This is a genomic window from Acinetobacter guerrae, assembly GCF_009372255.1.
Lineage (GTDB): Bacteria > Pseudomonadota > Gammaproteobacteria > Pseudomonadales > Moraxellaceae > Acinetobacter > Acinetobacter guerrae.
On sequence record NZ_LXGN01000034.1, the window covers coordinates 179,401 to 294,743 of the forward strand.

The 115,343-nt window shown below is 39.0% G+C and carries 111 protein-coding genes and 2 pseudogenes (1 of these 113 running past the window's edge); 46 read left to right on the plus strand and 67 right to left on the minus strand.

Annotated features, from left to right (window positions below; genetic code table 11):
- The 8 genes from A7A69_RS16620 to A7A69_RS10610 all read left to right on the plus strand — a co-directional run.
- Positions 1-253 (plus strand): hypothetical protein (locus A7A69_RS16620; protein ID WP_206669009.1); only part of this gene is annotated, 253 nt, incomplete at its 5' end.
- Positions 253-576 carry a hypothetical protein gene (locus A7A69_RS10580; protein WP_151675584.1) on the plus strand — a complete coding sequence of 108 codons (324 nt, stop codon included), beginning with the start codon at positions 253-255 and terminating at the stop codon, positions 574-576. The genes A7A69_RS16620 and A7A69_RS10580, both read left to right, overlap by 1 nt.
- A gap of 36 nt (positions 577-612) precedes the next feature.
- A complete protein-coding gene (locus A7A69_RS10585) occupies positions 613-1,293 on the plus strand; it encodes an ATP-binding protein (protein ID WP_151675585.1) in 681 nt (226 codons plus the stop codon).
- A 28-nt stretch (positions 1,294-1,321) separates the two neighbouring features.
- Positions 1,322-2,029 (plus strand): hypothetical protein, encoded by a 708-nt coding sequence (locus tag A7A69_RS10590; protein ID WP_151675586.1) that lies wholly within the window; start codon positions 1,322-1,324, stop codon positions 2,027-2,029.
- A gap of 10 nt (positions 2,030-2,039) precedes the next feature.
- A complete protein-coding gene (locus tag A7A69_RS10595; protein ID WP_151788590.1) occupies positions 2,040-2,723 on the plus strand; it encodes a putative quorum-sensing-regulated virulence factor in 684 nt (227 codons plus the stop codon).
- Positions 2,724-2,934: 211 nt separating this feature from the next.
- The gene (locus tag A7A69_RS10600; protein ID WP_152877454.1) at positions 2,935-3,201 is read left to right on the plus strand and encodes a hypothetical protein; all 267 of its coding nucleotides are present in this window, start codon (positions 2,935-2,937) and stop codon (positions 3,199-3,201) included.
- Positions 3,194-3,574, plus strand: a complete 381-nt coding sequence (locus tag A7A69_RS10605) for a DUF551 domain-containing protein (protein WP_228268136.1) — start codon at positions 3,194-3,196, stop codon at positions 3,572-3,574. Before A7A69_RS10600 ends, A7A69_RS10605 begins: the two co-directional genes overlap by 8 nt.
- 2 nt (positions 3,575-3,576) lie before the next feature.
- Positions 3,577-3,789, plus strand: a complete 213-nt coding sequence (locus A7A69_RS10610; protein WP_048763524.1) for a hypothetical protein — start codon at positions 3,577-3,579, stop codon at positions 3,787-3,789.
- Between the two features lie 118 nt (positions 3,790-3,907).
- Here the strand turns inward: A7A69_RS10610 and A7A69_RS10615 are convergent.
- From A7A69_RS10615 to A7A69_RS10630, 4 genes and pseudogenes are all read right to left on the minus strand, one after another.
- Positions 3,908-4,360, minus strand: a pseudogene (locus A7A69_RS10615) (SOS response-associated peptidase family protein); the annotation flags it as partial.
- Positions 4,361-4,460: 100 nt separating this feature from the next.
- Positions 4,461-6,626: a malate synthase G gene (locus A7A69_RS10620; RefSeq protein ID WP_152877456.1), complete on the minus strand. Its 2,166-nt coding sequence runs from the start codon at positions 6,624-6,626 to the stop codon at positions 4,461-4,463.
- 364 nt (positions 6,627-6,990) lie between these two features.
- Positions 6,991-8,136, minus strand: a complete 1,146-nt coding sequence (zapE, locus tag A7A69_RS10625) for a cell division protein ZapE (protein WP_120368982.1) — start codon at positions 8,134-8,136, stop codon at positions 6,991-6,993.
- Positions 8,137-8,222: 86 nt separating this feature from the next.
- Entirely contained in the window at positions 8,223-9,233 is a 1,011-nt protein-coding gene (locus tag A7A69_RS10630; protein WP_120368981.1) for a helix-turn-helix domain-containing protein, read from the minus strand.
- Positions 9,234-9,388: 155 nt separating this feature from the next.
- On the opposite strand from A7A69_RS10630, the gene A7A69_RS10635 reads away from it, so the two are divergent.
- A complete protein-coding gene (locus A7A69_RS10635) occupies positions 9,389-10,909 on the plus strand; it encodes a flavin-containing monooxygenase (protein ID WP_152877458.1) in 1,521 nt (506 codons plus the stop codon).
- Between the two features lie 46 nt (positions 10,910-10,955).
- Positions 10,956-11,864, plus strand: a complete 909-nt coding sequence (locus tag A7A69_RS10640) for a LysO family transporter (protein WP_152877459.1) — start codon at positions 10,956-10,958, stop codon at positions 11,862-11,864.
- Here the strand turns inward: A7A69_RS10640 and pyrF are convergent.
- The 28 genes from pyrF to A7A69_RS10780 form a co-directional block, all read right to left on the minus strand.
- Positions 11,861-12,544: an orotidine-5'-phosphate decarboxylase gene (gene pyrF, locus A7A69_RS10645; RefSeq protein WP_120368978.1), complete on the minus strand. Its 684-nt coding sequence runs from the start codon at positions 12,542-12,544 to the stop codon at positions 11,861-11,863. The genes A7A69_RS10640 and pyrF overlap by 4 nt on opposite strands.
- A gap of 32 nt (positions 12,545-12,576) precedes the next feature.
- On the minus strand, positions 12,577-12,942 hold the full coding sequence (locus A7A69_RS10650) for a lipopolysaccharide assembly protein LapA domain-containing protein (protein WP_120368977.1): 366 nt from the start codon (positions 12,940-12,942) through the stop codon (positions 12,577-12,579).
- Positions 12,943-12,972: 30 nt separating this feature from the next.
- Positions 12,973-13,278, minus strand: a complete 306-nt coding sequence (locus A7A69_RS10655; RefSeq protein WP_120368976.1) for an integration host factor subunit beta — start codon at positions 13,276-13,278, stop codon at positions 12,973-12,975.
- Positions 13,279-13,435: 157 nt separating this feature from the next.
- A complete protein-coding gene (gene rpsA, locus A7A69_RS10660; RefSeq protein WP_120368975.1) occupies positions 13,436-15,109 on the minus strand; it encodes a 30S ribosomal protein S1 in 1,674 nt (557 codons plus the stop codon).
- A gap of 113 nt (positions 15,110-15,222) precedes the next feature.
- Positions 15,223-15,906 (minus strand): (d)CMP kinase, encoded by a 684-nt coding sequence (gene cmk / locus A7A69_RS10665; RefSeq protein ID WP_152877461.1) that lies wholly within the window; start codon positions 15,904-15,906, stop codon positions 15,223-15,225.
- 10 nt (positions 15,907-15,916) lie between these two features.
- Entirely contained in the window at positions 15,917-16,354 is a 438-nt protein-coding gene (locus A7A69_RS10670) for an SRPBCC family protein (protein ID WP_171406704.1), read from the minus strand.
- Between the two features lie 113 nt (positions 16,355-16,467).
- Positions 16,468-16,989, minus strand: coding sequence for a tRNA adenosine(34) deaminase TadA (gene tadA / locus A7A69_RS10675; protein WP_120368972.1), 522 nt, complete (start codon positions 16,987-16,989; stop codon positions 16,468-16,470).
- 4 nt (positions 16,990-16,993) lie between these two features.
- Positions 16,994-18,118, minus strand: a complete 1,125-nt coding sequence (locus A7A69_RS10680; protein WP_120368971.1) for an enoyl-CoA hydratase/isomerase family protein — start codon at positions 18,116-18,118, stop codon at positions 16,994-16,996.
- Positions 18,115-18,828 (minus strand): uracil-DNA glycosylase, encoded by a 714-nt coding sequence (gene ung / locus A7A69_RS10685; protein ID WP_152877463.1) that lies wholly within the window; start codon positions 18,826-18,828, stop codon positions 18,115-18,117. The genes A7A69_RS10680 and ung overlap by 4 nt, the downstream gene beginning before the upstream one ends.
- Positions 18,829-18,874: 46 nt before the next feature.
- On the minus strand, positions 18,875-19,471 hold the full coding sequence (locus A7A69_RS10690) for a 6-pyruvoyl trahydropterin synthase family protein (protein ID WP_152877465.1): 597 nt from the start codon (positions 19,469-19,471) through the stop codon (positions 18,875-18,877).
- A 152-nt stretch (positions 19,472-19,623) separates the two neighbouring features.
- Positions 19,624-20,589, minus strand: coding sequence for a type II secretion system minor pseudopilin GspK (gene gspK / locus A7A69_RS10695; protein ID WP_152877467.1), 966 nt, complete (start codon positions 20,587-20,589; stop codon positions 19,624-19,626).
- Between the two features lie 5 nt (positions 20,590-20,594).
- Positions 20,595-21,485 (minus strand): GspJ family type II secretion system protein, encoded by an 891-nt coding sequence (locus tag A7A69_RS10700; RefSeq protein WP_171500809.1) that lies wholly within the window; start codon positions 21,483-21,485, stop codon positions 20,595-20,597.
- On the minus strand, positions 21,482-22,093 hold the full coding sequence (gene gspI, locus A7A69_RS16625) for a type II secretion system minor pseudopilin GspI (RefSeq protein WP_241675246.1): 612 nt from the start codon (positions 22,091-22,093) through the stop codon (positions 21,482-21,484). Before gspI ends, A7A69_RS10700 begins: the two co-directional genes overlap by 4 nt.
- Positions 22,083-22,655, minus strand: coding sequence for a type II secretion system protein (locus tag A7A69_RS10710; protein ID WP_421721591.1), 573 nt, complete (start codon positions 22,653-22,655; stop codon positions 22,083-22,085). The genes gspI and A7A69_RS10710 overlap by 11 nt, the downstream gene beginning before the upstream one ends.
- A 121-nt stretch (positions 22,656-22,776) precedes the next feature.
- Positions 22,777-23,385 (minus strand): TetR/AcrR family transcriptional regulator, encoded by a 609-nt coding sequence (locus A7A69_RS10715; RefSeq protein WP_152877695.1) that lies wholly within the window; start codon positions 23,383-23,385, stop codon positions 22,777-22,779.
- A 43-nt stretch (positions 23,386-23,428) separates the two neighbouring features.
- Positions 23,429-24,202, minus strand: coding sequence for a TatD family hydrolase (locus A7A69_RS10720; protein WP_120368965.1), 774 nt, complete (start codon positions 24,200-24,202; stop codon positions 23,429-23,431).
- Positions 24,203-24,217: 15 nt separating this feature from the next.
- Complete coding sequence (locus A7A69_RS10725; protein ID WP_152877471.1) at positions 24,218-24,559, minus strand: PilZ domain-containing protein; 342 nt, start codon at positions 24,557-24,559, stop codon at positions 24,218-24,220.
- A 12-nt stretch (positions 24,560-24,571) separates the two neighbouring features.
- Positions 24,572-25,540, minus strand: a complete 969-nt coding sequence (locus A7A69_RS10730) for a DNA polymerase III subunit delta' (protein ID WP_152877473.1) — start codon at positions 25,538-25,540, stop codon at positions 24,572-24,574.
- Between the two features lie 14 nt (positions 25,541-25,554).
- The gene (gene kdsB / locus A7A69_RS10735) at positions 25,555-26,316 is read right to left on the minus strand and encodes a 3-deoxy-manno-octulosonate cytidylyltransferase (protein WP_152877475.1); all 762 of its coding nucleotides are present in this window, start codon (positions 26,314-26,316) and stop codon (positions 25,555-25,557) included.
- Positions 26,317-27,336: a tetraacyldisaccharide 4'-kinase gene (gene lpxK, locus A7A69_RS10740; RefSeq protein ID WP_152877477.1), complete on the minus strand. Its 1,020-nt coding sequence runs from the start codon at positions 27,334-27,336 to the stop codon at positions 26,317-26,319. It abuts the gene before it with no gap.
- 5 nt (positions 27,337-27,341) lie between these two features.
- The gene (gene msbA, locus A7A69_RS10745) at positions 27,342-29,069 is read right to left on the minus strand and encodes a lipid A export permease/ATP-binding protein MsbA (protein WP_151980268.1); all 1,728 of its coding nucleotides are present in this window, start codon (positions 29,067-29,069) and stop codon (positions 27,342-27,344) included.
- Positions 29,066-29,494 (minus strand): ExbD/TolR family protein, encoded by a 429-nt coding sequence (locus A7A69_RS10750; RefSeq protein WP_120368959.1) that lies wholly within the window; start codon positions 29,492-29,494, stop codon positions 29,066-29,068. Before A7A69_RS10750 ends, msbA begins: the two co-directional genes overlap by 4 nt.
- An 11-nt stretch (positions 29,495-29,505) precedes the next feature.
- Complete coding sequence (locus A7A69_RS10755) at positions 29,506-30,144, minus strand: MotA/TolQ/ExbB proton channel family protein (protein WP_120368958.1); 639 nt, start codon at positions 30,142-30,144, stop codon at positions 29,506-29,508.
- A 46-nt stretch (positions 30,145-30,190) separates the two neighbouring features.
- Positions 30,191-31,078, minus strand: coding sequence for a ParB/RepB/Spo0J family partition protein (locus A7A69_RS10760; protein ID WP_152877479.1), 888 nt, complete (start codon positions 31,076-31,078; stop codon positions 30,191-30,193).
- Entirely contained in the window at positions 31,075-31,857 is a 783-nt protein-coding gene (locus tag A7A69_RS10765) for a ParA family protein (protein ID WP_120368956.1), read from the minus strand. Before A7A69_RS10765 ends, A7A69_RS10760 begins: the two co-directional genes overlap by 4 nt.
- A gap of 12 nt (positions 31,858-31,869) precedes the next feature.
- Positions 31,870-32,508 carry a 16S rRNA (guanine(527)-N(7))-methyltransferase RsmG gene (rsmG, locus tag A7A69_RS10770; protein WP_152877481.1) on the minus strand — a complete coding sequence of 213 codons (639 nt, stop codon included), beginning with the start codon at positions 32,506-32,508 and terminating at the stop codon, positions 31,870-31,872.
- Between the two features lie 91 nt (positions 32,509-32,599).
- The gene (gene murU / locus A7A69_RS10775) at positions 32,600-33,283 is read right to left on the minus strand and encodes an N-acetylmuramate alpha-1-phosphate uridylyltransferase MurU (RefSeq protein ID WP_152877482.1); all 684 of its coding nucleotides are present in this window, start codon (positions 33,281-33,283) and stop codon (positions 32,600-32,602) included.
- Positions 33,283-34,296 (minus strand): aminoglycoside phosphotransferase family protein, encoded by a 1,014-nt coding sequence (locus tag A7A69_RS10780; protein WP_120368953.1) that lies wholly within the window; start codon positions 34,294-34,296, stop codon positions 33,283-33,285. The genes murU and A7A69_RS10780 overlap by 1 nt, the downstream gene beginning before the upstream one ends.
- Before the next feature lie 119 nt (positions 34,297-34,415).
- On the opposite strand from A7A69_RS10780, the gene A7A69_RS10785 reads away from it, so the two are divergent.
- Both A7A69_RS10785 and A7A69_RS10790 read left to right on the plus strand, forming a co-directional pair.
- A complete protein-coding gene (locus A7A69_RS10785; protein WP_152877484.1) occupies positions 34,416-36,875 on the plus strand; it encodes an LPS-assembly protein LptD in 2,460 nt (819 codons plus the stop codon).
- Positions 36,875-38,215, plus strand: coding sequence for a peptidylprolyl isomerase (locus A7A69_RS10790; protein WP_120368951.1), 1,341 nt, complete (start codon positions 36,875-36,877; stop codon positions 38,213-38,215). The genes A7A69_RS10785 and A7A69_RS10790 overlap by 1 nt, the downstream gene beginning before the upstream one ends.
- Before the next feature lie 128 nt (positions 38,216-38,343).
- Here the strand turns inward: A7A69_RS10790 and hfq are convergent, their stop codons facing one another.
- The 4 genes from hfq to tsaE form a co-directional block, all read right to left on the minus strand.
- The gene (hfq, locus tag A7A69_RS10795) at positions 38,344-38,874 is read right to left on the minus strand and encodes an RNA chaperone Hfq (RefSeq protein ID WP_120368950.1); all 531 of its coding nucleotides are present in this window, start codon (positions 38,872-38,874) and stop codon (positions 38,344-38,346) included.
- A gap of 93 nt (positions 38,875-38,967) precedes the next feature.
- The gene (gene miaA / locus A7A69_RS10800) at positions 38,968-39,912 is read right to left on the minus strand and encodes a tRNA (adenosine(37)-N6)-dimethylallyltransferase MiaA (RefSeq protein WP_152877486.1); all 945 of its coding nucleotides are present in this window, start codon (positions 39,910-39,912) and stop codon (positions 38,968-38,970) included.
- A gap of 6 nt (positions 39,913-39,918) precedes the next feature.
- On the minus strand, positions 39,919-41,859 hold the full coding sequence (mutL, locus tag A7A69_RS10805) for a DNA mismatch repair endonuclease MutL (protein ID WP_152877488.1): 1,941 nt from the start codon (positions 41,857-41,859) through the stop codon (positions 39,919-39,921).
- A complete protein-coding gene (tsaE, locus tag A7A69_RS10810) occupies positions 41,856-42,329 on the minus strand; it encodes a tRNA (adenosine(37)-N6)-threonylcarbamoyltransferase complex ATPase subunit type 1 TsaE (protein WP_152877497.1) in 474 nt (157 codons plus the stop codon). Before tsaE ends, mutL begins: the two co-directional genes overlap by 4 nt.
- Positions 42,330-42,455: 126 nt before the next feature.
- On the opposite strand from tsaE, the gene A7A69_RS10815 reads away from it, so the two are divergent.
- The 3 genes from A7A69_RS10815 to A7A69_RS10825 all read left to right on the plus strand — a co-directional run bounded on the left by A7A69_RS10815 (position 42,456) and on the right by A7A69_RS10825 (position 44,337).
- Positions 42,456-43,388 carry an RluA family pseudouridine synthase gene (locus A7A69_RS10815; RefSeq protein ID WP_206669010.1) on the plus strand — a complete coding sequence of 311 codons (933 nt, stop codon included), beginning with the start codon at positions 42,456-42,458 and terminating at the stop codon, positions 43,386-43,388.
- A gap of 88 nt (positions 43,389-43,476) precedes the next feature.
- Positions 43,477-43,785 carry a type II toxin-antitoxin system RelB/DinJ family antitoxin gene (locus A7A69_RS10820; protein ID WP_152877499.1) on the plus strand — a complete coding sequence of 103 codons (309 nt, stop codon included), beginning with the start codon at positions 43,477-43,479 and terminating at the stop codon, positions 43,783-43,785.
- A gap of 108 nt (positions 43,786-43,893) precedes the next feature.
- Positions 43,894-44,337: a GNAT family N-acetyltransferase gene (locus A7A69_RS10825; RefSeq protein ID WP_120368945.1), complete on the plus strand. Its 444-nt coding sequence runs from the start codon at positions 43,894-43,896 to the stop codon at positions 44,335-44,337.
- Positions 44,338-44,339: 2 nt separating this feature from the next.
- On the opposite strand, the gene A7A69_RS10830 is transcribed toward A7A69_RS10825, so the two are convergent.
- The 3 genes from A7A69_RS10830 to A7A69_RS10840 all read right to left on the minus strand — a co-directional run bounded on the left by A7A69_RS10830 (position 44,340) and on the right by A7A69_RS10840 (position 47,134).
- Positions 44,340-45,050 (minus strand): pseudouridine synthase, encoded by a 711-nt coding sequence (locus A7A69_RS10830; RefSeq protein ID WP_152877501.1) that lies wholly within the window; start codon positions 45,048-45,050, stop codon positions 44,340-44,342.
- 452 nt (positions 45,051-45,502) lie between these two features.
- Positions 45,503-46,276, minus strand: coding sequence for a hypothetical protein (locus tag A7A69_RS10835; RefSeq protein ID WP_151980257.1), 774 nt, complete (start codon positions 46,274-46,276; stop codon positions 45,503-45,505).
- Positions 46,277-46,300: 24 nt separating this feature from the next.
- Positions 46,301-47,134, minus strand: a complete 834-nt coding sequence (locus A7A69_RS10840; RefSeq protein ID WP_152877503.1) for a hypothetical protein — start codon at positions 47,132-47,134, stop codon at positions 46,301-46,303.
- A gap of 209 nt (positions 47,135-47,343) precedes the next feature.
- Here A7A69_RS10840 and A7A69_RS10845 point away from each other — a divergent pair.
- Together A7A69_RS10845 and A7A69_RS10850 are read left to right on the plus strand one after the other, a co-directional pair.
- A pseudogene (locus tag A7A69_RS10845) lies at positions 47,344-47,442 on the plus strand (5'/3'-nucleotidase SurE); the annotation flags it as partial.
- 282 nt (positions 47,443-47,724) lie between these two features.
- Positions 47,725-48,180 (plus strand): DUF441 domain-containing protein, encoded by a 456-nt coding sequence (locus A7A69_RS10850; protein WP_171406702.1) that lies wholly within the window; start codon positions 47,725-47,727, stop codon positions 48,178-48,180.
- A 25-nt stretch (positions 48,181-48,205) separates the two neighbouring features.
- Here A7A69_RS10850 and A7A69_RS10855 read toward each other — a convergent pair whose 3' ends face one another.
- The 3 genes from A7A69_RS10855 to A7A69_RS10865 form a co-directional block, all read right to left on the minus strand.
- On the minus strand, positions 48,206-49,201 hold the full coding sequence (locus A7A69_RS10855) for a sensor domain-containing diguanylate cyclase (protein WP_152877505.1): 996 nt from the start codon (positions 49,199-49,201) through the stop codon (positions 48,206-48,208).
- Positions 49,202-49,407: 206 nt separating this feature from the next.
- A complete protein-coding gene (locus tag A7A69_RS10860; protein WP_152877507.1) occupies positions 49,408-50,328 on the minus strand; it encodes a LysR family transcriptional regulator in 921 nt (306 codons plus the stop codon).
- Between the two features lie 316 nt (positions 50,329-50,644).
- Positions 50,645-51,082, minus strand: a complete 438-nt coding sequence (locus A7A69_RS10865; protein WP_171499492.1) for a hypothetical protein — start codon at positions 51,080-51,082, stop codon at positions 50,645-50,647.
- 210 nt (positions 51,083-51,292) lie between these two features.
- On the opposite strand from A7A69_RS10865, the gene A7A69_RS10870 reads away from it, so the two are divergent.
- Complete coding sequence (locus A7A69_RS10870; protein WP_120368940.1) at positions 51,293-52,495, plus strand: MFS transporter; 1,203 nt, start codon at positions 51,293-51,295, stop codon at positions 52,493-52,495.
- A gap of 33 nt (positions 52,496-52,528) precedes the next feature.
- Here A7A69_RS10870 and A7A69_RS10875 read toward each other — a convergent pair whose 3' ends face one another.
- Entirely contained in the window at positions 52,529-53,518 is a 990-nt protein-coding gene (locus A7A69_RS10875; protein WP_152877509.1) for an ion transporter, read from the minus strand.
- Between the two features lie 239 nt (positions 53,519-53,757).
- On the opposite strand from A7A69_RS10875, the gene A7A69_RS10880 reads away from it, so the two are divergent.
- Entirely contained in the window at positions 53,758-55,215 is a 1,458-nt protein-coding gene (locus A7A69_RS10880; RefSeq protein ID WP_152877517.1) for a DASS family sodium-coupled anion symporter, read from the plus strand.
- An 87-nt stretch (positions 55,216-55,302) separates the two neighbouring features.
- Here A7A69_RS10880 and A7A69_RS10885 read toward each other — a convergent pair whose 3' ends face one another.
- Together A7A69_RS10885 and A7A69_RS10890 are read right to left on the minus strand one after the other, a co-directional pair.
- The gene (locus A7A69_RS10885) at positions 55,303-56,673 is read right to left on the minus strand and encodes an NAD-dependent succinate-semialdehyde dehydrogenase (protein ID WP_152877520.1); all 1,371 of its coding nucleotides are present in this window, start codon (positions 56,671-56,673) and stop codon (positions 55,303-55,305) included.
- Positions 56,674-57,019: 346 nt separating this feature from the next.
- Positions 57,020-57,784 carry a glutathione S-transferase family protein gene (locus A7A69_RS10890; protein ID WP_152877522.1) on the minus strand — a complete coding sequence of 255 codons (765 nt, stop codon included), beginning with the start codon at positions 57,782-57,784 and terminating at the stop codon, positions 57,020-57,022.
- Positions 57,785-58,185: 401 nt separating this feature from the next.
- Here A7A69_RS10890 and A7A69_RS10895 point away from each other — a divergent pair, with 401 nt between their 5' ends.
- From A7A69_RS10895 to A7A69_RS17020, 9 genes are all read left to right on the plus strand, one after another.
- On the plus strand, positions 58,186-59,397 hold the full coding sequence (locus A7A69_RS10895; RefSeq protein ID WP_421721588.1) for an SfnB family sulfur acquisition oxidoreductase: 1,212 nt from the start codon (positions 58,186-58,188) through the stop codon (positions 59,395-59,397).
- A gap of 39 nt (positions 59,398-59,436) precedes the next feature.
- A complete protein-coding gene (locus A7A69_RS10900; protein ID WP_152877526.1) occupies positions 59,437-60,684 on the plus strand; it encodes an SfnB family sulfur acquisition oxidoreductase in 1,248 nt (415 codons plus the stop codon).
- Entirely contained in the window at positions 60,684-62,096 is a 1,413-nt protein-coding gene (locus A7A69_RS10905) for an LLM class flavin-dependent oxidoreductase (RefSeq protein WP_152877528.1), read from the plus strand. Before A7A69_RS10900 ends, A7A69_RS10905 begins: the two co-directional genes overlap by 1 nt.
- A gap of 15 nt (positions 62,097-62,111) precedes the next feature.
- A complete protein-coding gene (locus A7A69_RS10910; protein WP_120368932.1) occupies positions 62,112-62,960 on the plus strand; it encodes a MetQ/NlpA family ABC transporter substrate-binding protein in 849 nt (282 codons plus the stop codon).
- 11 nt (positions 62,961-62,971) lie between these two features.
- Positions 62,972-64,042 carry a methionine ABC transporter ATP-binding protein gene (locus A7A69_RS10915; protein ID WP_152877530.1) on the plus strand — a complete coding sequence of 357 codons (1,071 nt, stop codon included), beginning with the start codon at positions 62,972-62,974 and terminating at the stop codon, positions 64,040-64,042.
- The gene (locus A7A69_RS10920; protein WP_120368930.1) at positions 64,023-64,682 is read left to right on the plus strand and encodes a methionine ABC transporter permease; all 660 of its coding nucleotides are present in this window, start codon (positions 64,023-64,025) and stop codon (positions 64,680-64,682) included. Before A7A69_RS10915 ends, A7A69_RS10920 begins: the two co-directional genes overlap by 20 nt.
- Positions 64,683-64,780: 98 nt before the next feature.
- Positions 64,781-65,872 carry a redox-regulated ATPase YchF gene (gene ychF, locus A7A69_RS10925; protein WP_120368929.1) on the plus strand — a complete coding sequence of 364 codons (1,092 nt, stop codon included), beginning with the start codon at positions 64,781-64,783 and terminating at the stop codon, positions 65,870-65,872.
- Positions 65,873-66,046: 174 nt separating this feature from the next.
- A complete protein-coding gene (locus A7A69_RS10930) occupies positions 66,047-66,655 on the plus strand; it encodes a superoxide dismutase (protein WP_152877532.1) in 609 nt (202 codons plus the stop codon).
- Positions 66,656-67,042: 387 nt separating this feature from the next.
- A complete protein-coding gene (locus A7A69_RS17020) occupies positions 67,043-67,327 on the plus strand; it encodes a hypothetical protein (RefSeq protein WP_187349218.1) in 285 nt (94 codons plus the stop codon).
- 53 nt (positions 67,328-67,380) lie between these two features.
- Here A7A69_RS17020 and A7A69_RS10940 read toward each other — a convergent pair whose 3' ends face one another.
- A complete protein-coding gene (locus A7A69_RS10940) occupies positions 67,381-67,854 on the minus strand; it encodes a hypothetical protein (protein WP_152877536.1) in 474 nt (157 codons plus the stop codon).
- A gap of 144 nt (positions 67,855-67,998) precedes the next feature.
- On the opposite strand from A7A69_RS10940, the gene A7A69_RS10945 reads away from it, so the two are divergent.
- The 4 genes from A7A69_RS10945 (at position 67,999) to dapC (ending at position 73,627) form a co-directional block, all read left to right on the plus strand.
- Positions 67,999-68,388, plus strand: a complete 390-nt coding sequence (locus A7A69_RS10945; protein ID WP_152877538.1) for a tautomerase family protein — start codon at positions 67,999-68,001, stop codon at positions 68,386-68,388.
- A gap of 127 nt (positions 68,389-68,515) precedes the next feature.
- Positions 68,516-69,733 carry a formate-dependent phosphoribosylglycinamide formyltransferase gene (gene purT / locus A7A69_RS10950; protein ID WP_152877540.1) on the plus strand — a complete coding sequence of 406 codons (1,218 nt, stop codon included), beginning with the start codon at positions 68,516-68,518 and terminating at the stop codon, positions 69,731-69,733.
- A gap of 22 nt (positions 69,734-69,755) precedes the next feature.
- Positions 69,756-72,428, plus strand: a complete 2,673-nt coding sequence (gene glnD / locus A7A69_RS10955; protein WP_152877542.1) for a [protein-PII] uridylyltransferase — start codon at positions 69,756-69,758, stop codon at positions 72,426-72,428.
- Between the two features lie 29 nt (positions 72,429-72,457).
- Complete coding sequence (dapC, locus tag A7A69_RS10960; RefSeq protein WP_152877544.1) at positions 72,458-73,627, plus strand: succinyldiaminopimelate transaminase; 1,170 nt, start codon at positions 72,458-72,460, stop codon at positions 73,625-73,627.
- A 64-nt stretch (positions 73,628-73,691) separates the two neighbouring features.
- On the opposite strand, the gene A7A69_RS10965 is transcribed toward dapC, so the two are convergent.
- The 5 genes from A7A69_RS10965 to msrB all read right to left on the minus strand — a co-directional run bounded on the left by A7A69_RS10965 (position 73,692) and on the right by msrB (position 78,305).
- Positions 73,692-75,764 (minus strand): TonB-dependent siderophore receptor, encoded by a 2,073-nt coding sequence (locus tag A7A69_RS10965; RefSeq protein ID WP_241675247.1) that lies wholly within the window; start codon positions 75,762-75,764, stop codon positions 73,692-73,694.
- 106 nt (positions 75,765-75,870) lie between these two features.
- Positions 75,871-76,485 carry a LysE family translocator gene (locus A7A69_RS10970; protein WP_120368919.1) on the minus strand — a complete coding sequence of 205 codons (615 nt, stop codon included), beginning with the start codon at positions 76,483-76,485 and terminating at the stop codon, positions 75,871-75,873.
- Between the two features lie 72 nt (positions 76,486-76,557).
- Positions 76,558-77,382, minus strand: a complete 825-nt coding sequence (locus A7A69_RS10975; protein ID WP_171500810.1) for an AraC family transcriptional regulator — start codon at positions 77,380-77,382, stop codon at positions 76,558-76,560.
- Positions 77,383-77,400: 18 nt separating this feature from the next.
- Positions 77,401-77,889, minus strand: a complete 489-nt coding sequence (locus A7A69_RS10980) for a glutathione peroxidase (protein WP_120368917.1) — start codon at positions 77,887-77,889, stop codon at positions 77,401-77,403.
- Positions 77,886-78,305 (minus strand): peptide-methionine (R)-S-oxide reductase MsrB, encoded by a 420-nt coding sequence (gene msrB / locus A7A69_RS10985; RefSeq protein ID WP_004989584.1) that lies wholly within the window; start codon positions 78,303-78,305, stop codon positions 77,886-77,888. Before msrB ends, A7A69_RS10980 begins: the two co-directional genes overlap by 4 nt.
- A 227-nt stretch (positions 78,306-78,532) precedes the next feature.
- Between msrB and A7A69_RS10990 the strand changes: the two genes are divergently transcribed.
- The 7 genes from A7A69_RS10990 to A7A69_RS11020 all read left to right on the plus strand — a co-directional run bounded on the left by A7A69_RS10990 (position 78,533) and on the right by A7A69_RS11020 (position 89,756).
- Positions 78,533-79,963: a pyridoxal phosphate-dependent aminotransferase gene (locus tag A7A69_RS10990; RefSeq protein ID WP_152877548.1), complete on the plus strand. Its 1,431-nt coding sequence runs from the start codon at positions 78,533-78,535 to the stop codon at positions 79,961-79,963.
- Positions 79,964-80,080: 117 nt separating this feature from the next.
- Complete coding sequence (locus A7A69_RS10995) at positions 80,081-81,148, plus strand: type II asparaginase (RefSeq protein WP_152877550.1); 1,068 nt, start codon at positions 80,081-80,083, stop codon at positions 81,146-81,148.
- 185 nt (positions 81,149-81,333) lie between these two features.
- Positions 81,334-84,897 (plus strand): DNA polymerase III subunit alpha, encoded by a 3,564-nt coding sequence (dnaE, locus tag A7A69_RS11000; protein WP_152877552.1) that lies wholly within the window; start codon positions 81,334-81,336, stop codon positions 84,895-84,897.
- A 22-nt stretch (positions 84,898-84,919) separates the two neighbouring features.
- Positions 84,920-85,780: an RNA methyltransferase gene (locus tag A7A69_RS11005; protein WP_152877554.1), complete on the plus strand. Its 861-nt coding sequence runs from the start codon at positions 84,920-84,922 to the stop codon at positions 85,778-85,780.
- On the plus strand, positions 85,773-86,585 hold the full coding sequence (gene cysE, locus A7A69_RS11010) for a serine O-acetyltransferase (protein ID WP_120368912.1): 813 nt from the start codon (positions 85,773-85,775) through the stop codon (positions 86,583-86,585). Before A7A69_RS11005 ends, cysE begins: the two co-directional genes overlap by 8 nt.
- Before the next feature lie 111 nt (positions 86,586-86,696).
- Complete coding sequence (locus tag A7A69_RS11015; protein ID WP_120368911.1) at positions 86,697-87,626, plus strand: ABUW_2363 family tetratricopeptide repeat lipoprotein; 930 nt, start codon at positions 86,697-86,699, stop codon at positions 87,624-87,626.
- Between the two features lie 129 nt (positions 87,627-87,755).
- Complete coding sequence (locus tag A7A69_RS11020) at positions 87,756-89,756, plus strand: esterase/lipase family protein (protein ID WP_421721589.1); 2,001 nt, start codon at positions 87,756-87,758, stop codon at positions 89,754-89,756.
- Positions 89,757-89,816: 60 nt separating this feature from the next.
- Here the strand turns inward: A7A69_RS11020 and A7A69_RS11025 are convergent, their stop codons facing one another.
- Positions 89,817-90,554, minus strand: a complete 738-nt coding sequence (locus A7A69_RS11025; RefSeq protein ID WP_152877558.1) for an iron-containing redox enzyme family protein — start codon at positions 90,552-90,554, stop codon at positions 89,817-89,819.
- A gap of 668 nt (positions 90,555-91,222) precedes the next feature.
- Here A7A69_RS11025 and A7A69_RS11030 point away from each other — a divergent pair.
- Together A7A69_RS11030 and A7A69_RS11035 are read left to right on the plus strand one after the other, a co-directional pair.
- On the plus strand, positions 91,223-92,449 hold the full coding sequence (locus tag A7A69_RS11030) for a GGDEF domain-containing protein (protein WP_120368908.1): 1,227 nt from the start codon (positions 91,223-91,225) through the stop codon (positions 92,447-92,449).
- A 139-nt stretch (positions 92,450-92,588) separates the two neighbouring features.
- Complete coding sequence (locus tag A7A69_RS11035) at positions 92,589-93,389, plus strand: DUF4198 domain-containing protein (RefSeq protein ID WP_152877560.1); 801 nt, start codon at positions 92,589-92,591, stop codon at positions 93,387-93,389.
- A 94-nt stretch (positions 93,390-93,483) separates the two neighbouring features.
- On the opposite strand, the gene A7A69_RS11040 is transcribed toward A7A69_RS11035, so the two are convergent.
- Genes A7A69_RS11040 through A7A69_RS11050 form a run of 3 tightly spaced genes read right to left on the minus strand, consistent with a single transcriptional unit; the run spans position 93,484 to position 95,983 of the window.
- Positions 93,484-93,825, minus strand: coding sequence for a DUF3325 domain-containing protein (locus A7A69_RS11040; protein WP_044435260.1), 342 nt, complete (start codon positions 93,823-93,825; stop codon positions 93,484-93,486).
- Positions 93,822-95,627, minus strand: coding sequence for a PepSY-associated TM helix domain-containing protein (locus A7A69_RS11045; RefSeq protein WP_152877562.1), 1,806 nt, complete (start codon positions 95,625-95,627; stop codon positions 93,822-93,824). The genes A7A69_RS11040 and A7A69_RS11045 overlap by 4 nt, the downstream gene beginning before the upstream one ends.
- Positions 95,627-95,983 carry an iron transporter gene (locus A7A69_RS11050; protein ID WP_152877564.1) on the minus strand — a complete coding sequence of 119 codons (357 nt, stop codon included), beginning with the start codon at positions 95,981-95,983 and terminating at the stop codon, positions 95,627-95,629. The genes A7A69_RS11045 and A7A69_RS11050 overlap by 1 nt, the downstream gene beginning before the upstream one ends.
- 387 nt (positions 95,984-96,370) lie before the next feature.
- On the opposite strand from A7A69_RS11050, the gene A7A69_RS11055 reads away from it, so the two are divergent.
- The 3 genes from A7A69_RS11055 to A7A69_RS11065 all read left to right on the plus strand — a co-directional run bounded on the left by A7A69_RS11055 (position 96,371) and on the right by A7A69_RS11065 (position 99,152).
- On the plus strand, positions 96,371-97,027 hold the full coding sequence (locus tag A7A69_RS11055; RefSeq protein WP_120368903.1) for an epoxyqueuosine reductase QueH: 657 nt from the start codon (positions 96,371-96,373) through the stop codon (positions 97,025-97,027).
- A 172-nt stretch (positions 97,028-97,199) separates the two neighbouring features.
- Entirely contained in the window at positions 97,200-98,087 is an 888-nt protein-coding gene (locus A7A69_RS11060; protein ID WP_152877566.1) for a sugar phosphate isomerase/epimerase family protein, read from the plus strand.
- Entirely contained in the window at positions 98,088-99,152 is a 1,065-nt protein-coding gene (locus A7A69_RS11065) for a Gfo/Idh/MocA family protein (RefSeq protein ID WP_152877568.1), read from the plus strand.
- An 83-nt stretch (positions 99,153-99,235) separates the two neighbouring features.
- On the opposite strand, the gene A7A69_RS11070 is transcribed toward A7A69_RS11065, so the two are convergent.
- From A7A69_RS11070 to A7A69_RS11100, 7 genes are all read right to left on the minus strand, one after another.
- Positions 99,236-100,171, minus strand: a complete 936-nt coding sequence (locus tag A7A69_RS11070) for an aldo/keto reductase (RefSeq protein WP_152877570.1) — start codon at positions 100,169-100,171, stop codon at positions 99,236-99,238.
- 90 nt (positions 100,172-100,261) lie between these two features.
- Complete coding sequence (locus tag A7A69_RS11075; protein WP_152877572.1) at positions 100,262-100,879, minus strand: NIPSNAP family protein; 618 nt, start codon at positions 100,877-100,879, stop codon at positions 100,262-100,264.
- Entirely contained in the window at positions 100,876-102,612 is a 1,737-nt protein-coding gene (locus A7A69_RS11080; protein WP_152877574.1) for an FAD-dependent oxidoreductase, read from the minus strand. The genes A7A69_RS11075 and A7A69_RS11080 overlap by 4 nt, the downstream gene beginning before the upstream one ends.
- Before the next feature lie 12 nt (positions 102,613-102,624).
- Entirely contained in the window at positions 102,625-104,403 is a 1,779-nt protein-coding gene (locus tag A7A69_RS11085; protein WP_152877576.1) for an FAD-dependent oxidoreductase, read from the minus strand.
- A gap of 7 nt (positions 104,404-104,410) precedes the next feature.
- Entirely contained in the window at positions 104,411-105,238 is an 828-nt protein-coding gene (locus A7A69_RS11090) for a sugar phosphate isomerase/epimerase family protein (RefSeq protein ID WP_152877578.1), read from the minus strand.
- Positions 105,228-106,043 carry a shikimate dehydrogenase family protein gene (locus tag A7A69_RS11095; RefSeq protein WP_152877580.1) on the minus strand — a complete coding sequence of 272 codons (816 nt, stop codon included), beginning with the start codon at positions 106,041-106,043 and terminating at the stop codon, positions 105,228-105,230. Before A7A69_RS11095 ends, A7A69_RS11090 begins: the two co-directional genes overlap by 11 nt.
- Before the next feature lie 61 nt (positions 106,044-106,104).
- The gene (locus A7A69_RS11100; protein ID WP_152877582.1) at positions 106,105-107,457 is read right to left on the minus strand and encodes an MFS transporter; all 1,353 of its coding nucleotides are present in this window, start codon (positions 107,455-107,457) and stop codon (positions 106,105-106,107) included.
- Positions 107,458-107,672: 215 nt separating this feature from the next.
- On the opposite strand from A7A69_RS11100, the gene A7A69_RS11105 reads away from it, so the two are divergent.
- Complete coding sequence (locus tag A7A69_RS11105) at positions 107,673-108,443, plus strand: IclR family transcriptional regulator (RefSeq protein WP_151980216.1); 771 nt, start codon at positions 107,673-107,675, stop codon at positions 108,441-108,443.
- Positions 108,444-108,544: 101 nt separating this feature from the next.
- Here the strand turns inward: A7A69_RS11105 and A7A69_RS11110 are convergent, their stop codons facing one another.
- Positions 108,545-109,753 carry an MFS transporter gene (locus A7A69_RS11110; RefSeq protein ID WP_152877584.1) on the minus strand — a complete coding sequence of 403 codons (1,209 nt, stop codon included), beginning with the start codon at positions 109,751-109,753 and terminating at the stop codon, positions 108,545-108,547.
- Positions 109,754-109,853: 100 nt separating this feature from the next.
- On the opposite strand from A7A69_RS11110, the gene A7A69_RS11115 reads away from it, so the two are divergent.
- Positions 109,854-110,477, plus strand: coding sequence for a TetR/AcrR family transcriptional regulator (locus tag A7A69_RS11115; RefSeq protein WP_152877586.1), 624 nt, complete (start codon positions 109,854-109,856; stop codon positions 110,475-110,477).
- A 44-nt stretch (positions 110,478-110,521) separates the two neighbouring features.
- Here the strand turns inward: A7A69_RS11115 and A7A69_RS11120 are convergent, their stop codons facing one another.
- From A7A69_RS11120 to A7A69_RS11135, 4 genes are all read right to left on the minus strand, one after another.
- Entirely contained in the window at positions 110,522-111,868 is a 1,347-nt protein-coding gene (locus A7A69_RS11120; RefSeq protein ID WP_152877588.1) for a carbohydrate porin, read from the minus strand.
- A gap of 185 nt (positions 111,869-112,053) precedes the next feature.
- Positions 112,054-113,418, minus strand: a complete 1,365-nt coding sequence (locus tag A7A69_RS11125) for an MFS transporter (protein WP_152877590.1) — start codon at positions 113,416-113,418, stop codon at positions 112,054-112,056.
- Positions 113,419-113,508: 90 nt separating this feature from the next.
- Positions 113,509-113,841 (minus strand): NIPSNAP family protein, encoded by a 333-nt coding sequence (locus A7A69_RS11130; RefSeq protein ID WP_151980211.1) that lies wholly within the window; start codon positions 113,839-113,841, stop codon positions 113,509-113,511.
- On the minus strand, positions 113,831-115,343 hold the 3' portion of the coding sequence (locus A7A69_RS11135) for an FAD-dependent oxidoreductase (protein WP_152877592.1). 272 nt of this gene lie beyond the right edge of the window; 1,513 of the gene's 1,785 nt are visible here — the last part of the coding sequence; the start codon falls outside the window, past its right edge — the gene reads right to left on this strand; the stop codon is at positions 113,831-113,833. The genes A7A69_RS11130 and A7A69_RS11135 overlap by 11 nt, the downstream gene beginning before the upstream one ends.

A 115,343-nucleotide genomic window follows, 5' to 3' on the forward strand; every position in this document is an offset into this window, starting at 1 on the left:
GGTTTATGGCGACGCTTGGGTTGAGCAGCGACGAGACATTTTCTGGTTATCAATCATTGGTAGCGAAAACGGTACGTACACGGCATTCAAAAATAAAGATGGTGGCATTTCAGTAAATCGTGGCTGCTTTCATGGAACATTAGAGCAATTTTCTGATGCTGTGAATGAGCGCCACACTGGCCAATTTCATCAAGAGTACCAATTAGTTATTGAATTGACGAAGGTTCGCTTGGGTGTCGGGGAGGCTGTCTAATGCAAAAACAATACTCCACCACTTTCCGCGAATTCATCACTCGCGATGACAACGGTCGTTATCACGTTCGCCTTGGTCCTCAAGTTTTTTCAACTGATTATCAGTTCAAAGATGTTCGTATCGAAGGTGAAAACGGAGGAACATCTGTAAGCCCTGACACGCTTCAAGCCAAACCATGGATCATGCGTAATTTGCGACATGAAGTAGGTTTTCAGCACAAAAAAGCAGTTGCAATCATGTTTGGCGATCCATGTTTTAGACGTGAGCGTTATTCAGCCAATCAGCGTATTGCCTATAAAAATGCGCTTTCTAACGGGCGCTAACTTCATAAATAGATAACGAATAATGAGGAATGAATAATGAGTATTGCAACATTAATTTTAGGCCAGTCTGGTACTGGCAAGTCAGCAAGTTTGAGAAACCTGAACCCGCAGCATGTGTTGCTAATTCAGGTCATCAAGAAACCTTTACCTTTTCGCTCACCAAACTGGACCTACATCACCCCCGACAATAAACAGGGTTCGATTCTTGTGTCAGATAACCCTCAATTCATTATTAATGTGATTAATGGCTCTAAACGTCCAATCATCATCATTGATGACTTTCAGTATGTCATGGCAAATGAATTTATGCGTCGAAGCACAGAAAAGAGCTTTGATAAGTTCACAGAGATTGGCCGCAATGCGTGGGATGTTTTTAATGCTGCGATTAATGCGCATGACCATAAACGCATCTATCTCTTAAGCCACACAGAAGAAGATAGCCAAGGCAAAACCAAGATCAAAACTATTGGAAAAATGCTTGATGAGAAAATCACCCTTGAAGGCATGGTGACGATATGTCTTCAAACATCAGTGATCAATGATCAGTACATCTTTCAAACCAAGAACAACGGTAGTTCTACTGTCAAAGCACCAATGGGTCTCTTTGAAGACGATCACCTTGAAAATGATTTGAATGAAGTGGATACCGCAATTTGCGAATACTACAACATCCCTGCTTTGTCTCAGCAACAAAACCATCAACAGCAACCAGCATAAGACTTTATTCAATTAGGAGTAATTTTTCATGAATCAGCAATACAAACAATTTGGCTTCAATCCTGAATCAGCTAAACAAGCTGATAGTAGTCTTCGTATCGAAGAGGCAGGAAAGTATGTTGGAATTATTAAACATATGGAGTTTATAACTGCCAAATCTGGTACCACGGGCTTTGAAATTGAATTTGAGACCGACAATAAAGAATCTGCTTCATTCTCAATCTGGACTGAGAAAAAAGACGGTACTCCGCTCGGTGGTGTTCATAAAATTAATGCATTACTTGCTTGTATTGGTGCTCGCGGACTAACCCCTACAAATGCACAGTTGGAAAAATACGATTTCGATGCAAAGGAGCGTGTAATGAAAAATTGCATCGTAGCACCTGAAGTGGCTGGTAAGCGTATTGGATTCTTGTTGCAACGTGAAAACTATCAAAATGATAGTGGGGATTGGAAATATCAAATGAATTTCTTCTCTTGCTTTCACGCTCAAAGCGAACTCATGGCCAAAGAAATCATAGAGCGAAAAACATCACCAGAGGCGCTTCCTAAGTCACTTTCTTCTTTAATGTCCAATCCAATCACCACACGCAAACCCAAGAATAACGGTGGGTATGGAGGAAATAATCAAGGATATGGTCAAAACAATGGTTATAACCAAGGTGGATTTGACGATTATTACAACGATGCGCCACCAGTACTAAATAACTCACAGCACGATGATTTTCCTTATTGAGATCTAGATTATGAATGCGATTATTTTAGACACTGAAACCAATAAGCTTAATGGTTATCCAATTGAGATTGCGTATACACCTTGCTCTTTTGAGCAAGGGGTTCTCAATATAAATCATGAAATGGTTTTTGATGAATACTTCTCTTGTCCTGAGCCAATTAGTCTTGGTGCGATGGCAGTACACCATATTTTGGAAAGCGATATTGCAGAAAAGCCTAGCTTTGAAACATTCAAACTACCAAGCAGTGTTGAGTTCATGATTGGTCACAATATTGATTACGACATCCAGGCCGTTCAACTTTGTGACAATACCGTTCAGGTTAAAGCAATTTGCACTTTAGCCTTATCAAGAATGGTGTGGTCAGATCTGGACGCGCACAATTTGTCAGCTATCTATTACCACGTCATGAATGACAAAGAATTGGCAAGAAAACACCTTCGCAATGCACACAATGCCAAGGCTGATATTTATTTTACTGGCGTCATACTCAAGCATCTCATTGATACCTTGGCCATCAAAGATATGCAGTCCTTGTACTTATTTTCTGAAAAGGCACGTGTTCCAAAAAAAATCACTTTTGGTAAGTACAAAGGTACAGCTATACACAAACTGCCAAAGGATTATGTTGTTTGGTTATTACGCCAACCAGACACAGATCCATATCTCCGCAAAGCCTTGGAAGGTTGTGCTTGATGAAATTTAGATACTCGTCGCAAAGCCGGACACTCATCGTGTTCGGCAGCAAAATGGATCACATCTTTGAAAACGTAAATGCATCTGAAATCGAATCATTGATTTGTGATGCAAAGTTTAAAGAAGCACGTTGGAGAAAATGAGCAACTATTTGCGCATAAACTTAAATAAATCATGTTTATGCGCAAAATTATTCTCAATAGGTGAATATATGGATAAATTATGGGCAGTAAACATCCCTGAGGAACCTGATTCAGCAGAAATGCTTTATCCGGTACCAAGTAAAGAAGTCGGTGAAAAATTGGTGGAACGATTGAAGAATGAAGCGATTCAAGTATTTCCTAAAGTGGGCCAATGCATTGCTGACTCAATCATTTTAGAAGAGTGGAACGGCTCACCGGAAGAACACACTAAATATCTTTCAGAAAATCAAAACTGGTGGGATGAAGAAACTTTTATGGAGCCGAGCCATGATTGATTCTAAAAATCCTGAAACTATTGAGATTCATGGCTACAGCACAATTCATAAACTTTGTAAATTCGCTGCTGACCGAGATATGGAAGGATGCACATTTACAGATATTGTTGATCGTGCTCTTAATGAGATTAATGCACTCAAAGCTCAGCTTGCGAAACTTGATGATAGATGGATAAACGTTCAACTCGAAGAGCCGCCACTTGATGAAACTGTACTGATTTGCTGGTCTGATTCACCAGATGTAGAAACTGAAAAGGACTATATGACAGTAGATGAAGATCTGAATCACTATTGGGCGAATTTTCATGAAGATAATCCCAGCCACTGGATGCCGCTACCAAAGCCACCAGTTAAAGAAGCTGAAGGAGGTTGATTATGGGAATTGCAATTGATTTAACAAATACTGAGCGTCGTATTTCAACTGCCGAGTTTGCTTTGAGAATGAATATTTCAAAAAAGGAACTTTATGCCAGAATTAATGACGGTCGTATCCAATCGCCAAAAAAAGATGGGCGAAAAAACTACTGGTTGAATAGTTATGTTTTAGAATGTATTGTTAGGCCAGATGACGACAAGATAAGTTCATAAAATACAGGTCGCAAATAGCGACCTTTTTCTTTCAATAAAAATAAATGTGAGTAATATTGTGAGTAATAAATAACAATAAAATAATTTTAATATTATATTACAACAACTTAACTCAACAATGATGACTTGCGTCCATCGTTATCATGGCAGCCGAACGAATAATATCACCATTTATTCGACAGATTTCATAAATAGCAGCAATAAAGAAAGCCTGACCATCTTTACGGCGCACACACCAGCGCTGGGGCTTTCCATCAATATATTTAGCTTCATAAAATTCGGTCACAGGGATGACACCAAAGTTACATTTAGTTGCCGCTTCAAAAAAACTTGAACGCTGCAATAATGTTTCACTACGTGCATTGTAGGTTTTTTTGCCTACGGCTAGATCTGTTGCCCATTTAGGAATTAAGCCAAACATCACTTCACGCCACTCCAGTCCTTGCTGTGACTTAAACAATAAAGGTAATTTATAGGCAGGATACACTTCCTCGATATACTCAAATGGAATCGGAGGTAAGTTGAGCGCTTGTAATTGAACAAGTGTTAACGGTTTAAAATTAGCACACATCTTTTAAAAAATTGTCTAAGCTCATATTTAAATGATGCCGATTTTCTATTTTTCAATAAAAAAGTCCCCGCAGGGACTTTTCTATCAACAAGTGATCAAATTAATCACCTGTATAACCTTTCAATTTTAAACGAGCTGCATGTAGCAAAGGCTCTGTATAACCTGAAGGCTGCTCAGCACCTTTGAAGATCAAATCAGAAGCTGCTTTAAACGCAATATCATTTACAAACTTAGGTGCCATTGGCGTGTATTCTGGATCATTTGCATTTTGACCATCAACCACTTTCGCCATACGCTCCAGAACTTCTTCAACTTGCTCTTTGGTCACAATACCATGACGCAACCAGTTCGCAACGTGCTGTGAAGAAATACGCAATGTTGCACGGTCTTCCATTAAACCTACATCATTGATATCTGGAACTTTAGAACAACCTACACCTAAATCAACCCAACGAACCACATAACCTAAGATACCTTGACAGTTGTTTTCAAGTTCTTTGGTAATTTCATCTGCTGTCCAGTTGGTATTTTCAGCCAAAGGCGGAGTAAGCAAATCATCAAGTGGTAAAGCTTGAGTATTGAGTAACTCTTTTTGGCGTTCAGATACATTGCATTGATGATAATGAATTGCGTGAATTACAGCACCTGATGGAGACGGAACCCATGCACAGCTTGCACCTGCTTCTGGATGCTCAATTTTGGTTTTATACATGTCTAATAACATATCTGGTTTTGGCCACATGCCTTTACCAATTTGTGCTTTACCACGTAAACCTGTTTGCAAACCAATCATGACATTACGGTTTTCATATGCAGGGAACCATTTTTGTCCTTTGATTTCGCCTTTACGAACAAATGCACCTGCCTCCATAAAGGTATGGATTTCGTCACCAGTACGATCCATGAAACCAGTATTAATAAAGATGGTACGATCTTTCGCCTGAGCAATACAGTTTTTCAGGTTTACAGAAGTACGACGTTCTTCATCCATAATACCGACTTTAAGTGCTTTAGCAGGCAAGCCTAATGCTTGTTCTACGCGCTCAAACAGTTCAACAGTAAACGCCACTTCTTCTGGACCATGCATTTTTGGCTTAACGATATACATAGAGCCTTTACGCGAGTTCTTTAATGTATTGTTGCCACGAATATCTGGAATCGTAAGTAAAGGTGTTACTAGAGCATCCATGATGCCTTCATAGATTTCTTTGCCATCGACTAAAATCGCAGGATTAGTCATTAAATGACCAACATTACGAAGAAGCATCAATGAACGACCATGCAACGTCGTTGTACCACCAATCAAATTCTTAATAACACGGTCTTCGCTGAGTTTACGCGTAACTGTTTTACCATTTTTCTCAATAGACTCTGTTAGATCACCTTTCATCAGACCTAACCAGTTACGATAGCCTTCAACTTTTTCTTCAGCATCAACCGCTGCGACCGAATCTTCTAAATCCTGAATTGTTGTTACGGCAGCTTCAAGAACTAAATCTTTGACCCCAGCAGCATCTGTTTTACCAATTGGGCTGTTTGCATCGATTTCAACAATGACATGCAAGCCATTGTTGAGTAATACCACTTCAGTTGGTGCTGCTTCTTCGCCGTTATAACCAACAAATGCTGATTCTTGCTTAAGCTTGGTTTGTGAGCCATCTTTTAAGGTCACTACTAGTGCTTTATTTTCAATCGCATAGTTGGTTGCATCGGCATGTGAGCCTTGTGCTAACGCAAATGTTTGGTCAAGGAAGTTTTTAGCAAAAGCAATAACTTTTTCGCCACGAACTGGATTATAGCCTTTACCTTTTTCTGCGCCGTCAGTTTCTGGGATAACATCGAAACCATAAAGTGCATCATACAAAGAGCCCCAACGCGCATTAGCTGCATTTAGGCTATAACGTGCATTACGTACAGGTACGACCAATTGCGCACCTGCAAGTAAAGCAATTTCTTCGTCTACATTTTCTGTTGTAATCTGGAAATCTTCTACTTCTGGTAATAAGTAGCCAATTTCTGTAAGGAAAGCTTTGTAAGCTTCTAATTCAAATTTGTTATTACGGTGCCACTCGTCAATTTTAGCCTGTAACTCATCACGCTTTGCCAAAAGCGTCGTGTTTTTAGGACTAAGATCAACAACGACTTGCTCAAAGTTTTTCCAGTAAGTTTCACTGTCCAAACCTGAAACTGGTAAAGCTTCATTTTCGATAAAGTCGTAAAGTTCTTTAGCAATCGCTAACTTGCCTTTTTGAATACGTGCCGTCATTGTCTTTCCTGATGTTGCTACTTTTTATAACAAGAGCTTCAAGTATACCGATTTATACTTTGCTGAATAGCAATATCACGCTGCTAAATAACAAGCATTTCAAAAACAAACTATCTTGTTTCAGTTCTCTATTAGCGTGAGTACTTCATTTCAGCACATTGAATACTCAATTACAGTTTATAAAGTTTTAAAAATGTCGAAATTAGACCTAAGTTAACATCGGCCTATTCGACTCCTTTTTCATAATGAACCATAGTTATAACAAAAAAATATGGCATTGAAAGCATAAGCTCAAATAAATTTGTACTTTATTTATAATGATTTTAAACCAAAGAAAAAGGCGTTCAATCTGAACGCCTTTTTCTTAGTTATTCTCTAAGTTCTGATGAATCTGTCTATGTTCAGAATGTAGATATTCATCTGACTGCATTTCAAGCAAACGTGAACGAGTACGTTCAATTTCGAAAGCCAATTTTTCACCTTGATATAAATCAATGATGGAATCCTGAGAAGTAAGAAGCAGTTTTACCCCACGATCATAAAATTCATCTACCAGATAAATAAAACGACGTACACCTTCAGATAAAGTATCGGTTAAATGCGGAACGTTACTGACTAAAACAGTATTGTACAAGTTTGCAATTTCAATAAAGTCTGCAGGACTACGCGGTTTAAAACAAAGCTCCGAAAATTCACACCATAGAACATCTTCAGTATGCCCCAACGTTTCTACAACACGATTATTAATGGTAATAGATTCATCAGAATAACCTTGAGTTTGGGTAATGGCTTTAAAACGCTGTGCCATCCAGATTTTAGTATCATCAGTGAGAGGATACTTAAAGAGTTGCGCTTGCTTGAGTACACGTAATCGATAATCGACACCTGCATCGACATTGAGAACCACACAATTCTTTTTCACCTGTTCAATTGCAGGTAAGAAACGATCTCGATGGATACCGTTTTTATATAAGCCATCTGGTGCAATATTTGAAGTTGCAATTAAGGTAATGCCACGTGTAAATAATTTTTGGAATAAATCGCTTAGAATCATGGCATCCGTAACATTGGATACAAAAAATTCGTCAAAACAAATCACAACCGCATCTTTATAGATTTGATCTGCAACTAAATCTAAAGGGTTACGCTGACCAGACAAACGATTCAGCTCACGATGTACATGTTGCATAAAATGATGAAAATGCATGCGCGTCTTACGGCGAAATGGAACTGAGTCATAGAATTGATCCATTAACCATGTTTTGCCTCGTCCTACACCACCCCACATATACACCCCTCGCGGTGCGGTTTGACGACGAAAACGACGAAATGCTTTTTTAGATGCTTTGTAACGACTAATGAGATCCTGCCAAACTCGCTCTAACTCATGTACAGCCTGTGCCTGAGCTTCATCAGGCATAAATTGTCCTGAAGATAACGCCTGTGCATAACGCTCTGCCGGAGATAAAGGAGAAAAAGCTGTACCATGAGGAGAGTTAAAGTTTGCCATATTTTCAAGTGCTTTCGGTATTGTGGGGAAAAGTATATCGAACATTCGACACGTTAAAGTAAAACTTTAGGCTATAGCAATCTTGGCTATTTTCCATATTGTCTTGGACTCTGCCCAAACCAACGTTTGAATGCATGATTAAATGCAGCAGGTTCTGAATAACCGAGTAACTCCGCAATGACTTCAATTGAATATTCCTTATATTCCATAAGCTTTAAGGCCTTATCTTTAATTAACTGTTCACGAATTTGTTTATAACTCGTATTCAGTTGTTGCAATTGATGTCTTAGCGTCCGTTCTGGAATATGTAATGCAATTGCAGTTTCCGCCATTGTAGGAATAACGCCCTGCTGTAGTTCAAGATAATCATGTACTCTTTGCACTAGATCAGATTCCTGCGTTTGATCATCATTTAAACGCTTAATTTCATCCAGACATTTTACTTCATATACACGGTGTGTAATTAAATCCGCAGACGGGATTTTTACATCTAAAACCGCTTCATTCAAACTAAAAACTGCATGATCTGCATTAAAATGCAAGTTATTGCCATAATAATGCTGATACTGCGCTAGCATATGTAAATTTTGCGGTTGCGGGAATGGCAAATCTACTCTAATTTCAGGCGCATCCAACCCCATCATTCTATAAATATCTAGAATAAATTTATAAGTCCCAGATATTTCACATTGTGCTCTTAATAATCCCATTTCTGTATTCAAATCAATAGGAGAATAAATTAAAGATGCATAGCCATTACGTTCGTCCAGACTTAATTGACCAAACAAATGAGTGAGCGTTTGATATTGAATACCTTTATATATAGCATTGCGAATACTATCCGCAGTGACCAATAGCATCAACAAAGGACCATAACCTGCTAGCGCATAATGCTGTCCAATATATAAACCTTGTTCAGCGGGAACATCCTGACTGATGATATGTTGAATATCCCACTCCAGACTATCATGAATGATGGAGTTGGGATTTAGCGCATCTACACGAATGCCAATATTGGCAAGTCGCGTATCGACATCAATACCAGAATTTCGCATTCCCTGTATTAAATACATCAGGCCGAGTATTGATCGCTTCATTATTGGGTCTATTTTTACCTTACCGTGATGTTGTACTACAAAGTTGTTCAAAAATTAATTGCCGATTCTATCAATTTTTATGTCGTTGTAATCATGTTAGCTGAAACAAAAAATGATTAATCTTATGTTCATTGTTTAAGCACAGGGTAAAGATGATGCATGAGTCAACAATAAATGCGATTCAAAAAACTAAAATAGCAATTATTGGTGCTGGATTTGGCGGTCTAGCGATGGCAATTCGCCTACTACAACAAAATATCCATGATTTTGTTATTTTAGAAAAAGCAGACGATGTAGGCGGAACCTGGCGTGAAAACCAATATCCTGGTGCAGCTTGCGATGTACAGTCGCATATGTATTCCTTATCATTTGCACCGAAATCAGACTGGTCAAAACGTTATGCTGAAGCTGGCGAAATTTTTTCATACATTCAAGAGATTACAGAACAATTTCAACTGAAGAAATACTGTAAATTTGAACATGAAGTCACACGTGCTGAATACGATGAACAACGGTTTCTCTGGACAGTTTCTTTTAAAGAACATGCCCCATTAGAAGCACAATTTGTGATTTTTGCCTCAGGCCCTCTGCATGTACCACAAATTCCACATATTAAAGGGATCGAAAACTTTAAGGGCAAAGTGTTTCATTCATCGCACTGGGACCATGAATATGATCTGACAGGTAAACGTGTTGCCTCGATTGGAACTGGAGGCAGCGCCATTCAATACATTCCTGAAATAGCCAAACAAGTCAAGCAACTGTATGTGTTTCAACGTACCGCTGCTTGGGTAATTCCACGTGATGAACGTCAATATTCAGGTTTAAGTCAATTATTATTCAAACGGTCTGATTTATTCCGCAAAATCCATCGCGCACGTTTGTACTGGAGTAATGAATCACGCGTAGTACCCATTGTTCAACCGCAAATTATGAAATATGGACAAAAACTTGCTGAAGCTTTTATTCGCTTTCAGGTAAAGGATAAAAATATCGCCAAAAAACTTACACCTGATTATGTCATGGGCTGTAAACGGATATTAATTTCTAATAAGTATTTTCCAACCTTTAACCGTAAAAATGTTGAGTTGATTACACAAGGCATTTCAGAATTAACGGCTAGCAGTATTAAAACTAAAGATGGTCATGAACGCGAAATAGATTGCCTGATTTATGGGACAGGGTTTATTACTGACCCACGTATTTATTTAAAACACTTTGACTGTATCGGAGTCAATAAACAAGAGCTTAAACAAGTCTGGAAAGATGCACCTGAAAGTTACTATGGAATGAGCACCAAAGGATTCCCAAATTTATTTCAATTGCTAGGCCCAAATACAGTTTTAGGGCACAACTCCGTCATCTTTATGATTGAATCTCAGGTAAATTACATTCTTCAACTCATTCAACTGGTTGATAAAACCCAAACTTTGGCAATGGAAGTTAAACCTGAAGTACAGGATCACTACAATGCTAAGGTACAACAACAACTTCAAGGTACAGTCTGGCAAGCTGGTGGCTGTGCGAGTTGGTATCAGGCTGCTGATGGCAAAAACTTTGCTTTGTGGCCAACCTACACATGGAAATATTGGTTAGAAACCCGCAAAGTGAATGCTTCTGACTATATTTTTCTAGGACAAAATAAAACAAAAGATAAAAAACGGCTTGCTGCCTAATCTTTTACCCTCATAATAAGTAGGTTGAATGCAATCTACTTATTTTATGCAATCCCTTATTTTAATTTTCCAAATTTTTATCGCAATTGGCTTAGGCTATTTTATAGCTCCTAAATTAAATCTAAAGATCAGGCATTTTATTTTTAAAATACTGCCTTACTTTTCTTATGTTCTTTTAGTCAGTGTTGCATTTGAATTTACCCAAGCTTTAACTCATTTACAGCACCCACAGCGAATTTTACCTACTGCACTTTTAATTGCAGCATCCACGTCAATTGCTTCATTTTATGTATGCTTAATTGTTTATAAAATTTTAGATGAAGACAGTGTACAAGGTCAGATTTCACTGCATTTATTTCTAAATGCCTTGAAAAATATCAGTTATGCCTTTATTGCACTTGGTTTGGGCGCTGCTTTGGGCTTCGTAACTCATCATTTTCAGCTCAATATCATATTTAACAGTTGGTATTTACTTTTAGTTTTTATTTGTTTTATTGGTATTGAGCTTGCTTATACTCACTTTGACCGTTCTTGGGTGAGTTGGAAGATTCTTGTAGTACCACTAGCAGCAATCATCGGCTCAATCATTGCAGCGTTTTTTTGTTATGTCATATTAACTGGATACAAATTGAATGAGGTGATTGCCCTATCGCAAGGTTACGGTTGGTATTCGATGTCTGGGATTTTATTTACCAAACTCCATTCAACTGAACTTGGTGGAATCGCTTTACTCACCGACTTATTTAGAGAGATTTTTGCGATTCTTTTAATGTATTGTTTAGGTTGGCGTTTCCCCCGCTCTGCGATTTCCAGTGCAGGTGCAACGTCTATGGATGTAACTTTAGCGATGGTCAAACAATCATGTGGCACACATTATGTACCACACGCCATGATGAGCGGAATTATATTAAGCTTACTTGCACCCTTGCTTATCACGTTTTTCTTAATGATTTAATTCAAAGACGCCAAAATACTTTTTAACATTTCATTTGGATTTTCAGCTTTGGTAATCGGTCGACCAATCACTAAATGCGTTGATCCATCTAGCATTGCCTGTTTTGGTGTCACAATACGTTTTTGGTCATCTGCACTAGAACCTTCTGGACGAATACCTGGAGTCACCAACGAAAATTCTGATCCTAATAACTGCCTTAACATTTTGGCTTCTTGAGCAGAACATACAACACCATCCAAACCGCTCTCTTTTGTTAATTGTGCCAAACGTTTTACCTGTTCAAAAGGTTCAATATCTAATCCGATATCACGTAAGTCTTCTCTTTCCATTGAGGTTAAAACCGTAACCGCAATCAGTTGAGTTTGATAATTACCTGCTTTTAAACGTTCTACACAAGTTTCCATCATCTTACGGCCGCCCGAAGCATGCACGTTGACCATCCATACCCCCAAGTCAGCTGCCGCACAGACGGCTTGTGCAGTTGTATTTGGAATGTCATGGAATTTAAGATCTAGAAATAGCTCAAACCCACGATCCTGCAAAATTCTGACAGTTTGTGGCCCATCATGAGTAAAAAGCTCTTTACCAACTTTTACACGACATAAAGCTGGATCAAGTTGATCCACAATTGTAAGGGCATCTTTTTGGCTTTTAGCATCGAGGGCAACAATGATACTCAAGAGACTTTTCTTCCGATAAAATAAAGCCCATATTATAATGGGCTTTTATTTTCATTGTTAGTATTAACATCCAATACTGTTTTTTCATGCTTGGTATTGGCAGCTACTTGAGCAGCAGCAACTTGCGCCATTTGAATCTGCTCTTTACGAAGATGATCGATATCCTTCCTGAGACGCTTAATTTCCCAACCTTTTTGAATCACTTTAAACATTAAAACACCCAATAAAAGTCCAATGACTATACCAAGTGCCAAAGTGATTAAGAGTAACAAACCCAAACGCATCGCTGGTATTTGTGTAAATAGCAAATCTACAGAAAGTTCCGTGCTATTTTGTAATACCAAAGCAAGCGAATAACCAAACAAAACAACGAGTAATGCGATTAAGATAATACGCATAAGCACCTCATTTTTATTAATTCTTAATTGTTATTTTGCAACAACTTCGTTTACTGCATCACGAAGTGCCTTACCCGGTTTAAAGTGGGGTACAGCTTTTGCTGCAACTTCCACTGATATACCCGTTTTAGGGTTACGCCCTAAACGAGGGTCACGGTGGTGCAATGCAAAACTACCAAAACCACGAATTTCGATGCGATTATCCGTTGATAAAGCTTCGATCATTTGATCAATCATGATTTTTACGGCTTCTTCTACCAAGGGTTCTGCCAAATGAGGATTCTTTAAAGCAATACGCTCAATTAAGTCAGATTTATTAAGTGCTTCAGTCGTCATTGATGACCTCTTTATTTCTTACTCGTTTTCAATGACTTTTATAATAACCTGTTTAAATACAAAACGGTAGCGCAGTACACTAATACTACGCTACCGTTTACAGTAAATCGTATAAAAAGTACGAATTAGTTACACTAATGATACTTTTTATTGAGGCTTACTTCATTTGTGCTTTGATCAAGTCACCAATCGTCTTAGGACCATTGTCTTGAGACGTTGTTGTTGTACGAAGATTCGCAACTGCTTCTTTCTCTTCAGCTTCGTCTTTCGCTTTGATAGACAAGTTGATAGAACGAGATTTACGGTCTACGTTGATGATTTTCGCTTCAACTTCTTGACCAACTTCTAAGAACTTAGTTGCATCTTCAACGCGATCACGGTTAATTTCAGATGCTTTCAAAGTCGCTTCAACTTCGTCAGCCAATTTAACAGTTGCGCCTTTTGCATCAACAGCAGTTACAGTACCTTTAACCAATGCACCACGTTCATTCGCTGCCAAGAAGTCATTGAATGGATCGCTGTTCAATTGTTTAATACCAAGACTGATACGGTTGCCTTCAGCATCTACAGACAAGATAACAGCTTCAACAGTGTCACCTTTCTTGTAACGACGAATAGCATCTTCACCTTGTTCGTTCCAAGAGATATCAGACAAGTGAACTAGACCGTCGATACCGCCAGGTAAACCAATGAAAATACCGAAATCAGTGATTGATTTGATCGTACCAGAAACTTTTTCACCTTTGTCGTGAGCCTTAGCAAACTCTTCCCATGGGTTAGCACGAGTTTGTTTGATACCAAGAGAGATACGACGACGTTCTTCATCAACTTCAAGAACCATAACATCAACTTCATCACCAATCTGAACAACTTTAGATGGGTGGATGTTTTTGTTTGTGTGATCCATTTCAGAAACGTGTACAAGACCTTCAACGCCTTCAGCGATTTCAGCGAAACAGCCGTAGTCAGTTAAGTTAGTTACACGTGCTTTAACGATAGAACCTTTAGGGTAACGGTTCATGATCGCTAACCATGGATCTTCACCAAGTTGTTTAAGACCTAGAGAAACACGGTTACGTTCACGATCAAATTTAAGTACTTTAACAGTAACTTCTTGACCTACTTCAACCACTTCAGATGGGTGCTTGATACGTTTCCAAGCCATATCTGTAATGTGAAGAAGACCGTCGATACCACCAAGGTCAACAAACGCGCCGTAATCAGTAAGGTTTTTGATTGTACCTGTAACTGTTTGACCTTCTTCAAGCTGAGCAAGAAGTGCTTCACGGTCAGCAGAAGATTCAGCTTCCATAACAGCACGACGAGATACAACAACGTTGTTACGTTTAGCATCAAGTTTGATAACTTTAAACTCTAACTCTTTACCTTCAAGGTGAGTTGTGTCACGGATCGGACGAGTATCTACAAGTGAACCAGGTAGGAACGCACGAACTGGACCGATGTCAACAGTGAAACCGCCTTTAACTTTACCAGAAATAACACCAGTAACGATTTCGCCATCTTCAAAGATTTTTTCAAGTTTGGTCCAAGTTTCAGCACGTTTTGCTTTTTCACGTGATAAAACAGTTTGACCCATACCGTTGTCAAGCGCTTCTACAACGACGTCAACAGTATCACCAACTTGAACTTCAAGTTCACGTTGTTCATTTAAAAATTCAGCACGGTCAACTACGCCTTCAGATTTAAGGCCAGTGTCAACAGTTACCCAGTCACTATCGATGCTAACAACAACACCTTGGATGACTGCACCCTTTTCAACGTTGAGGTTTAATTCACTTTCTTCAAAGAGGGCTGCAAAAGATTCGGTCATGATATACCTGATAAAGTCAGCGGTCTTGGATCAGACAAGGCCGGTTTAGTTAAGTTTCCACATAGTCCGTAATAAACTGATCTAGCTATGCTTTAACTGATTTAAAAAATCGGTTAGGCTTTTATACGTTGATCAATGTAATCCGTCATTAACTGAAAGACTTGATCGATATTCAAATTTGAACTATCAATCTGATAAGCGTCTTCAGCTGGACGTAATGGCGCAACTGTTCGTTGCATATCACGTTGATCACGCGACTGTATATTAGCCAAAATGTCGCCTATTTTAACATCTAGCCCCATTCCCTGCAACTGCTTTACTCGACGCTCTGCGCGTGACTCGGCAGAAGCAGTCAAATAAATTTTGGCCTGTGCTTCTGGAAAAATGGAGGTCGCCATATCACGACCATCAGCAACTAATCCGGGCGCTTGAATGAACGCACGTTGCCGATCAAATAAAGCTTTGCGCAGTTCTGGTACAGCTGCGACCTGCGATGCAAACTCACCTACACGTTCTGTACGAATGGTTTGGGTGACATCTTCACCCTCTAGAAGAATAGCTGTTGCTTCATCTTTTGTTTCAAATTTAATATTGAGATGAGTTGCCACTTCTACACATTCGCTTAAACGTGTAGACAATGCATCGAGTAAATTTTTTTGATGTAAAGACAGCCCAAGCAATCGATATAAAGCACCTGAATCCAACAGATGAAAACCATAATGTTGTGCCAGTTTTGCAGCAAGTGTCCCTTTACCTGACCCACTTGGCCCGTCGATTGTAATAATATGAACTGTCATTAAAACCCTACTAAGCGATCGATTTTGCTAATTTTGAAAAGCCTAGTGTAATCGCTGCTTTAAGTTGTGCAAGAATTAATTTACTCACAAATGGAATTTTCGCAGTCAACTCAATGGTATAAGTCACCAATGTTTTATTCGGTGCAACTTGTTGAAAATCGATTCGACCAAGATGATGTTTGATTAATGGATTATCGATCAATTTATATTCGATACGCTTATTTTCTTCAAGTAAAGTAATTTCTTCTTTTAACGGTTTAAATGGCCCAAATCCCATACGGCGCACGGAACCCAAACCATCTGGACGTTTAGGATCTGCCGAGTCTTTGACTCTAACCACTTGAATGGGTGCAAAGGCTTGATTATAGGTTGCATGTTTCGACAAAAGATCAAAAACCTGCTCAATTGGTGCATTGAATTCTTTTTTTATGGTGATGGCATTCATAATATCTCTCAAGATGAAAATGACAATTTATATTGTCAAAAATACATTAGCTAAACATCTTACAGGAATCAAGAGATCGTGAATGATTGTTTTTTGTCAATTAAGCAAGTACAAATTTATTCTGTATCACTTTTTAAAGGGTTAAAATTTTGCATCCGTTCGTTACGCTTTTGTTCTCTACGTTGTTTAAAGAAATGACTAAGCTGTTCCGAACATTGCTGTTGCATACAACCATAATCTACAACGAATTTATGATTGTAATAGCCTGAATCTAACAATTGACGCGCACTGATTAAAGACCCTGCTTTTGGCTCTGTCGTTGCAAAAACGACTCGATAAACACGTGAGTGTATTAATGCACCTACACACATGGTGCACGGCTCAAGTGTCACATACAGAGTTGCATCGGCAGGTAACCGATAATTTTGAATGGTTTCGCATGCCATACGAATTGCACGAATCTCAGCATGTGCGGTTGGATCATTTAAAGAAATGGGTGCATTATAGCCTGAGCCAATGACTTGATTATGGCTCACGATAATTGCACCAACAGGAATCTCCCCTTGCGATGCAGCCAATGCAGCCTGCTCAAAAGCAAGCTGCATCCAATGTTCATCAGAATAAACCTGTTCAGACATAGCTTTAGCTGATTACACCATAATGCTTAAGTAACTGGTTCCAGCTTTCAATATTGGTCACAGGCGGATGATCACCCAAAATGCCTTTTAAACTGAAATCTTGAGTGTCTTTCCATGCAGGCGACAAATCTTTATCGACTAGACGCGCGCGAACACCTTCCACAAAATCGGAATGGCGAATTTTCCAGTCAGAAATCTGCGCTTCAAGTTTAAAGACTTCATCCCAAGCATGAACCTGTTTACCCCATTGCCATAGCAGCCATGTTATTGCTGCTGTACTTGGAGAACCTTTTTGCAAGTTTTCACTGGCTTGGCGTAACCAGTCACTACGGGCCTCATTTAGACCAATAATTGCTTGATAATCCTGCTCAAAACTTACACCTCGACAAACACTATGAATAACATCCAAAGAGTTTTGTAAGGGTCCTGCCGCAACAGGTCGATGTAAACTATTTAAGGTATCATCAATTGCTCTAAAATCACCTGCTGGGTAGTGACTCCAGTCTATATCAGTGACTTTTTTCAGTACATTATCACGTTGAGCATCACAAATATGCGTCGCCCAACCAATGCTATATGCACCAGCCGCCGTCATAATTGAACCTGTTAGTCCTGTAAACAGACCAATAGGACCACGATCTGCTAGAAAACGACTTGCACCGACATCTGGATAAAGACCAATATTAATTTCTGGCATTGCTAAACGCGAATATGGTGTCACCAGACGAAATGGTGCAGCCATAAATAAACCTAAGCCACCACCCATGACATAACCTTCACCCCACACAATCACAGGTTTAGCATAGTTATGCAGTAATAGGTCTAGCGCGTATTCCTGCTCAAAGAATTGATTGGCGGTTTCGACTTCATTATTAATCACCAACTGGCGAAGCTTACGAACGTCTCCCCCCGCACAAAAAGCTTTTGGTGTGGTGGAATCCAGCCAGATTGCCTTAACATCATTGTCATTATGAAAATCTTCAAATACATGCAACAGTGCAGTCGCAATCGACTCATCTAAAGCATGTAAGGATTTAGGGCGATTTAGGCGAACAATACGCCAACCATTTTTTGCCTCTTCGACAATAAGGTCTGGGTGATAACGAGTTACATCGGGAGAATTTGTCATGCGTCCAACTGCCAATCTATAGGCTCAATGCCATTTTGTTTCAAATAATTATTCGTCTTTGAAAAGACTTTACAACCAAAAAAACCGCCACGATTCGCTGCAAGTGGCGATGGATGTGCTGCGGTGAGTACCAGATGTTTATTGCGATCAATACGTTGTCCTTTACGTTGTGCATAAGCACCCCATAAAATGAAAACAACACGCTCTCGCTGTTCATTGAGCACATCAATGACATGATCTGTAAATTCTTCCCAACCACGTTTTTGGTGCGATGTGGGTTGTCCAGCTTCAACAGTGAGCACACTGTTTAAAAGCAAAACACCTTGATTTGCCCATTTAGTCAAATCGCCATGCGTTGATATAGGCACACCTAAATCGGTATGTAACTCATGAAAGATATTACGCAATGAAGGTGGTAAGGCAATGCCACGCTGTACAGAAAAACTCAATCCATTGGCTTGATTAGGCCCATGATAGGGATCCTGCCCCAAAATAACGACTTTCACCTGATCTAAAGGCGTGGTGTTAAGTGAGTTAAAAATCTGCTTACTCGGCGGATATACAGTTTTTTGTGCCTGTTTTTCCTGCACTAGAAAATCACGCAACTGATCCATAAGCGGACTTAACAAAAAGTCTGCCAGTGAATATTTCCAACTTTGTTCTAACTGAACTTTACCCAGTTTATCCTGCTGTTGCTCAGTTAATTGCATTATTCCATCCTGAAAACAATCGATTACCTTTTTAATCTTTAGCTACTTAAACTGTAACTTGCAACTCTACTTTTGGGTTTTGAAATTTAGTACCACGTTTTAATTGTTTATACATTTCTGGATCTGACCATTCTGATCTGACTTGTTCTGAAAATTCGATACTTTCCAGATCAAGCTTACCCATTTGTATATTTTCAATATCTTCTAAAAAGCTTTGCGCGTAACCCGTATCAGTTTCATGCACAATCACTGAATAAACTTCAACATCACCTTCACCATTTTGGGTTTCCGTTGATTTTAAAACCTGTTGTGCCAAATAAAAGAAAATACGTGAAAATTGTTCTGCTGAAGGTGAAACAGGTAAAGCCACCCATCGCGCACTAAAAGTTTTGCATGCCTGAATATACTCAGCGCTATCATCTTGCCAGAAACAAATCGCATGATCAAAACTATCAAATAATTCTTTAATTACACCTTTAAGTAGACCAAAGTCATACACCATTTGCCCATGATCAAGCTTGGAAGCTTTAAGGATCAACTCAACTTTATAGCTATGACCGTGAATCGAACGTTTACAACGATCCGATGTACAATTTCGCACAATATGAGCATTTTCAAACTTAAATAACTTTCGGATTAACATGCGCCAAATTAAAAATAATGATCAACAGATTTTAATTATAAAGGAAAAAGTCGGAGCTTTACATTGATTTTAACGTTAATAGCAATAGTCAAAAAGTATCAGAGACTTTATTTTTGGGCTAATTTTCAAGCTTTAATGCACAAATGCTTCATTTAAAAAGGAGCTAAACTACGTGAATATACAAAGACCTGTTTATCTTTACGCATAAGGTAACTACTGAATTGGCGCTTACGCTCACTAAGCATCACATCTATACGTGCCTGAAAGTAATTAGATTTCACATCCAATAAAGACATCACGCGCTGTTTATTTTCTGGATCAATATTTTTAAAAGCCTCCAATGACCAAAGATCATTAACACTCTTAAAATATTCCATTTTGGCAAATTTTGCTTTGAGCTGATCATTAATCGCGTTCTGATCCAATTTTTCATCAATGCTGGCCAAAACCGATGCTGGAGCGGTATTAATATTAATTTTAGTGGCTTGGTTAGAAGGCAACGCACTAATATAAGGTCTGATTAAATCAAAGTTTTTTCCTTCGAAACCACGCACCTTTTTCAACTCTTCGATACTATGAAACTGCGTATTTGGGGCAAGATAAGGCTGCTGTAATCCCTGATAATAGGTACTTTCTGCACCCATTGCACCTATGGTTTGATCATCTGGATCTTGCCAATCAATCACCGCTTGACTTAAATCGGCGGGTAAACCTACACGAACCAGTAACTTTTCAAACCATTTACGAACATTCTCATCAGGTGTTCCATCTGCCTTAACCAAATTATTAAGATTGAATTTACCAGACTCATCCTGTAAATAACCTGAAACATATCCATCTTCAACAGGAAAAGCTGGCATTGGTTTTGCCCATGTTTCGCCCATATGATCAACTTGCGCACTATCTTGTGCATCTTGCACCAACAACTCTGAAAAAAAAGCTTCTGCGCTTTTGGCATACAATAAGGACTGATTCTGTCGCATTAAATAAGCTGTATTTTCAGCTGTATTGCTTTGTCTTTTTGCAATGGTTGCCGCCAGAATTGTAGCCAATGCGACCATCACCAGAATCGTAATCAGCGCAATACCTTGTTGATTTTTTATGCGGTTTCTCATCATGACGATTAATTCTGTCCAATCTGATTAGTGGAATTGTTATTGGTATTATTCGTTGAATTATTATTGTTCCCTGATGCATCATTTTGTTGTTGATTTAAAACAATAGCTTTACTGTCCAATAAGCTGTAAATCCATTCATAGTCCGTACCAGCGATCGTAACATTGATTTTTAGACCCGCGGGTAGAAGTTTTAAATTGGAAACTTGTGTTAAATCTGAGCTAGCATCAGGCCATTGATTGACATTTTGAGGATTTAACACATTGATTTGAAACTGCTCTACATTTTTAAGCAGAATACTCGACTGCGGTTGTACACTATTGGGTAGATTCAAGTCTGAATATTTTAAACGATACACCACTTTCTGCGAAGCATCATATCGGTATTCAATCCGCTCATAAGGGGATAAACCCTGCCCTAAAGGATCAGTCACACCAGCCTTACTAAATTGAAGTACATTGTTATTTAATGATAATGCTGGACGAATTTGCCCACCCATATTTGCAGTAAGCGGAATAATTTGCAAACTATCTCTTAAAATTTGTTGATAGCCATTTTGTAAAATAAATAATTGTTCTTCGTGCTGAGTGTTTCTATCTTTGGTTTTTATAAGATAATCAAAAACTTTCCATCCCAATGCAGACAATACCGCAAATATTGCAATTGCCACCAATAACTCAACCAACGTAAATCCTGAGGTAGGATTAAATCGAGCTAAGCTCGATCCTGCCGCAAGACGAGAAGCTTTGCTTCGAGTACGAGGACTAACAAAGCGAAGCTTTGTCCGAGCGCAAGGCGAGAAACTCTGCTGTTTTAAACGGTAAGGTTTAAACTGAGTAATACAGCGTCTAAAAGGAATTACTTCAAAACATGATTGATTATTTTCTTTTATTTTCATTGTGTTTTTACTTGTTGAGGATAATTAAAAAACACAACATTGGTAATGCCAGATTCGACCTTACCTTGTTCATTATTAAATAAACTGACTTGTATCTCAACGCGTTGTACATTGGGGCTGATGGTAGATTCAGAACGTTTATCAATTTGCCATGTTTCACCCTGAGACGTGATTTGCTTAGACTCAGTTCCAGTCAACCATTGTTTATTAATTTCCATTTGAGCCGCTTCATTCATGGCAACAAACTGACCTTTAGTTCTTAAAATCGCATTTGCAGTAGACTGGGTGTATTGCATGCCCACTTTAGTAACAGCAATAGCTGCGACTGCAAAAATAGCCAAAGCCACCATGACTTCAAGTAACGTAAATCCTGAGCGAGGACTAACAAAGCAAAGCTTTGTCCGAGCGCAAGATGAGAAGCTATGCTTCGAATGGCGAGGACTAACAAAACATAGTTTTGCCACTGCGCAAGATGAGAAGCTATGTTTCGAGTGGCGAGGTTTAAATCGAGCAACGCTTGATCCTGTCGCAAGACCGAAAACTTTGTTTGAGGTGTAAGTCTGAAGAAGACAAGGCATGAAACCAGAATTGGGTTTTTTAGTTTTCATTAATATTACCCAGATGATCGACCTCAATTGGATCTCCAACTGGGTTTTGTTCAAAATAAAATTGGATTCTTACTGGTTTTACCTCACCATTTCCAAACCAAATTAATTTCGGAGCCTGCTGATTAATAAGGTCTTGTTGAGTTGCATTTTGATAGTTTTGATCGACAGATTCAATATTAAAAGCCACTCTTTCAGGTAAAATTTTTACAGAAAACTCTGGATAACGTTGCCATTTTTTTTCTTCTTGAATAATTGTTTGCTGACTTTGATCCTGATATTCCATTAATTCATAACTAAACGGTGCAACATCTGTCGCATTATGCGTTGATAAAGCAAAAATTCGAGACTGATCTACAGATTCTTTATTTATTTTTTTTAAATCCAGAATAAAAAACTCACGTGCCTGCATCGCTTTTCGCTGATCGACACCACTGATATTTAATAAAATCAACGAAGCCAAAATCGCAATAATGACAATGACGACCATCAATTCAATCAACGTAAATCCTGAGGCAGGTTTAAATCGAGCAACGCTCGATCCTGCCGCAAGGCGAGAAGCTATGCTTCGAGTATGAGGATGAGCGCAAGACGAAAAGCTCTGCGTGGAGTGGTGAGGATTAACAAAGCGAAGCTTTGTCCGCCGAGCGCTAAACAAGAAGCTTTGCTTCAAATGCTCATTCTGATTAGGCATATTGTTCTTGAATAAACTTAGGCATTGCTAAAGCTTGATCAATATAGGCGATACGTAAAGTATCTCTTGAACCCAGATAACGCTGATAAAAACTCGAATTTAAAATAGCCGCAGCTCCATGTGTGAGCGACCAAATTCCAGCCAAATAATCACGAGTAATCATTGAGCTTTGGATTGACTCCAAATAAGTATCTGTCTTGCCAATAATAATGCGAAGTCGTTTTTTACGAATCTGATAAAGCTCTTGAAAAAGTTGCTGAATGCCTTGTCCTGTCGTAGACAAACGTTCTTCGATTTGATGAAACATAACCGTCCGTTCAGGATGATGCAAATGATGCAACATAAAAAAAGCCAAATGCTCCTGAAAGGTTTTTTCTGTATCTTGAACCATTTCGAGCAGCATTTTTTCATTGCGAATAATGAGCAAAATATAAAGCTCATCTTTACTTTGAAAGTGCTTATAAAGCGTGCCTTTCGCCAGATCAAGCTCCGCTGCCAAAGCATCAAGGGTCATGCCTGCTTCGCCATTTTCCAATAGGAGTTGTTCTGCGACCTGAAATATCAATACTTCTCTTGCTCGAAACTGAGCCTGACGATCCATCTTCACGCGATAACTCTCTTACTTTAGCTTTCGTTCAATTCAACTATTTCATATTCAGAAGATTTTCAAAGTTTTGGCAAGTAATAGCAGCCATTTCTTCTACAGGTTTATCATATACTTCACTTAAAGCTTTAGCTACAAATGGGACATATTTTGGTTCATTCGATTTGCCACGATAAGGCACAGGTGCCAAATAGGGACTATCTGTTTCGATTAACACACGATCCAATGGCACCTGTTTAGCGACATCCCGTAAATCTTGTGCATTTTTAAACGAAATAATGCCCGAAAAGGAAATATAATAGCCACAATCCAAAGCTGCTTTTGCTGTTTCCCAATCTTCTGTGAAACAATGCAAAATGCCATGTGTCGATTGCTCGGCACGGATAATATCAATGGTATCCTGCTTGGCCGAACGAGTATGTACCACCACAGGTTTTTTCACAATTTTAGATGCCGCAATATGCCGAGCAAAACATTGCTTTTGTTCTTTTACAAATTCAGTACTGTGATAATAATCTAGTCCTGTTTCCCCCAATGCCCAAACTTTATCCGTTTGTGCTAAATCCACTAAAAATTCGGTTGTAGCTCGTGCCATTGTTGCCGCATCTTCACAGGGATGCACACCAACGCTATAACCAACATCATGATGTCGAGCCGCAATCTGAGCGAGCTGAAGATGATCATCCAAATCGACTGAAATACTCATAAATTTGGATACACCCGCTTGACGCGCCTGTGCCAAAGCCTGATCCAGATCGCCATTATAAGCTGTCAAATCCAGCATAGTGAGATGACAATGGGTATCTACAAACACAACTTTTTCCTATTGTTACATGGTGAAATTAGGACGATCAGAAACACTACCTGCCAAAAGCTTTTCCGCTTCATTTTTATAGTAGATCCCCTTTTCGCCACTCAGTTGAATCGCAAAGCCATGCGGTTTAACCCCGGTTTGTTTACGTGAAATCCAGATCACTTTTCCCGTTAATGGAATTTTTTGCGACTGTTCAGGCAAAGTTGCAAGTACAAACACTTCATCACCCAATTTTACCGCCTGCTTGGAAGGAATAAATAAACCACCACCCTGTACAAAGCTCATATAACTGGCTTGTAAAGTTGCACGATCAGGAATATTTAATTGAATAATTCCGCCCATCATACGTGGTTCCATTTGATTTTCCCCTTATTCAACGTTCATTAATTTTATAAAAAGTTGATCCAACACCAAATTGCTCTGCACGTTTTGCTCAACCAATTGTTTCGCATGTTGTATTTGTGCATAAATTTCAAATAATTGCTCAAGTGTATAAGCTTGTACAATTTGATCAAAGGACAGATCAATATTCTTGATTGACTGATTTAGCTTGACACAAATTAGGTCGCCCAACAAGTATTCAAACATCGGAATAAAATCATTAAAACCAAGTTCTTTTGACCATTTTGTTGCAAGAATCATCGGTTTATTCTTTTGTGTGACTAAATTTGTCCAATCTTCTAGAAAATTAGCACGTTTGTTTAGCCATTCACTTTGAGCCAATTGCACAGCACTTAATGGCATGCCACCTGATAAGTTCAATAACAAACTCACTTGCTCCGCTGAAAGTTCAGGTTGCTCAGTTTGAATATATTGCTGCGACTGTTCAGGTGAAATACGATCTAGCGCAAAATGTTGTAACCGACTGCGGATCGTAGCAGGGAGTTTAAGATAATGATCTGCCAATAAAATTAAAATAATACGCTCACCTGGTTCTTCCAGTGTTTTTAAGAGCGCATTTGATGAAGCAACATTCAAAGCTTCGGCAGGTTCAATCACAATGACACGCCAGCCATCTACAGTTTGTTGTACGAACGGCAACAGCTCACGTATTTTCTCAATTTTTATCTTGGCATTTTGTTTTTTATTTTCTTCATCAGTAGTGATGTGGACATAATTGGGATGCGTATCAGATTTGAGCCACTGACAACTAACGCATTCTCCACAGGCAGCTTGAGGCTGCTTGTTTGAACATAAAATCCATGCCAAAAAATGCTGTGCAAATTCATGTTTACCACAACCATTCTTTCCATAAAACAAAAGCCCATGACCGACTTCAGGGAAACGACTAGTTAAGGTTTCCCATACATTTTTTTGCCATGGATATACGGTCTGCATCAAATGATCCAAAATTATTGAAAGCTTGAAACAGGCATGGCATTTAATCGCTCTAAATCTGCCAAAGTGTCTACCCCTGGTGGTAGATTGGCTTCGGCAATAGCAATGGCGATTCGATGACCATTTTCTAGAACACGCAATTGTTCAAGGCTTTCAAGTTTTTCCAATGTACCTTGTTCCCAAGTTACATATTCCTGCAACAGACTCACACGATAAGCATATAAACCTAAATGACGGTAAGCATTTGCATGTAATTGTTGGGTATTATGTTGTACAGAATCACGATCATAGGGAATTGTAGCGCGACTAAAATAAAGCGCTTCGTTATGTTTAGACATGACCACTTTAACAATGCTATTGCGTTGAAATTCTTCTAAAAGATGAATTGGTTCGCACAAAGTCGACATGGAGCAATGAGATTTTTCCACCAATAATTGACTTACCTGTTGTACTAATTTAGCAGGTAGCAAAGGTTCATCACCTTGAACATTGACAATAATATCATCACTCGCCCATCCTTTCATTCGTGCAACTTCACTTAAACGATCCGTACCAGAAGGATGTTCCTGACTGGTCATCACCACATCAATATCTTCTGCACGACAAATATTGGCAATACGTTCATCATCAGTTGCCACACACAAATCATCAAAACCCTTTACTTTTTTTGCCTGATCAACAACTCTTAAAATCATGGCACGACCATGAATTTCCAAAAGCGGCTTACCTGGTAAACGTGAACTAGCAAAACGAGCAGGAATGACAATATGTTTCATTTAAATTTCCTGAGACAAAGAAATATCCAATTGTTGTAATTGAGTGTCAAGTAACTGATAGCAAGCTTCAGAGAGAACAGCCTCTACAGGTACCACCCAAATTTCAGTAGAAAAATCGGGATGTTGCTTGAGTAAAGGTAAAATTTTCACTGCATCTTTTTCGGTGGTAATAATTGAATTTTGATCATCAAACTGTAAGTCTTCAATTTCATAATCATGATGATCAGGAAATTCGTGACACTGAAATTCCTTAATACCTATCGATTCAAGTGTTTTATAAAAACGCTGTGGAAAACCTATACCAACAACGGCGTAAAACTCATCATATTGATTAAACAACCGAGAAGTATTGCCTGTTGGGTTTAATAAATAGGGCTGACCCGCTTGAAGATGCATATTCAATATCGAATGCGACTGTAAGCCATGTTCAATAACAGTTCCCGTTTCTAAACGCGACTTAGGTTCACGCAAATAACCTTCGGGTAATAATTTTTCATTACCCAAACCACGATTTAAATCCAGTACAATCCATTCAATTTGCCGATCCAGTGCCCAATGCTGCAAGCCATCATCACTGATAATCAGATCGAGTTGATGCTGACTTAAAAGCAACTCAATGGCGGCTTTGCGATCGGGGCCAACAACCATTGGTACAGCCGTGGACTGAACAATCAAACACGGTTCATCACCAACTTCATCGGGCATTGAGTCTAAAGTTACCAATGCAGGAAACGGCCCCTGACCTCCATAACCACGACTGATCACACCAACTTTGAGCTGCCGATGCATTAAGTATTTGATGAGTTGAATCAATAACGGTGTTTTACCACTCCCTCCCACCGTAATATTTCCAATCACCATCACAGGTACGGGAGCCGTATAAACTGATTTAATTCCAGACTGATACAACTGATGATTAAAACTTGCACCAACCCGATATAAACAAGACAAAGGGCGCAACAAAACTAGCCATTTCGCTTGTTTGTTCCACGCATCCTGAATCATCTGGGCAAGAGACATGCAGCTTATTCCTCAAAATTACGCTGATGCAATTGGTAGTACGCACCTTGTTTGGCAAGCAGTTCTAAATGTGTACCCTGCTCAACAATTTGACCTTTATCCATGACCACAATTCGATCTGCATTTTCAATCGTTGATAAACGATGGGCTATCACAATAGTTGTACGATCTTGCTGCATTGCCTGATCAAAAGCTTTTTGAATGAAATGCTCAGACTCATTGTCCAGCGCGCTAGTCGCTTCATCCAAAATTAAAATCGGGGCATCTTTTAAAATTGCACGTGCAATCGCGATACGTTGACGTTGACCACCTGATAAATTCAACCCTTGAGCGCCAAGAACAGTGTCATAACCTTGCGGTAAGTTCATAATAAAATCATGTGCATAAGCTGCTTTTGCAGCAGCGATAATATCTTCTTCTTTTGCACCTTCAAGCTGTCCATACGCAATATTTTCACGTACAGTACGATTAAACAGGACAACTTGCTGATTGACCATAGCCACCTGACGACGTAAAGTCGGCAAGTCGATATCTTCAATTTTGATGTCATCTAAATAAATACGACCACGGCTAACTTCCTGAAAACGCACAAGTAAATTCACTAAAGAAGTTTTTCCTGCCCCTGAGCGTCCAACTAAAGCAATTGTTTCACCTGATTTAATGCTCAAAGTGAAATCCTGTATCGCATGAACATCTGATTTATAGACTAAATCAACGTGATCAAAATAAATATTACCTTTTAATTCAGGTTTCAGTGTTCCTGTATTTTCTTCTTCAGGTAGATCCAACAATTCAAAAACGGAATACGCAGCAGCAATACCACGCTGTAGTTTCTCATTCACATCCGTTAAATTTTTGACTGGTTTTGCCAACAAGCCCGCAGCCGTAATATAGGCAACAAACTCACCCGCTGTTGTATTCCCAAAAATTTGTGGACGAAGCGCTAACCAAACAATCAAACTTAAAGCAAAAGCCATCACCAGTTGTACCAATGGTGAATTCATATTCTGCACAACTATCATTTTCAAACCACGCTTTAAGTTTTCCTTAGAAGACTTATAAAAACGTAGTTGTTCAGAGGCCTCACCGTTGAAGGTCTTAACGACAGAATTCCCATTAATACTTTCTTGGACCACATGGTTCACATCACCCATCGTATTTTGCACTTGGATGGAAAGTTTACGCATCCGTTTAGAAGCTTTACGAACCAATAGACCAATTAAAGGCATAAAGACTAAAATACACAAAGTTAAACGCCAGTTGGAATAAAAAAGATAACCCAACAAACCAATAGTAATAAAACCTTCTTTAACAATCGTGGTTAAAGATTCCGATGATGCAGCTGTCAGCTGTTCAACGTTATACATAATCTTGGCAGTAATATGTCCAGATGAATTATCCAGATAATATTGTGAAGGTAAGCACAATAGTTTTGCATAGACATCCTGACGGATGCTAAAAATCAGACTTCTCGAAATGACTGCAGTAAAGTAACTCCCCATAAAGAGGCCAAGACCACGAAAGAAAACCAATAAAACAATCAGTACTGGAAACCAATCAAGATTTTCCCGACTCCCTTCCTGAATCGCATCAATGATATATTTTAATAACTTTGCAACTGAAACTTCAGTTGCAGCATTAATACCAAAACCAAGCAAGACTAATAATGCGATGCCCCAATAGGGTTTTAAATAGGATAGAAGACGAAGATAAACCTTAAAATCTTGATTCACTCAGTAAAACCTCTAGAAGGAACTTTTGTACTAATGTTAATGTTAACAAAGCCAAGCTGACCTGCTACATCCATCACACGAATTACATCTTGATGCGTCGCTTTAGCATCGGCAGCAATAACAAACATCAAATCACGACGGTCATGTGCAGCTTGCTTAATTGCACTACTTAAATCAGAACTATTTTGACTCGCAATAGCTTGACCATTGACAAGATAATGCCCAGTAGAGTCTACCATGACCTCGATTTTTTGATCGTATTGTTTTGGTGGGACCCCCTGTGCATCAGGAAGTGTTAAATTAATTCGACTATTTTGTGCAAATGTCGTAGAAAGCAATAAAAACACCAAGATAAATAATAAACAGTCAATCATGGGTGTCAGGTTGATATGAATATCTTCGACTTGCGGGCGTTTAAATTTCATAATGTCCCGCCCTAGCCTACACGACGTTGCTCAAATGCATTTTGATGCTGTGACTTGAAAAAAAGTGCCGCATGAAACAGAGTGGCTTGCTGTTCTAGCTCTGCGATGTACTCATGCACAAGCCGCTGAAAGTAGCGATATGCGATTAAAGCAGGAATCGCAATCAACATCCCCACTGCTGTGGTAATCAGCGCTTTGGAAATACCTGGGATCATTAAAGTTGGACTACCACTCGATCCAATATCAATGACTAAAAACGATTCAATAATCCCGACTACAGTTCCCAAAAGTCCAAGTAAAGGTGCAACCGCACTCATCGTTCCCAGAAAATTAATATTACGTTCTAAATATCCAATTTCCTGAGACGCCGTAACTTCCATTTGAGCTTTAGCAAATTGCTCGCCCATCGTTTGATTATCCAGACCAGCTTTTAAAATTCGTCCTAGAGGGCTTTTTTGCAGTTGTTGATTTTGTTGCAATTGCTCAACAACCTGATCAACTGAATGAGAACTTGTGGCTACCAATACATTTGGTAAAACTGCTGCGCGTTTAAGACGAACAAAACGTTCAATACTAATCGCAACCGTAAAAATAGAACATAGAATAAGGGGCAGCATCAACCAGCCCCCCGCTTTAACCAATTCCCACATGCCGATCTTCCCCAATCACTACAAAATTTTAAAATGTCAGCATAGACTAATCGGTTAAGCAAATATTTAAAATACCATCTAACTCATCGAGTGAGTGATAGTGAATGACGAGTTTGCCTTTTCCTTGTTTATTGTGATCGATTTTCACATTTGCACCAAATCGCTCAGAAAGTTTTTGTGTCAATTGTTCAATATCAGGTGAAATTGTGGCTTTGGCTTTATCTTGTTTTGGCTCATTCCACTCACGCACCAGTTGTTCTGTTTGGCGTACAGAAAGGCTTTTTTCAATCACAATTTTAGCAACTGCAATCTGGTCTTTTGTCTTGAGTGCCAAAATCGCACGGGCATGCCCCATGTCCAATTGGCTTTCCTGCATCAAATCTTTGATTGCATCATCCAGACTGAGTAAGCGTAATAAATTACTGACCGTAGTACGCGCCTTACCCACTGTATCTGCAATTTCCTGATGACTTAAACCAAATTCATCATGGAAACGTTGTAATGCTAACGCCTGATCAATCGGGTTCAAATCTTGACGTTGAATATTTTCAATTAAAGCCAGTGCAATTGCGACCTGATCATTAAGATCGCGGACAATCGCAGGAATTTCTTTTAAACCCGCTAATTGTGCTGCACGCCAACGACGTTCACCCGCAATGATTTCATAAGAATACTGTTCATCATCAATTGGACGAATCACAATCGGCTGCATCACACCATGTTTTTCAATCGATGATGCCAGTTCTTTTAAATCCTGCTCTTGTATAAAACGGCGCGGTTGATATTCACCACGTTTCAACAGATTAACATCAATCTGTTTCAACTGTCCGTGATCAATTTCCTGTGCTTCTAATTGTAACTTTTCTTTTTGAATGGAACCCAGAAGCGCATCTAAGCCACGACCTTTTGCCAATCCTCGTTTTTTTGTGGTCATGCCTTACTTCCTTTTTTCACTTTACTCTTTTTCAACATTTCGGCAGCTAGATTTAAATAAGCCACTGCACCTTTTGAACTTTTCTCAAAATAAATAATCGGTAAACCATGCGCAGGTGCTTCAGCAAGACGAACATTTCGTGGAACGACCGTATCGTAAAGTTTTTTGCCAAAAAACTGTTCTAATTCAGCAGAAACATCGCGGGTTAACGCATTACGCGCATCGTACATAGTACGTAATACACCAATAATTTGCAGATCGGGATTCAGGGCTTGCTGAATACGATCAATGGTCTGAGTTAAGTCAGCCAGACCTTCTAATGCATAATATTCACATTGCATCGGAATCATAACCCCATCTACAGCAGCCAGTGCATTGACGGTAATCAGACTCAGACTAGGTGCGCAATCGATGATGATATAATCAAAAGAATCACGAACACTTTCCAGTGCTTTTTTTAGAATAAATTCGCGTCCATCCTGATCTGCAATTGCGAGCTCTACCCCCGAAAGTTCACGGTTTGAACCGAGTACCTTATAGCCCACTTCAGACTTTGTGATTGCAGTTTCAACAGGAACCTCACCCAGCAGTACATCGGTAATAGAGTACAATAAATCGTTTTTTTGTACACCAGAGCCCATCGTGGCATTGCCCTGTGAATCCATATCGACCAGAAGTACACGTTTTTTTAACACAGCCAATGAGGCAGCCAGATTTACGGCTGTCGTGGTTTTCCCCACGCCACCTTTTTGATTGGCTATTGCAATAATCTGAGCCATAGTTACCCCAACTTAAGATTGTTTTTGTTCAAGTAAAAGCAAATGACGTTGTTCATCTAGACGTGGTACTTGCAACTCAATCACCTGACACGAAAATTCATTTTTCAATTGCTGCATTTCTTCGTTTGGAACTAAACCTTTCATCGCTGCAATAATGCTGTTTGGATGCATATAAGGACGAGCAGCAGCCACAAAATCACTTAGAGAAGCAAATGCACGACTGGTGATCACATCGAACTGACCTAATTCACCAATTGATTCTTCATTTTCCACACGAGTCTGTACAGCAATCACATTTTTTAATTTTAAATCTGCAATAAACTGTTTTAAAAATCGAATCTTTTTACCATTTGAATCTAACAACACACAAGAGCGCTCAGGTTGGCATAATGCGATGATCATACCTGGCATACCACCACCCGTACCGACATCAAGCAAACGCCCCGCAGGCAAGTCTTTAAGAATGCTGAGACTATCTAGCAAATGCTTCACTAGCATTTCTTTGGGATCACGTATCGCAGTCAGATTATAGGCTTTGTTCCAGAGCACCAATGCATCTTGATATTTCAACAACAGATTCAAAGCTTCATCATTCAGGTTTAATCCCAGTGCCTGACTACCCTGTTTTAATTCGTGGAAAAAAGGATGCATATCCGTGGAACATCTCTAAAAAGTTAGTTGCAGTATACCTATTTCTATACTCAAAAATAGTGGTCAACGATTAGCGTTTACCCAGTTAAATCTACAAAGATGCTTTAATTTGTTGATCTAGCTCATTTAATCGTTCAGGCGTACCCACATCGACCCACACTCCCTGCATTTTTTCAGCACTGACTTGACCATCAAGCATCGCTTGTTTCAATAATGGCGCTAAAGGTCGCTTACCTTGCTCCAAATTTTCAAATAACTTCGGTGATAAAACAGCCACACCACTATAAGTTAAAGCTTCTCCATTCTGCCCTTGGTCAAAAGTATAGGCTTTGTGGTTTAACAAAATAAAGTCACCTTGCGGATGTTGCGCTGGATTTGGAACAAAGACCAGATGCGCTAAGTTATCAACCAATTTAATATTCAAAAGAGGTGAAAAGTCCATCGTTGTCCAGACATCACCATTAACCAAAATAAAAGGTTCATCGCCCAAAAGTGGCAAAGCATTGATAATACCACCCGCTGTTTCCAAACCTTCGCCTTCATGTGACCACAAAATCTTGACACCCAACAGCGCACCATCGCCCAAAGCGTCAACCAGTTTATCGGCCAACCATGCTGTATTGATGACAATCTCAGTCACACCGATGCTTTTTAATTTTTCGATATGCCAAACAATGAGAGGTTTTCCACCAACTGACAATAGCGGTTTAGGAGTATGCAAAGTCAATGGACGCATACGATTACCCAGACCTGCGGCTAAAATCATGGCTTTCATTAAGCTGCCACCTCATAGACGCCATATTTTTCAACAAACTTAGGCATGACTGTTTGATGTATGAACTGCATAAATGGTTCAAGTTCTGGATAAGCTTTACTTTCTTCCAGCAAATACCACATGACACGTGGTAAATCTTTGAGATAACCCGATTTTCCATCTCGTTCAAATAAACGGACGAAAATACCCAGAATTTTGATATGACGTTGAATTGCCATAAAGTCAGCTTCTTTTTTAAATTGCTCAAAGCTACGACTTGCTTTTGATTCTTCTGGCAATAGATCATAAAAAAGCTGGAACCAACGATAAACCCGATCAGCATTCCACTGTACATAGGCATCTCGAGTAATAGAGATGAGATCATAGGTATCCGCACCAATCACCGCATCCTGAAAATCAATCACGCCAAGTTGTTCTTCACCCTCAATTTTCATCAGATTGCGACTATGAAAATCTCGATGAACAATCACTTGAGGTTGCGCAAGCGCTGTATTTGCTAATAAGTCAAAAGTTTGATCGATAATTTTTTGCTGTTCTGGAGTTGGATCAATATTTAATGACGGTAACATCCAGTCAGTCAGAAGCTTCATTTCAGTCATTAACTTTTCATAAGAATAAGTTGGAAAATGATCTTGACCCTGAATCGACTGCAACTGAATCAATTGCTTAAAACTTTGTAAATAGTAATGATCAACCGTAATATTATTCAATAAAGTCGACAACAATACATCACCAAAGTCTTCAAGCAACAAGAAGCCTTGCTCTAAATCTTTGGCAATAATATGCGGCACACGCACACCATATTGATCAAAAAATTCGTCAATCGTCACAAATGGGCCACAATCTTCTTTTTCAGGTGGCGCATCCATCAACATATAGGTATTATTTTGGATAATGACGCGTGCATAGCGTCTAAAACTCGCATCTCCAGCTAAAAAGTGAACCTGAAAATTTTCAGTATTCAAAGCCGAGGCAATCCATGATTGTATCAATTGTTCACGTTGTGTATTCATTTGCAATAAAATCTAAAACTAGCTGAGATTTTGAAGTCATAAGTGTAGCCACTTATAAACTTTTTCTCTATGATGCGACAATAATTAATTGCGAATTAGCATACTTGGTTAATGAAACAATGAAGCATCAGTTTAAATTTAATCCTTTAGCGACCGCTATTTTGACATTTTTATGTGGCGGCTCCATACAATCAAGTTATGCTGAGTCGGATAATGCGGCTTCTAGCATCGATTACAAACAGCTTAAGGAAAGCATTCAAAAAGCCTATCCTGGTCAGGAGTTTTTTGAACAATATTATGTAGATAAATCTGCTCCTGAAGCTCAGATTAGAGATACAAAATCATTAAGCTCCGCTTTTTGTAAAGGAGCTTGGATTACGCCAATTAGTCCAACCACTCAGGCTGTCGATCCCGCGAAAGCAACTTCTGTAGTGACTGCGGACTATGGGCATTACAATCCGAAAGGTGATTCTGAATTAAGTGGCAATGTGGTTATTGATCAGGAAGGTCGATCGATTCGCGCCGACAAAGTCACCATTGATCAGACCCAAACCTATGCTGACGCCGAAGGTCACGTACAATTGGCGCAAGGCGGTCTGCTTTCTCAGAGTGACAAGATCAATTACAATTTAAAGACACAAACAGGTGATTTAAATAATAGTTTCTATATTTCTGAGGAACAACATGCGCATGGTCATGCACAGCAGATCAATCGTACGTCACCAACGACGATGATTTTGAAGAATGCGACCTATACCACTTGCCCTCCTGAAGAAAAGCCAACGTGGCAGATTAAAGCCAAAGAGATCAAACTAGATCAGGACAGTGGTCGCGGCGTAACTAAAGGTACAAAGCTTTATGTAAAAGATGTGCCTGTATTAGCAGTACCTTATTTCAACTTTCCAATTGATGACCGCAGAACCACAGGAATTTTAAATCCAACATTTGGTTTCTCAAATGATGGCGGTTTCCAGCTTGCTGTTCCTGTCTATCTAAATCTGGCCCCTAACTACGATGCAACTGTAACCCCACGTTATTATGCAGATCGCGGAACCATGCTCGAAGGTCAGTTCAGATATATGACCGAAAATTTTGGTGAAGGTAAAATTTCTGGTGCATATCTTCCTGATGATAAAAAATACAATGATCAGGATCGTAAAGATTTAAAATTTTTACATAATTGGGATATCAATGATTTTTGGTCAACCAATCTTGAATATAGTTACGCCTCAGATAAAGACTTTACCGCAGACTTAAACTCAAGCCCTGATTCAAAAACAGACTTGAACTTACGTCGTGCGTGGGTACTCAACTACAAAGACCAAATCCCTGGTCTAAAAGCTCAATTAAAAGTTGAAGACTTCCAAACACTAGACAAAACCGTATCCGATATCGATCGGCCTTATGCACGTCTCCCGCAGTTTTTCTTGAATTATGTCACAGGCAACCCTTTAGGTTTACAGTATGAGTTTAATAACGATACTGCCTACTTCAAAAAAGACATTAGTGATACGACCAATTATAGTACTCAGCCAAGTGGTACACGTATCTATAACCAATTGGCGGCACGTTATAACTTTAGAAACACCTATGCTTTTGCAATTCCTGAAGTTTCAGTACGTAGCATTAATACATTTTATGATGAAAACACGATCAATGCCCTTTATCCTGAAGGTGGAGCAACATCAAACGATAAAAACAAATCGGTGGTTGTGCCACAATTTAGTCTAGATACAGGTTTAACCTTTGAAAAAGATGGGAAATATCTGCAAACCATTACGCCTCGTGCATTTTATGCTTATGCACCGTATAAAAATCAGACAGATTATCCAAACTTTGACACCACCACAGCTTCGATTAACTATGATCAGTTATTCAACCCCTATCGTTTTTATGGACATGACCGTTTAGAAGACAACAATTTCATGTCTTTGGGTGTGAGCTATAGTTTGTTTGATCCAGCAGGCTTAGAACGTCTGCGTGCCAGTATTGGACAAAGCTATTATTTTGAAGATAGACGGGTCACTTTAGTCAACAACGATGAAATTGATACAGAAAAAAATACTGGCCCTGTCGTGAGTTTATCTAGCCAACTTTCACAGCACTTTACCATTGGTGCGAACTCAGCTTGGATGTCAAACGGGACGAATTCACAACGCGATTTTCAAATGTACTACACAGGCGACAAAGGAAATCTGTATAACTTAGGCTATTTCTATCGTAAAGATATTCCAGATCGCCAAAATACTTATGATCAGGTTGTTGCATCCTTTATACAACCCATCCATAACAACTGGCGTATTATGGGCCATGTTCAATACGACCTTGATAATAGTGTCGCACGTGAATATTTACTTGGCGTAAATTATGAATCATGCTGTTGGGGCGTTTCAGTCTATGGTCGCTCTTACTACAATGACCTTGATAATCCAAACGATCCGAATGTGAATGTGAAAAAAGCAGTCATGGTCGAACTTACGCTAAAAGGCTTAGGCGGTGTAAATAATAAACTCGCCTCTATTATGGAAAATCGAGTTTTAGGCTTTAAAGAAACTAATCAATCTTGGACACAACGTTAATGAAGACAAAGTATTTAAAACAGCTATTTAAAGCAACTGCCCTCGCAGCGGTTGTTTCTTCATCAATGCAAAGTTTTGCTGCAACTCCTTCTGATGAAGTAATTGCAATTGTGGACAATAGTGTCATTTTAAAAAGCGATTTAGAACAAGGTGTTGCCGAAGCCGCACATCAACTACAAGCACAAAAAAAACAAGTTCCACCAGATCAGTATTTACAGTTACAAGTTTTAGACCAACTTATTTTACGTGAAGCTCAACTCGAGCAAGTGAAACGCTATGGCATCAAACCAGATGAAAAAGCGTTGAATGAAGCTGTACTCAAAGTTGCCAACCAGTCAGGTAGTAAATCACTGGAAGCTTTCCAACAAAAACTTGATGCAATGGCACCAGGTACTTATGCAGCATTACGTGATCGTATTGGTGAAGATCTAGCGATTAGTCGCTTACGTCAGCAACAAGTCATGTCACGTATTAAAATTAGCGATCAAGACGTTGCCAACTTTTTAAAGTCGCCTCAAGGGCAAGCAATGCTAGGCAGTCAGGTACACGTCTTACATGCTCGCATTTCTAGTGCTAATGCAGATCCTCAGCAACTCAATCAGGTCGCACAAGAAGTTAAAACCGCTTTAAATAGCAGCGATGATATTGCAAGTATTGGCAAGACTTATTCAACCAAAGATATCAAGGTTGAAGGTGCTGATATGGGTTATCGTGACTTAGCCGATATTCCTGCAGAACTAGCAGCGCGTGTAAGCGCATTACAAACAGGTCAAACCACCGAATTAATTAATGTACGTGATGGAATTCATGTATTAAAACTACTTGACCGTAAAACAAGCGACCAGAAAGCGATGGTTGAGCAATATAAAACTCGCCACATCTTAATTCAACCTTCTGAAGTCGTGAGCCCTGAAAATGCCAAACAAATGATCACGAGCCTGTACAACCGTCTAAAAGCGGGTGAGGATTTTGCAACTTTAGCAGCAACCTTTTCCAATGATCCAGGTTCTGCTCGTGATGGCGGTAGTCTAGGTTGGGTAACACCAGGAATGATGGTTCCTGAGTTTGATGAAAAAATGAAGAATACGCCTGTCGGTCAGATTAGCGAACCTTTCCAGACCCAATTCGGTTGGCATATCTTGCAAGTACAAGATACTCGCAAACAAGATATGACACATGAGTACCAAGAACGTATGGCTCGTCAAATTTTAGGTGAGCGTCAATTTGATACAGAAGTTGATAGCTGGTTACGTGAAGTACGCTCTAATGCTTATGTCGAAATTAAAGACCCAAATCTAGATAAAAAAGCACTACAAGAGCAAAATAAAGCCAAATCATAAATTATCATTTTATAAAAATAGCTCACAAGTGTGAGCTATTTTTTTTGCTCAACCGAATTGAACTCGCTCATTTATTACGATAAAAAAAAGCCCCGATCATCATCAGGGCTTCTCTATTAGACAATCAATTAACGATTATTTTCGTCTTCTTGATTATCTTCAAATTTTGTCTCACCATCAAAACCTGATGATTGACCACCAAAGCCACCGCCTTGACCACCAAAGCCACCCTGACCACCAAAGCCGCCGCCCTGACCACCAAAGCCACCCTGACCACCAAAGCCGCCGCCCTGACCGCCAAAGCCACCGCCTTGACCGCCAAAACCACCTTGACCGCCAAAACCACCACCTTGACCGCCACCAAAGCCACCACCCTGACCGCCACCAAAGCCGCCGCCTTGACCACCACCAAAGCCACCACCTTGACCACCTGTTGCAGGAGCTCCAGCTGGACGTGGATTACGAGCAGGCACAACTGTAGAAATTGCGTGCTTATAAACCATTTGGCTTACTGTGTTTTTTAACAGGACAACGTATTGGTCAAAAGATTCAATATGACCTTGTAGCTTGATACCGTTCACAAGGAAAATAGAAACAGGAATACGCTCTTTACGGAGAGAATTTAAGAACGGATCTTGTAAAGTTTGACCTTTAGACATGTTATAACTCCAAAAAAAATTAAAAATCAGCGCAAAAAACCATCTTTAGTTTTCAATTAAAAATTATAAAAAAGACAGTATGTAAATTTTGCTTTATCCATAAGAGTTTCGCAAGTCTTCTTGAGCTTGCTTTATCGTTAAATACGTTTTAAAACAGTGTGTTTCTTGCAAAGAACGTAACCAAGTATATTGACGTTTTGCAAGTTGTCGTGTTGAAAACAATGCTTTATCTTCCATCTCCATCTTGTTTTTGTGATTTTTGTCACTTTTTTTAAGAAAATCGAGTGCTTGACGATAACCTACGCATCGCATTGAAGGTAAATCCTCAGAAATATCGTATTTTTCAATCAAGCATTCGACTTCATTTAAAAAACCAATATCCCACATTTTGCGCAATCTTTGTTCGATACGCACATGTAATTCTACTCGATCTGGTAGCAATGCATAATTATGAAAAGTGTAGCGATATGGTAAATTCTTAGGTTGCTCTGCTTGTAGCTGAGTAATAGGCTTACCTGTAATTTTAAAAACTTCAAGTGCGCGGATGATTCTTTGTTTATCCGATACCTTGAATTTCTCTCCTGCTAATGGATCCACTTTAACCAATTCTTCATAAACAGCTTGCCAACCAGACTCATCTGCTTTTTGTTGTATTTCTGCTCTGACCTGTGCATCTGCATTGGGTAAATGATCTGAAAGCCCTTCAAGCAATGCTTTAAAATACATCATTGTTCCCCCGACTAAAATCGGGGTCTTTCCACGCGCATGAATTTCATCGATTAGCGCACTTGCATCTTCGACAAACTGCGCAGCAGAATACACTTCTAAAGGTGAAATAATATCAATCAAATGATGTGGGAAATACACTTGTTCTTCTTTAGTCGGCTTGGCTGTACCAATATCCATATCTTGATAAATAAGCGCTGAATCTACTGAAATAATTTCAAAATTTCCACGCTCATATAAATCACATGCCAGCGCAGTCTTTCCGCTTGCAGTCGGCCCCATAAGGTTAATTACAGGCAAGTTTGATGACATTTAAGATTATTCTCCGCGGGCAAAAAGTTTATCGAGCTGACTCAGTGGGAAAGCTCGCCATGTTGGACGACCATGATTACATTGACTGGCAAATTCAGTTTGTTCCATCTGACGTAGTAATGCATTCATTTCTGAAAGGCTCAACATTCTGTGCGCACGTACTGCACCATGACACGCCATGCCTGCCAAAATGTGATCACGCTTTTGCATAAGCGCTTGAGCTTCATCATTTGGATCCAAATCATGTAATAATTCTGGAATCAGCTTTTCAAAATCAGCTTTTTGTAAAATAGCTGGAACACCCCGAACGATCACTTGCTCATCGCCATATTGATCAATTTCAAGCCCTAATCGAGCCAATTGAATTTTTAAATCCTCAATACGAGTGGCTTGCATCCGACTAATCGAAATGATTTTTGGAATTAGAAGCTGCTGAGATGTCCAAAATTCTGGTTTATCCCAAGCACTTTTCATCTGTTGTAGCAATATACGTTCATGCGCCGCATGCATATCAACAATAATCAGTCCTTCTGTATTTTGTGCGAGTATATAAATGCCGTGTAACTGTGCAATCGCAATACCTAAAGGGAACTCATCGATAGATGAAGAACTGATCGATGCATCATAATTCGTATTCGCATTTTCCCGAAGTGGTGACAAATAGGTTTTAAGCGCGTTATTGAGTTGCGTTGAACCGTTATAGTGACTTTGTGGTGAATATTGAACATTCTGCGGACGGCTCGCATTAAAATCCGTCAGTAACTCCGTAGAAAGCTCTGATGTTGTTTCAGACTGATCTGATACGAGTGGCGACGTATCCAAATTTTTATGTAAAGCAAATTGTTCCTGATAGCGCGGTTGAATCACTGGAGCGGTCATCTGCTGGTCGACTTTCATCGCCTGTGCTAAATCTGTAGTCGCCGTTTGAAATTGCGCTAGTGTTTCTTTGGCATAATGCCTTACAAACTCATGTACTTCACGTTGATTAAGAAAACGGATTTCATGCTTGGTTGGATGTACATTAACGTCAATTTGCTCAGGATCGACTTCTAAAAAGAGTAAGTAACCTGCGTGTTGATGCCCATGTAAAATACCGTCATATGCCATACGCAGCGCATGAGAAATGGTTTTATCTTTTACGATACGACCATTTACATAAACATATTGTAAATCGGCTTGTGCCCTTGCATCAGATGGGTGCCCCAACCAACCTGACAAGCGCATATTGATGCTTTCACTATCAAGCCAATAGGCATTATGAGTAAATTGTTGTCCTAATAATTGCTGCACACGCTGAAAACGCAAAGCACCACTATCAGCAATTGGTAGATTCAGACGAATTTGATCATTATGTTCAAGAACAAAACGAATATCAAAATGTGTTAATGCCAAGCGACGTACAATTTCTTCAATATGTCCAAATTCAGTACCAGGTTTTTTTAAAAATTTTCGCCGTGCTGGTACGTTAAAAAATAAATCCTGAACTCGAATATGTGTGCCTTTTTGTGCTGCAACAGCCTGAACTTGCTGATGTTCAAAAGCCGTACCATTGACTTCAACCTGATAGCCAATACCATCTTCATTTTGACTACTGACTACAGTTAACCGGGAAACTGCGGCAATCGAAGCCAACGCTTCTCCACGAAACCCCAAACTCACAATCGCATGCAAATCTTCAGCAGTCTGGATTTTACTGGTGGCATGGCGCATGACTGCAAGTGGCAAATCATCTGGGTGAATGCCATCGCCATTATCAATGATTTCAATGAGTGTTGCCCCACCTTGCGCGACACGAATGATCAGCGTTGTTGCACCAGCATCAATCGAATTTTCCAGAAGCTCTTTCACGACTGATGAGGGACGTTCAATCACTTCTCCCGCAGCAATCTGATTGGCTAAAGCTGGATTTAAAGCATGAATACGGCGCAAGCTGATTGCATCACTCATGATTGCAGTTGTTCCTTTAAAGCAAGGTAAATATGTTCATCATTTAAAGACAATGTTACAAGCCGCTGAAGATCATCCTCTGATTTTTCAATATTGATCACAATATCTGCCTGAGGAATTTCATCACCACCTTTAGAGGGCCATTCAAAAAGAAATAAGGCATTAGGCACTTCCAGATAATCACGAATGCCCATCAGTTCTAATTCATAAGGATCATTTAAACGATACAGATCGAAATGGAAAACTTCTTTTTGATGTATTTTATAAGGTTCAACCAAGGTATAAGTTGGACTTTTGACTGCACCTTGATGTCCCATATGTTGCAAAAGATAGCGCGTAAAAGTGGTTTTACCCGCCCCTAGATCACCCATCAAATAAATCACACCAGATTGCACATGTTTTGCTAAATATTGTGCAAATTGCTGAGTATCATCTTCACTATTTAACTGTAAGGATAAGGAATATTGCATAGCACACACGACAAGAATCGAAGAACGGAATATGATAACATTTTCATGCTTTAAAAGCCTACGCTAGGCAGACATCTGTTTTATTTTAAAGCAAGCCTTTATACACTTTTATTTTTATCACATTTCATGAACAAAATTGATTTTACGCCGCCCATGCTCAATGGTGTAAGTGCTAGTAAGGTGTTTTTACCCGCAGATAAAGATCACCTTATCCAGACGGTCTTTGAACATCTTTGCAAACACTTTCCGCATATTTTTGAACAAGAATGGCAACAACGATTTGACGATGGTCTGGTCTATGATGCAACTGGAAAAACGCTTAGGATCGATAGCCCATATCAATCCAATACCCATATTTTCTATTATCGCTTTTTGGCTCAGGAAACACATGTTCCGTTTCAGCACCAAATTTTATTTGAAAATGAACATTTACTGATTGCCGATAAACCTCATTTTTTGACCATGAGTCCTACTGGACAATATGTACAAGAAACTTTATTGGTACGGCTAAAAAAACAGACAGGAATTGAAGAATTAAGTCCGATTCACCGACTAGATCGAGAAACAGCAGGAATTGTTCTATTTAGTAAAAAAGCTGAAGTTAGACACGCCTATCAAGCGCTTTTTGCAAAACGACAAGTTCAAAAAACTTACCATGCAATTGCGGCTTATAATCCAGAATTATATTTCCCCCAAACTCTTAATCTCTGTATTGAAAAAGGACAACCTTTTTATACTATGCAGATTAATTCTTGCGGTGAGCCCAATAGCGAAACTTTGATTGAATGTCTAGAACACAATAAAACATGGGCAAAATATCAGTTAAAACCCCATACTGGTAAACAGCATCAGCTCCGAGTTCATCTAAATTATTTAGGTATCCCGATTCAGAATGATCCTTTTTATCCCACTGTTCAGCGAAAAAAACAGGATGATTTTTCTGCGCCATTACAACTTTTAGCCAAGCGTATTGAGTTTACAGATCCGCTTAATCATCAAAATATAAGTATCGAATCTGCATTTGATTTGAGTTTGTCATACCAAAGTAATGACAAATGAACGATTTTTTATGTGCAAAATATTGAAATTACAATTTCTTGGTTTACAATGAATTTTTTAAAATTAAAAAATCATTCGGTTATTATTCATGCGAAAAACAGAAGTCTATCAGGTTCGCCTTGACTCACAAGAAAAGAAACAGGCCTTTGCTGTTTTTAAACAACTGGGGATTACACCTGCTCAAGCGGTTCGTCTATTCTTTAAACAAGTGGTACTGACCAAATCTATCCCCTTTGCCATTGAAAACCAAAATATCAATATGGAACAGTTACTCAAACTACGCAAAATGAAATCTGGCTCCGCTCAGATTACTCATAATGGAGCGGACACTGAACTGGACGATGATGCATTTTTTGAAGAGCTAAATGCGCTGTTAGGTGAAAGTGATCAACTTTAAACTTCAATTCTCATTTATAAATATAAACAAGTTTTAACGTTCTTCTTTAAATTTTTTCGTTATGCTCTCCATGTTTAGGATAATTAATAAAATATATGGAGAAAGCAGATGATTGTAAGAAGAGCAACATTGGAAGATTTAAATCAGCTTGCGGTGTTATTTGATGAATATCGTCAGTTTTATGGCGCTTCATCCAATCTTAAACAATCTTATAATTTTCTAAAACAACGCTTCGAAAATAAAGAAAGTGTGATTTTTATTCATATCAAAGACGATGTTTTTACAGGTTTCGTCTTACTTTATCTGGGTTTTTCTTCTGTTGCATGTTCGAATTATTATATTTTAGACGATGTGTATGTTACGCCAGTTTATCGTCGTCAGGGATCTGCCAGACAACTCATCGATACTGCAATATTATTTGCACGACATGAAAGTGCACTAAGGATTAGTCTAGAAACTCAGAAAACCAATGTAGAATCTCAACGACTTTATGAGTCAATGGGATTTATTCAGGATGATGCATTTCTTACCTATCACTGTTTTCTTAAATAATTTCACTGTGAATTTGATTGTTGTGCTGCCTGAATTTGCGCTTTATTTAAATAAATCCACTCCCCTAATTCAAGCTCAGGCAAATCCAATTCACCAATTTGCTGACGATGCAGTGCTTGAACTTTATTTCCTACTGCAGCAAGCATACGTTTAACCTGATGATAAACACCCTGATGAATCGTTAAACTGACTTGATATTCATTTAATAGATGAACATCTGTCGCAGCAAAAATTCCTTTTTCGTTATGTAACTCAACTCCATTTTCTAGCGCGATTAATTGTTCCTGAGAAATCGGGTCGAGTGTCGTGACATGATAAATCTTTGGCACATGGCGTTTGGGGTGTGTCAACGCATGTAAAAATTGACCATCATCAGTCAGTAATAATAGCCCTGTTGTATCTTGATCTAAGCGTCCAACCGCAGCAAGTCCGCGTTCACGTAAGAGATCTGGAAATAAATTAAAAACACTTTGGTGATGCTGTGGTTGATGTGAACATTCAAAACCTTGGGGTTTATTCAGCGCAATATACACTTTTTCGCGATAAGTATAATCTTGAGCATAAACTGAAAAGTTCAAATCTTCTAATTTGACATGATGTTTAATATCAGTCTGGACTTCACCCTGAATTTTAATTGCTCCGTTTTTAATCAGTTGCTGGCAATGTTTACGAGAACCAAAACCTTGTGACTGCAACATTTTTTCCAACAGCATAACAACATCCCAAATAAGCGATGCTATAGTTTAACTGATTTTATAAATTTAATGAGTCGAAATAGTCAGAATTAGACAGATATAGCGTAATTACACAAAAATTTAAATTTTAAGCTTTGCTTAAATCAACAAGATTTAAGGGGCAATACAAATGTAAAATCTGAATAGTTCGACAAACTTATTAATCAATTTCAAACTTGCATGAATTTCATCCACCAAACTCTTAAAGCGTATTACAATCAATTTTTCTACCAAAAATTTAAAATATTATGATTTCAAAGTAATGACCTTTATATATAAGTTTCATCATTTATTTTTTCTTATATAATTTATATTCTATGAACTTAAATTAAACCTCTCTCATAAATATAATACAAATAAGCGGATTACTTATTTGTATTATATGCTAGCTAATTAACTTATACTTTAAAAAAAATTGATAACTCTAAAAATTAACCATTAGGATATTTTTGATTAATTAATTGGGTTCGGAGAATACCCATTCGTGTTGAAAGATTAGTTAAGATATATAAATCTCTCCTCCGATTTTGTACTGGTAAAGCATCGATATCATAATCTAATGGCATCACAATTCCTTTGGGTATTGCTGCATTCATTCCATAAATTTTAGATATATCAATAGCTAAAGATTGTTGATCTGCATGAGTAAAGATCGCAACTTTACCTAATCCAATAGCTGAGTTTGCTTTCTTAACAATCATATCTGCCACTTGATCAATACTTGCTGTAATGACTCCATTTGTATTGATAGTTGGATTACCTACTGAAATGACTTTATTGCTCTCTAGATGATACTTTGACTTTAAGATAGAGGCCACTTCCCATTGTGCGTAAATTAATACTGGAGTCATTTGATAAAACACATACACCGCATCGGCAATTTGCTCATTAATAGGTCCAAGCTCTGGCATTGTATTACCATTCAATGCTGGGCGATATCCAAAGCTGTAAGCTACAATCGTATTAATTGTATTTAGATCGAAAGTAGCAGTATCCCAATTAAATAATGTCTTAAACAGATGCTGAGTCTGTGTATTTGCCAAAGTGGCCTCATTCAATTCAGTCGTTAATTTACCTAACATTTGTCGCTTTAATTCAGCGTCTGATGCAGCCAAAGTTGAAGCGGTCGCAAAAACCGAGGAACCAATTGTGTACAAGCCTACAATAGAGGGAGCTAAGGTAAGAAAACGTCGACGTGTTAACATTATAAGATTTCCTAAAGTAAGGTATTAGCCCTGAGGGTATGCTTGCTTGGTTAATAGCATTGTTTTGCTATAAAGCTGTGCATATATATCGTGAATGAGGTACAGATCGCGACTGCGTGTCCAAGGTTGCCCAGACTGTTCATCATAGATAACTGGCAAAGAAACTTCTTGGACTACGGCTGCATTTATTCCACGTAATTGTGAAGTCAAGATACATCGTTTAGCGTGATCTCTATGACCTACAATAGCAGCATTACCTAATACAGCTGCTCCTCCAGAAATTTTAATAATTGTATTGGCGACATCATCAGTGCTGAGATAGATAATGGTTCCATCAGACGCGATGATTGGCTCAATAGAAGTTAACACATCTTCACCTAAATGATATTTAGATGTTAAAAAACGAGCAATTTCCCATTGAGCATAAATTTTGACAGGCTTTAATTTATAGATACTATAAATTGTATCCGCAAGTGCTTCATTCATTGGGCCAGGATCAGGCATTGCTGCTTGATTTCCACCATTACTAGAAGTATTTCCACTTTGTTGATTAGGACGATTACCAAAAGCATAACCAATGATACTATTGATTTTATTGGCTTTAATTTGTGGTAACTGCCAGTTGAAGCAACAGTCAAGTATGATGGGAGAGACAATACTTGCAATGTTTGCATCGCCTAACTGTATATTCATTTTAGCTGTAATTTGAGTTAGTAAATTTGAGTCATTTATTGGCTCTTGATTACTTATTTCTTGCTGCTGGTCATTATCATTGCAACCACTTAATAAAGTTCCTGCAACCAATGCAGTACCTACAGCTAGAAATTTTCTACGATTACTATCGGGAAATTCACTCATTATCTAATCCTAGATATGTTTAAGTTTAAAAAAAATTTTAATAATTTAATATCATGAAATTTTTGGATTTTAATTTGAATTAATGACAATAAAGTTAAATTTATTATTTTTTTAAAATATTTTTTAATATTAATAAAAATTAAATATATTTTATTTTCTGCCTACTTTCAGATTTAATAAAGCAATGGTTTTGATATGAAAAAAATTTATTGGGCAACCTTATTTTATCTGCTTGTACAACACAAGTTTTTGCAATAAATATATTATTAGTTAGCAATGATGGTCTAACTAGTAATATTAAAGCTTTATAAGACGAGTTAAAGTGTGACTACTCATACTTCCACTGACACCAAGATTTTAGCATAACTTTTCTTTTAATCACCCCTGATATTAATGCAAATACTTTTACTCAACTCATACCAGCACCCTATGTGAGACTAATCTAATTTATACTTACTTAAGCTATATGAAGCAAATGGCGCTTGCGATTATCAAATAACCAAAAAGAAAAATGATCTTTTTCAACCATTGGTAAAATAAAAAAACGTTATACACTACACCACTCCCCAATACACACTTTTATTGCCATGATCATGTCCCAGCTTGATGTCAACCTATTGGTTTTACTCGTTTTACTGGCTTGTGGCATTTTCAGTCAAAATGCGGCAGTCACGATTGCTGCTGGTGTATTGATCTTTTTCAAACTTACCCCTTTGAATCAATTTTTTCCTTATTTACAACAACATGGTTTAAATATTGGCATTATTATTTTGACCATTGGTGTTCTTACTCCGATCGCCAGTGGCAAATTAAGTGGTGATACAATTCTTAAATCATTCATGAGTTACAAATCCATTTTAGCCATTGCAGTTGGTCTATTAGTTGCTTGGTTAGGCGGACGTGGAGTTAAGCTCATGAGCAATCAACCCGATGTAGTGGCGGGTTTATTGATTGGTACAGTGGCTGGTGTCGCGGTACTCAGAGGAGTCCCTGTCGGGCCACTGATTGCAGCAGGAATTCTATCTTTACTGATAGGTTCTCAATAATTCTCCCATCAAAATTATTTTCGGACTATTTTTTTGATCTTTTAGACAGATACATTTGCTGATCTGCATATTCTAGTAATTGTTCAACTGTATCTGCATGGGTTGGATAAATCGCAACTCCTGTGCTGGCTCGAATGCTTAAATTTTTATTTTCAAACATAAATACTTGTTCACAAATGTCATTGATTCGATCAACCACATTTAAACTCAACTTCGGATCAACCAACTGAGTGAGAATGATTGCAAACTCATCTCCTCCAATACGAGCAAGATGATCTTGAACACGAATCACCATTTTTAATCTTTGCGCAAACTCTTTTAAAGCTGCGTCGCCTACTCGATGTCCATATTGGTCATTAATCACTTTTAACCCATCCATATCAATCATTAATAAAGCAAAGTAATTCTGAGTGGACTGAGTCGAAGCCAGACATCTTCTAAAATGATCCAAAAATTGACTTCTGTTGGACAGCTCGGTAAGCACATCTTGCGTTGCCATACGATACAATTCTTGCGTACCAAATCGTGTCGCATGATACATAGCTGCTGCGATAAGTTCAGACATTAATTCAAGTAGTTGCAAATCACCCGTTTCAAATGCTGCAATTTTTTTGGAATATATTTTTAATACACCTAATGGCTCATCACAATGAATAAGCGGAACCACCGCCATTGAACGAAGTCCAACATAACGACAAGCGATGACATCAACCCTGGAATCTAGCTCAGTATCAGTGCTATATAAAATTTGTTTTTTTTCAATACATAAGCCAGAAAGACTATTTTTAATTTTTATGCGATGCCCAAGTAAATTTAAGTCACTATCAGACACCGCATGAACGACCATTTCATCCGCTTCCAAAAGTTCAATAATAGCGCCATCTGCCTCAATAATGGTTTTTGATTGTTGAGCAACAACCATCATCACTGCGCTTAAATCCAGCCCCAGTTTTACAATAGCAGTCTGTGTCTTAATGACTGAAAGCAATTGTTGGACTGTCGGTTGATAATTACCAGACATTCAAACCCCTAAACCATACTTAAAACATAATTAATTTTTAACTATTAAAATAATAAGGAAAGGCTTATAGGAAATTTTACGACTTGTAAAGAAAAATGCATAGAAAATAAACAGACTCATGCGCTCAAAAAAGCACATTTTCAAAACTAACCGATGACAAACGATCTTTATAGAAAATGAAAATCGCCTGCCATAAAATAACAGGCTTAAGATGAATAATAATGGGCTCGTTTCTGAGAAAATTTTTCAAGCTGTTTTAAAAACCCTTCAAAATAACTTTTTTCTTTTTCATCAGTCCGATAACCTGCATATAAAGTACGACGTAAACCCTGTGGTGTAACACAATTCAAACGGCGACTCGTGACCCAGCCTTTTTGTTCATACTCACTCACCACCCAATCAGGCAAGGCGGAAATACCACGACCACTCGCAACCAACTGAATAAGCATTTGTGTTAAATCGGTAGTACGGATGGTCTTGGGTTGAACATTCGCGGGTATAAATAAATGTGCCATGATATCTAAACGATGTTTATCAACTGGATAAGTAATCAGCGTTTCTTCAGCTAAATTCTGCACAGTAATGTTTTCAGCACGTACCAATGGATGTGTATTGGACAACACCAGTCGAGACTCATATTCAAAAATTGGAAAATATTCTATGCCTTTTAACTCGATTGGATCTGCGGTGATTAGCAAATCAAACTCACCATTTTGCAAGAGTTCATGTGGATTGGCTTCAAAACCAGAAGCAAAATCCAGATCGACATCAGGGTATTGTTGGCGATATTGATTTAGTAATGGCATCAACCAGTCAAAACAACTATGACATTCTGAAGAAAAAATGATTCGACCTGTTTGTCCGTGAACGATGCGCGTAATATCACTTTGCGTAATTTGAATCTGAGGTAAGACATCATCGGCAAGTTTTAATAACCTTTGACCAACATTTGAAAAAGTCACAGGTCGACTACGGCGATTAACCACCTCTACCCCATACCAATGATCAAGTTCTTTAAGCTGATGTGAAATCGCTGATGGAGTCAAACATAGATCATTAGCTGCGGCGACCAATGAACCATGCTCACGTAAAGCTAATAAAGTTTTAAGATGGCGAATTTCAAGCATAAAGTCGAATCAAAAATAGTGAATATTATTCATTATATCATATAATTTATTAGCCTGATTCAACATAAATTGTATTTCATTATTCTCTCATAAAATGAATATGGCTCAACTTATATGTCTTTAAAACACAATAATTTTCTAGTCCCATTTTGACAGATCAAGTAGTTTAGCTGCTAACTTTTGACTAAAATATTAAAAATCAATGCGTTAAAAAAATTAAAGATAAAACATAAAAAACTATAACCAAAAACTCTAGGTCTGGGTTGACCTAGGGCTTTTTTATCAGAACGATTGGTCTATCAAATTAACCATAAAGTTATTTTTCAACATCATTAACTTGAGTTTGTGATTGAGCAACCATTGAAAGTAACTGATGACTTTCAACATTGTCGTTTTGATCAAATATCACCTGATAAGAAAGTTTCTTCCCATCAAAATATGATTCTGCAGGCGTTCCAATGACTTCCCACAAACCAATCGAAGCGACATCTGCTAAGCCATGCCAAATCACACGACTGGTTTTATTTGCTTTGGAATAACCTTGTTGGAAAGTATAAATTTCTACACGCTGACCATCTTTATATTCACTTGTAACAGGTGCACCAAACTCAGCAATCACATGATTACGTGAGATACCTGTATTTAGAACACTTAAATTTTTCTTACTGGGCTGATTACTTGCCATTACTACAGCACAACCAGTACTGGTGAATACAGAAACTAACAACCCCACAGCCATACATTTTTTTAACATCTTCATACTCATTATTCTGATTAACTCCATCACCGAATTAAGCCCCGTAATGCAGCATGCAAATATATATTGTATATAGCTTTTTTCAATCACTATTTATCTCTGTAAAGATGTTAAAAATCTTTAACCCCGAGTAAATTAGTTAACTATTATGATCTCTTTCAACTATAATTATTTCTTGATTATTCTCCCATTTCTCTCAATTTTTTTATGCCATCTAAATCAAATACATCGATTGCTTCGGGCTCACCCCGACAATATTCCTTATTCTGGGTCATTTTAGCGCTAGCGATTGGTGGCTTTTGTATTGGAACAACTGAATTTGTCGCAATGGGACTGATTCAGGAGATCGCAACAGATCTACATATCAGTGTCCCAGAGGCGGGGCATTTTATCAGCGCTTATGCGCTGGGTGTGGTGATAGGTGCACCTGTCATTGCCATTTTAGGTGCACGTATTCCTCGTAAGTCGCTATTACTTGGTCTCATGCTGTTTTACGGAATTGCCAATGCATTAACAGCGCTCGCAAATACTCCTGAAACAGTTTTGATTTCACGGTTCATTGCGGGATTTCCTCATGGTGCTTATTTTGGTGTAGGCGCACTTGTTGCAGCCGAGTTAGCTGGACCTAAAAAACGTGCGTCCGCAGTTGCACAAATGATGATGGGACTGACCGTTGCAACGGTATTGGGCGTTCCACTTGCAACATGGTTAGGTCAACATTTTGGATGGCGTTCAGGTTTTGAATTTTCATCCGCTATTGCCTTCATTACATTATTTGCAATTATTATTTTTGTTCCTCAAATTCCTGTTCATGCAACAGCAAGTATTAAGACTGAATTAGCAGGTTTAAAAAATATACACATGTGGCTGACACTGGCTGTAGGCGCAGTAGGTTTTGGTGGTATGTTTTCCGTATATAGCTATGTGTCTCCTATTCTCACAGAATATACCAAAGTGAATATTGATATCGTTCCCATTGCACTTTCAATTTGGGGCGTGGGTATGGTGATTGGTGGTTTACTTGCAGGCTGGTTAGCCGATCGGAATTTAAATAAAACCATCGTTGGCGTTCTGATTAGTTCTGCGCTTGCATTCGTTTTTGCCAGTTTTATGATGAGCCAACTTTATACAGCGATACTTGCATTATTTTTAATCGGCTTTACAGTAATGGGGCTAGGTGGAACCTTACAAATGCGGTTAATGGATGTTTCGGGCGAGGCTCAAGGATTGGCCGCATCGCTGAATCATTCAGCATTTAATCTGGCGAATGCATTAGGCGCTTTTTTAGGTGGATGGGTGTTAAGTCATCAGATGGGTTGGATTGCTCCAATCTGGGTCGGATTTGTACTGAGTTTAGGTGGATTAGCAATTTTACTCATTGCTTTTGCTGTAGAAAAATATAAAAAATAACTTCATCAGGCATGAGATTAAAGCCGAGTAATCTCATGCCTCTGGAAGCTTTTCACCACAATGTGGACAATATTTAAATGCTTTCTTTTGTTGTTCCTGTTCTTCTAAATCCCTTTCACGTATCAGTTGCATAATCACTTCATGCGTTTGCTCTTTACCTAAACCTATTTTTTTGCGTATTCGTTCAATTTCTTTGGTTTCATTTAAATAGTCTATCTGATTTGAAAGAACGAGATTTCTAAACTCCTGAGCAAGTTTCTGATTACGCAAGCTTAATTCATTCGCAAGTCCAGTCGCTAAAATACCCGCAGGCAATGCTGCCAAGCCTACACCCAAAATGGTAATCACTGCGCCCAATAACTTGCCAATATTGGTCACTGGGGTAACATCACCATATCCAACTGTAGTCAATGTAACGACAGCCCACCACATTGCTTCTGGAATAGAACTAAAAACGCCGGGCTGTGCTTTATTTTCGACCACATAAATTCCACCAGCAGCCATCACAATCATGATCAATAAAATAAATATGACAGCCTGAAATGAACCTTTTTCCCGTTCAATGACTGACAGCAATATCTGTAGTGAAACAAAATAGCGAGTCAGCTTGAGCAATCGCAGTAATCGTAAAATTCTAAGAAAACGCAAATCAATCGGTACAATAAAATTAAGATATGCGGGTAAAATGGCTAATAAATCAATGATCGCACCACCACTAGTCACCCATTTCAAGCGTGTTTTCCATGCAGGTTGATCAGGAGATTCTTCAACAACACACCAAAAACGCAATAGATATTCGATTGTAAATAATGCAATTGAAAAGGTTTCAAATAAATCAAAAATCTTTTGATGAGCAAAATAAATTGAATCGATCGACTCCAGCATGACTGCCAAGACGTTTGCAACAATCAAAAAAATCAGAAAAAAATTAAGTACGCGACTTAAAGTACTTTCATAATCATGATTATGTAAATGATTAAAAACAAAACGACGTAAATGACGTATGGAAAATTTAGCCACCATAAACAAAACTTATAATTATGCTCAATACTTTGCTCAATTTATCACGCCCACTCTATTTGTGTAAGCTTTTAGAACTTTCCTTTTGGGAATGTATTAACAGACAGGCAACAATTCTTTATTTGGTAATAAATCAAGACTCTTTCATAATTAAATCACAAACGATAAAGCATTACCCTTCAACTTAATAATGCTAAATACATAAATTATAAGCTTAATCTATTTATTCTAAGGCGGTTTTTATGGGCTTTAAACCAATTCCAGCTGCAATATCCTGTGCTTTGACCCTCATCATCTGGTTTATTATTCCTATCCCTCAAGGTGTTACCCCTGAAGCATGGCATTTATTGGCCATGTTTGTCGGTGTGATCGCTGCAATTATTGGGAAAGCACTTCCGATTGGTGCGATCGCCATCATTGCGATCACATTGGTTGCCCTCACGGGAGTCACCAATCCAAAACCAAGTGAAGCGATTAAGGATGCTTTGAGCAGCTTTGCCAATCCTTTAATTTGGTTGATTGGTGTCTCTATTATGATTTCCAAAGGTTTACAAAAAACAGGTTTGGGCGCACGCTTAGGCTATTTATTTATTGCAGTTTGGGGTAAACGTACCATTGGCATTGGCTATAGTATGGTGCTATCCGAACTTATTCTTGCTCCTGTTACGCCAAGTAATACTGCGCGTGGCGGTGGAATTATCCATCCAATCGTCCGTGCTATTGCCACCAGTTATGATTCCGATCCAGCTAAAGGCACTGAAGGTCGTATGGGTAAATATCTGGCTTTAGTGAACTATCATGCCAACCCAATTACATCCGCAATGTTTGTCACAGCCACTGCACCAAACCCTTTAGTGGTTGATCTGGTCGCAAAAGCAACGGGATCACAAATTTCACTCAGTTGGAGTACGTGGGCAATTGCCATGCTAGTGCCTGGTGTAATCGCATTAGTTATCATGCCGATGGTGATCTACTGGATGTATCCGCCAGAAATTAAGCGCACGCCAAATGCTGCTCAATTTGCCAAAGAACGCTTAAAAGAAATGGGCGCTGTAAGCATCAATGAAATCATCATGCTCTTTATTTTTGGCATTATGCTTTTTCTTTGGGCAGGAATCCCCGCCATGATATTTGGCCCTTCATGGTCAGTTGATGCCACAACAACTGCTTTTATTGGTTTAAGTTTATTGATTTTGACAGGGGTATTAACTTGGGATGATATTCTCACTCAAAAAAGTGCATGGGATACCATTACTTGGTTTGCGGCTTTGGTCATGATGGCAACTTATCTTAACAAACTTGGACTAATTACGTGGTTTTCAGGCGTTCTTGAAAGCAATATTGCTCATCTCGGGCTGAACTGGATATTTGCCAGTTTATTATTAATGCTGACTTACATGTACGCGCACTATATGTTTGCAAGTACGACTGCACATATTACAGCTATGTTTGCTGCTTTTTATACAGCAGGTATTGCACTGGGTGCTCCTCCGATGTTGTTTGCCCTTATGATGGCAGCAGCTTCTAGTATCATGATGACACTGACTCATTATGCAACAGGAACTTCACCAATTATCTATGGCTCAGGCTATACCACTCTAGGGGAATGGTGGAAAGCAGGCTTCGTTATGAGCGTGGTCAATATTGTGATTTTTATTGTCATCGGTGGAATTTGGTGGAAACTTCTCGGTTATTGGTAATAACCTTAAATTTCTCTACATGATTTGAGAAGGTTAAAGCCTGTTATGAAAAGATCATAACAGGCTTTATTATTGAATTAACTCATTTTAAGACGGAATCACTACAAGCTTTTTCTGTACGAATTCATTAAAACCAAGTTCAGAAAGTTCATGCCCATAGCCTGAACGCTTAACGCCACCAAATGGCAACTCTGGTGCTGTTTGGGTCAGACTATTGATCCAGATCATGCCCGTTTCGACACGAGAAGCTAATTTTTTAGCCCGCTCAATATCTTTGGAATGAATTGCACCACCCAAACCATAATGTGATTGATTGGCAATTTTTACAATTTCATCATCATTTTGAGCCACATATAATTGTGCAACGGGGCCAAAAAACTCTTCATACCATGCAGGATTAGTTTCCTGAATATTTTCAAGAATGGTCGCTTCAAAAAAGTTACCCGCTCCATCAATAGGTTTACCACCCAATACTAATGTGGCTCCAGCATCAACAGCCTTGACCACCTGTTTATGTAAGTTTTCTGCTGCCGAAGCTGAAGATAAAGGTCCTAAGCTTGTCGACTCATCCAGTGGATCACCAGTTTTCAGTTTTTTAAAAGCATCAATCATGCCTTGCTTAAATTGTTCAGCAATTTTTTCATGCAAAATAAAGCGTTTCGCTGCGGTACAAACTTGACCTGCATTATTAATACGCGCCTGACAACCGATTTTGATGGCACGTTCTATATCTGCATCATCCAGTACAATAAAAACGTCATTACCGCCTAACTCTAGCGTCGACTTTTTAACATATTTTCCTGCTTGCTCTGCAACACTACTACCTGCACCTTCGGAACCTGTTAAAGCAACACCTTGTACACGCGGATCTTTAATAATATCGGCGACCTGATCAGTTGAGATAAATAAATTTGTCCAAACCCCTGCTGGAGCACCAGATTCATGAATGACTTTCTCAAAGGCTTCGGCACATTGCGGAACAATACTGGCATGTTTGGCTAAAACTGGATTACCTATTGCACAATTTGGTGCAAATACCCGCATAAGTTGATAAAACGGGAAATTCCAAGGTTCAACCGCCATAATAATACCGAGTGGATGATGTTCAACCCACGCCTCTCCCATATTGGTCGGATATTTTTGCGGACTCAGAAACTTCTGTGCATGTTCAGCATAGTATTCGGCAATTTGAGCGCATAGCTCGACTTCACCAAGGCTTTGTTTAATGAGCTTACCCATTTCTGTTGACATCAGTTGTGCTAATTGTTGTTTTTGCTCTCTTAAATTGGTCGCTACTTTTTTGAGTAGTGAAATGCGTTTTTCTAAATCTTTTTGCGACCAATCCGATTTTAATAACTTTTCAGCATCTGCGAGACTTTGATCAATTTTTGATTGATCATGAAATGGATATGTTTTAAGGGTTTGACCGTTATAAGGATTAATCGATTGGTAACTCATGGATATCTCCAATAATTATGTTTATCTAAAATTAAATTTGAACTGTTTAAACACACCAAATCAGTATTTGGTTAAATGGCATTTTATAAAACGAGATTGTTGACACATGACTCGACGAGGCAAGTCACCAGTTGAATACATATCCACATTAAAGACAGTTGAGGACATTGAATAGCGTTTGCAGCAAAACGTCTCTAAAGCCTCACCCAATGATACAAAACAATGTCTTGAACAGTATTTGAGTAAGCAAAATCGTTATTTTTGTATGTTATAAAAATCAAAAGATGTAAGTAAAAAACCTTATTTTTGATAAAAATAAGGTTTTAAATATCGTGGTGAATTGAAGTTAGATCCCGCGCCAATCTACTCGCGCATTACGTTCAGTTTCATAGATACGTTGTACATATTGTCCAAGCGGGAGGCTCAGTAAATAATCTTTGTATTGACGTAATTCAGGTGAACTGATTTCGTTATTTTCCCGCTCCCACGGCGTTCCAGAAAGTTCTAAAATTGGCGAAAGCATCGAGCAAACTGCAATATCTGCCAGACCTAAACGATCACCCACCAGATAACGCCCGAAGTTATCAATCAGACGGTCATTGAGCAGCAATACCAATTCATCCATACGCAGTTTGGATTGAGCAATTTTTTCATCCTCAAGTTCATAACTTTTGGTGACTAAAGTTTTCAAAATTGGTTTTGAAAACTTTTCAAATTGGCGCAAATAGCCTTGTTCACCCATCATGATTTCAAGTGGTTCATCACCATGAGTCAATGCTTGACCTAAACTCCAGCGCCGCACATGTATGCCTAATTCATCTGCAATTTTATCGATTTCAATGGCCAGCTCTCTTAAATGCGGATCTCGACGCAATAACGAATGCTCTGGATAATGATCATCCAGATATAAAGCAATCTGGGTAGATTGAGCAATCCAGCGTTTATCATCTTTTAAAATCGGTAACTTATTTTGACCTGTTTTTAGTTGTGCAAAAGCGCGATGGAAACCAGGAATCAAATTATGTGCGACATAATCCAGTTCCTTATGATCAAGCAACCAGCGAGCTTTTTCACAATAATGAGATAAAGGAAACTGGTATAAAACCCGCATAAAAACTCCAATTTATTTTTTTAGTCAACCAAATGTAAAAAACAACATCTTGTTTTGCTTACTTTAAAAGTAACCCACAATGAAAACAATGTACTTTTTGTGCCAACAATGAGCTTAAATTGCCTATTTAGCTAAAAATTGCGAGTCAAACTATTAGACTTATTTATATATTTTTTTGACGTGTATATCTTTGATTTAAATAAATCAAAAGTCTGATGTGCATGTAAAAAATACAAATTAAACATAATAGATTGATTATTATAATATTTCTCTAATGCTTAAAACCACTTAATTTAGATTAAAAAAGATTAAGCACTTTTCTTCATAAACTACGCGAAATACTTCGTTTAACGGATAGATATAATTTTTCTAAGCTACTGATATCAATGGTGGGTATCATTATGTCAGAGTTAAACTTTTATTCCTCCCGATCAAATCAGGTGATTCAAAACGATCAACAAGCTATAAATGCGGCCTATCAAGTCGCAGATTTTGCTTTAGAAGGTCGTGATCAGCGTGATCAAAAGCGGGTTTTGCCTTTTGAAGAAATCGATCAGTTTAGCCTAAAAGGTTTAGGCGGCATTCGTATCCCAAAACGTTACGGCGGTGCTTTTGTTTCAAATAAAACGCTAGCACATGTGTTTCGTATTTTAAATAAAGCGGACTCTAGCGTCGGGCAAATTCCACAAAATCAAATAAGTTTGCTCAACTTGATCGACATTATGGGCACAGAATCACAAAAACAATTTATCTTTAATGAAATTTTATCGGGTAAACGGCTTGCCAATGGAGGCCCTGAACGTAACAGCAAAGACTCCAAAACATTAAATACCCGTTTAACTGTACAAAATGATCAATATTTTTTAGATGGTGAAAAGTTTTACTCGACAGGCAGTATTTTTGCGCACTGGCTTGCCATTAAAGCGATTCATCCTGAAGGACATGTGGTTCTCGTGATTGTAGATCGATACAGTGACGGAATTGAGGTCATCAATAACTGGAACGGTTTTGGGCAAAGAACCACTGCAAGTGGTACGGTTAAACTGAATCATGTCAAAGTTGATCCAAACTTAATTTTTGACGAACGGATTTTAACTCGAACAGCAACCTATCGTGGTGCTTATTCACAGCTCATGCAGGTTGCAATAGATGTGGGAATCGCAGAAGCGGCTTTTGCAGACTTACTTTCCGCAGTAAGAAAAGCTCGACCTATTATTGATGCCAATGTCGAAAAAGCCCGCCAAGAACCTTACACCTTACAAGAGACAGGCAAACTCAATATTTTACTTGATGCCGCAATTTTATTATTGGATGAAGCTGCTGAATATCTGGATGAGCTTGATCAATTAGATCGGGTAACAGAACAGCAAACCGCAAAAGCATCCATTTTAGTCGCAGAAGCCAAAGTCTATGCCAATGATGCGGCATTACAAATTTCTGAAAAACTGCTCGAGCTTGGCGGTAGCCGCGCAAGTTTAAGCCAATTCAATCTAGATCAACACTGGCGCAACGCTCGCGTACACACTTTACACGATCCCGTTCGCTGGAAAATCCATGCCATTGGCAATTATTACCTAAATGGCGTGTTCCCTGCCCGCCATGCCTGGATTTAAAAAGTCAGGATTTAAGACCTAAATTTAAGGATAACGAGAATGACTTCTTACCAAGCTGCACACCAACCTATTAATAAAGCACTAAGACATCCAAGTACCCAACATTATTCAACGATAAGGATCATTCAAAATGATGCCGAAGCTTTAGAAATTGCAACGCAACTTAGTCAATATTTTAAAGAAAAAAGTGTTCAACGCGATGCAGAGCGTCTTTTACCTTTCGATGAAATTGAGGCTTTCAGTCAATCTGGACTCTGGGCCATCACTGTACCAAAACGCTACGGTGGAGCAGACGTATCTAGCTTAACCGTTGCCAAAATCATTGCATTATTTAGTGGTGTCGATGGGTCAATTGGTCAGATTCCGCAAAACCATTTCTATGCGCTAGAAGTATTACGCAACACAGGCACAGAAGCACAAAAGCAACGCTTATATCAAGAAGTTTTGGCAGGTGCGCGTTTTGGCAATGCATTGGCAGAATTTAAACCCAAGAATGCAAGTTTAAAACAAAGCTCACTTGTTCCATTTGAACAAGGGTATCAGGTCAATGGTGAAAAATTTTATTGCACAGGTAGTTTATTTGCACATCGTATTCCAACATTGGTGGTCGATGCGGAAGGTCGTGAATATCTTGCTTTTATCCAACGTGATAGTGAAGGTTTAACGCTCATTGATAACTGGACAGGTTTTGGTCAACGTGTCACAGGCAGTGGGAGTGTTAAATTTCAGCAAGTCTATGTGGCTGCCGAAGATATTATTCCATTTGATACTGCATTTCAGCAACCAACCTTAGTTGGCCCATTTGCTCAAATTATGCATGCAGCGATTGAAGTTGGTATTGCCCGCGCCGCTTTTGAAGAAACCCTGACACGTGTGCATCAGGCACGTCCATGGATTGATTCTAACTTGGAAAGTGCAGCACAGGATCCTTTGACCATTTATGAAATTGGTCGTGTTGCAGCGGATGTTCGTGCCAGCGAAGTTTTATTGAAACAGGCAGCATTGTCAATTGATGCAGCTCGACTAAATACCACTGTCGACACTGTCGCCAAGGCTTCAATTGATGTCGCCAAGGTTCGGGCGCACAGTACAGATATCGCCTTAAAAGCATCTTCAAAGCTTATTGAATTGGCGGGCAGTCGCGGCAGTCAGGCTGAAGATGGTTTGGATCGTTACTGGCGTAACGCGCGAGTGCATACCTTACATGATGCAGCTCGATGGAAATATTACTTTATTGGAAATTATGTTTTAAACGATGTTCTCCCACCACGCAGAGGGACATTGTAATGACAAAAGAATTACAGAAACAAATATTACTAAATGCCTTTGATATGAATAGTGTCGGTCATATCAATCATGGTTTATGGACGCATCCGCGTGATCAATCGCACCGTTTTAATGAGCTTAGTTATTGGACTGATCTGGCACAGACTTTGGAAAATGGGCTGTTCGATGGTTTGTTTATTGCCGATATCACAGGGGTCTATGATGTCTATAAAAACAACATTGACCTAACGTTAAGAGAATCTATCCAACTACCCAGTCATGATCCCACGACTTTGGTCTCTGCGATGGCAGCGGTTACACAACACTTAGGTTTTGGGGTTACCGTAAATTTAAGCTATGAAACGCCCTACCAATTTGCACGGCGTTTTGCCTCACTTGATCATCTGACGCAAGGACGGATTGGCTGGAATATCGTCACAGGTTATCTGGACAGTGCGGAACGCTTGATTGGACATTCAGGCTTGAAAGATCACGATTTACGTTATGAGCAAGCAGAAGAATTTTTGCAGCTTTGCTATAAATATTGGGAAGGCTCTTGGGAAAATGATGCCATTCAAAAAGACAAAGCCCATCGTATTTTTACGCATCCTAAAAAAGTCCATGAAATTCGGCATCAAGGGCACTTCTATCAAAGTCAGGGCATCTTTCAAGTTGCCCCATCGCCACAACGTACCCCCGTGTTATTTCAGGCGGGTGCCTCTCCTCGTGGTTTAGCCTTTGCTACAGCTCATGCCGAATGTATTTTTATTGGTGGAGATCAACCTGAAAAAATTCGTCAACAAGTCTTGAAAATTCGTGATCAAGCCGTACTCCGTGGTCGCCAAGCAAATGATATTAAAATTTTTCTGGGTATTACTGTAGTAACTGGAGAAACCGATCAAATTGCTCAAGAAAAACTGACTGAGTATCGTCAATATGCCAGTCCTGAAGCTGGGCTTGCGCATTATTCCAGTTCAGTTGGGATTGATTTATCCAAGTTTGCTGATGACGAAGTGATTCCTTACCAAAAAAGTAACAGTATCGCCTCAGTCAATGAAAAGTTTAAAACTGAGCAAATCACCAAGAATGACTTAAAAAGTCAGCATATTTTAGGCGGACGCTATCCGTTGATCGTCGGCAGTGGCAGCAATGTGGCAGAGCAATTAATTCAATTGATTGATGACACAGGCATTGACGGTTTTAATTTGACCCGTACTGTCGCACCAGAATCGCATCAGGATTTTATTGCTTTGGTGATTCCTGAGCTACAACAACGCGGTCGTTATAAAACAGCTTATGAAACAGGATCATTACGTCATAAATTACACCAACAAGGCGATTATTTACCCAAATTTCATCCTGTCGATCAATTTCGATGTCGACCGTTAAAACAAGAAAAAAATGACACTCATTCACAACATATTACAGCTTAAATTTTGGAGTATCCAATGACTCAATCTTCTTCAACTTCTCGCTCACCGAACAAAAAACTGATTATCTTTGGGGCAATTTTTGTCATTCTTATTGTTGGTTTATTGATCTGGAATAAACAGCGCCACACTCAGAATGAACAACTGGTCATTGGCATTAGCCCACCCTTTGCTCACCCACTGCAAGCTGCAGCAAAAGAAGCAGAGAAACAAGGTATTCATGTCAAACTGGTCGAATTTTCCGATTGGAACACGCCCAATATCACTTTAAATAATGGTGATATCGATGCTAACTTTTTTCAGCACCAACCGTTTTTAAGCAATGTCATTAAAGAAACAGGTTATAAATTGAAAGCTTTTGGTGTGGGTGCTGCGTCTCATGTCGGACTATATTCCAAGAAATATAAAAGTCTGGATGAATTACCGCAAAATGCAAGAGTGGTCATTCCAAATGATCCTGTTAATCAGGGACGTGCTTTACTCCTCTTACAACAAGCCAAGCTGATCGAACTCAAAGATCCAAATAACTATTTATCTAAACTGAGTGACATCTCAAATAATCCAAAACATCTACAATTTGTTGAAGTTGAAGGGCCACAAACAGCACGCGCGATTGATGATGTCGATCTGGCTTTTGGTTATCCAAACTATTTACGTCTGGCAAAAACGGTTGATCCTGAAAGTGCTTTAGTGCTGGATGATACGACCAATAAACGCTATGCCATTTTGTTTGTAGTGCGTGATGATTATCAGGATAAAGGCGACAAATTGAAAAAGTTTGTAGAGATTTATCAAAATTCACCTGAAGTCAAAGCAGCGTTGAATCAAGATATAGGTGCAAAACTCTGGTTTCCAGGCTGGGTATAAGGAGCAAGATCATGGTTAGTTTTGGTTCACAGGTTGATTTTGCGATACCACATATCCAGATTCAGGCATTAAATAAAATTTACAGTAGTCATGGAGAAGAAGTTCATGCACTCAAGGATATTCATCTTGATATCCCACAAGGCAAAATTTTAGGCATTATCGGTAAAAGTGGTGCAGGCAAATCTTCGTTATTACGTACATTAAATGGACTTGAGCAACCCAGTTCAGGTTCAATCAAGATTGATCAAGATGAATTGACTACGCTCGATCACACACATTTGATCCAGTTACGTCAACGCATTGGTATGATTTTTCAACATTTTAACTTAATGTCGGCCAAAACAGTCTGGGAAAATGTCGCCTTGCCGCTTAAAGTTTCAGGCTATGCCAAAACTGACATTCAGGCACGTGTCGATGAGGTTTTATCTTTGGTGGGTTTAAGCCATAAAGCTGAACAATACCCTTCCCAGCTTTCTGGTGGACAAAAGCAGCGCGTTGGTATTGCCCGTGCCCTAGTGCATCATCCAGAAATTTTACTTTGTGATGAAGCCACTTCGGCTTTGGACCCTGAAAGCACGTCCGTCATTTCGTCTTTACTGAAAAAAATCAATAAAGAACTAGGTATTACCATTGTGCTGATTACCCATGAAATGCAGGTGATTCGTGAAATTTGCGATCAAGTCGTGGTGATTGAACATGGTGAAATTGTTGAAGCAGGACAAGTCTGGTCAGTATTTTCTAATCCCAAGCAACCCATTACACAGGAACTCTTAAATCTCGAGCAATTAGATTTACCTTTTGAGTTGTATCAACAGCAGCAAATCGATTCAACTCATACCATCATCAAACTGAAATACCAACGTGAAATCAAGCATACGCCCGATTTAAATCAGATTCTAAACGTGTTTGATACGCCAGTGTATTTGTACCAAAGTCATGTAGATACCATTCAACAGCATTTGATTGGATCTTTAATTGTCGGTGTACCGCAACTCAATCTTGATCTGGAACGGATAAAACAGCAACTTACAACACTGATTCAACATGTGGAGGTGATCGGTTATGCACGACCAACTCATTGATTTGCTACTTACGGGAACAATCGATACTTTATTGATGGTGGGTGTTTCAGCATTATTTGCGTTTCTGATTGGGCTACCGCTTGCCGTGATTTTAGTCAGTACATCTGAACATGGTATTTATCCATCACAAAAAATCAATCAACCGATCGGCTGGATCATCAATATCACACGTTCTATCCCTTTTTTGATTTTGATGGTGGCACTGATTCCAATCACTCGCTGGATTGTCGGTACGAGTTATGGCGTTTGGGCAGCAGTCGTACCTTTAACCCTCGCTGCAATCCCTTTCTTTGCGCGCATTGCCGAAGTGAGTTTACGTGAAGTCGATCAAGGCTTAATTGAGGCGGCGCAAGCAATGGGCTGTAACCGCAAACAAATTATCTGGCATGTCCTATTACCTGAAGCTCTACCAGGCATTGTGGCAGGTTTTACCGTGACCATTGTGACCATGATTAATTCATCAGCAATTGCAGGCGCAATTGGTGCAGGAGGACTAGGAGATATTGCCTATCGGTATGGTTATCAACGATTTGATTTGACCATTATGTTTGCGGTGATTCTGGTCTTGATTGTGTTGGTCATGTTGATTCAGGCCACTGGAGATACCCTCTCTCAGCAATTAGATAAACGTAAAGTTTAAACTTGTGTTGATTCACACTTCGCCATGACCTGACTTTGTCATGGCTTTCATGTAAAATCAGCCTCAGTTTTTTATTTACATTTTTTGTGAGTCATCTCATGGGTTTTAATTGCGGTATTGTAGGCCTGCCAAACGTTGGTAAATCGACACTTTTTAATGCATTAACCAAGGCTGCGATTGCCGCAGAAAACTTTCCGTTCTGTACCATTGAACCCAATACAGGCATTGTACCTGTACCTGATGCACGTCTTGATAAACTTGCAGCGATTGTAAAACCACAGCGGATCTTACCAACAACAATGGAGTTTGTGGATATCGCAGGTTTAGTTGCAGGTGCATCTAAAGGTGAAGGCTTGGGCAACCAATTTTTGGCAAATATTCGTGAAACAGATGCGATTGCCCATGTAGTGCGTTGTTTTGAAGATGAAAATGTCATTCACGTCAATGGTAAAATTGATCCACTAGATGATATTGCAACAATTAATACCGAACTTGCTCTAGCTGATTTAGATACTGTTGCCAAAGCATTGTTGCGTTTGACCAAAGTGGCAAAAAGTGGTGACAAAGAAGCGATTGCGACCAAAGCGGTACTCGAAAAAATTCAGCCTTTATTAGATGAAGGTAAACCAGCACGTGCAGCCGATTTAAGTGACGATGAACGCAAACTGATTCGTGGTTTTGGTCTAATGACCTTAAAACCAACCATGTATATTGCCAATGTTGCTGAAGATGGTTTTGAAAATAACCCCCATCTGGATGCTGTAAAACAACTCGCAGAACAAGAAAATGCGATTGTTGTACCATTATGCAATCAGATTGAAGCAGAAATTTCGTTGCTTGAAGATGAAGATCGTGCTGAATTTTTAGAAGCAATGGGAATGGAAGAACCAGGATTAAATGTCGTAATCCGTGCAGGTTATGCCCTGCTTGGTCTACAAACTTACTTTACCGCAGGTGTGCAAGAAGTTCGTGCATGGACAGTCAAAGTAGGTGCAACTGCGCCACAAGCCGCAGGTGTAATTCATACAGACTTTGAAAAAGGCTTCATTCGCGCAGAATGTATTGCGTATGATGACTTTGTACAATACAACGGCGAAGCAGGTGCCAAAGAAGCAGGTAAATGGCGTCTCGAAGGCAAAACCTATGTCGTACAAGATGGCGACGTATTACATTTCCGTTTTAACGTGTAATCAGTCGATTTAATCACGAACAAAAAACCAGCACATGCTGGTTTTTTTATGACTTGTATAAACTTATAAACAATAAATACAACGATAATAATTATCATTATATTTACATAAAACTCAACATCCCCTAAACTAAAGCTGATTAAAACACTTTGATTTTAAGAAAGGATCATTCTGATGGCGTACACCTTACCCGCTTTGCCTTACGCATACGATGCACTTGAACCCAATATTGATGCAAAAACGATGGAAATTCACCATACCAAGCATCATCAAACTTATATTAATAATATCAATGCAGCCATTGAAGGAACTGAGTGGGAAAAACTGCCTGTAGAAGAACTCGTTGCCAAAGTAAATGAAGTTCCCGCCAACATTAAAAATGTCGTGATTAATAATGGCGGTGGTCATGCTAACCATTCACTGTTCTGGACAGTCATGAGTCCTCAAGGGGGTGGTAATCCAACTGGTGCTGTTGCAGAGGCTATCGATCAGGAACTAGGCGGTTTTGATGCATTTAAAGATGCTTTTACCAAAGCCGCAATCAGCCGTTTTGGTAGTGGTTGGGCATGGTTAAGCGTGACTTCTGAGAAAAAACTGGTCGTTGAAAGTAGTGGTAATCAGGATTCGCCACTGATGAATGGAAATACTCCAATTTTAGGTCTGGATGTTTGGGAACATGCCTATTATTTAAAATATCAAAACCGTCGTCCTGAATATATTGCTGCTTTTTATAATGTCGTGGACTGGAATGAAGTCAATCGTCGTTATCAGGCTGCTATTTAATAAGAGGTTTAGCTATTTTGTATACAGGTTCTTATGATATGTCCTTTCCTGCATTACTACGTTATATGGTAGGTATTTTAATTTTGTGCGGAGGTTTATTGGTGTTTTTTCGCCACTTTTTTCAAGTTTAAGTCCCACATCTTTTTTGTATATTTGTCAAAATAGCGACCACAGCCCTATTGTAATGTCTTACAATAGGGCTTGTTGTATGATATTCAGCAGTATTTTTTGATTAATCATATAAACTTAAATCTGAATTAAAAATAAAATTATTACTATAAATTCTAATATTTTTAAGCAAATACAACACAAAAAGCATCTTTTTGATTGTGATCTCATCTTCTATTTTTTAATCAGGTACTAATGCCTTATATTCATCAGATAACTATGAAAAAAATTTCTGTCATTATTCTAAGTAGCACTTTAGCTTTACTCAGTGCAACTGCATTTGCCTGCCCGAAAGGAACAACACTGCAAGGTGGAACAGGCCCAAATCACAAAGGTGGAAAATGTGTAGCTGCTTCGGGCGCGAAAACCAAACCAGTAAAAACTGAAGCCAAGAAAACCTCGCAAACTGTAAAAACCACAGAAGTAAAAACAAGCAAACCCGAAAAAGCAAAAACAACAGCAACAACGACAACCTCGACCACCACTAGTCACGAACAACATTAATTCGATATAAATAGAAAAACGAGATTCAAATGAATCTCGTTTTTACTTTTAACTTAACGTTTAGGGTCGGTATTGCCTAAAGTTGGGTTCGCAATGGCATCTTTACATTGTGATTTATCACGTTCGTAATCTGCCTGCTTTTGGGTAACAGTCGCACTGTTCTCTTTTGTTTCTCTCGCCCACGTATCAAGAGAAGTTAAAGCTTTACGACAGAGTGCATATTTACCTTCAGTGACTGAATCTGTCATTTTGACATTAATGCGCCAGTCTGTACTGAGCTGACGAAGTGGCTTTCGCACCTCTTCATCAATTTGATCAATCTTTTTAGTGTATACAACGGGATCAATTTGATTGATCAATTCCCATGCTTTATGTGCATAAGTCGTTGCATCATTGGTTAAAGTAGGCGCAGCTTTAATTTCAACTTTGTCTGCCTTGTTCTGATCTTGTTGATTACAACCTGAAATCAAAGCCAAAGTTAAAATGAAAGGGGCCAAAATCAAAAATTTGGGTGTTGAAGTGATCATCAACGATTACCTGTCTCAACATTTCGCCACTATGCTAGTGAATTCCAAGACAATACTCAATCTTTCTGAATTTGTTTTTTGAAATCTAAGAATTGTTAATGTTACATTGCTGTTTGATGAGTTTTACCTAAACGTGATCATTAAATGTCTCAAATCAAAATTTATGCAAACCAAAGTACCATTCAACAACATCGAATCACACTTTCAAATGCCATTCATCAAGCATTAGTGACTACTCTTAAATACCCTCAAGACAAGCGTTTTCATCGTTTTATTGCATTCACTCAGGATGACTTTATTTATCCTGTTGACCGCAGTGACTTTTATACCATTATTGAGATTTCGATGTTTTCAGGACGGCAGACAGAAACCAAAAAGCGACTGATTCAACAGATTTTTAGCAATATTCAGGATCAATGTGGAATCAGCCCACAAGATATAGAAATTACTATTTTTGAAACACCCAAAGAAAACTGGGGAATTCGTGGCAAAAACGCCGATGAATTACAACTCAATTATAAGATAAGCATCTAATTTTAATTCAAATTTAAGCATTTTTTTGTTTTATTCATACTGTCGAACAAAACTATATATTTTTATGTGAAACAAGGCTTAATTCGTGTTCGAGTTCTGCTATGCTTAATACCCAACTTTTGCACGGATGATTCGCATGAGCGTGACTATTGGTACTCCCCTTCAATCTTCTGCCTTTAAGGTGCTGTTATTAGGTTCAGGAGAACTCGGTAAAGAAGTGGTCATTTCTTTACAACGTTTAGGAGTCGAGGTTCATGCCGCAGATCGTTATGATCATGCTCCAGCGATGCAAGTTGCACATTATTCTTATACACTCAATATGGCCGATGCAAATGAATTACATCAACTTATTGAAAAAATAAAACCGAATTTAATTGTTCCAGAAATCGAAGCGATTGCAACTGAGGTTTTAGTTGAAATTGAAAACAAAGCCATTGCGACAGTGATTCCTTCTGCCAAAGCGGTCAATCTAACGATGAACCGTGAAGGCATTCGTCGTTTAGCTGCCGAAGAATTAGGCTTGCCAACTTCTGCTTATCGCTTTGCAGATTCACTGGAAAGTTTCCGCGCTGCCTGCGATGACATTGGTTATCCAAACTTTGTAAAACCCGTGATGTCGTCTTCTGGTAAGGGGCAATCTCGTGTAAAAAGTTTTTCAGAAGTCGATGCAGCTTGGGAATATGCACAAACTGGCGGTCGAGTAAATCAGGGCAAAGTCATTGTCGAATCACAAATTGATTTTGATTTCGAAATTACGTTGCTGACTGTTCGTGCTAAAAATCCAGAAACAGGTGAAATTGAAACTCAATATTGCGATCCAATCGGCCACCGTCAGGATTCGGGTGATTATGTTGAAAGCTGGCAACCTCAACCAATGACTGAAGCAGCATTGGTCGAGTCAAAACGAATTGCACATAAAGCGACCTCTGCACTTGGCGGATGCGGCATTTTTGGGGTAGAACTTTTTGTAAAAGGCGATAAAGTCTGGTTTAGTGAAGTTTCGCCTCGCCCGCATGACACAGGACTGGTGACTTTAGCATCTCAGTTCCAAAGTGAATTTGAACTACATGCACGTGCTATTTTAGGTTTGCCAATTAATACAACTCGGCATAGCGTAGCAGCAAGTGCCGTCATTTATGCAGGTGTAGATGCCAATAATTTAAGCTATCACAACTTAAATAACGCATTAGCACATCCAGATACTGACTTGCGTTTATTTGGCAAACCAGAAGGTTTTAAACGTCGCCGTATGGGTGTTGCAACTGCTCGTGCTGAAGACACCGAAAAGGCACGTGAGTTAGCACAACAAGCTGCTAATCATGTTCAAGTTCAAACCAATTCATAAGTTTTAAAGTGGGTCTATTTTTATGATTAATACTTCTCCGCTGCTGAGTTATGTCACGAGTCACCATGACATTCAAGCGATTAATCAATGGCGTAATGACGTTGAACAGCAGCTACAGGAGTTTTATGAAAATGGACAACCCATACGAGATATTGTGTTGGCGCGTTCCAATTTTATTGATGAAGCTCTCGTCTTTCTTTGGAATCATGCGGGATTGAATCAAACAGATTTGGGGCTGTTTGCTGTTGGTGGTTACGGTCGCCGTGAAATGTTGCCTTATTCTGATGTCGACATCATGATTTTATCTGAACATGACATCACGCCTGAACAGGAAAAACAAATTTCAACTTTTGTTTCTACGCTCTGGGATGTAGGAAACTTTAAACCTGGTATTAGCGTACGCACCATTCGTAACTGTTTTGAAGAAGCGACCAATGATTTAACAGTTGCAACAACCTTGATTGAAGCACGACTGATTACAGGAAATTCGCATTTAGCCAAATGGCCTCGTCGTATTGTTTCGCAAACATGGACTGATAAAACTTTTTTTGATGCCAAAATGGAAGAGCAGGAAAAACGTCATGCTCAACATAACAATACCGAGAGCAATCTTGAGCCAGATATAAAGAATGCTCCCGGCGGCATCCGTGACATGAATCAAATTGGCTGGATTGCCAAGCGACATTTTCGGGTCAACCGCATTTATGATTTAGTTCATCTTGGCTTTATTTCTGAGTTTGAACTGAGTGTACTTGAAGAAGCTGAAAGCTTTTTATGGGAAATTCGCCATCATTTACATCGCCTGACTAAACGTGATGAAAACCGACTTTTGTTTGATTATCAACGTGATATTGCAGCCAAATTTGGTTATGTACAAGAAGAAGGTAAACCTGCCAATTACGCAATAGAACAGTTCATGAAACGTTACTATCGTACCGCACAGCAGGTTTCAACATTAAATGAAATGCTACTGGCCTATTTTAATGAGTCAGTGATTACCCCACGTTTACCTAATTACGAACGTAAAATTGAAGAAATAAATGAAAACTTCAAATTGGTCGATGGCAAACTTGCCGTTCAGCACCACAAAATATTTGCTGAACATCCAAGCGCAATTTTAGAACTTTTCTATTTATTAGCGAATCGCCCTGAAATCGAAGGTATTCGTGCCAGAACTTTACGTTTATTAATTATGGCTGCAAAACGGATTGATCGAGAATTTCGTGATAATCCAGCCCATCAAGCTTTATTTATGGCCATTATTCGTTCGCCGCATCGTCTTTATGACACGCTAGTAGATATGAAGCGTTATGGCATTCTGGGGAATTACATTCCTGCATTTGGTCAAATTATGGGACTGATGCAGTATGACTTGTTCCATATTTATACAGTTGATGCGCATACACTTTTACTGATTCGTAATTTAAATCGCTTTAAAGAACCAGAATTTGCACAGCATTTCCCAGTCGTCAGCTCGGTCTTTCAGCGTTTGGCACGCCGCGATATTGTTTATCTGGCCGCTATTTTTCATGATATTGCCAAAGGTCGTGGCGGTGATCACAGTGAATTGGGTGCTGAAGACGCAATTGAATTTTGCCGTAAACATGGCTTTACCGAACGAGAGTGTAAACTGGTTGCGTGGCTGATTCAAAATCACCTACTGATGTCGCTTACGGCGCAGAAAAAAGATATTTCTGATCCTGACGTAATCAAAGAGTTTGCTGAAAAACTTGGCGATATGGAACATTTGGACTATCTATATAGTTTAACCGTTGCCGATATTAATGCGACCAACCCAAAACTCTGGAATACATGGCGCGCTTCATTAATGCGTCAACTTTATACTTATTCAAGAGATGTCATTCGCTCAGGTTTAGGTCGTCCTGTGGATTATCAGATGTTGATTGAGGACACTAAATTTACTGCGGGCGAAACCTTAGTCAATGAGTTTTCCCTAGATGCAGTAGAGAAAGTCTGGCAAGAGCTTGGCGATGAATACTTCCTCAAAGAGTCGGCAGACGAAATTGCGTGGCACACTCGCGCAATTTTACAACATGGTGACAATCCGACACCGCTGGTTTTATTCCGTACACATCGTCAGTCGACTCAGGCACAAGATGCTATCCAACTTTTCATCTATACCCAAGATAAACCTAACCTGTTTGCAACTACAGTTGCCGTATTAGATCGTATGAATCTGGATGTACAAGATGCGCGGATTATTACTGCAACCAAAGCTTTTAGTTTAGATACCTATGTGGTGCTGGATCGTTTTGGTACACTGCTTACCGATCCTGAACGTGAGGCGACTGTCAAAGAAGCCTTGGTGAAAGCGCTTAGCCAATCTGATAAATACCCAGGACTCATGCAACGTCGTATTCCACGTCAACTTCGTCATTTTGATGTAGAAAATACCGTTGATATTACACTTAACCCTGCTCTTCAACAAAATATGGTTGAAATCTCAACACTTGATCATCCCGGGTTACTGGCACGAGTGGGTGGATTATTTATGATGCAGGGACTAGATATTCATTCAGCCAAAATTGCAACATTAGGCGAACGGGCTGAAGATATTTTCTTTGTCACCAAAAAAGATGGTCAACCCATGACTGTTGAAGAAGCTAAGCTTTTTGCAGTACAGTTAAAATCTGCATTGGATGAAGCTTCTAATCAAGTGGTTAGTCAACACTAACTCTGTTTTTACAAATCGGTAATTGTTTAATGAACTCAAGTTTGTCCTTATTACATCCTTATCCTTTTGAAAAGTTAAATGCTCTTTTTAAGGATATCAAACCCGCAGATATGCCGTTGATTGCACTTTCAATTGGAGAACCCAAGCATCCTGCTCCTGAGTTTGTAAAACAGGCAATTATTGATAACTTTCAACACTTATCTACTTATCCCAATAGCAAAGGCTTACCAGAGCTACGTCAAAGCATTGCGAACTGGCTGACTCAGCGCTTTCAACTTAATAGTATTAGTGCAGAAGATCATATTTTACCTGTCACAGGTACGCGTGAAGGAATTTTCTCTTTTGTGCAAGCGCTGATTAATCGTGAAGATGCACCTTATGTGGTGATGCCAAATCCTTTTTATCAGATTTATGAAGGTGCAGCTTTGCTTGCAGGCGCGAAACCGTATTTTATCAACTGCACGCCTGAAAATGATTATTTGGGTGACTTTGATGCGGTTCCAGCCGAAGTCTGGGAAAAAACAGCATTATTGTTTGTGTGTACACCGGGTAATCCTACTGGTGCTGTATTGTCCAAAGAACAATTTAAAAAACTGATTCAACTGTCAGATCAATACGATTTTGTGATTGCCTCTGATGAATGCTATTCAGAACTTTGGTTTGATCAAGCACCAGTTGGTTTATTGGAAGTATGTGCCGAAATTGGTCGTGATGATTACAAAAACTGTATCGTTTTTCATTCATTGTCCAAACGTTCCAACTTACCGGGAATGCGCTCTGGTTTTGTCGCAGGTGATGCCGAGCTATTAAAACCCTATTTAAAGTTTCGTACATATCATGGCGCAGCAATGCCTGTACAACACCAGCTTGCATCAATCGCAGCATGGAATGATGAAGCGCATGTCGAAGAAAATCGTCAACAATACCGCGCTAAATTTAATTTATTTCAATCTGAACTTGGTTCTTTGTTAGCCCTAAAAAAACCTGATGCTGGATTTTATTATTGGTTGCAAGTGGATCATGATGAAGCTTTTGCCAAAACGTTGATGGAAAAAGCCCATATTAAAGTATTACCGGGACGTTATTTATCTCGTGAAACGACACATGGGAATCCAGGCGAAAATCATGTGCGTATGGCATTGGTCGCAGACTTGGCACAATGTGAACAAGTGGTACAACGTTTAAAGAAAATCCTGTAAATTTTGACAATCTGAAAAATCAAACAGCCTCCATATGGAGGCTGTATTGTTAAGAATTAAATTATTACCACTTATAAGTTACACGCATATCTACTGAACGCTCTGCACCATAGTAACAATAGAAGTCACAAGCACTGACGTATTTCTTATTTGCAAGGTTTGTCGCATTCACTTGAACGTCTAATTGTTGGTTTAATGGATAACTTGCCATCAGATCAACCAAAGTATATGAGTCCACTTTATAACCAGGATACGTTTTCTCATCATTGCTGCTGCCAACATAACGAACGCCTGCACCTAAACGTAGTCCATTAAAGAAATAATCGTTGATAAATTTATAATTTAACTTTCCTGAAACTTGATCATTTGGAATTGCAGGAGTGCGGATGGTTTGTGTTGCCGAAACTTCCTGATCCGAATTATTATGCGTATAAGCAAACTGAGCTGCAAGATTGTCAGTAAGGTCAAGATTTGCCTGTAATTCAATACCTTTGTTGGTTCTTTTTCCAGCCTGTACCTGAATATTTGAGCTGTCTGCAATCAAAGCATTCTTTTCAGTAAGATCAAAATATGCCAGTGTAATATCACCTTTCATCCACTCAGGAACATATTTAACGCCCACTTCATATTGTTTACCTTCATAAGGCTTATAGGCATTGTTGTAACCATCAATTCCCGCAACTGGCCTAAAAGAAGTTGAATAGCTTAAATATGGCGAAAGACCATAAGGCGCGTGATACATTAACCCTGCTGTATAAGTTGTTTTATCGACATCATAATCAGGGGCTGTAGTTCCACTTTGAACCGCACTTCCTTTCGCTTTATCCTGACGAATCCCTAAGTTAAGATCGACCAGTTTGGCATAACTGAACTGATTAGATAAATAGAAACCAAGTTGCTCAGTTTCAATGTGATAAGGTAATGTTGTCACTGCAAAATTAGGATTATGTACAGGATTAAAAAGATCCATTGGTGGTGCATAGCCGAAGCCATTATTCACACCATCTGTCTCATTTTTATAATAATCTACACCTAGCATGACTTTGTTTTGAAAATCGCCAAAAATGAAATTTTTGATCAAGCGGTTATCAATGCTATTTGTTTTAGACACACCATCGGTGAAACTATAACCACGATAAGCCGAACGATCATTATCAGAACTCCATGCAAATGTGCTTAAAAGATCGTTATCCATTCTGGCCCAACGATAATTTTGCATAAATATCAGACCATTTTCAAACTCATGCGAGAATTCATAGCCAGCAGAATATTCATTAACCTTTAAATGATCGAGTGAAGGTTCACCAAAATTAGTGTGTTTATCAATTTTGCCATAAGGTGTATCAATTAAAGAACCGTACCCCGGCATGAAACCAGATGTTGGAACACCATCTTTTTTCAAATAACTGGTTAGCAAAGTAAAATGCGTTTTATCTGAAATATCCCACGCGAAACTTGGTGCAAGATAATAGTTCTTCATATTCGCACCATCAAGCTGACTATCTGCCTGACGGTATAAACCGACTAAACGATAACGAAGCGAACCGTCGTCTGTAAATAATCCCGTATAATCAGCACTGACTTCGCGCTTATCCGATGTTCCTGCACCTAAATTTAACTCACCTTTTGGGGTTAGACCAGGTCTTTTGGAAACCAGATTTACATTACCGCCAGTCTGAGAAGCACCATAGTTAAAGGAATTTGCACCTTTGATGATTTCGAGTTTCTCTAATCCATATATTTCAGGTTCCCAAACAAAGAAACCATTCGGAGCAACTGGAGCACCATCAACGGTCTGGCTTGCATCAAAACCACGGATTTTAAACCATTGTGATTTATTATCTAAACCATATGGTTGAGCCAAAACTCCTGCTTCATAAAATAAAGCACCATCTAATTTAGTCGCAGCATCATCTTTAATTTGTTGTTCACCAATCACACTCGCAGAAAGAGGTTGTTTGACTAGATCTCCTCCTGCTTTTTCTGAGGATCCAACCAACACAATAGTAGATAGCACTTTAGTGTCCTGCGGCTCTGGAGCATCTGCTTTTTTAGTATTCTCCTCAGCATGTAAAACGGTAGCCCCAAAACACGAAATTGATGCCATCATCAAAACTAACGGCTTTAACCTATTCATTACTATCCCCATTTTTTTGATTAATATTTCCGAATAGTAACTGAGAATAAAAATTATTTAAACCATTTTATGAATTAAGAAAACTTAATTAAAAAAACCTATTAATTCAAACAATTAATATCAAAAATAATGCAAATATAACAAAACATGTTCCAGATAAATAGTAGACCCATTTTGAATGAATACTTAACAAAGTTAGCCACCGTTCATACGAAAGCAATCTCACCAGAAATAAATTCCAAATTAAAACCACCATCACCATCCAAATAGAAACCGCAGTTTTTTGATAAACATCAAATTTCTCTGAAACAAGCAACGTCAGACTACTATAAAAAAGTATATTTTTAGGGTTGAGTAAACTGGATTGCAACCCAAGTAAAATCTGCTTTAAAGCGAAAAAATGTTTGACAGTTGCTTGCGGTTGAACCATTTCAATTTTGCGATGTGCATAACGAAAACATAAAAAAGACAGATAAAAGAGGTAACATGCGCCACCCCATTTTAGATATTTCAAAGTCAAGATATCCATCTTTCCAAGCAAATACCAACTTGAAAAAACCACCAATAAAATTAAGGCATTTCCCAGTGCAATCCCTAAGCAAACCTGCTTTGCTGCTACTTTATTTCGCGCAAGCAATGTCGTTAAGATTAAAAAGAAATCTGGCCCCGGTGAAAGTAAGGCAAGGAAATGAGTGATGGCAATCGCCCAAAAGAGTTCCATAAAAGCTGTTGAATGATATTAAAAACAGCAGCTTATGCAAATTTCAATTGTAGTTCTTGTATAAAATTGCGTTTAGAATCCATTTTGATATTGTTTGGGTGTGACACCCGTTTGGCTTTTAAACACGCGATGAAAATGACTTTGATCGGTAAATCCTAAATCATAAGCAACATCGATCACAGCTTTACCTTTTTTTAATCGTTCACGCGCCTGATTAATCCGCATATTGAGTTGGAATGCATGTGGAGTCAGACCAAAATTTCGTTTAAATAAGCGAATAACTGCATAACGACTAATACCACTGTGCTTAGATAATTGCTCAAGTGAAAGAAAACTTTCATGCTGAAAAAGAATATCAATAAGATTCTTTAATTGTTGTTGAAGATATGGTTTTTCATCCAATCGATCTAACTGCAACGAGGGCAAAATAATCTGACTCAGAGTTTCAACCAAAGATTGTTCTTTTTCAAATATGGTTCTATCAGCAGCAAATAACATTGTATTCAATTGACAAAAATGCTGATAAATATCAGGTTTTTTAATGATTTCTGGCTTTAATTCAGGAATCTGTTTACAAATACGATCTGCAAAAGATTCTTCAAGTAATTGCTTTAACCAATCTAGATCAAGGTGCATCATCTGATAACTCCATGCCTCATCTGGCAATGGATTACAGGAATGTTCGATATAAGCAGGGATGCTCACAATTGAACCAGATTCAATATTTACCGCAGTGTGTAAATAACTACTAAAACGACTTTGACCCTGATCTACAGCCCCAATTGAAAAAGTCGCATGGCTATGTGCTTTATAGCAAATGCGACTTTGGCATGCCTTACGTGTTTCCACATAAGGCATTCGTGGATCACTCCAAAAAACGACGTCCAAGTTAGGCATCGTTAATTTCTGTGCGAATCATGATTGAGCCAATGCTTTTTCAATATCTTCTTCTATACTTTCAGGTTTAGTGGTGGGTGCATAACGATTAAGCACTTTACCATCTTTACTGACTAGAAATTTAGTAAAATTCCATTTAATGCTTTCGCTACCCAAAATTCCTTTAGCTTCACGAGTCAGATAGCGAAAAATGGCATGCGCTTCAGGGCCTTTGACGTCCACTTTGGCGAACATGGGAAAGTCAACTCCGTAGTTTCGCTGACAAAAAGCCCCAATTTCATCATTCGATCCCGGATCCTGCCCTCCGAATTGATTACAAGGAAAGCCTAGTACTTCAAAGCCTCGATCTTTATATTTTTCGTATACTTTTTCTAAGCCCGCAAATTGTGGTGTGAAGCCACATTTACTTGCAGTATTGACAATTAAAAGCACTTTGCCCTCATAGTCAGACATTTGCTTAGTGTCACCCTCTAATAATTCAGCTTCAAACTGATAAAGACTCGTCATGGATAAGTTTCCTCATCATTTTTTTCGTTGGTTTTTAGTTGTAATGAAGCCGAATTTACGCAATAACGTAGTCCTGTCGGCTGTGGTCCATCTTCAAATACATGTCCTAAATGCGCATCGCAATTATGGCAAATAATTTCTGTGCGTGTCATACCATGGGTTGAGTCTTCCTGTTCATCAATCGCGCCTGCATTCACAGGTCGATAAAAACTAGGCCAGCCACTACCACTGTCATACTTGGTGTCCGATGTAAAAAGCTCGGTACCACAACAACGACAAACATACGTTCCTTGCTGCTTGGTGTTCCAATATTGCCCGGTAAAAGCAGGTTCAGTGCCTTTTTGTCGCGTAATTCGGTACTCTTCTGGTGATAACTCTCTTTGCCATTCTCGTTCTGTTTTATTGAGTTTTCCCATGACCATTTCCCTATTCATCTAACTGTTTAAATAGAATAATTCTATATTTACGTGATTCATTCTAAAATTTCTAGTGTTTACTTCACAATTTACAAAACAGTTATAATTAGAACAAAAGCAAAAAGTAAGCAAAATAATAAAAAAGGTAAGCATTTTATTTTTCAATATTGCTTTTTTGTGAGCATAAATATGTTAGGCTTAGCGCTATTCTTGCTCAGGATTAAAAAATGTCGCAGAAAAAAAGCGTTATTTTTAAAAATCTACTGCCTGTGATTAAACAATATCAACTCGCAGGATTTACGCATGAAAAGATTGTTGCCTTACTTAAGGATCAACATGACCTTGATTTGGTAACAACCGAAACATTTAAAAGCTATTTATATCGTTATGCAAAAGTGACCCCTACTCCTTCTGAGAGCCCCAAAATGAACACAACACATCAAACGCCACGAGAAATTAAAAAATCGTCTAAGCTTGAGCATGTTTGCTACGACATTCGTGGACCTGTGTTACGAGCGGCCAATGAAATGGAGGAGCAAGGTCATAAAATCATTAAACTTAATATTGGTAACCCCGCCCCATTTGGTTTTGAAGCGCCGCAAGAAATCATTAATGATGTTGCGCTAAATTTACCAAACGCGATTGGTTATACCGACTCCAAAGGGATATTTCCTGCCCGCAAAGCGATTTGTCAGTATTATCAACAAAAAGGCATTCGTGATATGCATGTCAATGACGTGTATGTTGGTAATGGTGTATCTGAACTCATTGTCATGGCGATGCAAGGCCTGCTCGATGATGGTGATGAAATGCTTGTTCCAATGCCAGACTACCCACTTTGGACAGCAGCCGTAAATTTATCTGGCGGCACGGCGATTCACTATAAATGTGATGAAGAAAATAGTTGGTATCCAGATATTTTGGATATGGAAAGTAAAATCACACCCAACACACGCGGGATTGTGGTGATTAATCCCAACAACCCAACAGGTTCGGTATACCCGCGTCATGTATTAGAGCAAATTGTAGCTTTGGCTAAAAAGCACGATTTAATTTTATTTGCCGATGAAATCTACGACAAAATTATTTATGACGGCATTGAACATGTCGCTTTGGCTGCTTTAGCAGGCGATCAACTGTGTATTTCGTTTAATGGACTATCAAAGTCGTATCGTATCGCAGGTTATCGTTCGGGCTGGATGGCCATTACAGGCGATAAATCCCGTGCTAAAGATTATATCGAAGGTCTGGATATGTTGGCATCCATGCGTTTATGTGCCAATCATCAAGCTCAATATGCAATTCAGACTGCGCTTGGCGGTTATCAGTCTATTAATGACTTGATTCGCCCAAGTGGTCGCTTATATGAACAACGCAATATTGCTTGGGAAATGCTCAATGAAATTCCTGGTGTAAGCTGTGTCAAACCTGAAGGTGCAATGTATTGTTTTCCTAAACTTGATCCTAATATGTATCAAGTCGAAGATGATGAACAACTCATGTTGGACTTTTTACGTGCAGAGAAAGTTCTTTTGGTGCAAGGAACAGGATTTAACTGGCCAACGCCAGATCATTTTCGCTTGGTCTTCTTACCTGCGGAAAATGAACTTCGTGAAGCCATTACCCGTTTAGGTCGTTTCTTAGCCACAAAGCGTTAATCATGACTACATAATAATTTGCCAATGACTTGGATGTTTAAAAAACCTTAAATTAAAGCAATGTCTGGCATAGACATTGCTTTTTTAATGGAATTTTAACAACTAGGAAAACGGTTAATGATAAGTAAAACTTTTAAATCATGTGGTCTTGCACTCACTTTACTTACGGCTTCAATCTCTTTATATGCAAAAAATAATGTAGTTGTTGTTGCAACAGGTGGAACAATCGCGGGGGCAGGTGCAAGTTCAACCAATAGCGCAACGTATACAGCAGCCAAAGTTCCAGTCGATGCATTAATTAACGCTGTCCCACAGGTCAAAGATTTAGCCAATGTCAGCGGCGTTCAAGCTTTACAGATTGCATCTGAAAGCATTACCGATAAAGAATTACTCTCGCTCGCCCGTCAGGTTAATGACTTAATCAAAAAACCAAGCGTCAATGGGATTGTGATTACTCACGGGACAGATACTTTAGAAGAAACTGCGTTTTTCTTAAATTTGGTGATTCATACTGATAAACCGATCGTACTCGTTGGTTCAATGCGCCCCTCTACTGCCCTTTCTGCCGATGGGCCTCTCAACCTTTATAGTGCTGTTGCACTTGCTGCTTCTGATGATGCAAAAAATAAAGGTGTCATGGTGCTGATGAATGATTCTATCTTTGCTGCACGCGATGTCACCAAAACAATTAATATTCATACCAATGCCTTTGCGAGCCAATGGGGTGCATTAGGTACACTGGTAGAAGGCAAACCCTATTGGTTCAGAAGTTCAGTCAAACGCTTTAATAATAGCTCTGAATTTAATATTGAAGATATTAAGGGAGACCAGTTGCCATTGGTGCAAATTGTCTATGGCTCAGACTCGATGCTACCTGATGCTTATTTAGCGTATGCCAAAGCAGGTGCAAAAGCCATTATTCATGCAGGTACAGGAAATGGTTCAGTGGCGAACTATATTGTTCCAACTTTAAAACAGTTGCATGATCAACAAGGCATTCAAATTATTCGTTCATCTCGAGTACCACAAGGTTTTGTCCTACGCAACGCAGAACAACCTGATGATCAATATGGCTGGATTGTGTCACATGATTTAAATCCACAAAAAGCACGTCTTTTAGCTGCGCTCGCGCTCACAAAGACCCAAGATGCAAAAGAGATTCAGCGCATGTTCTGGCAATATTAAACTCCAGTTTTTCTTAATGATTTCAAAAGAAGCTTAATGCAATAGATTAAGCTTCTTATTCGATTGTATTTTCAATAAAAAGTGATTATGTTTTTATTGGAAAAATAATAGACAACCGCTCAACTCAGAGCATGTTAAACTACTGCTACCTTATAATCATCGACGGACTTGGTCAGGATCGTTTTATGCAGTTTGTTCATCTTGGTATTCATACAGAGTTTTCGATTACCGAATCAATTGTGCGGATACCTGATCTTATCAAAGCTGCGGTCAATGAAAGCATGCCTGCTTTAGCCTTGACAGATTTATCCAATTTACATGCCGCGGTTAAATTTTATGACAGTTGCCTGTCAAAAGGGATTAAACCGATTTTAGGCAGCGAAATTCGTCTTAATGATGCTGAACATCGAGTCACTTTACTTGCGATGACCAATGACGGCTGGCGCAGTCTCACCGAAATTGTGTCGCGTGGTTTTATCGAAGGTCAACAACTCAGCATTCCTTGCATACAAAAAGAATGGGTACTCGAACAACACCAAGACTTGATTGTATTGTTAGGTCAACACAGTGATGTGGGTAAAATGCTATGTTCTTCCAACCCACAAAAAGCTGAACCATTACTACAAGCTTGGCAAGAGAAATTTGGAAATCGGGTTTATCTTGCATTAACTCGCACAGATCGTGTTGGCGAAGAAGATTATATTCAGGAAGCAGTCAAGCTCGCTGCTCAATATAACGTTGGTGTCGTGGCGCACAATGACGTGCATTTTGTTGAACGTGATGACTTTGAAGCACATGAAGCCCGTGTTTGCATTGCAGATGGTTATGTTCTTGCGGATGATCGCCGCCCACGAAACTATAGTCCAGAACAATATTTTAAAACTGCTGAAGAAATGTCGGAATTATTCTCAGACATTCCAAGTGCATTAGAAAATACTTATTACATTGCCCAACGTTGTAACGTCAGTTTACAGCTAGGTACTTATTTCTTGCCTGATTATCCAATTCCAGAAGGCTTTACCATTGATAGCTACTTTGAGCATTTGTCCAGAGTTGGTTTGGAAGAGCGTTTGGAGTTGCTCTACCCTGTTGGTGAACGCGATGAGGATTGGTCTGAAATTCGTAAGCCCTATGATGAACGTATCAAATATGAAGTTGATATTATTCTAAAAATGGGTTTTCCGGGTTACTTCCTGATCGTCATGGACTTTATTCAATGGGCCAAAAATAATGGTGTACCTGTAGGTCCGGGACGGGGTTCAGGTGCAGGCTCATTGGTCGCATACAGTCTAAAAATTACCGATCTTGACCCGCTGCGTTATGATCTGCTGTTTGAACGTTTCTTAAACCCAGAACGTGTTTCGATGCCTGACTTTGACGTCGATTTTTGTATCGCTGGTCGTGACCGCGTGATTGATTATGTATCTCGTACTTATGGACGTGAAGCAGTCTCCCAAATTGCAACCTTTGGTACAATGGCTGCCAAAGGGGCCATTCGCGACGTGGCGCGGGTACTTGGTAAATCTTATGGTTTGGCCGATCGTATCTCGAAAATGGTCCCTACCAAGCCGCTTGGTGTGGATTTAGCAACAGCGATTGAGATGGAACCACAACTCAAAGATATTGTCACCAATCCGTCGAACCCAGACAATGATGATGCCAGTGAAATTTGGGAAATGGCACTCAAACTCGAAGGCATTACCCGTAATACAGGTAAACACGCAGGTGGTGTGGTCATTGCACCGGGTAAAATCACCGATTATTCTGCCGTCATGTGTGAGGCAGATGGAACGAGCCGTGTTGCGCAATTTGACAAAGACGACGTAGAAGCCGCAGGTCTAGTTAAATTCGACTTCTTGGGTTTACGAAACCTGACGGTAATTGAAGACGCGATTCAAAATATAAATAAGCGCGCTGATGTTAAAGAGCCGTTAGTGATTGAACGTGTACCACTTGATGATGTCGACGCATATAAAGTCTTTGCGGATGCAAATACCACAGCGGTATTCCAGTTTGAATCCGTCGGTATGAAGCGCATGCTGAAAGAGGCGCGCCCAAGTAAGTTTGAAGAAATTATTGCATTCGTATCTTTATATCGTCCCGGCCCTATGGATCTCATTCCTGACTTTATCCATCGTATGCACGGTGGCGAGTTTGAATATTTACATCCATTACTTGAAAGTGTACTAGAACCCACTTATGGCATTATGGTGTATCAGGAACAGGTGATGCAGGCAGCACAATTCTGTGCAGGCTACACGCTTGGGGGCGCAGATTTATTGCGCCGTGCCATGGGTAAAAAGAAACCTGAAGAAATGGTCAAACAGCGCCAGATCTTTATTACAGGTGCCGCCGAAAAAGACATTGATGAAGCCACTGCCAACCATATTTTTGACTATATGGAAAAGTTTGCAGGATACGGTTTTAACAAATCACATGCCGCTGCTTATGCATTGGTTGCCTATCATACTGCATGGCTAAAAGCACATTATCCTGCCGAATTTATGGCGGCGGTGATGTCTTCGGAAATGCAAAACACCGACAACGTGGTATTTTTGATTGATGACTGCCGCAATAATGGCTTAGAGGTTTTACCGCCGTCGGTCAATATGTCGATTTATCGTTTTCATGCCAGTGATGAAAAAACAGTGGTTTATGGTTTAGGTGCAATCAAAGGCGTAGGTGAACAAGCCATGCAATCCGTGATTGATTCACGCGAAAAAGATGGCCCTTATACCGACCTCTTTGACTTTTGCCATCGAATTGATTTGAAAAAAATCAATAAACGAACACTCGAAGCTTTGATTCGTGCAGGTGCTTTAGACTGTCTAGGTATTGAACGCTCAAGTTTGATGGCGCAACTGCCTGAAGCCGTACAAGCAGCAGAACAAGCACGACAAAACCGCGAAACTGGCATTATGGATTTGTTTGGTGAAGTTGAAGAAGTTCAGCGCAAACCTGCCAAACCTGTAAAACCGTGGTCAGATGAAGTTCGCTTAAAAGGCGAAAAAGATACACTGGGTTTATATTTAACAGGTCATCCAATTGATGTGTATCGCCCTGAACTTAAATCTTTTATTCCAGCTAAAATAAGTGAACTTACACCCACTCGCCGCGGTCAAACCACTGTATTTGCAGGCTTGGTGGTAGATGTTGCCAATTTTCCAAATCGAATTATGATTACACTTGATGATGGTACATCCCGAATTGAAGTGAGCTGTAATCATGAACGCTTTCAACGATTTAAAGACATTGTTCAAGTTGAACAAGTAGTGGTGATTGAGGGCGAAATTTATGAGCGTGAAGGTTTTGACCGTCCAATGGCACGACTAAGCAAAGCCTTTAGTTTGAACGAAATTCGCCAAAAACGCGCTAACCATATTCGAATTCAACCGACGAAAGATTTAATGACGCCGGCTCTGGCTCATGATCTACAACAGATCATCTTGCCATTTTGTAATATTGATATGTGTCAGCATATCCCTGTACAAATTGCGATCGAACAGCATTATGCTACGGCAGAATTGTGTCTAGGACAAAACTGGAAAGTTGCACCGCTCGATGAGTTACTCTGTAAACTTCGTGATTATTTTGGCAAAGAGTCGATTTATATCGAATATCAGGTGAAATCCAAAGCTGCAAAAGCAGCCGAACCAATGCGAGCTGCGCCTCTTAGTCCACCGCCAAATGATCTTTCTATGGATGAAGCCATGGACTTGTATCAAGCAGAAGTCTCTCAATATTCTTAAAAAATTTAAAGCTAGGTCATTTATGAATACATCTGACAATGCGTCAGTTTCAAAATCTTTGTCGCATGTAAGAATTGTCATGGTCAATACCACTTTACCTGCCAATATTGGTAGTGCATTAAGGGCCATGAAAACCATGGGACTGAGTAAACTGGTTCTGGTCAAACCCAAAACTTATCCTCATCCAGATATTGATGCGCTTGCAGCAGGCGCACAGGATTTAATTGAACAAATTGAAATCGTGGACACACTTGAGCAAGCAATTCAGGATTGTCATATTGTGTTTGGCACGAGCGCACGCAGTCGTACCATTCCGTGGCCTTTACTGGATGTACGTCCTGCCGCGGAGCTATCGATGCAATCTGTTGTAGAAAAACAGCAGGAAGTTGCGATTGTATTTGGTCGTGAAGATCGAGGCTTAACCAACGAAGAACTGGCATTGGCAAATTATCATCTGACCATTCCTGTCAATACGGAGTATGGTGTACTCAATGTGGCCCAAGCCATTCAAGTGGTCTGCTATGAAATGCGTATGGCAACTTTACAGCAGCATGAACAAAAGACTGAATCACAAAAAAATACCAATGTTGAGCAAATGCCTGTTACCGCTGACACAGCAATGGATTGGGATGAACCTTTGGTCAATCACAAACAAATGGAAGAATTCTATCCGCATTTAGAAAAAATGTTGGTCGATATTGAGTTCCTTGATCCACAAAATCCACGTTTATTACCTTTACGCTTGCGTCGTTTATTTGGACGTATACAATTAGATCGTATGGAATATCATTTACTTCGTGGCATATTTAGTCGTGTTCAAGCTTTAAGTCACGGCACATGGAAAAAAACATCAATAGATAAAGAGGATCAATCCAATGCTTAAACAGCTCAAAGAAGATATTCAGGCTGTATTTGCGCGTGATCCAGCTGCTCGCAATACTTTAGAAGTCATTACTAACTATCCAGGTATTCACGCACTGATCATGCATCGTGTCGCGCACAAACTCTGGGAAAAAGACTGTAAAAGTAGCGCTCGCTTATTATCGACTTTTAGCCGTTTCGCAACAGGGATTGAAATTCATCCAGGCGCCAAAATTGGTAAACGTTTCTTCATTGACCATGGTATGGGGGTTGTTATTGGTGAAACGGCTGAAATTGGCGATGATGTTACGCTGTATCATGGTGTAACTTTAGGTGGTACGACTTGGAATAAAGGCAAACGTCATCCAACGCTTGAAGATGGGGTGATTGTGGGTGCAGGCGCAAAAATTTTGGGGCCTTTTACAGTCGGTAAAGGTGCAAAAGTAGGTTCAAATGCAGTCGTAACTAAAGAAGTCCCTGCGGGCGTTACAGCAGTGGGCAATCCTGCACGCTTTATCTATAAAGACAAAGCCACTGAAAATGAAGAAGAACAACGTCGACGTAATTATGCCGAAAGTATTGGTTTTCAGCCTTATGCAACGACCAGCGACCAGACCGATCCTATTTTAGAGGGTATGCGTGTTTTGCTCGATCGTATCCAAAACAATGAAGCGCGCATGAATACTTTGTGCCAACGCTTATCTTTACTTGATCCGACTTTTAAAAAGCAGAATCAGGAAGAACAGCCATTTAGCGAAGAAGAGTTGAAAATTATTGAAGAAGTTCGACGTGAATGCGAAGCTCAAAGTAATTCGTCTAAAGCATGAACAATTCGTTTAATACTGTAACACGTCTCTCATTGCATGTTTGTCTGGCTTTTTTTAGACTGGCTCGACAAACATCTTTTTAACTTTAAACAACAAAGAATGGACGTTTCTATGATGCTTAAGCCTTTGGCATATACACTACTCGCAGCTTCAGTATTAACCGCATGTAGTCCGATTGCTGTCAAAAAAAATAATGCACCTGAACCTTTTGTTTTTACAGAACCTGAAGTTTCACCCCCTTTCTATGCCCTCAATCCATTTAATTATGATGCTCCTCCTCCCTTTGAACTTTCATTAAAAGCCGCAGCCGCACAGCCAGTGAATAAAATGGCGGTCACTGATCCGAGTGATCCATCAAAAACAATTACTCTTGATGTCAATAAACTGATTATTCCAACGGTGAATAACAATACACGAGCCATGAAGTATGCAGTGCTTGCAGGTGAGAATGAACTCGATGTCACCGATATAGATGACTTTTTACAATTGGTTGAAGGCAAAGCTCGTCATTATCCACCGCGTTTTACAGATCGTCAGGAACGTAAAGGTTACGAAAGTAAATTAAAAGAAGTGTCACAACACCTAGATACGCTTGCGACCAATCCAAATGCATCATTTGACATTCTGATTCGCGCTTTTAAAGCCAGTGTATTAGGACGTAATCTAGATCTAGGTTCAGCCTACACCACTAAATCTTTAACTTATGCACAACGTTTACTCAAAATTAACCCAGATGATGCAGAAGCAAATTTCTGGTTTGGTTTCGGTTTATCTGAAGGCGGCGGTCAAAGTGAAGCAATTCCATATTTGAATAAAGCAATGCAAGGTGGTGTACAAGAGGCTTATTTAGCTTCAGTGAACAACTACATTGCAATGGAACAAAAGAAGAATGCGATTCAAACCCTCAAAAACTACAAAATCAAATATCCTGACGAAGCCGAAGTAGCTGATCGCTTGCTTACCGAAATTGAAAAACAGGGACGCTGGAATGTTTGGCAAGTTTTAAATAATCCAGCGATTGCAGCCAAACCTGCATCATAAATTCATCAAATTAAAATGAGGCTGTTTTTACAGCCTTTTTTTATAAAAAAATTTTTTAGCGAATTGAAAATTCATTCAAATCACGTATGATCGAATTAAGATCAAATCAACTTTTATCTCTCGACCATGATGAACCTCAGAAAAAAAAATAGTTATTTAATTTTGGTCTCTACTTTTTCACTTACATTATTAAGTGGCTGCCAAGTCGTAAGTGTCAAGCAACAAGCGCTTAATGTAACTATTGCCAATGAACGTAATAGTATCCTGATGCAGGACAAATTGAGTGAGGCAAGCCTCAACGTCCTTTCCATGTCAGGTCGCGAAGCCAAAGTATGCACAGATAATCCAAGCTCTTGTGTGGATGAACTTAAGATGATTCCTGAAATTGTTGATGAACAATTTCTCTCCACCGCAAGTGAGCTATATTTAGCGAAAGCCATGCTGTTGGATAAATCCTCTGCGTGTACGGTTAGTACGCTTACTAAGCATCGCTCAGAAGTACATCAACAACAATCCCAAAAAGACTATAATGAATGTCAAAATCAACAGCTACAAATGTTGGATAAAAGTATTCGTTATAGTTATGCCTATTTATTTAAAACCAAACGTAAACCTGTAGATCGTATTTTTGATAACCGTCAAGTTCAAATCCGTGACTTTTATAATCAGGCAATTGCAAAATTAGTCACACTGAGTGCACAACGTTCAAATACGAAAAAAGCAACTGATAGTATAAAAATTGGAAATAGCACCTACAGTATTAGTCTGGATAATTATCCACTCCTAAAAAATAAGGAACTTGAACGTTTTATTTCAAGCTACAATTTAAACTTTTCTGGACTACGTACCATTAACCGTCGTGATGGTTTCGGTTCAGAATTTGTAGTGGTATTTCCTGAATCAGATCAAAAATCTGATAATAAATATATTCTAGATCCACTTGATTTTTCTTACAAAAATGGCGTAAATCCAAATATTCATAAAGCGCGCTATTTATCTGCAACCATTGTTGCCAGACCCACTAAGGCCAATACCGTAGATGAAATTATCAACTCTCCAAATTTTGTAATACAAGTCTACGATCCTTATAAAATTGAAAATGTCGATGTTGCAGATAAAAGCTATCCCCTAGCTGCAAATTTTTCAGCACCCTATGGTTTATGGTTAGCAGAAAATAATCTGGGCGCAGCGGCGTATTTAACATTGATTGATCGTGAAGAACGATTAACTATGCCGCATCTTTATATGCTTGAACCTTACAATCCAAATAAAAAAGTGATTGTTTTAGTCCATGGTTTGGCAAGTAGTCCTGAGGCATGGATTGCATTGACCAATGATATTATGGGAGACAGTGTTTTACGTGAACACTATCAGGTCTGGCAAGTATTTTACTCGACCAATATGCCTATTCTTGAGAGCCGCTTCCAGATTTATGCTTTGCTAAAACAAGCATTTGGTACACTCAATCCTAATGATTCTGCCGATAAAGATGCTGTTTTGATTGGGCATAGTATGGGTGGAATTATTAGTCGATTACTAGTAAGTGATGCCGATATTTCAAAGCAGGCATTATCTATGATGAGCTCATATCAACAAGCAAAGCTTAGAAAACATCCAATTGTATCAGAGCGTTTAAAAATTCAACCTATCAGCAACTTTGATCGCGCGATTTTTATGTCATCACCGCATCGTGGTACAGACTTTGCAGATCTATGGTTTACCCGTGCAGCACGTAAAATTATTAAGCTACCTGGTGCATTTTTAGGTGCAGTCACAGACACGATTACCAGTCAGGAAATTGATGCTAAGGATTTATTGACTCAGATTGACAAAGGACTCATTCAAAATGGACCAAGTGATTTAAGTCATAAATCTAAATTTATGACCTTAACCGAGAATATCAACCCACCCAAAGGTTTTGTTTTCCATTCGATTATCGGGAATAAAACCAATAGCGATGATCCAAATGTGATGACTGATGGCATTGTTCCTTACAAAAGTGCGCATCTGGATGGGGCAAAGTCAGAAGTTATCATTAAAGGAGGACATTCTATTCAGGAAACACCTGAAGCCGTCCTTGAACTCAGACGCATCCTTCGCCAACATTTAATTGATCACAATATCAAATGATCAAAAAAAGGCTCTGTTTTTATATTACAGAGCCTTTTTTGAATAATTAAGTTTTATGTATTAAATCTTAGGTTTATAGCAAGCATCCAAAGCCAACTCGTAATACTCAAGCCCTTCTCGTGCTGCCTTAAATGCTTTTTTCTGTAATTCAGGTTGATCATCACATAATCTTTTAATCAGTTCCATAGCTTCATAAGGATGCATATCATCATAATGTGCATGCGCACGTAACCATGCGAGTGAACGTTTATTTATATTCACTTCAGGATGATCAATATAAGCATTAATCCCTTTATACACCTGAATCGACCAGTCTCCTGTAGCCCATTCAATCGCTAGATTGGTTGCTGCTAGAGACTCTGCTAATGATCCCCGATAATTCATATTCCATAAAAAATGATTTACTGCATTCATGGCTACAGGTGGTTGTACACGGTCCAGTTCATCAACTGTCAATCCAAAACCCACTGCCCAATCACGATACCAATTGAGATGCCGTTCTTCGATTTTAATATTTTGAATAAGCCAATCTCGGCTTTCCGTAACACCCGATTGGGTAAAATCTGTTGCTTTTGATAAAGCAAGTGCCATATATGAAGGAAAATGAGCAACCAGTGGATAAAAATTAAGTAGCGCATGACGAAAACTGTTCAGACTGAGCTGACCATTTGCCATCTCAACAAATAAAGGATGTTGGCTTACTCGCTCCTTTACAGGAATAAGATCATCCCAAAATTGTTGAGCCCAAGTTGAATGCGGGGTAAGCTCAAGTGTTAATCCTTGTGTCAGTGCTCCCATGATTATCTTCCCTTTAATATGATCGACCGTAACCAAGCCATTCAAAATAATTGCTTATCATCTATACGAAATTCAAAAATTTTATTGATTTTCTCGGAGTCAATTTTTTAATTTCAAGCACAATGACTCACATGAAAAAATATATTACCTATTATTTACATAATAGAGAATATATTTTTAAAGCTATTACTCAACTTTTTTTGATATGAGTAAAAATATTGTGAAATAATTCTCATTATCATTGATAAAAATCATATCAATTCAAAATGTTTTTAATTAACTTGATGATTCAAACACTTTATCAATTTATTTAAATTTGGTTAGAATGTGACAATTTAGGTAACAATTAATCTTAAATCATAAAAATATTCTTAAAATATTTTAATTTATCCATTTAATTCACTTATACAATTAAAAAAGGACTTAACGTTTTATTTTCAAAAAAATTTATCAAAATTTGTAATAATTTATTTTTAATTTTTTTATTTCTATTTTTATATCACTATATTATTATCGTATTTAAATACTTTATTTTAAAACTGTTTTTCAGCAAAAATTATATTATTAACTGTTCATATCATACTTTTATTCTTTAATTAAAAAGATTAAAACATAGAATGAGATGAAATATAAAAATTTTAGCAGTCGCAAGGAGAGTGAAATAAACGATGAGATTACATGGCTCAAATATATTAACCCGTGAACAAATTGATCATTTGATTGCCCGTGGTTTAAATATTGTCTGGTTTCCAAGACAGCTTGAGACTGCTTATCGTAAACAATATCAAATCGAGGCAGCCCATGAGTTTCGCTTTCGTGCGCCTATTATTTTAGGTCTTTATGCTTTTTTATGTTTTGGTATCTATCAAACATTGCCTCAAGAACAAGTTTATCAATGGTTTTCGTATTATGGCTGGGTCGGTGCTATCATTTTTTTGGCGTGGCTTTTGTCTTTTGTCAAAAAACTGAATACTTATTTTGAATATTATGTTTGTTTAGGCTCTTGTGCTGCCGTTGCCATTACATTCATTATGATTAGTGTACTAGAGCATGGCCAGAGCAGTATTTTATATCATGCAGCTATGATGTATGCAGTTGTCATTATTTATGCTTTTGTCGGAATGCGATTTTATACCGCTGTGTTGGCAGGTTGGTTGGGCGGTTTTATTGGAATTGTCATCAGTAACTCTTTGAATGGTTCAATTGATTGGACTTTACTGAATCGAACCTACACATTTAGTAGTTTTTTAGGGATGGCGCTGACCTATGCGACAGACCGACAGCATCGTGAAAATTATTTGCAGGATTGTATTATTGAGCATAATCGACTGGAGTTAGTCCAGCAAGCTCAAAAATTATCTGCACTTTCGCAATTAGATTCTCTTACTGGACTAGCCAATCGACGCCATTTAGATGAGGTTTTATCCACAGAATGGAGCCGAGCAATACGTTATCAAACCCCGATCACGGTCATGATGGTGGATATCGATTTTTTTAAAAACTATAACGACTCGTTAGGCCATATTCAAGGTGACGAATGCTTAAGAAAAATCGCCACGACTATTGCTTCTCTCGTATCTAGAAGTGGTGAAATTGCAGCACGATATGGTGGAGAGGAATTTTTATTATTATTTCCAATGACAGATGAATCTGAAGCAGTTTTACATGTAAAACGCTTAATGGATGCAATTAACAATATTGAAATACTCCATCCTTGTAGTGAAGTCTCCCCTCATGTCACCATTAGTGCAGGTGTCGCGACCATCATCCCAGAAAAAGATAGTGATATATCCGAATTCATAGCCAAAGCAGATCACGCTTTGTATCTTGCAAAAAGTAGTGGTCGTAATCAGTTCCAGATTGCAAAAATGAGTTTTACGGTTGAAATGATTTAATCTGGTTTTTTATCGAAATTTAAGTTTATTTTAATGATTTAGCCGAACTTAAATCATCAAAAGCATTTAATGATAATGATTATTAGTTATAATGTCGTGCTTTAAAATTTTCTTATCGCTCTGATACGGGATATCCCAAATGAATCAAATAAAACTTCTTGCATGTTTAATGCTTACCAGCTCTGCTTTTGCCCACGAACCATATTTAGCACCCTTAAGTTATCATACCGAAAATACACAGATTCCTTTAATTGCAGGCTACGCAGAGGAAGCTTTAAATAGTGAACACGCTTTAAAAGATGCTAAAATTACAGTGATTAATCCCAAACAAGAAAGCACCCAAATTGAAGTCACCAGTACTTTAAAATCGGTCAGTGTGGCAGATTTAGCATTACCAGTTAAAGGCACTTATTTGCTAGAAACTAAAGCCCAATTCCCTTTGACCTATGCAAAAGATCAAAAGCAATGGAAAATGTTATTTGAAGTTCCTGCTGATAAAGCAGGTGAAAAGTCTAAGCGTGAATACTTGATTCCAGACGATTTTAAAAATAAAAAATACAGTTCAGAAAAAATTACGCGTGAATGGACACTACAAAGCTATGTAACTAAAGGTGAAGCAACGCCGCTTAGCACGACAGGTACAGCACCGATTCAAGTTGTTTTTAGTCATAATCCAACACAACTAAAAGCCAATCAACCAGAAAACTTAAAAATCAGCAAGTCACAGCAGCCACTTAAACATGCAGAAGTCAATGTTCGTGCCAAAGGTGCATCAGACAAGCAGATCATACAGTTTAAAGCCAATGAACAAGGTAATGCGGCAATCACTTTTCCACATGCAGGAGAATATCTGATTGAAGTCACAGAATCGGTTGATCCATCACAAAAGCCACAGAATCAGTACTACACCATTATTAGTGTGGCTGTAGCAGCTCAATAATACTCAAAAGAAAGTATTAATTTGCATCATATAAAAGAAAACCCTCAAATTTAAATTTGAGGGTTTTTTAAAACTTCGATTATTTGCTGTTTAATTAGCTAAGTGCTACAAGTAACATCCCAATAAAACTAAACACACTGAGACCACCAATCACTTTAAAAAAACGCTGTGATTGATAAGATAATGTCCAACCTACTGTTAATGCAGCTAAAGTTAAAATACCAAACCAGTAACTCATGCCAATTGAAGCTTTAAGCATTTTGATCGCAATAATTAAAGCCATTGTAATGAGTATATAGCCCACCACTAAAGCGCATTTTGCTTTTTGACGAGATAAGACTTTTTGATAAATTTGGCTTTGGTGTTTATCTAGATAAGAAGCTAAAGCCACAAATCCCCATAGACATAATATATAGAGTATGAAAAAAATCATCATGCCTCCTCAACCGCTTCTGCCAAAGCTTGTTTCGTCTGAATATGCTTTTTAACTTTAACTGTACCTTTATGTTTTTTTAACTTAAAGAAGCTAAAGATAAACAGGATTGCTAAAAATAAGCAGACCAAATCAAAACTTGCGACCATCCATTGCTCATGATAGATACTACTCCATAAAGCACGCCCATCCGTCAAACCATTGAGGACAGGAATACACAAATACATCAGCGCGGCCAATGTAAGTAATTCAAGCCATGCCTGACGTGCAGGACGTAAAGCAGCATAAATAAGCGTAAATAACCATATCCAGAAAAAGGTTTTAATTTCCAAATCAGAACGATTTTCCAATTGCGCAGGAATAAGGCGATTTGCATAAAAATAACTGGCAATCGCGATAGGCAAACCAATAATCGCAGCAATATTTAAGCTTTCAACCAAACGAAAGCCAAAACTTTTAAAGCCCTGTTTTTCTTGTTGCGGCGCACGTTTAACACACCACAAAATCAGCCCAGTCGCGACCATCAAGGTACCAACTACTCCTGAGATAAACAGCAACCACCTTAGTCCAAGATCTAGTCCACGACCTTCATGTAAAACGGTCACAGCATTATATATTCCTGTGGGTACTGAAATATAAACAGGTTTCGCATCTGAAACCAACTCACCTGTGACACCATTAAAAATCAGAGTTGGAACAACATTACGGTGCAGTACGCTTTCAGCATACAGCGCCTTAATCTCAATTTCACTGTTAGTCGTGTTTGGACGAATAATACTGATGGTACCAACCGTGTTATCTGGCCATTTTTTCTGTGCATACGACATTAAAGGTGCAATATCAGTCAGTTCAGCAGCTTGCAAATTTACATGACGACGCGCTTTAACGTCTTGCTGCCTGCCGTCAGCACGGCGTGGTTCAGCCTGATTAGATGCTCTGTCACCCGATTGCATTGATTGAGATCGATTTTGCTGACCTGCCATCGTATTGCGATTGCCCTGATTTTGGCTTTGCTCGCTACGCCCTTCTCTACCGCCACCTTCCTGAAGTTCTGATGGCTTTTCACCTAACATTTCAGCACGCTGTGCCTGTAAAAATTGAATACGATCAGGATATACAGAAGAAATTCCCCAAGGCATCAGCATATACATCAGTAGCAATAAACCACTAAACGTGATCATGATATGAAAAGGCAAAGCCAGTACTGCGGTTGCATTATGCGCATCTAACCATGAACGTTGACCTTTGCCTGCACGAAAAGTAAAGAAATCTTTAAAAATTTTCTTATGAGTAATCACACCACTGATAATCGCAACAAACATCATCAATGTGGCTATGCCGACTATCCATCGTGCCCAAATTCGTGGCATGCCATAAAGTTCAAAATGAAAACGATACAAGAAACCACCACCACGGGTTTCTCGCGCTTTAATTTCCTCACCCGTACTGGAATCAATCGTAATACGTTCACCACCACGACGTGCTCTTGGATCTTCATTCGCACCACGAACATTAAGTTCAGTCGTCGTTTGACGTGATGAAGGTAAATTGATATTCCATGCACCTGCGTCTGGGGCTTTATGTTGTAAAAAATTTAATGCCGTTTGAACTTGTTGCACTTGTGACTGAGGTGGTAAAGACTGATGCAATTCTGGTTTCATCCAAACGCTCATCTCACTTTGGAAAAAGCTCAAAGTTCCTGTGAGAAAAATCGCATACAACAACCAACCCAAAATCAAACTAGACCAAGTGTGTAACCATGACATCGACTGACGCGGGCCTTCGGCCTTTCCATCTACGCGCATTAGGATGTACCTCCTAAGCCCAAGTAGATGACAGTCAAAATCAGCAAAGGAATCATCACACTCATAATCGATTTAATCAATGAATGCTGCAAAAACACCCAAATAAAGACACAAACATGACAGATAAAAGCGAGCATGGTTGCCGTCATGACCGCACTGGTAGGCGTATTTTTAAACGCCAAACTTATCACGACGGCCAATAAAGCAGATAGTGCATAACCTCCAAATAACGCAACCACAAAACGTATAAAAATTTGAATACGATACGAAATAGGTGTGGTTTTAGATGCACGTTTAGACCGTGGCACCTGTTGAACCTGAACAGATGACTGTTGTGTTAACTCAGAACTAGACATATGCAATATCCCCTGATATGTCTGAAACAAAAAAATAGAAACAATAACAAGAATCATTATTAGTTGTTATATTATAGTAAAATTATGGAGACTTTGTGGATATTTTCTACAAGTCAAAGATAATCAAAAGAAATAAACACTTACAGTCTAATAAGTTTGAATAAATAAAGACTATCTATTGTCTCAACTCGACATTTATAAAGATTAAGTTCCTTTTTCTGTAAGTCTTTTATCATGAATTTATCTTAATTTTTTGATTTGTAAGATCTATATTTTTAATCGCAACACAAAAATGAATATCACTCAACTTTGCATGAATAAGTTTCAGGTTACTTCGAATTATTTGAGTTAAATTTAAAAAACTATTTTATTCTTTATTTTGTTTTCATGAGCAAATCGCGTATTAAACTCGAACTTCCAGAGCAAGCTGATAAATTATTACTACATTCATGTTGTGCGCCATGCTCAGGTGAGGTCATGGAAACTTTGTTGCATTCTGAAATCGATTATTCCATCTTTTTTTATAATCCAAATATCCATCCTGTTAAGGAATATTTGATTCGCAAGGAAGAAAATATTCGTTTTGCCGAAAAGCACAATATTCCTTTTATTGATTGTGATTACGATACAGACAACTGGTTTCAACGTGCCAAAGGAATGGAGAACGAACCTGAAAAAGGTATTCGTTGTACCATGTGTTTTGATATGCGTTTTGAGCGCACGGCGCTGTATGCCCATGAACACGGTTTTAAAATTTTTAGTAGTTCCTTGGGCATTTCTCGATGGAAAAATATGCAACAAATTAATGACTGTGGAATTCGTGCTGCATCACATTATCCAGATATACACTATTGGGATTATAACTGGCGTAAAAATGGCGGTGCGACTCGAATGCTGGAAATCAGTAAACGTGAAGAATTTTATCAACAAGAATATTGCGGTTGCGTTTATTCGCTTCGTGATAGTAATCGCTGGCGCATGAGTCAGGGACGTGATCGGATTAAACTTGGGGTGAAGTTTTATTCAGCTACAGATTCAGATTAATTTATTTGTGTATAAGGAGTAGCTTTTTAAGCTGTTTTTTTGAGAAAGTTTTTACTTAAATTTATGGAACAATGTTCCATAAATTTAATATCTTTGTTAGTATCGATTGTATAAGGATGTGACGAACTACATTTAATCAATAAATACAAAACGGATATCAGCTCGCAAAGATATGAAAATTGCCATCGATAGTTATTGTTTTCATCGTTATTTCGGTGAAATTTATCCAGACTTGGAACATAGTCCTCTGCATACAATGAGCCTATTCGATTGTATACAACAATGCATTGCTTTTGGAATTGAAGGGATTTCCATCGAAAGTTTTATGTTTGCTGAATCTTCTACACAAGAAATTCAACAGCTGAAACAGGTGCTAGATCAACATCAACTAGAATTAGTCTGGGCATGGGGACATCCTTCTGGTTTATATTCAGGTCAGAAACCTGAAATGATGCAAGATATGTACAAGCATATCAAGATTGCGCAGCAACTTGGTGCTAAAGTCATGCGCATTTGCGCTGGTGGACGTAAAACACGTCCAAAGACGGATTGGCAAAGCCATAAAAATGCTTTAATTCCGCTACTACGACAAGCTGTGATTTATGCTGAACAATTCAATCTGGTTCTTGCGCTAGAAAATCATGTTGACTTTTACGCCGATGAAATTATTGATTTGATTCAAACTATTGACTCCCCCTATCTTGGTATCTGTTTAGATACTGCAAACAATCTACGCATGCTAGAAGACCCATGGCAAGCCATCGAAAAGATGCTGCCTTTTGCTAAAGCCACACATATCAAAGATGTCATTGCTTATAAAGGCGATCCTAAAACCTTTGCATTTTGGCCAAGTGTACCCGCTGGACAAGGTCTGATTCCTCTGAAAAAAACACTGCAATGGTTAGCTGAACATGATTATCAGGGGTTGTTGGCACTTGAAATTGATTATTTGCATCCTGACTATATGCAAAATGGCGCTGAACAACAGGCCATTCAAGACAGTATCTATTATTTAAAACAACTACGAACATCCCTACAACAACAGCAAGGAGCGGTATAAATGAAAAAGATTGCAATTATTGGGGCAGGTGTTATGGGCAAGAAACATGCTCAAACTATTCAAAAACATCCTGAAACAGAGTTAGTCGCAGTATGTGATCCATTTTCAGATGAATTAGCCCAAGAATATCAGATCCCAATTTTTAAAGATTTTGATGAGCTTTTAAATCAAATACAAATTGATGGTGTAGTGATTGCCAATCCAAATCGTTTCCATGTCAGTACCGCTATTCAATGTATGCAAGCAGGAATTCCTAGTTTGCTAGAAAAACCGCTGGCTTTAAATACTGAAGAAGCGTTGTATTTGATTGAAAAACAACAGCATTATCAGGTTCCGATTTTGGTCGGACATCATCGACGACATAACAAGATCATTCAGCAGGTGCATGAGCTGATTCAAAAAGGTACACTAGGTCAAATTAATACCTTTAATGCTTTATGGTCGGTATATAAACCTGATCCATATTTTGATATTGAGTGGCATCGTAAAGCAGGTGCAGGTGTATTAGCCATCAATTTGGTACATGATCTGGATCTAATGCGTTATTTGAATGGTGAAATTGAATCTGTTCAAGCCATGACATCGCATCAAAATCGCCATCTAGACGTAGAAGATACCATTTCGATTTTAGTCCGTTTTAAAAATGGCGCTTTAGGTTCACTCATGGCATCTGACGCTGCTGTTTCACCATGGGGTTGGGATCAAAATTCAGAAGAAAATAAAACTAGTTTTGCCACTTCTCCCGATCAGAATTGCTATTTTATCAGTGGTACACAAGGGGCACTCAGTATACCAAATCTGGAATATTGGAACTATCCAACAGAAACACCGAAGAGTTGGGCAACACAGTTAATCAAAAATAAAATTGAACCGAATAAAAAGGAAGACGTGTATATTTCGCAACTTTCACATTTTCTTGATGTGATTGATGGTCATGCAAAGCCGATTTCTTCGCCGCTAGATGCGATTAAAAACATTCAACTTTTAGAATGTATTGAACAATCCGCCAAAGAACAGCGTACAGTTCATTTAGAGCCTTTAAACTTATTGGCTAAATCTGCCTAATTCATAAAAAAGAGGTCAAGCATTTATTATTGACCTCTTTATTTATTTTTTATTTTTCCCTTTCTTTAGTCCAGAATAGTTTTTTAGTACTGACTTACCTGACTCAGCCATTTAATATCGGCAGAATCCAATTGCAATGTCATTGCTTTTACAAAGGAATCAAGCTGTGCGGTTGAGGTTGCCGACGCAATTGGCGCTGTAATACGTGGTTGTGCCATTGTCCAAGCTAAAGCAATTTCAGAAAGTTCAGCTTGATACTTTTCTTTTAGCTGATCCATGGTATTTAAAATATTCAGACCGCGTTCGTTAAAATAGCGCTCTAACTGACGTTTTCGGGCTGACTGTTTAAGCTGTTCCAGATGACGATATTTTCCAGATAAAAACCCCGCTGCTAAACTAAAATAGGTAATCACTTTTAGATGATTCGCTTCACAGGTCGGTAAATATTCTGTTTCGTATTGCTCACGCTCAACCAAACTATAACCTGGCTGAAAGATTTCATATTTGGGTAAACCCTGTGACGCACTTATTGCCAATGCTTGTTGTAATTGTTCACCCGAATAATTAGACGCACCAATTTTTATCACTTTACCTTCAGCGATGAGATCCGCATAGGCCGATAAAGTTTCTTCTATGCGTGTATTTTCGTCAGGATAATGGCTTAGATATACATCCAAATAGTCTGTATTTAAACGCATTAAAGAAGCCTCAACTGCTTGTTTAATATATTTTTTAGATAGCCCTTTTTTGTCTTCTGTAAGTGGAGCGCCCACTTTAGTAATTAAGGTAATTTTATCGCGATGTGAAGGTGTTTGCTGTAACCATTGCCCTATTACAGTTTCTGATTCACCTCCCTGATGTCCTTCAACCCAAGTCGAATACATATCCGCTGTATCGATGGTATTAATACCATGATCCAGTGCATAATCTAGTAATTTGAAAGATTGCTGCTGACCTACTGTCCAGCCAAATATGTTACCGCCAAAAATAATTTTAGAAAATTCTAAAGATTGATTCATCATACCCTCTATGCTGTTTTATGATGGGTTTAAAGACAGAAAAAGCCAGTCTTACAAACTAGCTTTTTGCTGATCAAAACAGTGTTGGATTTATTTCAATGGTGAAACTGCTGTTGGTAACGCAATCATCGATTGCATTTCATGCGTTAACCATTGTGGACCACCTTTTGGCGGCCAGATACCATCAGCTACTGCTTTAGCACGTACTTCTGAACGTTCATTCAATGAAGCATAGGGCCAAATGCTAACAATCCGAGGTTTACCATCTAATGCATACATAGCAATGGTCAGTTTTGAATATTGAGTACGAGTTGGAACTGCATTTTTCCATGCTTCAAGGACATGGGGCGCACCGCCATGCTTGAGTTCATAAGTACGAATTTCGTATACAGGGCCAAACTCACCTAACTCTACTTCTGGTAAAAAATCAAAACCTGCAAAGTTCTCCACTGAGTATTTGATAATATTTTCGGCCGCATCAAATAGATTTTCCTGTTTCGCCAAACGTGCATTTTCTGAATCTAACTCTTGCTGAGATGCATAACTACGGAGCACCACAACCTGATTAAGCTGACCTATATCCGAGAAAAAAATACCAAGTAATTTTCCTTGTGCAGCCTGCTCCTGATAAAAGCGTTGAATCCCTTGAGCAACGGATGCGGTCGTACCCATTTTAATGGTAATGTTAATTAATTGATAAAGTTTCATGCAGATCTCCGTTGTTGCGTTACTTGAATCGGTTGATGATTAAATTTTTCAGTCAGTTTGCCAGCAGCGAATTGGGCGATACGCCAAGCAAAGACCATCCCTGGCCCAAGCGTGGTGCCTGGTCCTGGGTAAGTTCCTTTAAAAATAGAAGCTAGATCATTGCCACAGGCAAATAGCCCTGAAATTACCTGATTGTTTTGGTCTAAAACACGGCCATAGATATCGCCTGCAAGACCACCACTACTGGCACAGTCCATCGGAATAACGGGTAAAGCGTAATAAGGTCCATGTTCAAGTTTCCCAAGACATGGATTTGGCTTAACCTCTGGATCACCATTGAAACGATTCATTACCCCTGTGCCTTTGCCAAAGTCAGTGTCTACACCCTGCTCAACCATCTGATTAAAATACTGCACCGTGTTTATCAAGCCTTGCTTATCAATACCCGTTTTTTTGGCCAGCTCCTCAAGTGTATTTGCTGAAAATAAATAGTTGGCTTTTAGATAATAGTTAAGCTTTTTGGCGCCCGGCAAAATAAACCCTAAACCATACTTTTCAATCGCAGTATGATCACAAATCAGATATGACTGAATTGTTTCTTTGCCTCTGTTGCTTTTGATCTGAGCCATACAGAAGTCATGATAGGAATCAGATTCATTTACAAAGCGTTTGCCGTTTTCATTCACTGCAATAACACCCGGTTTAGCACGATCTAAAATAATATGTGGCCAGATTGCTTTATAGCCATTAGCATGCATATGAATGGAGCATGGGAAGTACAACACACTACTGTCCACCGAAGGATCCAGCTTTGCGCCTTTTTGTATGGCTTTACTTAAACCATCACCAGTATTGGAAAGTGGCGATAAAGAATCGGAAGTTAAACCTTTTGGAAATAATTGCTGTCTGAGTTGCTCATTCCAACCCACGCCCCCTGTTGCCAAAACAAAGCCTTGACGTGCATAAATGACTTCAGTCCCTTTTTCAGTCTGAATTTTTGCGCCAACCACTTTTCCTTTTTCAACAATTAATTCTTGCAAAGGTGAATTGAACCAGACTGGGACGTGTTGTTTCTTTAAATTATAAAACAGGCTTCCCACTAGTGCATTGCCCATAACCAAACGCGTACCGCGATTAAAGCGTAAGCGTGAAAAGAAGTAGGGAAGCACAACTTTTAGGGTAATCATTAAATTTTGAATACTTTGCACAGGGTTTAACAAGGCATTTAATTCATTACGATTGACCATCATTCCACCCAATCCCATAAACTCTGGGCGTGGAGGACGTACATATTTAAAATCGGCACCTAAGATGCTGCCATCAAATTCCGCAGGTGCAAGTGCGCGACCACCAAATGCTTCGCCAGGCTGGTTTTTGACATAGTCAGGATGTGCCAAACACGCATTTAATTTTACAGTAGTTTTTTCATCAAGCTCACGAATCATATCTGCGCTGGATGCTAAAAAGGCTTCACGTAATTCTTCACCACCACGCTCGCCAACCACCGATCTGAGAAAAATACGCGCCTGTTCAATATCATCAGGTACACCAGCTTTAACGCTTAAATGTGATCCTGGTGCCCAAATAGTACCTCCTGATGTAGCTGAGGTCCCCCCAGCTTGTGCTGCTTTTTCACACAACAGAACATTTAATCCATTAAGTTTGGCAAATAGAGCCGCAGACATACCCGCCGCACCTGCACCAATCACCAGTAAATCGACCTGTTGATCCATGTTAATTTCTCCTTAGAACTGCTCAGAAAATGCAGCAGAATGTCTATGTGCATTCGCCTGATGTGCAATATGTTTTGCCGCGATATAGCCAAATGTCATAGCGGGTCCAAGGGTAATTCCACCACTTGGATATTGACCGCCCATAATGCTGTTCAAATCATTTCCAGCAGCGTATAAACCTTGAATTGGCAACCCTGTCTGTTTGTTTAATACATTGGCATATTTATCTGTGATTAAACCTGCAAAGGTTCCCAGACTTCCCGGCATGACTTCCACTGCATAAAACGGCCCATGCTCAATGGGTGCTATACATGGATTTGGCTGATGTTGAGCATCACCCTGTGCTTTTTGATATGGGGTCGTGCCGCGTTGAAACTCAGGATCTTGACCTTTTGTAGCAAATTGATTGTAAGATTGAACGGTTTTTTGAAACTGTAATGCATCAATTCCACAAGCAATAGCAAGATCTTGCAAAGTTTTGCCCGATTTTAAATAGCCATTATCAAGCCAAGACTGCATTGAAATAGGAAAAGGCTTAACCGCACCTAAACCATAACGCCGTATAAATTTATGATCACAAATCAGCCAACAATGAGCTTGCTGACCTTTCGGTGTATGTTTAAACAAGTCTTTAACAAAAGCAGGATATGATTCACCTTCGTTGGTAAAACGGCGACCATTTTCTAACACCGCAATAAGTCCCGGTTTTCCACGTTCCACCAAATGTGGAAACCGTCCCAACGTACCATCCAGACGTGGCATGAGTGAAACAGGCGCCCATGCCCCTGCCCAAGGTAGATTTTGATCAACGGCTGCACCTATGGTTTCTGCTGCTTTTAAGCCATCACCTGTATTAGTTTCTGCTGCGGCAGAATGATGCGGTGTACCCTCTGCCACATGCTGAAACAACGCCTGTTTACGTTCTTCATCGTGTGGAAACCCACCAGTTGCCAAAATCACTCCGTATGTAGCATTGATCTTGACTAAACCCGCGGGGGTTTTAAATAACGCACCTATAACCTTGCCATTTTCATGTAAAAGCTCGGTCATGGCATGATTCGCAAGTAGCTTTACCTCTTTGTCCAAAGCGGACTTAAGCAACCTTGCAACAAGTGCATTACCATTGACGATTTGCGTAGAACGCTTTCTTAATAGTAGATCTACAAAATGACGCAATACTCGTTTGGTCGCATAAACAAAAGAGGAGGCTGCACGAAATGTATTAATAAAATGCTTCATGTCTGCGCCAGACGCGATTCCCATGCCCCATAACGTTGTTTCAGGAATTGCGGGACGCAGTAAATGCAATTGATTTCCTAAATGACGCCCATCATAAGGTGCTGCAACTATCGAACGCCATCCAACCCGTGAGCCACTGACATGAAAAAAATCTGGGACTGCACCACCAATATTAAATTTGACGTGAGTATGTGTTTCAAAAAAATCTACCATCTCTGGCGCTTGAGTTAAATAAGTATGAATTTTTTGTTCATCATATTGCTCGCCCAAAATATTTTTTAAATACTTCTTCGGAGCTTCGATTGACTCTCCCTGCCCTTCACGTTGTGCATGTGGAGTATTAGGAATCCATAACCAGCCGCCTGAAACAGCCGTAGTACCACCAAAAACAGAGGCTTTTTCAGCAACAATGACTTTGAGGCCTTGTTGGGCTGCCGTGACCGCACTTGATAGCCCACCAGCACCCGAACCAATGACTAATACATCGCAATCATAAGATTTTCGGATTGGCAGCGGTGTGGTCTGGAATGGATATTGGATAGTTGCATTCATAGATGTTTTACCCCGCAACAGCATTCTGCTCGGATTTGGCAACAAGCTGTTTCATCGCATTTAAATTAATTTTTGCACGTTCTAATGCTGGTCGCTCTGCCAAAATCAAATTGGGGACTTCTGCTGCCAACGTAATATTATCAGGCAAAGCACGAATCAGACTGACTAAATCAATTTCACCTTCACCCGGTACTAATCGGTTTGAACGTGCAATTTTGATCAAACCAGCATCGCTCGAATCATATTTTGCCAATCCATCGCATAATTGCACATAGTTCATGTGCTGAGGATCAAGTGCTGTGACCTGCTCTAGAGTTGAATCTGAACGATCGAAATGCAATGAATCGATTAAAACTGCTGCATTGTCTTGTCCCGAGGATTTCACAATCTGTTCTGCCTGAGCCAGATTCTTTACATTTGTCCACGGCATAAATTCCAGATCACAGCTCAACCCATATTGTTTACTTAACTCACAGAACTGTGCAAAATTTTGAATTAAGCGTCCATGTTCAGGATCATTGCCAGCAATCAAAATATGTTTAGCCCCTAATTGCTGCGCAACATCTAAAAATTGTAAATATTTTTTTGGTTCAAACTCTGGATTAATCCGGATAATTTCGACATCTGCAACTTGAACAGCAGTATCTTGAAGCGCTGCTTTAGTTTCTTTGAGTAACACTGCATCTGTTAGAAGCAGATAATCTGCTTCATTCTGTGCTGCAGGAAGCAGGCGTAAGCCTACTGCCGCATAACCACATTCAGCTGCAATTTTTACTGCTTCGACAGGACTAACATCAGCAATCGTCAGAAATGAGAGAGAATATTTACGCGGCATCCTGCTTCTCCTTATCATCTTTTAGCAAATAAGCCACCATCAGATCACGTACCTGTACAAACATGTCCGTGCCCTTGACCGCATTACAGCCCAGCGCTGTCGCATGCTGCACAAACGGTGTGTTTTCTGGACTAGTGACAACATCGGCAATCGACATTTGTTCAGTTAATTGATCAAGTTGAAATGCAGCTGATGGATCATCATTCATGCCCATTGGCGTTGCATTCACCACAACGTCATAACCCGTTGGATCATTATCATGCGCAATGACTTTGCCCAAATTTAACTGTTGAAGTTGTTCAACAAATTGTCGCTGACGGTTTTGATCCACATCAAAAATTGCTAGCTCACCGACCTCAGCTAAAAGTAATTCATAGGCAATCGCTTTACCCGCACCACCTGCACCTGCAAGAATTACGCATTTATTTTTCAGTTCAATATTTTTGTTACGAATTGCCTGAACCATGCCTTTACCATCCAACATGTCGCCTTCCCAACCTTCTGTACAACGGCGAATGGTATTTACTGCACCAATAAACTGAGCACGATTGCTCAGTTTTTGGCAACATGCCAAAGCCGAAATCTTATGAGGGACTGTCACAATCAAACCATCAGTATTGTTCAGATATAAGTTTTGCTGAATAAAGTCTGGCAAATGTTCAGGGGCAACATCAGCGGGGGCAACAATTGCATTCAACCCCTTTTTTATTAGCTCCAAAGTTACGCCCTCGGGCGATTTAACTTGAACAATCGGGTGTCCTACCACAAAGTAGAGACGAGTCGAACCATTTAATTGAATATCCATTATTCAATCTCCTTAAAATCTTAAGCTTAGAAAATTTTAGTGCGTGTCTTAAATTTGAATCTTAGGCTTGAACATTATTCAGTTCTTGCTGACGTAACTTTTTTGACGAATAGATAAATTTCATGATTAAAAGTGCCAGAATAATGCCAAAAGCAGGCAGACATAGGATCAAGAAAATTTTACTGGCTGGCCAACCCAAACTTAGAAAGTATGCACCAGCAAATGCACTGGCTACCGCACCCATACGTCCAATTCCATGCATCCAGCTATTACCTGTAGCACGAGCAAAAACAGGGTAAAAGGCACTTGAAATACTATTAAGGCCTGCATTTGCACCATTCATCCACATTCCAATGAAAAAGCACATCGTGCTATACATCACAAAGTTATGACCGACTTCACCAACAAATACCATGAACACAATTGCAATCACATAAGCGATCACTAAACCAATATGTGGGTTGATCTTATCCATTAAATAACCACAAGCGATACAACCAATTGGACCACCCAACTGATAAATTGCGGTAATCAAAGAGGCTTCACTGATGCTAAATCCAAACTCATGGCTCATCATCGGCAACCAACTACCAAGTAAATACACAACAAATAGACCTGATGCATAACTCCACCACAGTAGAAAGCTCCCCAAAACGTAAAACGGACTTAATACGGTTTTTACCGGATTGGTCGTCGCAGTTTTAGCTTTCGGTAATACAAACTCTTTATTTCTCGTGTCAAAATTAGGTGCCATTTTATGAATAATGGCATCGATTTCTTGTTTAGGATGTTGTTTTAACACCTTATAACCAATCGATTCTGGTAAAACAAAAATCGCAATGATCGCAAGAATAATAGGCAATACACCGCCAATAATCATCATGGCATGCCAGTTATAATGTGGAATCACCCACGCAGCAAGAAATCCACCAATTGCTGCACCAATGGTAAAACCACTCAAAATAATCGTCACCATTCGTCCATTTAAACGCATTGGAGAATAGTCTGTTACCAAGGTGACCGCTTGTGGCATAACACCACCCATAAACAACCCTGCAATAAATCGATAAATCATCAGTTCGTTTACACCACTTGATAGTGCAGCAAGTAAAGTAAATAAGCCAAAACCTAAAAGATTGATGATTAATAACTTTTTACGGCCAAACTTATCTGCTAAAGGTCCTGAAACTACTGCACCTAAAGCTAGACCAATCAGTGCCGCACTCATCACAGGTGCAAGATCCGTCGTACTAATGCCCCATTCCTGTTTAATTACAGGAGCAACAAATCCCATAATTGAAATATCGATACCATCAACAACAACAATCATCAAACATAAAAAGATGACTAATTTTTGCATTGGGGAAACACGATTTTCATCGATAAACTCCCTTAAATTTATCTGTTGAGTCATACACTTGCTCCATTAAGTGTTTACTAGCAAATATGCGTTTTCCATCGCACGACCAATCTTGTTCTCTATTCATCTGTTGAATAATAAAAATACGGGAAACCTTCATCCCTATTTAAAACGATTCATCTCATCGGCATTTGAGATAGAATCTAAAAGTACTATAATCTGTTTTCTAAGTTTTTGGAACAATGTTCCAAAAAAATATTGGGATTTTTATGCTAAGTAATACCGATCGTTCTTTACTCATCCTCGAAGCACTATTAAAAGAAGTGAATGGATGTGCACTGAGTCAACTTTCTGTTGATCTCGATATACCCAAATCTGCCATGCATCGTATTTTGACCGCCATGAAAGATATGGGATATATCTATCAGGATGAGATCACTCAACATTACAAGCTCACCCTCAAAATTGCGTCAATGGGCCTCAGCTATTTGTCATCACGCTCTATTACAGAAACGTTTCAACCCTATCTGGATGAATTGGCCGAGACCTCTTCTGAACTCGTGCGTCTCGGATTGATTGAAGATGAAAAAATCATCTGGATTGGTAAAGCTCAAGGGGCCAAATCAGGTCTTAAATATGATCCAGATTCAGGCAATGTTGCTTATCTCCCTGCCTCTGCCTGTGGGTTAGCTTATTTATCTAGCCTTGATCAAAATGACTTTACACGTCTTGTGGAACGCGAAGGTTTTGAAAAATCTGCAAACTTTGGTCCCAACTCACCTAAAAACCTGAATGAACTTGAACAAATGATCAAAGCCTCTAAACAACGTGGTTATGGGGTAATTAGTGACACCTATGAACTAGGGATGTCCGCGATGGCTAAAATCATTCTCAATCCACAAACAGGTCAACCTTTTGGTACAGTCAGTATCGCTGGGCCATCTGTACGTTTAAGTTCCAAGCGTATTGAGGAACTAGCACCTGCATTGCTTGCAACTTCAGATAAAATTGCTTCTATCATCAATTTAATCCATATCTAATGTTCCTTTTCCTTTTGGCAGTTGAGATACTATTTTCAATTGCCATTATTTTTTATTCCCCAGTGTCTGAGAATCTTGCTTGAATATCATTTGTATTAGCTTCATTTATGACAGGCCAATAATGGCTCAACTTTGAACTTAAGCTGGTACATGAGCCAAATAATGGTCATCATTAATATCACTGCAATAAAGAGCAAGGTGGTTATTACACCAACATACTCAATCAAATAACTCGAAAAAATAACTGGCCAAATGGTGCCCTGATAGGCAATCAATAAATAGCTGGAGAAAATCAACGGATTCTGTTCCTGCTCCATCATTTTGCCAATAAAGTAATACACCGCACTTAAAGAAAAACCATGTCCCATTCCTGTCAATAAAATACTGAGTAATAAAAACCAGACTGTATGTTCGACTTGTGCCACGATAAGGCTGATTGTACCGAGTAATAAAGCAACTAAGCCGGCATAAAACACATGTAATTCTTTGAAAGATTTACACAAAATTTGACTCAATACCGATACAAATAAAATAATTGAAATCGAGACACCCGTAAGTGTTGCTGAAGATTTGATGGGTAATTCTTGAATAAACGTACCTGCTAATGCAGCATATAAGCTAAAAGCACCGAAACTACACAGCGCTGATACACTACATACCCAGAAGACTTTACGTGAATTGATCTGTGGTAAAGCAAGTCCCTGTAATTTGAATAATGCAGTCCAATGCAGCTTTTTCTGAATGATCAATTTAGGTTTCACCCACAACACACTTATAAAAATTAGTGTTGAGAACAACATAATGAACCAATAAGGATCAGCCAAGGGCCGTGCAGTATGATCGGCAAATATTCCTCCCAATAACGGCCCCAATCCAAAACCCAACACAGTGATCATGGAGGTAATTTTTTCAGCCAATGCTTTATTGCGAAATGGGTATTGATCTTTCAGACCCACCATTGCTGCTGTCGTAATTAAGCCAGAAGCTATTCCAATCAAGAATCGTGAAAAACCCAACAATCCAACTGAGGTTGCAAGTGCAGACAACATCAAACCTAGAATCGTAATAGCCAAACTTACTAGAATTACATGTTTATAGTGATAAATCGCATTCAACTTATTTAAAAATAATAATGAAAAAACGACACCGAACATGTAAGCAATAAAAATATAGCCAACTTGCGAGGTCGTAATGCCCCATTGCTGTTCATAAAGCGCATAGAGTGGACTAGCCAAAGCTGTACTTAAAGCAGCAAGGCACAGCGCAAAACTAATAATGCTGTATTGAATACCTGATTTTGGTGGCTGCATGGCTTAATCAAAAATGACTTTTAGGTCGATTTTAATCAAATATGACCCAAAGGTCAATTTATGTTAGACTCATATCCAAGTTTAGTAGCCCTAATAAGATATGAAAAAACCTAAAACACGTGGTCCTAGCCTTGAAAAAACGCAAGAAACTCGGAAAAAAGTGATCGATTCTGCTTTGCAATATTTTATTGAGGTTGGTTTTGCCCGAGCTAAAATTTCGGAAATAGCCAAAAAAGCCGAGTTGGGTAAGGGTACGATTTATTCTTATTTTGAAACAAAAGAGCATCTGTTTGAGGGGGTCATTGATGCACTGATCAATGATTCTTTTCGTCCTATTCAAGCCTCGGAAATTACACAGAATGAAACCGTTTATGACTTTATCTGTAACAATATCATACCCAGTGTTTTAACGCTTGAATCCACAGGCCGTGCCGATATGGCGCGATTAATTTTACGTGAGGGCAATAATTTCCCCCATATTCGTCAAACTTATGTAAATAAGATTTTTTTACCTATCCAGCGTGAGCTTGAACAATTAACAAGCCTTGCAGTACAACGTGGTGAGTTATGCATTGATATTAGCTCGCGACAATTTGCCTTGCTGATTGTAAGCCCTATGTGGATGAGCATGATTCATAATGGTATTTTAAGTCCAGACGAAAACTTACCCATGGTGTTACTTTTTAAGGAAAATCTCAAAATATTGTTTGCTCAATCACAATAAGACAGGAGAAATGTGATTTAACTTTCTCCTGTTTAGATCAAGATTTAAAAATTAAGCTTCATGATCAAGCCAGCAACCCAAGCGTTATCGACCTGTTTAACGCCACCAGGTTGATATACATATTGGATATTGGGGCGCAGTGAAATGGCTGGTGACCATTGAAAATTATAGTTGAGTTCAATATTGAGTTCGGTGTGTTGAATAGGGCTATATAAAGGATTTGCATAGTCAGCTTGTGTAAGCTCTAAAAGCTGATTAGATGTATTCTGTCGTTCACGTACACGCTCATTGACATCGAAATGAGCAAAGCCCAACCCAACACTATCATTTGGACGTCGATCAAAAGCGCCTTTGTACCAAAATGCGAGTTGTTGAGTAGTTTCCACAACCGTAGTGGCTTTGTCATTAAAAGTAAAATTTGCTGAAACAAATAAACCGCGCTTCGGATCGTTGTTACGTGCGATTAACTGTTGTTGCACATTCAGCCAAATGCTGTGCTTACTGTCATGCCATTTACGATTTACAGCTTTAGCCTGTATTTCACCATTTTCATCCTTTTTGACATCTTTGGCTTCTGCTGTCGAAAGAAATGCACCTATTTTATATTCACCAGATAAGCCATTGAATAAATCCAGTTTAGGTTTCCATATCAACTCCACTGGAATCAAAGCCCCTTTACTTTCTTGCATATCCAGATTAAAACCATGTTTCTCTAATGCATTTTCAGGATTCACCTCATATATACCTGTACCCATCCACCATGTCGGTAAAAATTGATATTTAAAATTGATCCCCCATTGACTAACGGGACTGTTAAACCAGATATCGCCTACTGTTTTGCCTAATTGTCCGCCGCACAACATTAAGTTCTGGAACTCGCATTGTGATGCATTAAAATCATCTGAAAGTCCCATACGACCAAACTTAATTTGCAGGTGATTGTCTACAAAACCTTTTTTGATCCATGCATTGGTTAAACGCCATGATTGGCCTCGTCCATAAATCTCTTGCGCGCTACTAAACTGCCCTGCTCTTGGATCACTTATTCGATCATTAGATAGAGATTGGCCATCACGTTTGGTAATTGTGATATTGGCCTGAGTATTGTCCCAATTTGCAATTTTCTCTAAATCTAATAAGGTTCCAAATGCCCATTGATTTGCATTAAATAATTTTTGTGAGTTGTTATAACCGCCAGATAGGTTTGTTGCGCTTTCATTTTGAAATGCAACATTAAATTGATAACCTTGTTGAGCTAATTCATTGCGTTTTCCATTCCAGTCACCCAAAATCCATTTTTGATCTTGAGCAAAGGGTTGAAAAGCCAAAACTGTGTGACTAGTAAATGTGACAGACAAAATCATGACCAATGGTGTTACTGAAAATTTCATGGATGCTGATCCTTAGCATACGATTGTTGTATATCTGATTGGCAGGAGCATTTGTAAAGCTTGATCATTCCTAAATCGTAGGCATGCACATACCCTTACCCGATCAACACAATGATCAAGCCAATCGAGAGTTTTTAAAATGAATGGTCTGAGAGTCAAAATATTTTGAGCCTCAGCCTGTAAGGTTATTGTTGATCTAAACTCAAATGTCTATTAGTGACTTGGTTTACTCGTTTGGTTTTGGCGCCTTGAATTAAAACTGCAAGTCCAGAAAGTACTGCAGGAATCATGAGTAATGAAAACATAGTTGAAAATGGCATCCGTGAACTAATCATTGCCGCACCTGCAAAGGCACTTAAAATTGCCCCAAAGCGGCCTATGCCATTCATCCAACTTGCGCCAGTTGCGCGCGCCGATGTTGGATAATATCCTGTTGCCAATGCACTAAGCCCCACCGAACCACCATTAAAAGCGAAGCCTAAAATCCATGCAAAGACACACATCAACACCATATCCTGATTGAAATGCCCAAGCCCAAAAGTCGCCAGTGCTCCAATCATCATGGCAATAAACAGAACTAAACGTGGACGATAACGATCCATACACCAACCTAGCGTAATACTGCCAATTGGCCCACCAATCTGGAAGAATGAAGTGACGATAGCGGCCTGAGAAATGCTGAAATGATTTGCCTTAATTAAGGTTGGTAACCAACTGCTGCACAAATAAATCAGGAATAATGCCATAAAATAGCTTATCCAAAGCATAATCGTGCCATAACGATATTTACTAGAGAGGATAAGGCTTAAACCAGTTTTTTCAGTTTTGACTTCATTTAAATAAATGTGTTGCGCTTCATAAGATTGTTTTGGAAAAAGCCGTTTTAAAACAGTTTTTATCCTCGCTTGTGGTAGTGAATGTTTGACTAAATAAGTAATAGATTCAGGCATTTTCCAATATAAAAATGGCACTAAAACTAACGGCAATATACCCCCGAGAATAAGCATACTGCGCCAGCCAAACTCTGGAATCATCCATGCAGCTAGAAAACCACCAGCCGCAGCACCCAATGAAAACCCACAATAAGCGACAGTTACTGAAAAAGAACGGCGGTGATCAGGTGCATATTCAGAAGCCAGTGTTGCTGCATTGGGAGCAGCAGCGCCCGCACCTAATCCTGTTAGAAACCGATAAATGATTAAATGATTAATGTCGCTCGAAAAAGCCGTCAATAGAGTGAAAATACCAAAGGCCAACACGCTTAAAATGAGGACTGGTTTTCGTCCAAATTTGTCTGAAAGTGGCCCTGAGACTAAAGCACCCACAGCAAGCCCAACCAAAGCCGCACTTAAAACAGGTGCTAGTTCTTGAGCACTAACACCCCATTCCTGAATAATTTGTGGAGCGATCAATCCCATAACCACCACATCCAGACCATCTAATGCAATAATCGCGAAACAGAAAAATAAAATAAGTTTTTGAACTGTACCCATTTTATTTTCGTTGAGTATTGTTTTTACATCCGTCCTTTGCATCTGACTTGTGCTCATTAGATTCTCCTGAGAAAAGCACGAAGTGACCCTTCGGTATTTTTCTCAAAATACCGTTCCTTAAGGGCGTTTTTTAACTAAGCTGTTATGTTAAGGTGTGCGTAAAGCGGTTAAATGCACAGGTTTAACAATTTGATTGACTTGTGAGATCACCAATCCCTCCGATGCTTTTAAATAAATCTGAAATTCGGGATCGGTATCTCGAGCATGACTCCGTTTTTCATAATCATCCAGACTGTCATAGCCCCATAAATGCACCACCTGATTTAATGCCCCAATACTGGTGACATAGAAACCAAGAGGTTCACCCAAGTGTTTCTTTAAAACTGGCATGGCCAATTGATCGAACACTTCGAGAAATTTAGGCATACAACGCGGTGTAATGTTATAGATGCGATGATCTACAATCGGTTTATGAAACATGGTACGCCTCCTCCATGAGCTGGCTATTTACGGACTGTTTCTGTTTAGAAAGTAATAAGCCCTGACCACCCTTTGCTAAATCAGCAATATGCGACCCTGTGATATAACCAAAAGTCATAATTGGTCCAAGTGTAATGCCAGCTCCTGGATAATTCCCTCCCATAATGCTGGCACGATCATTCCCGACCGCATATAAACCACCAATTTTTTGATTGGACTGATCGAGAACTTCGCCTGTTACTGCGGTGCAGATTCCATCAAAAGTTCCCAAATCCCCCATAAACACTTTGACAGCATAAAAGGGACCTTGTTCAATCGGCGCCACACATGGATTTGGTTTATGTTCTGCATCAGCAAGATAACGGTTAAAAGAAGTAGAACCACGATGAAATTCAGGATCTTGACCTTTCACTGCGTCTATATTGTAACGCTCTACCGTTTTAACGAGCATATTGGCATCAATTCCAGCCTGCTGAGCTAAATCTTCCAGATGATTGCCTTTGATCAAATATCCTTTTTTTATTAATGAGCTTAATGGCATAGGTGCGGGCTTGGCATATCCCAAACCATATTTACTTATGGTCTTTTGATCACAAATTAGCCACATTGCCGTTTCATCAAATTGTTCACAAGCACGAAATAAATCTGCACCAACATCATGATATGAATTTGATTCATTGGTAAAACGCTTACCATTTTTCAAAACCCCAATGATGCCAGGTTTATAGCGATCCAATAAATGTGGAAATACTCCAAAACCATCTGCATACGGAACCTTAGAAACCGGCATCCATGCAGAAGTATCTTCATATTTAATATCCACGATTCCTCCTACTGATTCAGCCAAACGACAACCATCTCCCGTATTGGTTTTTGGAACAGGTGAAATATGTTCACCCCCACGTTTGATATGTGGATAAGCCTGTTTTAATCGTTCAATATCATGTGAAAAACCACCACAGGCCAATACCACACCATGCTTCGATTTGATTTGAGATAAATGCTGCTGATGTTTAACTTTTACGCCTGTCACTGTCCCCTTTTCAGAAATTAACGCCTGAACAGCAGTATCGGTATAAATCGGAATATTTAGATCAAATGCAGACTTTGCTAAACGTGCAGCCAAAGCATTACCACTGGTAACATTAGTTCCTCTTCCATAACGTGCTAATTCTTTTAAGTGAATTGCCAGTCGTTTCGCCACGTACATAAAGGAAGTAAAGGACTTGGTTGCATTAAAAAAATGCTTCAAATCGGCATTGGATGAATTAAACATCATTCCAATAAAAGTAATGGTTTTGAGGGGGGGACGTAGGCGTTTCATGTTGTCACCCAAACCACGAATATCATAAGGAACAGCCAACACTGAACGGCCGATATCCATACCTCCTGGTGCATCAGGATGATAATCTGGATATAAAGTTGGAATAAATTTTACCGTAGTCTCTTTTTCAAAAAACTTTAACATTTCAGGTGCGTAGTCTAGAAATGCATTTACTGCA

Coding starts and splice junctions, on each gene's coding strand:
- A7A69_RS11030 (WP_120368908.1), top strand. CDS start 91,223: ATGAGATTACATGGCTCAAATATATTAACCCGTGAACAAATTGATCAT.
- A7A69_RS11070 (WP_152877570.1), bottom strand. CDS start 100,171: ATGAATCAATCTTTAGAATTTTCTAAAATTATTTTTGGCGGTAACATA.
- A7A69_RS10885 (WP_152877520.1), bottom strand. CDS start 56,673: ATGAGTTACCAATCGATTAATCCTTATAACGGTCAAACCCTTAAAACA.
- lpxK (WP_152877477.1), bottom strand. CDS start 27,336: ATGTCTCTTGCCCAGATGATTCAGGATGCGTGGAACAAACAAGCGAAA.
- A7A69_RS10990 (WP_152877548.1), top strand. CDS start 78,533: ATGTCGCAGAAAAAAAGCGTTATTTTTAAAAATCTACTGCCTGTGATT.
- A7A69_RS11085 (WP_152877576.1), bottom strand. CDS start 104,403: ATGAATGCAACTATCCAATATCCATTCCAGACCACACCGCTGCCAATC.
- rpsA (WP_120368975.1), bottom strand. CDS start 15,109: ATGACCGAATCTTTTGCAGCCCTCTTTGAAGAAAGTGAATTAAACCTC.
- A7A69_RS11090 (WP_152877578.1), bottom strand. CDS start 105,238: ATGCCGCGTAAATATTCTCTCTCATTTCTGACGATTGCTGATGTTAGT.
- A7A69_RS11120 (WP_152877588.1), bottom strand. CDS start 111,868: ATGAAATTTTCAGTAACACCATTGGTCATGATTTTGTCTGTCACATTT.
- A7A69_RS10700 (WP_171500809.1), bottom strand. CDS start 21,485: ATGAAAATAAAAGAAAATAATCAATCATGTTTTGAAGTAATTCCTTTT.
- A7A69_RS10605 (WP_228268136.1), top strand. CDS start 3,194: ATGATTGATTCTAAAAATCCTGAAACTATTGAGATTCATGGCTACAGC.
- cmk (WP_152877461.1), bottom strand. CDS start 15,906: ATGACAGTTCATATTATTACAATCGACGGGCCAAGTGGGTCAGGTAAA.
- A7A69_RS10620 (WP_152877456.1), bottom strand. CDS start 6,626: ATGACGGCACGTATTCAAAAAGGCAAGTTAGCGATTGCTAAAGAACTT.
- A7A69_RS11040 (WP_044435260.1), bottom strand. CDS start 93,825: ATGATGATTTTTTTCATACTCTATATATTATGTCTATGGGGATTTGTG.
- A7A69_RS10920 (WP_120368930.1), top strand. CDS start 64,023: ATGCACGACCAACTCATTGATTTGCTACTTACGGGAACAATCGATACT.
- A7A69_RS10640 (WP_152877459.1), top strand. CDS start 10,956: ATGCAATCCCTTATTTTAATTTTCCAAATTTTTATCGCAATTGGCTTA.
- A7A69_RS10965 (WP_241675247.1), bottom strand. CDS start 75,764: ATGAATAGGTTAAAGCCGTTAGTTTTGATGATGGCATCAATTTCGTGT.
- tadA (WP_120368972.1), bottom strand. CDS start 16,989: ATGTCTGAACAGGTTTATTCTGATGAACATTGGATGCAGCTTGCTTTT.
- A7A69_RS10865 (WP_171499492.1), bottom strand. CDS start 51,082: ATGTTAAAAAAATGTATGGCTGTGGGGTTGTTAGTTTCTGTATTCACC.
- A7A69_RS11075 (WP_152877572.1), bottom strand. CDS start 100,879: ATGAAACTTTATCAATTAATTAACATTACCATTAAAATGGGTACGACC.
- A7A69_RS10915 (WP_152877530.1), top strand. CDS start 62,972: ATGGTTAGTTTTGGTTCACAGGTTGATTTTGCGATACCACATATCCAG.
- hfq (WP_120368950.1), bottom strand. CDS start 38,874: ATGTCTAAAGGTCAAACTTTACAAGATCCGTTCTTAAATTCTCTCCGT.
- A7A69_RS10945 (WP_152877538.1), top strand. CDS start 67,999: ATGTCTCAAATCAAAATTTATGCAAACCAAAGTACCATTCAACAACAT.
- A7A69_RS10590 (WP_151675586.1), top strand. CDS start 1,322: ATGAATCAGCAATACAAACAATTTGGCTTCAATCCTGAATCAGCTAAA.
- A7A69_RS17020 (WP_187349218.1), top strand. CDS start 67,043: ATGAAAAAAATTTCTGTCATTATTCTAAGTAGCACTTTAGCTTTACTC.
- A7A69_RS11055 (WP_120368903.1), top strand. CDS start 96,371: ATGAGCAAATCGCGTATTAAACTCGAACTTCCAGAGCAAGCTGATAAA.
- A7A69_RS10580 (WP_151675584.1), top strand. CDS start 253: ATGCAAAAACAATACTCCACCACTTTCCGCGAATTCATCACTCGCGAT.
- A7A69_RS10870 (WP_120368940.1), top strand. CDS start 51,293: ATGCCATCTAAATCAAATACATCGATTGCTTCGGGCTCACCCCGACAA.
- A7A69_RS10635 (WP_152877458.1), top strand. CDS start 9,389: ATGCATGAGTCAACAATAAATGCGATTCAAAAAACTAAAATAGCAATT.
- A7A69_RS10790 (WP_120368951.1), top strand. CDS start 36,875: ATGAAGACAAAGTATTTAAAACAGCTATTTAAAGCAACTGCCCTCGCA.
- A7A69_RS10780 (WP_120368953.1), bottom strand. CDS start 34,296: ATGAATACACAACGTGAACAATTGATACAATCATGGATTGCCTCGGCT.
- A7A69_RS11005 (WP_152877554.1), top strand. CDS start 84,920: ATGAATACATCTGACAATGCGTCAGTTTCAAAATCTTTGTCGCATGTA.
- A7A69_RS10970 (WP_120368919.1), bottom strand. CDS start 76,485: ATGGAACTCTTTTGGGCGATTGCCATCACTCATTTCCTTGCCTTACTT.
- A7A69_RS10980 (WP_120368917.1), bottom strand. CDS start 77,889: ATGACGAGTCTTTATCAGTTTGAAGCTGAATTATTAGAGGGTGACACT.
- A7A69_RS10860 (WP_152877507.1), bottom strand. CDS start 50,328: ATGCTTGAAATTCGCCATCTTAAAACTTTATTAGCTTTACGTGAGCAT.
- A7A69_RS11045 (WP_152877562.1), bottom strand. CDS start 95,627: ATGCGCGTAGATGGAAAGGCCGAAGGCCCGCGTCAGTCGATGTCATGG.
- A7A69_RS10630 (WP_120368981.1), bottom strand. CDS start 9,233: ATGAAGCGATCAATACTCGGCCTGATGTATTTAATACAGGGAATGCGA.
- A7A69_RS10690 (WP_152877465.1), bottom strand. CDS start 19,471: ATGTTAATCCGAAAGTTATTTAAGTTTGAAAATGCTCATATTGTGCGA.
- A7A69_RS11105 (WP_151980216.1), top strand. CDS start 107,673: ATGCTAAGTAATACCGATCGTTCTTTACTCATCCTCGAAGCACTATTA.
- purT (WP_152877540.1), top strand. CDS start 68,516: ATGATTCGCATGAGCGTGACTATTGGTACTCCCCTTCAATCTTCTGCC.
- tsaE (WP_152877497.1), bottom strand. CDS start 42,329: ATGCAATATTCCTTATCCTTACAGTTAAATAGTGAAGATGATACTCAG.
- A7A69_RS10595 (WP_151788590.1), top strand. CDS start 2,040: ATGAATGCGATTATTTTAGACACTGAAACCAATAAGCTTAATGGTTAT.
- A7A69_RS10730 (WP_152877473.1), bottom strand. CDS start 25,540: ATGCAGACCGTATATCCATGGCAAAAAAATGTATGGGAAACCTTAACT.
- A7A69_RS11115 (WP_152877586.1), top strand. CDS start 109,854: ATGAAAAAACCTAAAACACGTGGTCCTAGCCTTGAAAAAACGCAAGAA.
- A7A69_RS11100 (WP_152877582.1), bottom strand. CDS start 107,457: ATGACTCAACAGATAAATTTAAGGGAGTTTATCGATGAAAATCGTGTT.
- A7A69_RS10880 (WP_152877517.1), top strand. CDS start 53,758: ATGGGCTTTAAACCAATTCCAGCTGCAATATCCTGTGCTTTGACCCTC.
- A7A69_RS10680 (WP_120368971.1), bottom strand. CDS start 18,118: ATGACAAATTCTCCCGATGTAACTCGTTATCACCCAGACCTTATTGTC.
- A7A69_RS10875 (WP_152877509.1), bottom strand. CDS start 53,518: ATGGTGGCTAAATTTTCCATACGTCATTTACGTCGTTTTGTTTTTAAT.
- A7A69_RS10930 (WP_152877532.1), top strand. CDS start 66,047: ATGGCGTACACCTTACCCGCTTTGCCTTACGCATACGATGCACTTGAA.
- A7A69_RS10650 (WP_120368977.1), bottom strand. CDS start 12,942: ATGCGTATTATCTTAATCGCATTACTCGTTGTTTTGTTTGGTTATTCG.
- A7A69_RS10975 (WP_171500810.1), bottom strand. CDS start 77,382: ATGCCTAACTTGGACGTCGTTTTTTGGAGTGATCCACGAATGCCTTAT.
- A7A69_RS11020 (WP_421721589.1), top strand. CDS start 87,756: ATGAACCTCAGAAAAAAAAATAGTTATTTAATTTTGGTCTCTACTTTT.
- A7A69_RS11025 (WP_152877558.1), bottom strand. CDS start 90,554: ATGGGAGCACTGACACAAGGATTAACACTTGAGCTTACCCCGCATTCA.
- A7A69_RS11080 (WP_152877574.1), bottom strand. CDS start 102,612: ATGGATCAACAGGTCGATTTACTGGTGATTGGTGCAGGTGCGGCGGGT.
- A7A69_RS10725 (WP_152877471.1), bottom strand. CDS start 24,559: ATGGAACCACGTATGATGGGCGGAATTATTCAATTAAATATTCCTGAT.
- miaA (WP_152877486.1), bottom strand. CDS start 39,912: ATGTCATCAAACTTGCCTGTAATTAACCTTATGGGGCCGACTGCAAGC.
- glnD (WP_152877542.1), top strand. CDS start 69,756: ATGATTAATACTTCTCCGCTGCTGAGTTATGTCACGAGTCACCATGAC.
- A7A69_RS10755 (WP_120368958.1), bottom strand. CDS start 30,144: ATGTGGGAATTGGTTAAAGCGGGGGGCTGGTTGATGCTGCCCCTTATT.
- A7A69_RS10905 (WP_152877528.1), top strand. CDS start 60,684: ATGACAAAAGAATTACAGAAACAAATATTACTAAATGCCTTTGATATG.
- A7A69_RS10765 (WP_120368956.1), bottom strand. CDS start 31,857: ATGGCTCAGATTATTGCAATAGCCAATCAAAAAGGTGGCGTGGGGAAA.
- A7A69_RS11015 (WP_120368911.1), top strand. CDS start 86,697: ATGATGCTTAAGCCTTTGGCATATACACTACTCGCAGCTTCAGTATTA.
- A7A69_RS11065 (WP_152877568.1), top strand. CDS start 98,088: ATGAAAAAGATTGCAATTATTGGGGCAGGTGTTATGGGCAAGAAACAT.
- ychF (WP_120368929.1), top strand. CDS start 64,781: ATGGGTTTTAATTGCGGTATTGTAGGCCTGCCAAACGTTGGTAAATCG.
- dnaE (WP_152877552.1), top strand. CDS start 81,334: ATGCAGTTTGTTCATCTTGGTATTCATACAGAGTTTTCGATTACCGAA.
- A7A69_RS11035 (WP_152877560.1), top strand. CDS start 92,589: ATGAATCAAATAAAACTTCTTGCATGTTTAATGCTTACCAGCTCTGCT.
- A7A69_RS10715 (WP_152877695.1), bottom strand. CDS start 23,385: ATGGATCGTCAGGCTCAGTTTCGAGCAAGAGAAGTATTGATATTTCAG.
- A7A69_RS10910 (WP_120368932.1), top strand. CDS start 62,112: ATGACTCAATCTTCTTCAACTTCTCGCTCACCGAACAAAAAACTGATT.
- A7A69_RS10825 (WP_120368945.1), top strand. CDS start 43,894: ATGATTGTAAGAAGAGCAACATTGGAAGATTTAAATCAGCTTGCGGTG.
- gspK (WP_152877467.1), bottom strand. CDS start 20,589: ATGATGAGAAACCGCATAAAAAATCAACAAGGTATTGCGCTGATTACG.
- murU (WP_152877482.1), bottom strand. CDS start 33,283: ATGAAAGCCATGATTTTAGCCGCAGGTCTGGGTAATCGTATGCGTCCA.
- A7A69_RS10750 (WP_120368959.1), bottom strand. CDS start 29,494: ATGAAATTTAAACGCCCGCAAGTCGAAGATATTCATATCAACCTGACA.
- A7A69_RS11095 (WP_152877580.1), bottom strand. CDS start 106,043: ATGGATATTCAATTAAATGGTTCGACTCGTCTCTACTTTGTGGTAGGA.
- ung (WP_152877463.1), bottom strand. CDS start 18,828: ATGCAATTAACTGAGCAACAGCAGGATAAACTGGGTAAAGTTCAGTTA.
- A7A69_RS10760 (WP_152877479.1), bottom strand. CDS start 31,078: ATGACCACAAAAAAACGAGGATTGGCAAAAGGTCGTGGCTTAGATGCG.
- A7A69_RS10890 (WP_152877522.1), bottom strand. CDS start 57,784: ATGCGGGTTTTATACCAGTTTCCTTTATCTCATTATTGTGAAAAAGCT.
- A7A69_RS10785 (WP_152877484.1), top strand. CDS start 34,416: ATGAAGCATCAGTTTAAATTTAATCCTTTAGCGACCGCTATTTTGACA.
- A7A69_RS10815 (WP_206669010.1), top strand. CDS start 42,456: ATGAACAAAATTGATTTTACGCCGCCCATGCTCAATGGTGTAAGTGCT.
- A7A69_RS10855 (WP_152877505.1), bottom strand. CDS start 49,201: ATGTCTGGTAATTATCAACCGACAGTCCAACAATTGCTTTCAGTCATT.
- A7A69_RS10840 (WP_152877503.1), bottom strand. CDS start 47,134: ATGAGTGAATTTCCCGATAGTAATCGTAGAAAATTTCTAGCTGTAGGT.
- A7A69_RS10585 (WP_151675585.1), top strand. CDS start 613: ATGAGTATTGCAACATTAATTTTAGGCCAGTCTGGTACTGGCAAGTCA.
- A7A69_RS10610 (WP_048763524.1), top strand. CDS start 3,577: ATGGGAATTGCAATTGATTTAACAAATACTGAGCGTCGTATTTCAACT.
- rsmG (WP_152877481.1), bottom strand. CDS start 32,508: ATGCATCCTTTTTTCCACGAATTAAAACAGGGTAGTCAGGCACTGGGA.
- A7A69_RS10995 (WP_152877550.1), top strand. CDS start 80,081: ATGATAAGTAAAACTTTTAAATCATGTGGTCTTGCACTCACTTTACTT.
- A7A69_RS10600 (WP_152877454.1), top strand. CDS start 2,935: ATGGATAAATTATGGGCAGTAAACATCCCTGAGGAACCTGATTCAGCA.
- cysE (WP_120368912.1), top strand. CDS start 85,773: ATGCTTAAACAGCTCAAAGAAGATATTCAGGCTGTATTTGCGCGTGAT.
- mutL (WP_152877488.1), bottom strand. CDS start 41,859: ATGAGTGATGCAATCAGCTTGCGCCGTATTCATGCTTTAAATCCAGCT.
- A7A69_RS10820 (WP_152877499.1), top strand. CDS start 43,477: ATGCGAAAAACAGAAGTCTATCAGGTTCGCCTTGACTCACAAGAAAAG.
- A7A69_RS10655 (WP_120368976.1), bottom strand. CDS start 13,278: ATGACGACTGAAGCACTTAATAAATCTGACTTAATTGAGCGTATTGCT.
- A7A69_RS10900 (WP_152877526.1), top strand. CDS start 59,437: ATGACTTCTTACCAAGCTGCACACCAACCTATTAATAAAGCACTAAGA.
- A7A69_RS10835 (WP_151980257.1), bottom strand. CDS start 46,276: ATGTTAACACGTCGACGTTTTCTTACCTTAGCTCCCTCTATTGTAGGC.
- A7A69_RS11110 (WP_152877584.1), bottom strand. CDS start 109,753: ATGCAGCCACCAAAATCAGGTATTCAATACAGCATTATTAGTTTTGCG.
- A7A69_RS11050 (WP_152877564.1), bottom strand. CDS start 95,983: ATGTCTAGTTCTGAGTTAACACAACAGTCATCTGTTCAGGTTCAACAG.
- gspI (WP_241675246.1), bottom strand. CDS start 22,093: ATGAAAACTAAAAAACCCAATTCTGGTTTCATGCCTTGTCTTCTTCAG.
- A7A69_RS11060 (WP_152877566.1), top strand. CDS start 97,200: ATGAAAATTGCCATCGATAGTTATTGTTTTCATCGTTATTTCGGTGAA.
- A7A69_RS10895 (WP_421721588.1), top strand. CDS start 58,186: ATGTCAGAGTTAAACTTTTATTCCTCCCGATCAAATCAGGTGATTCAA.
- A7A69_RS11130 (WP_151980211.1), bottom strand. CDS start 113,841: ATGTTTCATAAACCGATTGTAGATCATCGCATCTATAACATTACACCG.
- zapE (WP_120368982.1), bottom strand. CDS start 8,136: ATGGCAAACTTTAACTCTCCTCATGGTACAGCTTTTTCTCCTTTATCT.
- A7A69_RS10830 (WP_152877501.1), bottom strand. CDS start 45,050: ATGCTGTTGGAAAAAATGTTGCAGTCACAAGGTTTTGGTTCTCGTAAA.
- A7A69_RS11125 (WP_152877590.1), bottom strand. CDS start 113,418: ATGAGCACAAGTCAGATGCAAAGGACGGATGTAAAAACAATACTCAAC.
- A7A69_RS10940 (WP_152877536.1), bottom strand. CDS start 67,854: ATGATCACTTCAACACCCAAATTTTTGATTTTGGCCCCTTTCATTTTA.
- msrB (WP_004989584.1), bottom strand. CDS start 78,305: ATGGGAAAACTCAATAAAACAGAACGAGAATGGCAAAGAGAGTTATCA.
- dapC (WP_152877544.1), top strand. CDS start 72,458: ATGAACTCAAGTTTGTCCTTATTACATCCTTATCCTTTTGAAAAGTTA.
- kdsB (WP_152877475.1), bottom strand. CDS start 26,316: ATGAAACATATTGTCATTCCTGCTCGTTTTGCTAGTTCACGTTTACCA.